General features: G+C 71.3%; 106 protein-coding genes, 3 tRNA genes, 1 other RNA gene and 1 pseudogene (1 of these 111 only partly in view). 66 read left to right on the top strand and 45 right to left on the bottom strand.

The window, feature by feature from the left end; all coding sequences use genetic code 11:
• Positions 1-681, bottom strand: the 5' portion of a protein-coding gene (locus ACYVK5_RS24555) for a hypothetical protein (protein WP_460708646.1). Its footprint begins 87 nt before the window's first position; the window shows 681 of its 768 coding nt (coding positions 1-681); it begins with the start codon at positions 679-681; its stop codon lies off the left edge, out of view.
• 198 nt (positions 682-879) lie between these two features.
• Between ACYVK5_RS24555 and ACYVK5_RS24550 the strand changes: the two genes are divergently transcribed.
• Positions 880-4,608, top strand: coding sequence for a sigma-70 family RNA polymerase sigma factor (locus ACYVK5_RS24550; RefSeq protein ID WP_460708644.1), 3,729 nt, complete (start codon positions 880-882; stop codon positions 4,606-4,608).
• A gap of 33 nt (positions 4,609-4,641) precedes the next feature.
• On the opposite strand, the gene upp is transcribed toward ACYVK5_RS24550, so the two are convergent.
• Positions 4,642-5,277 carry a uracil phosphoribosyltransferase gene (gene upp / locus ACYVK5_RS24545; protein WP_460708642.1) on the bottom strand — a complete coding sequence of 212 codons (636 nt, stop codon included), beginning with the start codon at positions 5,275-5,277 and terminating at the stop codon, positions 4,642-4,644.
• A 197-nt stretch (positions 5,278-5,474) separates the two neighbouring features.
• Here upp and ACYVK5_RS24540 point away from each other — a divergent pair, with 197 nt between their 5' ends.
• Positions 5,475-5,972 carry a nucleoside deaminase gene (locus tag ACYVK5_RS24540; RefSeq protein ID WP_460708640.1) on the top strand — a complete coding sequence of 166 codons (498 nt, stop codon included), beginning with the start codon at positions 5,475-5,477 and terminating at the stop codon, positions 5,970-5,972.
• Between the two features lie 212 nt (positions 5,973-6,184).
• Here ACYVK5_RS24540 and ACYVK5_RS24535 read toward each other — a convergent pair whose 3' ends face one another.
• Together ACYVK5_RS24535 and ACYVK5_RS24530 are read right to left on the bottom strand one after the other, a co-directional pair.
• Positions 6,185-7,207: a transglutaminase domain-containing protein gene (locus tag ACYVK5_RS24535; RefSeq protein ID WP_460708638.1), complete on the bottom strand. Its 1,023-nt coding sequence runs from the start codon at positions 7,205-7,207 to the stop codon at positions 6,185-6,187.
• A 95-nt stretch (positions 7,208-7,302) separates the two neighbouring features.
• Positions 7,303-8,145: a Sir2 family NAD-dependent protein deacetylase gene (locus tag ACYVK5_RS24530; protein ID WP_460708708.1), complete on the bottom strand. Its 843-nt coding sequence runs from the start codon at positions 8,143-8,145 to the stop codon at positions 7,303-7,305.
• 155 nt (positions 8,146-8,300) lie between these two features.
• Between ACYVK5_RS24530 and ACYVK5_RS24525 the strand changes: the two genes are divergently transcribed.
• A complete protein-coding gene (locus tag ACYVK5_RS24525; RefSeq protein ID WP_460708636.1) occupies positions 8,301-9,740 on the top strand; it encodes a family 43 glycosylhydrolase in 1,440 nt (479 codons plus the stop codon).
• Positions 9,741-9,863: 123 nt separating this feature from the next.
• On the opposite strand, the gene ACYVK5_RS24520 is transcribed toward ACYVK5_RS24525, so the two are convergent.
• Positions 9,864-10,427: a GNAT family N-acetyltransferase gene (locus tag ACYVK5_RS24520; protein ID WP_460708634.1), complete on the bottom strand. Its 564-nt coding sequence runs from the start codon at positions 10,425-10,427 to the stop codon at positions 9,864-9,866.
• Between the two features lie 74 nt (positions 10,428-10,501).
• Complete coding sequence (locus ACYVK5_RS24515; protein ID WP_460708632.1) at positions 10,502-10,945, bottom strand: DUF4304 domain-containing protein; 444 nt, start codon at positions 10,943-10,945, stop codon at positions 10,502-10,504.
• Between the two features lie 395 nt (positions 10,946-11,340).
• Between ACYVK5_RS24515 and mgrA the strand changes: the two genes are divergently transcribed.
• Positions 11,341-12,330, top strand: a complete 990-nt coding sequence (mgrA, locus tag ACYVK5_RS24510) for an L-glyceraldehyde 3-phosphate reductase (protein WP_460708630.1) — start codon at positions 11,341-11,343, stop codon at positions 12,328-12,330.
• A 459-nt stretch (positions 12,331-12,789) separates the two neighbouring features.
• Here the strand turns inward: mgrA and ACYVK5_RS24505 are convergent, their stop codons facing one another.
• Entirely contained in the window at positions 12,790-13,707 is a 918-nt protein-coding gene (locus ACYVK5_RS24505; RefSeq protein WP_460708628.1) for a glycosyltransferase, read from the bottom strand.
• Positions 13,704-14,534 carry a GntR family transcriptional regulator gene (locus ACYVK5_RS24500; protein WP_460708626.1) on the bottom strand — a complete coding sequence of 277 codons (831 nt, stop codon included), beginning with the start codon at positions 14,532-14,534 and terminating at the stop codon, positions 13,704-13,706. Before ACYVK5_RS24500 ends, ACYVK5_RS24505 begins: the two co-directional genes overlap by 4 nt.
• A gap of 204 nt (positions 14,535-14,738) precedes the next feature.
• Between ACYVK5_RS24500 and ACYVK5_RS24495 the strand changes: the two genes are divergently transcribed.
• The 19 genes from ACYVK5_RS24495 (at position 14,739) to ACYVK5_RS24405 (ending at position 28,201) form a co-directional block, all read left to right on the top strand.
• Entirely contained in the window at positions 14,739-15,053 is a 315-nt protein-coding gene (locus ACYVK5_RS24495) for a hypothetical protein (protein WP_460708624.1), read from the top strand.
• On the top strand, positions 15,050-15,388 hold the full coding sequence (locus ACYVK5_RS24490; RefSeq protein WP_460708622.1) for a DUF6284 family protein: 339 nt from the start codon (positions 15,050-15,052) through the stop codon (positions 15,386-15,388). Before ACYVK5_RS24495 ends, ACYVK5_RS24490 begins: the two co-directional genes overlap by 4 nt.
• 10 nt (positions 15,389-15,398) lie before the next feature.
• Positions 15,399-15,632, top strand: a complete 234-nt coding sequence (locus ACYVK5_RS24485; protein WP_460708620.1) for a hypothetical protein — start codon at positions 15,399-15,401, stop codon at positions 15,630-15,632.
• A gap of 32 nt (positions 15,633-15,664) precedes the next feature.
• Positions 15,665-15,796: a hypothetical protein gene (locus tag ACYVK5_RS24480; RefSeq protein ID WP_460708618.1), complete on the top strand. Its 132-nt coding sequence runs from the start codon at positions 15,665-15,667 to the stop codon at positions 15,794-15,796.
• Positions 15,796-15,966, top strand: a complete 171-nt coding sequence (locus tag ACYVK5_RS24475) for a hypothetical protein (RefSeq protein WP_460708616.1) — start codon at positions 15,796-15,798, stop codon at positions 15,964-15,966. Before ACYVK5_RS24480 ends, ACYVK5_RS24475 begins: the two co-directional genes overlap by 1 nt.
• Positions 15,966-18,227 (top strand): hypothetical protein, encoded by a 2,262-nt coding sequence (locus ACYVK5_RS24470; protein WP_460708614.1) that lies wholly within the window; start codon positions 15,966-15,968, stop codon positions 18,225-18,227. The genes ACYVK5_RS24475 and ACYVK5_RS24470 overlap by 1 nt, the downstream gene beginning before the upstream one ends.
• Before the next feature lie 4 nt (positions 18,228-18,231).
• A complete protein-coding gene (locus ACYVK5_RS24465; protein ID WP_460708612.1) occupies positions 18,232-18,477 on the top strand; it encodes a hypothetical protein in 246 nt (81 codons plus the stop codon).
• A gap of 3 nt (positions 18,478-18,480) precedes the next feature.
• Positions 18,481-18,711, top strand: coding sequence for a hypothetical protein (locus ACYVK5_RS24460; RefSeq protein ID WP_460708610.1), 231 nt, complete (start codon positions 18,481-18,483; stop codon positions 18,709-18,711).
• 2 nt (positions 18,712-18,713) lie between these two features.
• Positions 18,714-19,937 carry a hypothetical protein gene (locus tag ACYVK5_RS24455; RefSeq protein ID WP_460708608.1) on the top strand — a complete coding sequence of 408 codons (1,224 nt, stop codon included), beginning with the start codon at positions 18,714-18,716 and terminating at the stop codon, positions 19,935-19,937.
• 2 nt (positions 19,938-19,939) lie between these two features.
• Complete coding sequence (locus tag ACYVK5_RS24450) at positions 19,940-20,377, top strand: hypothetical protein (RefSeq protein WP_460708606.1); 438 nt, start codon at positions 19,940-19,942, stop codon at positions 20,375-20,377.
• A 152-nt stretch (positions 20,378-20,529) separates the two neighbouring features.
• Complete coding sequence (locus ACYVK5_RS24445; RefSeq protein WP_460708604.1) at positions 20,530-21,171, top strand: NUDIX domain-containing protein; 642 nt, start codon at positions 20,530-20,532, stop codon at positions 21,169-21,171.
• 49 nt (positions 21,172-21,220) lie between these two features.
• Positions 21,221-21,421: a hypothetical protein gene (locus ACYVK5_RS24440; RefSeq protein ID WP_460708602.1), complete on the top strand. Its 201-nt coding sequence runs from the start codon at positions 21,221-21,223 to the stop codon at positions 21,419-21,421.
• Positions 21,421-21,816: a hypothetical protein gene (locus ACYVK5_RS24435; protein WP_460708600.1), complete on the top strand. Its 396-nt coding sequence runs from the start codon at positions 21,421-21,423 to the stop codon at positions 21,814-21,816. Before ACYVK5_RS24440 ends, ACYVK5_RS24435 begins: the two co-directional genes overlap by 1 nt.
• On the top strand, positions 21,813-22,316 hold the full coding sequence (locus tag ACYVK5_RS24430) for a hypothetical protein (protein WP_460708598.1): 504 nt from the start codon (positions 21,813-21,815) through the stop codon (positions 22,314-22,316). The genes ACYVK5_RS24435 and ACYVK5_RS24430 overlap by 4 nt, the downstream gene beginning before the upstream one ends.
• A complete protein-coding gene (locus ACYVK5_RS24425; RefSeq protein ID WP_460708596.1) occupies positions 22,316-24,076 on the top strand; it encodes a DNA cytosine methyltransferase in 1,761 nt (586 codons plus the stop codon). The genes ACYVK5_RS24430 and ACYVK5_RS24425 overlap by 1 nt, the downstream gene beginning before the upstream one ends.
• Positions 24,077-24,095: 19 nt before the next feature.
• On the top strand, positions 24,096-24,509 hold the full coding sequence (locus tag ACYVK5_RS24420; RefSeq protein ID WP_460708594.1) for a WhiB family transcriptional regulator: 414 nt from the start codon (positions 24,096-24,098) through the stop codon (positions 24,507-24,509).
• Between the two features lie 31 nt (positions 24,510-24,540).
• Positions 24,541-26,577, top strand: coding sequence for a hypothetical protein (locus tag ACYVK5_RS24415; RefSeq protein WP_460708593.1), 2,037 nt, complete (start codon positions 24,541-24,543; stop codon positions 26,575-26,577).
• Between the two features lie 152 nt (positions 26,578-26,729).
• Positions 26,730-26,945, top strand: a complete 216-nt coding sequence (locus ACYVK5_RS24410; RefSeq protein WP_460708591.1) for a helix-turn-helix domain-containing protein — start codon at positions 26,730-26,732, stop codon at positions 26,943-26,945.
• Positions 26,939-28,201 carry a tyrosine-type recombinase/integrase gene (locus ACYVK5_RS24405; RefSeq protein ID WP_460708589.1) on the top strand — a complete coding sequence of 421 codons (1,263 nt, stop codon included), beginning with the start codon at positions 26,939-26,941 and terminating at the stop codon, positions 28,199-28,201. Before ACYVK5_RS24410 ends, ACYVK5_RS24405 begins: the two co-directional genes overlap by 7 nt.
• A 95-nt stretch (positions 28,202-28,296) precedes the next feature.
• Here the strand turns inward: ACYVK5_RS24405 and ACYVK5_RS24400 are convergent.
• Positions 28,297-28,384, bottom strand: a tRNA-Ser gene (locus ACYVK5_RS24400).
• Positions 28,385-28,524: 140 nt separating this feature from the next.
• On the opposite strand from ACYVK5_RS24400, the gene ACYVK5_RS24395 reads away from it, so the two are divergent.
• The 4 genes from ACYVK5_RS24395 (at position 28,525) to ACYVK5_RS24380 (ending at position 33,548) form a co-directional block, all read left to right on the top strand.
• Positions 28,525-29,979: a glycoside hydrolase family 43 protein gene (locus ACYVK5_RS24395; protein ID WP_460708587.1), complete on the top strand. Its 1,455-nt coding sequence runs from the start codon at positions 28,525-28,527 to the stop codon at positions 29,977-29,979.
• 272 nt (positions 29,980-30,251) lie between these two features.
• Positions 30,252-30,872, top strand: coding sequence for a DUF4956 domain-containing protein (locus ACYVK5_RS24390; protein WP_460708585.1), 621 nt, complete (start codon positions 30,252-30,254; stop codon positions 30,870-30,872).
• Positions 30,869-31,810: a polyphosphate polymerase domain-containing protein gene (locus ACYVK5_RS24385; RefSeq protein ID WP_460708583.1), complete on the top strand. Its 942-nt coding sequence runs from the start codon at positions 30,869-30,871 to the stop codon at positions 31,808-31,810. The genes ACYVK5_RS24390 and ACYVK5_RS24385 overlap by 4 nt, the downstream gene beginning before the upstream one ends.
• Before the next feature lie 85 nt (positions 31,811-31,895).
• A complete protein-coding gene (locus ACYVK5_RS24380) occupies positions 31,896-33,548 on the top strand; it encodes a carbohydrate-binding domain-containing protein (protein WP_460708581.1) in 1,653 nt (550 codons plus the stop codon).
• A gap of 174 nt (positions 33,549-33,722) precedes the next feature.
• Here ACYVK5_RS24380 and ACYVK5_RS24375 read toward each other — a convergent pair whose 3' ends face one another.
• The 6 genes from ACYVK5_RS24375 to pnuC form a co-directional block, all read right to left on the bottom strand.
• Entirely contained in the window at positions 33,723-34,643 is a 921-nt protein-coding gene (locus tag ACYVK5_RS24375; RefSeq protein ID WP_460708579.1) for a GDSL-type esterase/lipase family protein, read from the bottom strand.
• A complete protein-coding gene (locus tag ACYVK5_RS24370; protein WP_460708577.1) occupies positions 34,640-35,875 on the bottom strand; it encodes a glycosyltransferase in 1,236 nt (411 codons plus the stop codon). The genes ACYVK5_RS24375 and ACYVK5_RS24370 overlap by 4 nt, the downstream gene beginning before the upstream one ends.
• Before the next feature lie 2 nt (positions 35,876-35,877).
• Positions 35,878-36,969 carry a glycosyltransferase family 4 protein gene (locus ACYVK5_RS24365; RefSeq protein WP_460708575.1) on the bottom strand — a complete coding sequence of 364 codons (1,092 nt, stop codon included), beginning with the start codon at positions 36,967-36,969 and terminating at the stop codon, positions 35,878-35,880.
• Between the two features lie 111 nt (positions 36,970-37,080).
• Positions 37,081-38,406: a glycosyltransferase family 87 protein gene (locus ACYVK5_RS24360; protein ID WP_460708573.1), complete on the bottom strand. Its 1,326-nt coding sequence runs from the start codon at positions 38,404-38,406 to the stop codon at positions 37,081-37,083.
• Positions 38,407-38,507: 101 nt separating this feature from the next.
• Positions 38,508-39,728: an acyl-CoA dehydrogenase family protein gene (locus ACYVK5_RS24355; protein ID WP_460708571.1), complete on the bottom strand. Its 1,221-nt coding sequence runs from the start codon at positions 39,726-39,728 to the stop codon at positions 38,508-38,510.
• A 50-nt stretch (positions 39,729-39,778) separates the two neighbouring features.
• Positions 39,779-40,477: a nicotinamide riboside transporter PnuC gene (gene pnuC, locus ACYVK5_RS24350; protein WP_460708570.1), complete on the bottom strand. Its 699-nt coding sequence runs from the start codon at positions 40,475-40,477 to the stop codon at positions 39,779-39,781.
• 219 nt (positions 40,478-40,696) lie between these two features.
• Here pnuC and ACYVK5_RS24345 point away from each other — a divergent pair, with 219 nt between their 5' ends.
• Positions 40,697-41,710 carry a LacI family DNA-binding transcriptional regulator gene (locus ACYVK5_RS24345; RefSeq protein ID WP_460708568.1) on the top strand — a complete coding sequence of 338 codons (1,014 nt, stop codon included), beginning with the start codon at positions 40,697-40,699 and terminating at the stop codon, positions 41,708-41,710.
• A gap of 100 nt (positions 41,711-41,810) precedes the next feature.
• Here the strand turns inward: ACYVK5_RS24345 and ACYVK5_RS24340 are convergent, their stop codons facing one another.
• Both ACYVK5_RS24340 and ACYVK5_RS24335 read right to left on the bottom strand, forming a co-directional pair.
• Positions 41,811-42,557 (bottom strand): TetR/AcrR family transcriptional regulator, encoded by a 747-nt coding sequence (locus tag ACYVK5_RS24340; protein WP_460708567.1) that lies wholly within the window; start codon positions 42,555-42,557, stop codon positions 41,811-41,813.
• A gap of 10 nt (positions 42,558-42,567) precedes the next feature.
• Entirely contained in the window at positions 42,568-42,747 is a 180-nt protein-coding gene (locus ACYVK5_RS24335; RefSeq protein WP_460708566.1) for a hypothetical protein, read from the bottom strand.
• A 132-nt stretch (positions 42,748-42,879) separates the two neighbouring features.
• On the opposite strand from ACYVK5_RS24335, the gene ACYVK5_RS24330 reads away from it, so the two are divergent.
• The 7 genes from ACYVK5_RS24330 to ACYVK5_RS24300 all read left to right on the top strand — a co-directional run bounded on the left by ACYVK5_RS24330 (position 42,880) and on the right by ACYVK5_RS24300 (position 49,575).
• Positions 42,880-43,503, top strand: a complete 624-nt coding sequence (locus ACYVK5_RS24330; RefSeq protein WP_460708564.1) for a DsbA family protein — start codon at positions 42,880-42,882, stop codon at positions 43,501-43,503.
• Between the two features lie 108 nt (positions 43,504-43,611).
• Positions 43,612-44,541: an LLM class F420-dependent oxidoreductase gene (locus ACYVK5_RS24325; RefSeq protein ID WP_460708562.1), complete on the top strand. Its 930-nt coding sequence runs from the start codon at positions 43,612-43,614 to the stop codon at positions 44,539-44,541.
• A 198-nt stretch (positions 44,542-44,739) separates the two neighbouring features.
• Positions 44,740-45,450, top strand: coding sequence for a TetR family transcriptional regulator (locus ACYVK5_RS24320; protein ID WP_460708560.1), 711 nt, complete (start codon positions 44,740-44,742; stop codon positions 45,448-45,450).
• A 214-nt stretch (positions 45,451-45,664) separates the two neighbouring features.
• Positions 45,665-46,699 carry an ABC transporter ATP-binding protein gene (locus ACYVK5_RS24315; protein ID WP_460708559.1) on the top strand — a complete coding sequence of 345 codons (1,035 nt, stop codon included), beginning with the start codon at positions 45,665-45,667 and terminating at the stop codon, positions 46,697-46,699.
• The gene (locus ACYVK5_RS24310) at positions 46,696-48,375 is read left to right on the top strand and encodes an ABC transporter permease (protein WP_460708558.1); all 1,680 of its coding nucleotides are present in this window, start codon (positions 46,696-46,698) and stop codon (positions 48,373-48,375) included. The genes ACYVK5_RS24315 and ACYVK5_RS24310 overlap by 4 nt, the downstream gene beginning before the upstream one ends.
• A 219-nt stretch (positions 48,376-48,594) precedes the next feature.
• Positions 48,595-48,891: a type II toxin-antitoxin system VapB family antitoxin gene (locus ACYVK5_RS24305; protein ID WP_123812955.1), complete on the top strand. Its 297-nt coding sequence runs from the start codon at positions 48,595-48,597 to the stop codon at positions 48,889-48,891.
• Positions 48,892-48,900: 9 nt separating this feature from the next.
• Positions 48,901-49,575: a LytR C-terminal domain-containing protein gene (locus tag ACYVK5_RS24300; protein ID WP_460708557.1), complete on the top strand. Its 675-nt coding sequence runs from the start codon at positions 48,901-48,903 to the stop codon at positions 49,573-49,575.
• Between the two features lie 107 nt (positions 49,576-49,682).
• Here ACYVK5_RS24300 and ACYVK5_RS24295 read toward each other — a convergent pair whose 3' ends face one another.
• On the bottom strand, positions 49,683-51,230 hold the full coding sequence (locus ACYVK5_RS24295) for an FAD-dependent oxidoreductase (protein ID WP_460708556.1): 1,548 nt from the start codon (positions 51,228-51,230) through the stop codon (positions 49,683-49,685).
• Positions 51,231-51,279: 49 nt separating this feature from the next.
• Here ACYVK5_RS24295 and ACYVK5_RS24290 point away from each other — a divergent pair, with 49 nt between their 5' ends.
• Complete coding sequence (locus ACYVK5_RS24290; protein ID WP_460708555.1) at positions 51,280-51,744, top strand: MarR family winged helix-turn-helix transcriptional regulator; 465 nt, start codon at positions 51,280-51,282, stop codon at positions 51,742-51,744.
• Positions 51,745-51,859: 115 nt separating this feature from the next.
• On the opposite strand, the gene ACYVK5_RS24285 is transcribed toward ACYVK5_RS24290, so the two are convergent.
• Positions 51,860-52,102, bottom strand: coding sequence for an SHOCT domain-containing protein (locus ACYVK5_RS24285; protein WP_460708554.1), 243 nt, complete (start codon positions 52,100-52,102; stop codon positions 51,860-51,862).
• A gap of 195 nt (positions 52,103-52,297) precedes the next feature.
• Positions 52,298-52,382: transfer RNA gene (locus ACYVK5_RS24280), tRNA-Ser, on the bottom strand.
• Between the two features lie 190 nt (positions 52,383-52,572).
• Between ACYVK5_RS24280 and ffs the strand changes: the two genes are divergently transcribed.
• An RNA gene (ffs, locus tag ACYVK5_RS24275) (signal recognition particle sRNA small type) lies at positions 52,573-52,669 on the top strand.
• Between the two features lie 68 nt (positions 52,670-52,737).
• Here ffs and ACYVK5_RS24270 read toward each other — a convergent pair.
• From ACYVK5_RS24270 to ACYVK5_RS24250, 5 genes are all read right to left on the bottom strand, one after another.
• Positions 52,738-53,526: an ABC transporter permease gene (locus tag ACYVK5_RS24270; protein ID WP_460708553.1), complete on the bottom strand. Its 789-nt coding sequence runs from the start codon at positions 53,524-53,526 to the stop codon at positions 52,738-52,740.
• Positions 53,523-54,377, bottom strand: a complete 855-nt coding sequence (locus ACYVK5_RS24265) for an ABC transporter ATP-binding protein (RefSeq protein WP_460708552.1) — start codon at positions 54,375-54,377, stop codon at positions 53,523-53,525. Before ACYVK5_RS24265 ends, ACYVK5_RS24270 begins: the two co-directional genes overlap by 4 nt.
• Positions 54,374-54,826 (bottom strand): VOC family protein, encoded by a 453-nt coding sequence (locus tag ACYVK5_RS24260; RefSeq protein ID WP_460708551.1) that lies wholly within the window; start codon positions 54,824-54,826, stop codon positions 54,374-54,376. The genes ACYVK5_RS24265 and ACYVK5_RS24260 overlap by 4 nt, the downstream gene beginning before the upstream one ends.
• Before the next feature lie 112 nt (positions 54,827-54,938).
• A complete protein-coding gene (locus ACYVK5_RS24255) occupies positions 54,939-55,748 on the bottom strand; it encodes a nucleotidyltransferase domain-containing protein (RefSeq protein ID WP_460708550.1) in 810 nt (269 codons plus the stop codon).
• A 191-nt stretch (positions 55,749-55,939) separates the two neighbouring features.
• Positions 55,940-57,676 carry an HNH endonuclease signature motif containing protein gene (locus ACYVK5_RS24250; RefSeq protein WP_460708549.1) on the bottom strand — a complete coding sequence of 579 codons (1,737 nt, stop codon included), beginning with the start codon at positions 57,674-57,676 and terminating at the stop codon, positions 55,940-55,942.
• Between the two features lie 242 nt (positions 57,677-57,918).
• On the opposite strand from ACYVK5_RS24250, the gene ACYVK5_RS24245 reads away from it, so the two are divergent.
• On the top strand, positions 57,919-58,494 hold the full coding sequence (locus ACYVK5_RS24245; RefSeq protein WP_460708548.1) for an NADAR family protein: 576 nt from the start codon (positions 57,919-57,921) through the stop codon (positions 58,492-58,494).
• A gap of 59 nt (positions 58,495-58,553) precedes the next feature.
• Positions 58,554-59,030, top strand: coding sequence for a nitroreductase family deazaflavin-dependent oxidoreductase (locus ACYVK5_RS24240; RefSeq protein WP_460708547.1), 477 nt, complete (start codon positions 58,554-58,556; stop codon positions 59,028-59,030).
• Positions 59,031-59,148: 118 nt separating this feature from the next.
• On the opposite strand, the gene ACYVK5_RS24235 is transcribed toward ACYVK5_RS24240, so the two are convergent.
• The 3 genes from ACYVK5_RS24235 to ACYVK5_RS24225 all read right to left on the bottom strand — a co-directional run bounded on the left by ACYVK5_RS24235 (position 59,149) and on the right by ACYVK5_RS24225 (position 64,378).
• Entirely contained in the window at positions 59,149-59,586 is a 438-nt protein-coding gene (locus ACYVK5_RS24235; protein ID WP_460708546.1) for an NUDIX hydrolase, read from the bottom strand.
• Positions 59,583-62,885 carry a DNA polymerase III subunit gamma and tau gene (locus ACYVK5_RS24230; RefSeq protein WP_460708545.1) on the bottom strand — a complete coding sequence of 1,101 codons (3,303 nt, stop codon included), beginning with the start codon at positions 62,883-62,885 and terminating at the stop codon, positions 59,583-59,585. Before ACYVK5_RS24230 ends, ACYVK5_RS24235 begins: the two co-directional genes overlap by 4 nt.
• Before the next feature lie 164 nt (positions 62,886-63,049).
• The gene (locus ACYVK5_RS24225) at positions 63,050-64,378 is read right to left on the bottom strand and encodes a hypothetical protein (RefSeq protein ID WP_460708544.1); all 1,329 of its coding nucleotides are present in this window, start codon (positions 64,376-64,378) and stop codon (positions 63,050-63,052) included.
• A 64-nt stretch (positions 64,379-64,442) separates the two neighbouring features.
• Here ACYVK5_RS24225 and ACYVK5_RS24220 point away from each other — a divergent pair, with 64 nt between their 5' ends.
• The 3 genes from ACYVK5_RS24220 (at position 64,443) to ACYVK5_RS24210 (ending at position 68,228) form a co-directional block, all read left to right on the top strand.
• Positions 64,443-65,936: a serine hydrolase domain-containing protein gene (locus tag ACYVK5_RS24220; RefSeq protein ID WP_460708543.1), complete on the top strand. Its 1,494-nt coding sequence runs from the start codon at positions 64,443-64,445 to the stop codon at positions 65,934-65,936.
• 217 nt (positions 65,937-66,153) lie between these two features.
• Positions 66,154-67,077: an ABC transporter ATP-binding protein gene (locus ACYVK5_RS24215; protein ID WP_460708542.1), complete on the top strand. Its 924-nt coding sequence runs from the start codon at positions 66,154-66,156 to the stop codon at positions 67,075-67,077.
• Positions 67,074-68,228: an ABC transporter permease gene (locus ACYVK5_RS24210; protein ID WP_460708541.1), complete on the top strand. Its 1,155-nt coding sequence runs from the start codon at positions 67,074-67,076 to the stop codon at positions 68,226-68,228. Before ACYVK5_RS24215 ends, ACYVK5_RS24210 begins: the two co-directional genes overlap by 4 nt.
• Before the next feature lie 152 nt (positions 68,229-68,380).
• Here ACYVK5_RS24210 and ACYVK5_RS24205 read toward each other — a convergent pair whose 3' ends face one another.
• The gene (locus ACYVK5_RS24205; RefSeq protein WP_460708540.1) at positions 68,381-68,950 is read right to left on the bottom strand and encodes a DUF5063 domain-containing protein; all 570 of its coding nucleotides are present in this window, start codon (positions 68,948-68,950) and stop codon (positions 68,381-68,383) included.
• A gap of 17 nt (positions 68,951-68,967) precedes the next feature.
• Positions 68,968-69,567, bottom strand: coding sequence for a recombination mediator RecR (gene recR / locus ACYVK5_RS24200; RefSeq protein WP_460708539.1), 600 nt, complete (start codon positions 69,565-69,567; stop codon positions 68,968-68,970).
• Between the two features lie 220 nt (positions 69,568-69,787).
• On the opposite strand from recR, the gene ACYVK5_RS24195 reads away from it, so the two are divergent.
• From ACYVK5_RS24195 to ACYVK5_RS24185, 3 genes are all read left to right on the top strand, one after another.
• Positions 69,788-70,579 (top strand): TSUP family transporter, encoded by a 792-nt coding sequence (locus tag ACYVK5_RS24195; protein WP_460708538.1) that lies wholly within the window; start codon positions 69,788-69,790, stop codon positions 70,577-70,579.
• A 112-nt stretch (positions 70,580-70,691) separates the two neighbouring features.
• Complete coding sequence (locus ACYVK5_RS24190; protein WP_460708537.1) at positions 70,692-72,002, top strand: aspartate kinase; 1,311 nt, start codon at positions 70,692-70,694, stop codon at positions 72,000-72,002.
• Positions 72,003-72,009: 7 nt separating this feature from the next.
• Entirely contained in the window at positions 72,010-73,116 is a 1,107-nt protein-coding gene (locus tag ACYVK5_RS24185) for an aspartate-semialdehyde dehydrogenase (RefSeq protein ID WP_460708536.1), read from the top strand.
• Positions 73,117-73,216: 100 nt separating this feature from the next.
• Here ACYVK5_RS24185 and ACYVK5_RS24180 read toward each other — a convergent pair whose 3' ends face one another.
• A complete protein-coding gene (locus ACYVK5_RS24180; protein ID WP_460708535.1) occupies positions 73,217-73,450 on the bottom strand; it encodes a hypothetical protein in 234 nt (77 codons plus the stop codon).
• Positions 73,451-73,500: 50 nt separating this feature from the next.
• On the opposite strand from ACYVK5_RS24180, the gene ACYVK5_RS24175 reads away from it, so the two are divergent.
• The 8 genes from ACYVK5_RS24175 (at position 73,501) to ACYVK5_RS24140 (ending at position 80,404) form a co-directional block, all read left to right on the top strand.
• Positions 73,501-73,893 (top strand): GntR family transcriptional regulator, encoded by a 393-nt coding sequence (locus ACYVK5_RS24175; RefSeq protein ID WP_460708534.1) that lies wholly within the window; start codon positions 73,501-73,503, stop codon positions 73,891-73,893.
• The gene (locus tag ACYVK5_RS24170; RefSeq protein WP_460708533.1) at positions 73,890-74,894 is read left to right on the top strand and encodes an ATP-binding cassette domain-containing protein; all 1,005 of its coding nucleotides are present in this window, start codon (positions 73,890-73,892) and stop codon (positions 74,892-74,894) included. Before ACYVK5_RS24175 ends, ACYVK5_RS24170 begins: the two co-directional genes overlap by 4 nt.
• Positions 74,891-75,661 (top strand): hypothetical protein, encoded by a 771-nt coding sequence (locus tag ACYVK5_RS24165; protein ID WP_460708532.1) that lies wholly within the window; start codon positions 74,891-74,893, stop codon positions 75,659-75,661. The genes ACYVK5_RS24170 and ACYVK5_RS24165 overlap by 4 nt, the downstream gene beginning before the upstream one ends.
• A 56-nt stretch (positions 75,662-75,717) precedes the next feature.
• Positions 75,718-76,215, top strand: a complete 498-nt coding sequence (locus ACYVK5_RS24160) for an ABC transporter permease (protein WP_460708531.1) — start codon at positions 75,718-75,720, stop codon at positions 76,213-76,215.
• Positions 76,216-76,343: 128 nt separating this feature from the next.
• Positions 76,344-77,270 carry a bile acid:sodium symporter family protein gene (locus tag ACYVK5_RS24155; protein WP_460708530.1) on the top strand — a complete coding sequence of 309 codons (927 nt, stop codon included), beginning with the start codon at positions 76,344-76,346 and terminating at the stop codon, positions 77,268-77,270.
• A 195-nt stretch (positions 77,271-77,465) separates the two neighbouring features.
• Positions 77,466-78,200: a glutamine amidotransferase gene (locus ACYVK5_RS24150; protein WP_460708529.1), complete on the top strand. Its 735-nt coding sequence runs from the start codon at positions 77,466-77,468 to the stop codon at positions 78,198-78,200.
• Between the two features lie 63 nt (positions 78,201-78,263).
• Entirely contained in the window at positions 78,264-79,388 is a 1,125-nt protein-coding gene (locus ACYVK5_RS24145; protein WP_460708528.1) for a heparan-alpha-glucosaminide N-acetyltransferase domain-containing protein, read from the top strand.
• Complete coding sequence (locus tag ACYVK5_RS24140) at positions 79,385-80,404, top strand: hypothetical protein (RefSeq protein ID WP_460708527.1); 1,020 nt, start codon at positions 79,385-79,387, stop codon at positions 80,402-80,404. Before ACYVK5_RS24145 ends, ACYVK5_RS24140 begins: the two co-directional genes overlap by 4 nt.
• A 54-nt stretch (positions 80,405-80,458) precedes the next feature.
• Here the strand turns inward: ACYVK5_RS24140 and ACYVK5_RS24135 are convergent, their stop codons facing one another.
• On the bottom strand, positions 80,459-81,619 hold the full coding sequence (locus tag ACYVK5_RS24135) for a 3-deoxy-7-phosphoheptulonate synthase (protein ID WP_460708526.1): 1,161 nt from the start codon (positions 81,617-81,619) through the stop codon (positions 80,459-80,461).
• A 366-nt stretch (positions 81,620-81,985) separates the two neighbouring features.
• Positions 81,986-83,224 (bottom strand): NAD(P)/FAD-dependent oxidoreductase, encoded by a 1,239-nt coding sequence (locus ACYVK5_RS24130; RefSeq protein WP_460708525.1) that lies wholly within the window; start codon positions 83,222-83,224, stop codon positions 81,986-81,988.
• Positions 83,225-83,480: 256 nt separating this feature from the next.
• Here ACYVK5_RS24130 and ACYVK5_RS24125 point away from each other — a divergent pair, with 256 nt between their 5' ends.
• Entirely contained in the window at positions 83,481-84,119 is a 639-nt protein-coding gene (locus ACYVK5_RS24125) for a hypothetical protein (protein WP_460708524.1), read from the top strand.
• 28 nt (positions 84,120-84,147) lie between these two features.
• The gene (locus ACYVK5_RS24120) at positions 84,148-85,437 is read left to right on the top strand and encodes a HupE/UreJ family protein (protein ID WP_460708523.1); all 1,290 of its coding nucleotides are present in this window, start codon (positions 84,148-84,150) and stop codon (positions 85,435-85,437) included.
• Between the two features lie 143 nt (positions 85,438-85,580).
• On the opposite strand, the gene ACYVK5_RS24115 is transcribed toward ACYVK5_RS24120, so the two are convergent.
• The 3 genes from ACYVK5_RS24115 to ACYVK5_RS24105 all read right to left on the bottom strand — a co-directional run bounded on the left by ACYVK5_RS24115 (position 85,581) and on the right by ACYVK5_RS24105 (position 86,399).
• Positions 85,581-85,654, bottom strand: a tRNA-Pro gene (locus ACYVK5_RS24115).
• A 92-nt stretch (positions 85,655-85,746) separates the two neighbouring features.
• Positions 85,747-86,238 (bottom strand): RidA family protein, encoded by a 492-nt coding sequence (locus tag ACYVK5_RS24110; RefSeq protein ID WP_460708522.1) that lies wholly within the window; start codon positions 86,236-86,238, stop codon positions 85,747-85,749.
• Positions 86,235-86,399: a DUF4177 domain-containing protein gene (locus tag ACYVK5_RS24105; RefSeq protein ID WP_460708521.1), complete on the bottom strand. Its 165-nt coding sequence runs from the start codon at positions 86,397-86,399 to the stop codon at positions 86,235-86,237. The genes ACYVK5_RS24110 and ACYVK5_RS24105 overlap by 4 nt, the downstream gene beginning before the upstream one ends.
• Positions 86,400-86,507: 108 nt before the next feature.
• On the opposite strand from ACYVK5_RS24105, the gene ACYVK5_RS24100 reads away from it, so the two are divergent.
• Complete coding sequence (locus ACYVK5_RS24100; RefSeq protein WP_460708520.1) at positions 86,508-88,847, top strand: transglycosylase domain-containing protein; 2,340 nt, start codon at positions 86,508-86,510, stop codon at positions 88,845-88,847.
• Between the two features lie 2 nt (positions 88,848-88,849).
• On the top strand, positions 88,850-89,872 hold the full coding sequence (locus ACYVK5_RS24095) for a metallophosphoesterase (protein WP_460708519.1): 1,023 nt from the start codon (positions 88,850-88,852) through the stop codon (positions 89,870-89,872).
• 105 nt (positions 89,873-89,977) lie between these two features.
• Here ACYVK5_RS24095 and ACYVK5_RS24090 read toward each other — a convergent pair whose 3' ends face one another.
• From ACYVK5_RS24090 to ACYVK5_RS24075, 4 genes and pseudogenes are all read right to left on the bottom strand, one after another.
• On the bottom strand, positions 89,978-90,655 hold the full coding sequence (locus tag ACYVK5_RS24090; RefSeq protein WP_307816059.1) for a Crp/Fnr family transcriptional regulator: 678 nt from the start codon (positions 90,653-90,655) through the stop codon (positions 89,978-89,980).
• Between the two features lie 164 nt (positions 90,656-90,819).
• Positions 90,820-91,941 carry a bifunctional 2-methylcitrate synthase/citrate synthase gene (locus ACYVK5_RS24085; protein WP_460708518.1) on the bottom strand — a complete coding sequence of 374 codons (1,122 nt, stop codon included), beginning with the start codon at positions 91,939-91,941 and terminating at the stop codon, positions 90,820-90,822.
• Between the two features lie 37 nt (positions 91,942-91,978).
• Entirely contained in the window at positions 91,979-92,911 is a 933-nt protein-coding gene (gene prpB, locus ACYVK5_RS24080; RefSeq protein WP_460708517.1) for a methylisocitrate lyase, read from the bottom strand.
• A 158-nt stretch (positions 92,912-93,069) separates the two neighbouring features.
• Positions 93,070-94,584: pseudogene (locus ACYVK5_RS24075) on the bottom strand (MmgE/PrpD family protein); the annotation flags it as partial.
• Between the two features lie 199 nt (positions 94,585-94,783).
• Here ACYVK5_RS24075 and nth point away from each other — a divergent pair.
• Positions 94,784-95,521, top strand: a complete 738-nt coding sequence (gene nth / locus ACYVK5_RS24070; protein ID WP_460708516.1) for an endonuclease III — start codon at positions 94,784-94,786, stop codon at positions 95,519-95,521.
• An 88-nt stretch (positions 95,522-95,609) separates the two neighbouring features.
• Here the strand turns inward: nth and ACYVK5_RS24065 are convergent, their stop codons facing one another.
• Together ACYVK5_RS24065 and ACYVK5_RS24060 are read right to left on the bottom strand one after the other, a co-directional pair.
• Positions 95,610-96,572, bottom strand: a complete 963-nt coding sequence (locus ACYVK5_RS24065; RefSeq protein WP_460708515.1) for an alpha/beta fold hydrolase — start codon at positions 96,570-96,572, stop codon at positions 95,610-95,612.
• 78 nt (positions 96,573-96,650) lie between these two features.
• Positions 96,651-97,496, bottom strand: coding sequence for a winged helix-turn-helix transcriptional regulator (locus ACYVK5_RS24060; RefSeq protein ID WP_460708514.1), 846 nt, complete (start codon positions 97,494-97,496; stop codon positions 96,651-96,653).
• Between the two features lie 240 nt (positions 97,497-97,736).
• Here ACYVK5_RS24060 and ACYVK5_RS24055 point away from each other — a divergent pair, with 240 nt between their 5' ends.
• Entirely contained in the window at positions 97,737-98,477 is a 741-nt protein-coding gene (locus ACYVK5_RS24055; RefSeq protein WP_460708513.1) for a hypothetical protein, read from the top strand.
• Positions 98,478-98,609: 132 nt separating this feature from the next.
• On the opposite strand, the gene ACYVK5_RS24050 is transcribed toward ACYVK5_RS24055, so the two are convergent.
• The 3 genes from ACYVK5_RS24050 to ACYVK5_RS24040 form a co-directional block, all read right to left on the bottom strand.
• Positions 98,610-99,731: an FUSC family protein gene (locus tag ACYVK5_RS24050; protein ID WP_460708512.1), complete on the bottom strand. Its 1,122-nt coding sequence runs from the start codon at positions 99,729-99,731 to the stop codon at positions 98,610-98,612.
• A 10-nt stretch (positions 99,732-99,741) separates the two neighbouring features.
• Complete coding sequence (gene ygfZ / locus ACYVK5_RS24045) at positions 99,742-100,923, bottom strand: CAF17-like 4Fe-4S cluster assembly/insertion protein YgfZ (RefSeq protein ID WP_460708511.1); 1,182 nt, start codon at positions 100,921-100,923, stop codon at positions 99,742-99,744.
• Positions 100,924-101,177: 254 nt separating this feature from the next.
• Complete coding sequence (locus tag ACYVK5_RS24040; RefSeq protein WP_460708510.1) at positions 101,178-101,735, bottom strand: heme-binding beta-barrel domain-containing protein; 558 nt, start codon at positions 101,733-101,735, stop codon at positions 101,178-101,180.
• A gap of 134 nt (positions 101,736-101,869) precedes the next feature.
• On the opposite strand from ACYVK5_RS24040, the gene ACYVK5_RS24035 reads away from it, so the two are divergent.
• The 7 genes from ACYVK5_RS24035 to ACYVK5_RS24005 all read left to right on the top strand — a co-directional run bounded on the left by ACYVK5_RS24035 (position 101,870) and on the right by ACYVK5_RS24005 (position 111,691).
• Positions 101,870-102,241, top strand: coding sequence for a DsrE family protein (locus ACYVK5_RS24035; RefSeq protein ID WP_460708509.1), 372 nt, complete (start codon positions 101,870-101,872; stop codon positions 102,239-102,241).
• Between the two features lie 378 nt (positions 102,242-102,619).
• Entirely contained in the window at positions 102,620-102,946 is a 327-nt protein-coding gene (locus ACYVK5_RS24030; protein WP_460708508.1) for a DUF2516 family protein, read from the top strand.
• Entirely contained in the window at positions 102,946-104,181 is a 1,236-nt protein-coding gene (locus ACYVK5_RS24025) for an asparaginase (RefSeq protein ID WP_460708507.1), read from the top strand. Before ACYVK5_RS24030 ends, ACYVK5_RS24025 begins: the two co-directional genes overlap by 1 nt.
• A 249-nt stretch (positions 104,182-104,430) precedes the next feature.
• Entirely contained in the window at positions 104,431-104,856 is a 426-nt protein-coding gene (gene dtd / locus ACYVK5_RS24020; RefSeq protein WP_460708506.1) for a D-aminoacyl-tRNA deacylase, read from the top strand.
• A 107-nt stretch (positions 104,857-104,963) separates the two neighbouring features.
• The gene (locus tag ACYVK5_RS24015) at positions 104,964-107,033 is read left to right on the top strand and encodes a helix-turn-helix transcriptional regulator (RefSeq protein WP_460708505.1); all 2,070 of its coding nucleotides are present in this window, start codon (positions 104,964-104,966) and stop codon (positions 107,031-107,033) included.
• A 268-nt stretch (positions 107,034-107,301) separates the two neighbouring features.
• On the top strand, positions 107,302-109,659 hold the full coding sequence (locus ACYVK5_RS24010; RefSeq protein WP_460708504.1) for a glycosyl hydrolase family 18 protein: 2,358 nt from the start codon (positions 107,302-107,304) through the stop codon (positions 109,657-109,659).
• 175 nt (positions 109,660-109,834) lie between these two features.
• Positions 109,835-111,691 carry a glycosyl hydrolase family 18 protein gene (locus ACYVK5_RS24005; protein WP_460708503.1) on the top strand — a complete coding sequence of 619 codons (1,857 nt, stop codon included), beginning with the start codon at positions 109,835-109,837 and terminating at the stop codon, positions 111,689-111,691.
• The last annotated feature ends 29 nt before the right edge of the window (positions 111,692-111,720 follow it).

Raw genomic sequence — 111,720 nt, 5'->3', positions numbered from 1 at the left:
CTCGGCGGTCAGGCCCAGCACCACGGCGTTGTGCTCGACGACACGACGCAGCGCCTGCCCGATGTCGGCCGTCGCCCTCCCGCGCTCGCACAGCACGGCGTAGGTGGCATCGGTGATCGCCGCCATGGGGTGCCCCTCGCCGAAGACCTGGTGCAGGGTGCGCCCGATGGCCGCCGAGCGCGCGAGGCGCTGCCAGGTGTCGAGATCGTCGATGCCGACGTCGAGCATCAGCAGGCAGTGCGTCGTGGTGACGTTCGTGCCGTCGCGTTGCGCGGCGCCGTAGGTCTCTCGCAGGCGTTCGGCGAGATACTCCCCGGTGGGCAGGCCGGTCGCGGGGTCGTGCGCTGTCACCTGGAGCGGGACGCGCTCGTTCGCCGCGGCCCAGCCGACGGCGGCGGCGCGCATGACATGGGGGGGAATCGCCAGCGCGGCGACCGTGAACAGCACGGTGACGTCGTCGAGCGTCTCGGCGATCCCGGCGCCGACGGCGGCGCGGGCAGCGCCGAGTCGCTCGGCCGGCCCCTCGACGGGCCGGCCCTCCGCCACCGCTTCCACGATTGCCTCGACCGCCGGGTGGTACCAGTCCCCAGGACGGATCCACACCGTGGCCAGGCTCTCGTCACGCCAGCGTTCACGCAGGCCACGGACAGGGTTCCGCGCCTTCTGCGGCAACTCGCTCATGATTGTTGGACCCCCACGGGGATACATCATGACGCATATTTCGGCCGGTGAGACCACCCCCGGCACAATTTCATCCGTGGTTTCACCCTCCCCCGTTCCGCATCAATGGGCCTATAGTCTGATCCGTCAAGTGTGTTCAGGGGCCGGTGATCGACCACGCCGGACGGGCACAGGGCAGAGGGCGACGAGGTTGGCAACGTGACGCAAGTGGATCGCGGCGCTGGAGAAGCGCCGAGCGACGCCGAGTTGATCCTCCAGGTCAGGTCAGGGGACCGGGAGGCGTTCGGCGCGCTCTACACGCGTCATGCGGCGGCCGCGCGAGCCCTGGCCCGGCAGTACGTGAAGCCCGGTGACGCCGAGGACGTGGTCGCCGATGCCTTCGGGAAGCTGTACGAGATGCTCCGCCGCGGCGCCGGCCCGGACAGCGGGTTCCGCACCTACCTCTACACCGTGGTGCGGCACCGCGCGTACGACGTCTCCCGCGGGGCGAACCGGATGCGCCCCACCGAGGACGCGGAGATCGAGGCCGCGCTCGGCCGGGTCGCCTCGTCCGAGGATCCCGCCCTGCGGGGTTTCGAGCGCTCCGTGGTCTCGCGTGCGTACTTCGGCCTTCCCGAGCGCTGGCGGGAGGTGCTGTGGTACTGCCTGGTCGACGACCTCAAGCCCGCGCAGGTCGCGCCCGTCCTGGGTCTCACCCCGAACGGCGTGTCCGCGCTCCTGTACCGGGCCAAGGACGCCCTGCGTGACGGCTACCTGCAGCAGCATCTGACGCACGCGCCGTCGGACACCTGCCGTGCGGTGAACCCCCATCTCGGCGGGTACGTCCGCGACAGCCTGTCGCGCCGGGAGAAGGCGCGGATCGAGGGACACCTGTCCACGTGCGGCACGTGCAGCGCACTCGTCCTGGAGCTGGCGGATGTCGCGCACGGCATGAAGTGCGTGGTCGCGCCGCTCGTGCTGGGAGCGGCGGGGCTGGCGCTGGTCGGATCGGCGATCCCCGTGGGCGCGAGCCTCGCCGCCGCCGTCAAGGCGGCCTCGGCCGGCGGCTTCACCGGCGCTTCGGCCGGTGGCGGAGCCGCGGGCGGCGTCGGCAGCGCGGCCGCCGGGGGTTCCGGCGTAGGCGTCGGGGCGACCGCGACGGGCGCGGCCACGACGACAGCGGCGGGCGCGGGGACGACGACGGCTGTCGGGTCCACGACCTCCGGCGCGGCCGTCACGGCGGGAGCGTCGGCCACGGGCACCGCGGCCGGTGTCAGCGGTGCGACGGCGGGGGCGACCGCCGTCGGCGTGGTCGGGGCCGGCAGCGCCGCCGCCTCGGGCGGTGCGAGCGCGGCCGCGGCGATCACCGTCGCGACGGTCGGTGTGGTCGCCGCGCTGCAGATGATGGGCTCCCACGCCGACGCGGAGCAGGACGGGCCGCCGGCGGCGGTGGCGTCGCCCGAGGCATCGGCGTCCTCCTGGCCGGCGGCGAGCGCGGACACGTCCCTCACGGCGGAGGAGAACACCGCGGATCCGGCCAACCTGCTTCCGCTCGTCGAGGACCTCTCGCTCTCCTTCGCCGGTGGCGACTCGCCGCTGGAGCCACGACGGGCGCAGGACCTCGTGCTCACACTCGAGAACCGTGGCGGCGCCGACGTCACCGGGACCACCCTGCGCCTGACGCTCCCCGACGGCATGACGATGGCCGCCCAGGACTCGCCGTCGGGCACGGCCGTCGGAAGGCCGATCGTCGTCCTGGACGGCGAGGTCTCCGACGACACACCGTCCGGCGTGGACGGCGCCGGGAAGGACGTCGGCGACAGGATCGACGGCGCCGACGACGGAAACGGCGACGACAAGCTCCGCAGGCCGACCGCCGAGCCCGACCCGTCGCCCGGAGAGGACACCGGGTCCGGGACGGACGGCGACGAGAAGGACGGCACCGCGAGCCCCGCACCCTCGGTGGAGCCGACGACACCCGTGCGGACCGTCTGCACGCCGGGTTCCGAGCCCGGTGTGGTGCTGTGCGACGTCGGGACCCTCGGTGCTGGTGTGACGCACGAGGTCCAGGTCACGGTGCGTGCGCGAAACGGCGGCAGCTACCCGATCCGGGCCGAGCTCCAGGCGGACGACATCGAAGCGACCTCGGTCGAGCTCCCCGACCGGCGGGTCACGTCGTTCGGGCCGGAACTCACGGCGCAGGCCGCCGCCACCGGGCTCGCATCGCCCGGCCGCGGAGTCCTTCCCGTGCGGATCGGGAACACCGGCGACGAGGACGCCGCGTCCGGCTGGTCGATGGCGGTGAAGCTGCCCGACGGCGTCCGCCCGGCCGCCGAGCAGGAGGCGCTCACCTGTACGGCCGTCGAGCCGCGGACGTGGTCCTGCGTGGCCGGGGAACCGTTCGGAATCGCCCCCGGGCACTGGCGTGATCTGCCGCTCGCCATCGTCGCCCTCCCGAACGCCGTGGACGGTGCCGCGCGCGTCGAGGGAACGGCGCGAGTCGTACCGTCGGGCGCACGCCACGCGCAGGACTCCCGGGCCCAGGTCACCGTGACGTCGGCGTGGGCGGGCGCCACGCACGGCGTCGGAGCGCTCACGGCGAAGTGCGTCGAGTCCGGCGGGGTGGACGAAGCAGAGGCCGAGATCGCCGGGACCTACACGAACACGACGCCCGGGACGGTGCTCGTGGCGTTCGAAGGGGCGGGCGCCACCGTCGCCCACCCGGCCCCGCTCGCACCCGGTCAGAGCGTGACGCTCCGGCGCGACGAGGGGATCCGCGCTCCCGGGGGATCGGCCACCTGGATCCTCAGCCGGACGATCGAGGGCACGGTGTACGAGCACCGCGTGCCCGCGGGCGAGCTGCCCGTCGCGGACTGCTACGACCCCGACTGGGAGACGACGGCGCAGGCCGAGACCGTGAACGCCGACGGCAGGGTCGGCGTCCTGGGCACGCTCGCGAACACGTCGGACGAGGCCATGACCGTGAAGATGGTCGTGCAGGCGAGCTCCGGCCGGCTCGTCTCGGACGTGCGGACCGTGCCGGCCGGCGGCCGCGACACGTTCACGGTGGCCACGGAGCACAAGCAACTGCCCGCAGGGGCGGTGACGTTCCGGCTGGCCCGCTGGACGTTCGACAAGGACGGCGATCCGCCCGCCCACCCGGCGAAGCCCCAGGCCGAGCCGAAGGCCGCGTACGGGCCTGCGGTGATCGCACCGTCGTACACCGGGCAGCACACGATGGGCGCTCGGTGCACCTACGACGCCGAGCGCGGCGCCTCGATCGGGACGTTCCACGTCCCGGTCGACAACACCTCCTCGACGCTGCCCGTGACCCTCGAGCTGGGCGACGCGAGGCACACGGTGGCGGCCGGTGAGACCGGCACCGTGGTGGCACAGGTGCCGTGGGGTACCGGGAAGCTGCCGCTGCTGTCGGGTGACGAGCCACTGGCCGAGATCGACGTACATTTCCATTCCTGCGCCCATCTCGGCTGGCCCGAGGACTCGGTCGAGGCGCACCTCGAGGCGCAGTGCGTGGACGGCCGGGAACAGGTGGTGGCCGACGTGCGGAACACGAGCGGGGTCACCTGGACGGGCAGCCTCGTGGGGAGATACTCCGGACGGAGCGGCGGCGAGGCCGAGGTGCCCGCGGGAGGAGCGGTCACGCTCGTCCTGCCCCGTTTGGACGCGCCGGGCCCCGACTCGCAGGTGCTCGTGCGGCTCAGCCGCGAGTTCGAGGGCGCCGTGCGCACGGTCGAGCGGTCCTACGACGTGGCGTGGATCGCCTGCGAGCCCGCTGAGGAGAGCTGCCAGGACGGATCGGACGCGCCGAACTGGCTCGCCGCACTGTTCGGCCACCGATGCCCGGACGACGGCGGGTACACCGGTGACGAGCAGATCGGGCAGGCCGAGTTCCCGCCCGGGTTCTGGGGCCGGGACCACGGAGCCTGACCGGGAGCCCGCGCGGAGCTCCCGGACGCGCCGTCAGACCACGCCGTACAGCCGGTCCCCGGCGTCCCCGAGCCCGGGCACGATGTAGGCCTTCTCGTTGAGGCGCTCGTCGACGGCGGCGACGACGATCTCCAGGTCGACCCGGCCGCCCGAGTGCTCATCGACGAGCTTGAGCCCCTCGGGCGCCGCGAGCAGGCAGACCGCCGTGACCTCGCGCGCGCCGCGCGCGAAGACGTAGTCGATCGCCGCGACGAGCGTGCCGCCCGTGGCCAGCATCGGGTCGAGCAGGAAGACGTGGCGCCCGGTGAGGTCGTCGGGCAGGCGGTTGGCGTACGTGACGGCCTGCAGCGTCTCCTCGTCGCGCATCATCCCGAGGAAGCCGACCTCCGCCGTCGGCAGCAGGCGGGTCATGCCGTCGAGCATGCCGAGCCCGGCGCGCAGGATCGGCACCACGAGCGGCGCGGGGGAGGCGAGCGTGGTCCCGGTCATCGACGTCACCGGGGTCCTGATCTCTTTGGGCTCGGTCGCGATGCCGCGGGTGGCCTCGTAGGCGAGCAGGGTGACGAGCTCGTCCACCAGAAGACGGAACGTGGCGGACGGCGTGGTCTCGTCCCGCAGGGTGGTGAGCTTGTGGTCCACCAGCGGGTGATCGGCAACGTGCAGGCGCATGAGGCCACCGTACCGGCCGGCAGAGCCGCGCGGGCGGGCGCTGCCGTCGTGAGCGTCACCCCAGCACGCGCCTCGCGGCGTTGTCGTCACTCGAATGGGGCTCCGCCCGTCCTTCGCTCCTCCGCCTTGCGATGCACGCACTGGGGCAACGCTCACGACGACACCGCCCGCCCGCGCGACCTCTTAGGCTGGGCCGCATGACCGACGGCTTTCCGGGTGTGACGCTCTCCGAGCGGACCGCGGTGTGGGAGTCCGCGATGGACGCGGCGCTCGCCGAGGCCACGGAGGCGCTCGGCTCCGACGACGTCCCCGTGGGCGCGGTGGTGCTCGACGAGGCCGGGCGCACGATCGCCCTCGGGCACAACGAGCGCGAGGAGGGCGGCGACCCGACCGCGCACGCGGAGGTGCAGGCGCTGCGGGCCGCCGCGGCCGCGCGGGGCGAGTGGCGGCTGGAGGGCTGCACGCTCGTCGTCACGCTGGAGCCGTGCGTGATGTGCGCGGGCGCGCTCCTCCTGGCGCGGGTGTCGCGCCTGGTCCTGGGGGCGTGGGACCCCAAGGCCGGGGCCACGGGATCGGTGTGGGACCTGGTCCGCGACCGCCGCACCAACCACGAGATCGAGGTGATCGGCGGCATCCGCGAGGAGCGGTGCGGCGCCCTGCTCCGCGACTTCTTCGACGCCCGCCGCCACGGCTGACGCGTGAGCGTGGGCGGGTGGGCGGGCGCGCGGGCATGGGCGGGCGCATGATCGGCCCCTCCATGGTGATCCATGAGGTTGCTTACGAGGCATGAGGTTGCTTACGCCTCAGACCCGTGAGGCGCAAGCAACCTCGTGGATCACTCATGAACGGACCGACCATCGGGCCGCCCGGTTCCGCATGACGGAGCCGCGTGCCTGGGATGTCCGGGTCAGGCTGCCCGGTGGGATCGCCATGTCGTCGTGCGGGTCGCCAGGTCCGTGATGCCGCCGCGGTCGGAGGGCGAGTACGTGCCTACGCGGGTTCCGGGGTGCAGGCGGGGATCCCCCTCGTAGAGCTCGGCGAGTTCCTCGGCGGCGACGTCGTCTCCCGTGTCCGCGGCGATCAGGAGGTGGGCGAGCTCGTCGGCGAGGGCGTCGAACTCCTCGGGCGACACGTCGAGGCCGGGCATGCCCGCAGCGGCGGCGGCCCGCTTGCTCACGTCGGCCAGCGGGCCGACGCCGGAAAGGGTCCCGATGCTGGGACCCCACATGTCCCACAGCAGCAGTTCGTCCCGGTGCCGGTGGGCGACCTCCAGCAGTACGTAGTGCCGCACGAAGTCATGGCCGGAGAGCTCCGGTACACCACGTACCCCGAACTTCGCCGGGTCGGCGGCCCCGGCCTGGATCGCGAGCCAGACCTGCGCGGCGGTGACGAACGGCTGGTCGAGGTCCGACGCCAGGTCACGGGTGACGCTGAAGGGCATGTCGTACGGGTCGAAGTCCCACTCGTCGCCGGGAGCGAGCTCAGGGTCCCAGCGCACCCATCGGGCGCCGTCCCAGTGCTCGACGACGACGTGGTCCACGCCGAAGCCGGGTTCGAAGTATCCGGCGAAGCCGATCCTCGACCGGGCGGGCACACCATGTCCGCGCAGCACCCCGAGTGAGAACAGCGTGTGGTCGCGGCAGCAACCCGCGACCTGCTGCGCTGGCTCGCGCGGCGCGTCCAGCGGGCCCTCGGCGCGTTCGGTCGCGGCATCGAGCGTGGATGACAGCCAGCGGCGGTCGATGTCGTGCCACTGTTCCTGGGTGGGCCCGCCGGGCAGGCTCCCGTCCCGGTAGTGGACCACGGTGGCGCACGCCGCGGCATGCACGTCGGGCGGTTCGGGCGCGATGGCGGTCAGGAGGTCGGTGTGCGGCGCGGGGTCGCTGTACGGGCTGTGGGTCGCCCAGTCGCCGAGGCTTGGAGCAGGCACGTCGTCGTCCCTTCGAAGTTGCGGTGTGACGACGCTAGCAAAATTCTGATTTGACGCGCCAGTGACTTAATCGGGCGACTTCACCGATGAGCCTGCTAGGGCGAAGGGGTGTGACGTTCCGGGAGTCGTGCGGCAAGGGTGGGCAGTACCACGCTCGTCCCGCCGTCCACCTTCACCGTGGCGTACGCGTCGCCCCGCGTCGTGCCGCGATTGACGATGACCACTGGTTTGCCGTCCCGCGCCGCACGCTTCGCGAAGCGCAGACCGCTCATCACCGTCAGTGAGGATCCGGCGATGAGCAGCGCGTCGGCGTCGTCCACCATCGCGTACGCGGCCTCGACGCGGGCGTGCGGCACGTTCTCGCCGAAGTAGACGATCTCGGGCTTCAGCACGCCGCCGCACGAGTCGCAGGGTGCGGGCCGGAAGTGGGAGGTGGCGGAGATGACGGCATCCGCGTCGGGGGCGATCTCGATGTCTCCCACCGCGTCGACCGATTCCGTGAAGCCCGGGTTGAGCGCGTCGAGACGCTCGGCGAGACGGGCGCGGGACACGACCTGCGAGCAGGACAGGCAGATCACGCGGTCGTAGCGTCCGTGCAGGTCGATGACGCTGCGGGCGCCCGCCTCCTGGTGCAGGAGGTCGACGTTCTGTGTGATCGTCCCGGCCAGGAGGCCCCGCTCCTCGAGCCGTACGAGCGCGCGATGCCCCGCGTTCGGCGCGGTGCGGTGCATGTGCCGCCAGCCCACGTGATTGCGGGCCCAGTAGTGCCGGCGGAACGCCTCGTCGCCGATGAACTGCTGGTAGGTCATGGGATTGCGCGGTGGCGAGTCGGGCCCGCGGTAGTCGGGGATGCCGGAGTCCGTGGAGATCCCCGCGCCGGTCAGAGCCACGAACCGGGTCCCGGTGAGCACGCGGATGGCGTCGTCGACCGTGGTCAGGGAGACGACGACGGGCTCGGGCTGCCAGGTGGTGGGGCGCGAGACGGGCTGCACGTGACGAGCGTAAGCCGTCGGGCCTTGACGCAAGTTCTACATCGATGAAAACTAGCCCGTGGCGCCCGGCAGGTCGCCGAAACCTCAAGGAGGAGGTCTGTATGGAACCGACACGGGTTCTCACACGGAGAGCTCCGCGGGCGGCGACGACGCTGCTCGCCGCCATGACTCTCGCCCTCGCAACTGTGGTGGTCCCGGCGGCCGGTCCGGCGTCGGCCGCCACCATCGACACGGATACCTGGTACGTCCTGGTCAACCAGCACAGCGGCAAGGCGATGGAGATCGCGAACGGGTCGTCCACCGAGGGCGCGGAGGTCACCCAGTTCACGCGGAACGACACCTGTGCCCAGCAGTGGCGTTTCCTCGACTCCGGCGGCGGCTACTACCGCCTGCAGAACCGCTGCAGCGGCCTCGTGGCCGAGATCTACGAGCACTCGGTCGACAACGGCGCGACCGTCGTCCAGTGGTCCGACCTCGGCAACCCCAACCAGGAGTTCAGCGTCCAGGACGTGTCCGGCAACATCCAGCTCGTGAACCGCAACAGCGGCAAGGCGCTCGACCTGTGGGGGTGGTCCACCGACGACGGCGCCCGCATCTCGCAGTACGACGACACGAACGCCGCCAACCAGCAGTGGCGGCTCGTCGCGGTCGACACCGTCGCGGAGTACCCGGAGCCCGGCGCGATCTCGGGCGACACGTTCGCGCACGACCCGACGGTGATCAAGAAGACCGACGGCGAGTACCTGCTCGCCTTCACCGCGAACGGCGTCGGGCTCAAGACGTCGAGCGACCGCACCGCCTGGAATGACGTCGGCTCCGCGTTCCCCGGCGGCACCCCGTGGGCCGACGAGTACACCGGGGGCGGCCTCAACCTGTGGGCGCCGGAGCTCAAGTACGCGAACGGGCAGTACTACCTCTGGTACTCGGCGTCGACGTTCGAGTCGAACAAGTCGGCGATCTTCCTCGCGACCAGCCCGACCGGCGCGTCCGGGAGCTGGACGAACCAGGGCGTGGTGATCGAGTCCAGCACCGGCGACAACTTCAACGCCATCGACCCCGCCGTGACCGAGGACCAGAACGGGAACTGGTGGATGAGCTTCGGCTCCTTCTGGTCGGGGGTCAAGCTGATCCGGCTCGACTCGTCGACGGGCATGCGGTCCGGGTCGGAGTTCCACGGCATCGCGAGCCGCGGCGGCGATGCGATCGAGGCGCCGACCATCCACTTCCGGGACGGCTACTACTACCTGTTCGTGTCGTTCGACCGGTGCTGCCAGGGCGCCGCTTCCACGTACCGCGTGATGGTGGGACGGTCGACGTCGATCACCGGGCCGTACGTGGACCGCGCGGGGACGCCGATGATGGACGGCGGCGGGACGGAGACCCTCGCGAGCCACGGGTCGGTGAACGGGCCGGGGCATCAGACGGTGCTCGCGGACAGCGACTCGGACGTGCTCTTCTACCACTACTACCGGGACGACGGCAGGGCGACGCTCGGCATCAACCTGCTGCGGTACGACGACGGGTGGCCGAGCCTGGACTGAGCGCCCCCGACCTTGGTGCCCCGGGACCTCGGCCGTCGAGGCCACCTGGTCCAGCGGCGACCACGCCGTCTTGGCGGGGTGAGAGCGTACTCACCCCGCAAGACGGCGTGGTCGCCGTGGCGGTCAGGCGAACGGGAGCAGGTCGACGTCGAGCATCGAGTACAACAACATGTCCCGACGCTCCGCACCCACCTGTTGCCAGCTGCGAAGCAGGCCCTCCCGCTGGAAGCCCGCGCGCTCGGCCGTCTGCTGCGACGCCACGTTCCACGGCTCGACGCACAGCTGGAGGCGCGGGAGGTGGAGGTCGCCCACTGCCCAGTGGGCGACCGTCCGCAGGGATTCCGTCGCTGCTCCTTGGCCACGGGCTGACGGTGCGAGCCAGTAGCCGATCGATGCCCGGCCCTCGTCCAGGTCCCTCAGCCAGAGGCCGATCGTCCCGAGTGGGCGCTGGCTACCGGCGCGGGCAATGACGAACGGGTAGCCGCTGCCCGCGGACACGCGTTCCCACTGGCGCCGTACGAAGGCCTCGCCCGCCGCCCGCGAGTACGGCGACGGGACGGTGGAGACCAACGGGATGTAGTCGTCCCGCGACGCTTCCTCGACGAGAGACAGATCCGTGAGCTCCCAGGCGCGGAGCACGAACCTCTCGCCCACGTTCAGGCGCGGGACCTCCAACGGGGCGCTCATGATCACATCCTGCCGGGAGTGTCGCCGCGGGGCAGGTCGGCAGGTCGGAGGGCGGGCGGCGTGAAACGAAGACGTCACCCTCGCGCCTCGATCTCACGAAGCATGGTGGGCACGGCGAAGTCTTTGACGACCAGCAGGAAGTCATCGCAGGTCAGGTCCTCGTCTCCGCCGTCCGCCGAGAGCTGCCACCAGTGATCGGCGCGGTCGGCGACGGGGCCGACCCGCTCCTGGAAGCGAAACGGGTGGAGCGAGTAGACGTTGGGCGAAGGCTTGGTCCGGGGTGCGGGACGGTCCTCGTGCGCTCTTGCCCAGTCCGCCCGGCCCACCACGCTGAGGTTGGCCGTGAAGTGAACCGCGTTCCGGTCGCTCCACGTGGCGCGTTGAATGCCGAGCTGCGCCCAGCAGGTTCTGCTCGGCAGCGCGTAGCACCGGCCGGACCCCCGCATGCCCATTGCCCGCAGACCAGGCGCCAGGCGATCCCGGACGACGGTATGAAAGCGCTCCTGTGCCGATATCACGGGCCAACCGTAGCGAAGCTCCAAGGAGGCTCCCGGGGGCGGCCTTCTGTCGCCAACCCAGCCTTCACCATGCGTGCCCGCTGACCGCGCCCGTCCGGTGTCGTCGCCTTCACCATCGAGGAGGGCGCATCGCCACGCTGGACGCGTGCACGGATCCGGACCTGATCTGAGGGCTGGACCTCACGCTGCTCAACGTCTGGCAGGGTGGCGGCCATACCGTGGTCATCGCGCCCGCGTGACCGGGGTCTCCTGGATGATGCAGGCGGCCCGAGCGCGCGGCGGCCGTGGTGTCGAGGCCGCGGCAACACGATGAGAGAAACGAGCACCATGGCGAAGCCCATAGCCCACCCGTCCACGCCCCGCGCGGGCGCCGCCGTCCGCCAGGAGGTCACAGCATGACCTACCGTCCCACGGACGACCGCTACGACTCCATGCAGTACCGGCGCTCCGGACGCAGCGGGCTCCAGCTCCCCGCGATCTCGCTGGGCCTGTGGCAGAACTTCGGCCACAACCGCCCGCTGGAGACTCAGCGCGGGATCCTGCGCCGCGCCTTCGACCTCGGCGTGACCCACTTCGACCTGGCGAACAACTACGGTCCGCCCTACGGCGCCGCCGAGGAGAACTTCGGCCGCCACTTCGACGCCGACTTCCGGCCCTTCCGCGACGAACTGGTGATCTCCTCCAAAGCCGGCTACGACATGTGGCCGGGCCCCTACGGGAACTTCGGGTCGCGCAAGTACCTGGTCGCGTCCCTCGACCAGTCGCTGCGCCGCATGGGCCTGGACTACGTCGACGTCTTCTACCACCACCGCCCCGACCCGGACACGCCGCTCGAGGAGACGATGGCCGCGCTCGACCACATCGTGCGCTCGGGGCGTGCGCTGTACGTCGGGGTGTCGAACTACAACGCCGAGCAGGTGCGCCGCGCCGCCGCGATCCTCGCCGACCTGGGCACACCGCTGCTGATCAACCAGCCGTCGTACTCGATGTTCAATCGCTGGACCGAACGCGACGGCCTCCTGGACGCGCTGGAGGAGGTCGGTGCCGGCTGCATCGTCTTCAGCCCGCTGTCCCAGGGCCTGCTGACCGACCGGTACCTGAAGGGGATCCCCTCCGGCTCACGGGCGGACACGCACCAGTGGATGAAGGACAAGGTCGACGATGCCGCGCTCGCGCGCATCAAGGGCCTCAACGAGATCGCCGACGAGCGCGGCCAGTCCCTCGCCCAGATGGCGCTGGCCTGGGCGCTCCGCGACGCGCGCATGACCAGCGTCATCATCGGCGCCAGCAGCGTCGCGCAGTTGGAGGACAACCTCGGCGCGCTGGGCCGCCCGGACTTCGACGACGACGAGCTGGCCTCGATCGACGAGTACGCGGTGGGCTGAGACCGGCCCCCGCGGGAGATGACGGAGGCGAGGTGGCTCACTTCGTGGGTATGCCTCGCTTCTTGCCGGGCGGGGGTGCGGGGGCCGGGCCCTCGCAGGAGATGACGGAGGCGAGGTGGCCCACTTCGTGGGTATGCCTCGCTTCTCGCCGGGCGGGGGTGCGGGGGCCGGGCCCCCGCGGGAGATGACGGAGGCGAGGTGGCCCACTTCGTGGGTATGCCTCGCCTCTCGCCGGGCGGGGGTGCGGGGGCCGGGCCCCCGCGGGAGATGACGGAGGCGAGGTGGCCCACTTCGTGGGCACACCTCGCCTCTCGCCGACCGCGGTAGCGGTGGGCTATCGACGCTAGTCCGGACAGCTTTGCATGCAAAGCTACAGGGCTGTTCTGGCCTGCGGCGATGCCCCGGCCGACTAGGACTCGTTTGCATCGAGTGGGACAGGCTCAGGGCGAAATGACGGGACTACTTCGGGACGGCACCGGGACGGCCGAGTGCCGGCATCTTGGCGAGCACGTCGAGCAGAAGTCGAGTCTCGAACTCCTGGGGCGCGTCCATGCCGGGCGCATACTTCGCCATCGCGCCGTGCGCGAAGTCGAACCACTCGCCGAGGATGGCGACGTCGCTCGCGGCGAGCCGACCGTCTGCCGTTGCGGCCGACAGCAGGAACTCGAACTCCTGCCGCATGAGATCGGGCTTGGGGCGCTGAGGGTTCACCCAGTCGCCTGCCAGCACTGGCCGGAGGCGGAGGGCTGCCCTGTTCCAGTGCAGGAGTAGCGCTAGGTCGACGGTGAAGTCGGCAGGAAGGTCTTCCGGCCAGAGGTGGCGGAGTGCTGCGCGCTGGCCGGACCACGGTGTAGAGCCGACCTTGGGCAGGAGCTCCGGGTAGAGCCGCCCGGCGAGCGGCGCGAAGAACCCGAACTGCCAGAGCTGCGGGTACAGGGGACGCCAGTAGAGATCCGTGATCGTCGCGTCCGCGATGCCGTGGAGGATCGGATCGACGAGCAAGGTGACCAGGGCCGGCGTGCCGAAGTACTGAACGTCGGCGTCCACGATCGCGACGACATCGCCCGTCGCGCGTGCGAGTCCTTCCCGAAGTGCGGCACCCTTCCCGATCGGTGCCTGAACCACGGCGGCGCCGGCCTCGGCGGCTCGGGCCTCGGTCTCATCAGTGCATGCACTGGCGCTCACGATGACGTCACCAGTGACGCCCATGGCGTCGAGGCTTCCGAGTGCGTCCTTCACAACGGATGCGACGGTGTCCGCTTCGTTGTGCGCGGGGATCACCACGGTGACGGAAAGATCCTGGCGGTGCAGCGTCGGCTCGGCGCGGAGATCGAGGCCGAGGTGTGGGTCGATCGTCGGACGGTCGTGGTTGGTCATCGGCGGTGCCTCTCCAGTGGCGTCACGAACTCCATCGCTGTGCTGTCTGCGGGGTACTGGGAGTAGCTGGTGGCGACGATCCGCCCGTCGATGTCGCGCATGACGTCGCGACCTTCGAGCAATGGCTCGCCTGGAGCCATGCCCCACTGCTCAACCTCAACTGTGGTTGGTGGGCGGGCAGTGATCGTGTCGGTGACCTCTCCCACCTCGACGCCGACCGTGTGCAACTGATGCTGGATCGCACCCGGCCACGGTTCGTTGCTCTCGTCGAGCAGAGCGGGGTTCTTACGCGCCAGATCAAGCGGAATCCAGGACGCCGACCAGGCGAGCCTCCGACCGTCGGCGTTCACGGTCTCGTACTCGCGTCGGAGCAGCGGTGTGCCCTCGGCGAACTCGGGGTTCCGTCGATCGGCTGTGACCTCGGAGTAGGTCGCGTGGAGAGTCACCCCGTCGTTGTGCAGGCTCAAGCCCGTCGTGTCTTCCAGCGGCCCGTGATTGCGGCGCTCGTCTTCGGGCAGGTGAACACGGCGCTTCTCTTCGTGATGCTGGCGGTTGCTCCGAGTGACCCGAATGCGCGGCGCGCGCACGGTGGCCCGCTTGCCCTGTCCGCCTGAGATGAGGCCCTGACTCCTGAGGCTGGCGATTGCCTGCCGGGCGACTGCCTGACTCACCTTGTACGAGCGCTGAAGTTCAGCGAGCGACGGAACGTCGTCGCCGGGTGCGAGGACGCCGGTCTCGATCTGGATGCGCACGTCGTCAGCGATGCGGAGGTAGCCCGGCTCGGTGGCCGGCGTCCGCCGTGGGGGCATGTTTCCGTCACTACTCATACGGCCGATCGTACGGCCTTGTAGACAAAGTGCCGACTCGTTGCTACGTTGATCTCGTCCCGCCACTTTGTCGGCAAACCGACAAGATGGCATGTCGACAAAGGAGATCGTCATGTCCGTTGGCCCGAGTGGCGTGGAGCTGGCCGTGTGGTCGCTCGTCTACGCCCTGGTGTTCATGGGGTTGTTCTGGGCGGGGGTGCGCTCGTGGACGCGGTGATGGAGTTTGGCTCGCTGGAGCGTGAGGCGCGGTCGGTGGCTGCTGGTCTGGTTGCCGAGCAGCGCGCGGAACTGGGTTCGCTGTTGGGTCCGGAGTCGCCGTTTCAGGTGTTGCACCGGGCGAAGCTGGCCGCCGCGGAGCAGTGCGCGGCGCGCATGGGCGGGTCGGCTGGCCCGTTCGACGTTGAGACCGCGACGGTCTACGGGATCGCGTACCGGCTGTTGCTGGAGTCGTGCATCCGCATGAACGTGCGGATTGCGGCGCGGGTGCGTGCCGGTCGTGATGTGGGGGTGGCCGCATGATCGCCACCGATCCCGTCGAGCCCGTCGAGGTGGAGCCGGGCGACGTCGAGTCGTTCGAGCTGTCCGAGCCGTCTGCCGCGGAGCTGGCGGCGATCGAGGCCGAGGCGCCGGTGATCGCCGCGGAGGTGCGTGTGGTGGAGGCCGAGTGCCTGCTCGCCTCCCACCCTGGCCCGATCGCGGTGCGGCTGCACCGCCGCATGGTGCGCCGGCTGGACCAGGTCGCTCGCCTGGTGGCCGACGACGCCGCCCGTGCCGCTCGCGTCGAGGTGGCGCGGGTTCTTCCCGTTCGTTCGTCCCGTCCCGCTGCCGCGCCGTCGTGGCCGGCGGCTGCCTGAGGAGGCTGCCATGGATCAGATGACGTTCCAGGTGTCGATGTTCGTGCTCATGGTCTTGATCGTGATCGCGGGCTTCTGGCTGAAGAAGCTGAAGGTCACCACCGAGGCGGTCGTGTTCCTCCTGCTGGGCGTGTCCCTCCCGGTGGCACTGTCGGCCACGATCCAGGACGGGTTCGCCCAGTTCGTGGTGTACCTGTTCGAGGCGATCGTCTCGATGATCCAGGCGATTGCGGGGGCTGCCTGATGGGCCGCCGCAAGCCCCGCATCGGGGATCGTGTGCGTCTGACCGATGGCTCCGAGGGCACGGTCATCAAGGAGGCCGACGGCGGTGGCGGTACGTGCTGGCTGGTCCGGACTCCCGGTCTGGACAGCTGGGCGCTGCTCTCCGACATCGAGGCGTTCCTGTGATGGCCGCCCCGAAAACGGCCGAGAACCAGGGCGACTACTTCGATCAGACACCGTGCAAGTGCGGCGGCGCCTGGCACGCGGTCGGTGACCACTGCCAGGCATGGACCTGCCCCGGGTGTGACCGCGACATCGACTGCCCGATCTACGGCGACTTTGGGAGGACTGCCTGATGTCCAACAGCAACGAGAAGCGGCTGCCGGACGAGAACGAGCTGCACGCGATGGCCTCGGAGCTGATCGCGGAGGCCGAGGGCTACGTGGGTGGCGCCGCCCGCCGCGGTGGCGACCTGGCCCCGGCGTCGGACGAGGGCATGCCCGGCGCCGACGCCTCCGCCGCGGCCGATCTGCTCGCCGATGAGGCGAACGTGCTGGACGGTGAGATTCAGCGCCCGCACGCCGCCCTCGACGAGCCGGTCGAGACGCCGGCCAAGGCGCCGCGGGTGATCGAGCAGCGCGACCCGGACCGGCCGCGGCAGATCATCCCGGCGTGGCTGCGGTCCCGGTCGGAGCTGATCGATACGTGCCGCCACTACGCGGCCCGGGCCGGTCACACCGCCGGGTTCCACGCCGTGCGCCTGCCGGTGTACGCGCTGCGCCTGGCCGGACGCGCACCGGTGGGCGCGGGCCGCCTGATCGCCACCGCGTGGCGGTGGGCCGCCGACTCCGAGAACGTCGAGGTGCGCCGCGCCCTGATGGCCTCCGCTGCCTCTCCGGAGGCGTATCTGCGCATGGCGCGGGACCGGCGCGCTCAGGTTCGCGCCCGCGGCGCCGTCCTGGCCGCGGGTGCGGGCGCGATCAGCACGGGCGTGGTCGTGGTGGCCTCGACCGCCTCGGACCTGGTCCAGGCCGGGACCGCCGTCGTCGTGGTCACCGTCCTCGGCCTACTCGGGCGCAAGCGCGACGGGCGGATCGTGGACAACTCCGCGGTCTCGGCCAAGGTGCCCGCCCTGGACCAGGGCCTCATCCGTGAGGCCCTGTCCGTGCTTGGTATCCCCGCGCTGAACCAGGTCAAGACCGACCCCGCCGCCCTGCGGTTCGTCTCGCCCATCGTGCGCGACGGCGCCGGATACCGGGCGGACATCGACCTTCCCCCGGGTGCCACCGCCTCCCAGGTGATGGAGAAGCGGTCCCAGCTCGCCTCCGGGCTGCGCCGCCCAATCGGGTGCGTGTGGCCCGAGGGCGACCCCGACACCCACGAAGGCCGCCTGGTCCTGTACGTGGCCGACCGGTCGCTGTCGCAGTCCAAGCCCGCGCCGTGGCCGCTGGCCAAGACCGGGCGCGTGAACCTGTTCGAGCCCATCCCCGTGGGCGTGGACCAGCGCGGCCGGAAGGTCGAGACGACCCTGATCTACGCCGCGGGCATCGTGGGGTCGATCCCGCGCATGGGCAAGACGTTCATGTTGCGCCTGCTGCTGCTCGCCGCGGCACTCGACCCTCGCGCCGAGCTGCACGTGCACGACCTGCGCGGCGGCGCCGACCTCGCCCCCCTGGGCAAGGTCGCGCACTACTACCGGTCTGGGGACGACCCCGACGACATCAACGCGTTGCTTGCCGACGCGCGCGCGATGCGCAAGGAGATGATGCGCCGCTACAAGGTCATCCGCACCACCCTCAAGGGCGACCCCCGCTGCCCTGAGGGCAAGGTGACCGACGAACTCGCCTCCGACCGCGCGCTCGGGCTGCATCCGATCCTGGCCGCGTACGACGAGACCCAGGTTATGTACGAGCACCCCGAGGCCGGCAAGGAGCTGCGGGAGATCTTCGAGGACTTGGTCCGCCGCGGCCCCGCCGCCGGGATCATGGTCTGGCACGCCACCCAGCGCCCGGACGACAAGTCCATCCCCGTGGGCGTCTCCGCGAACGCCGTCCTGCGGTTCTGCCTCAAGGTCATGGGCTGGCGAGAGAACAACATGGTGCTCGGCGACGGCATGTACGCGGCCGGGTACTCCGCGACGACGTTCTCCCGCAAGGACCACGGCGTCGCGTACATGGTGGGCGAGGGCGACGACCCCGTCATCGTCCGCGGCGCCTACATCGACGCGCCCCTCGCCGAGACCATCGCCGACCGCGCCCGGGCCGCCCGGCTCAAGGCCGGAACCTTGTCGGGCATGGCCGCGGGCGACGAACCCGCTGACACCGACCAGTCCACCATCCTCGACCACCTGCTCGAGGTGTGGCCGGCCGACGATCCCGAGTGGCCCAACGGGAAGGTGTGGGCCGAGGAACTGGCCTCACGCCTCGCCACCTCCCGGCCTGCCCTCTACGAGGGCTGGTCCGGCGCCCAGGTCAACGCCGCCGTCAAGCCCCACGGCGTGCCGGGCAAGCAGGTCAAGCACGACGGCACCAACCGTCGCGGCCTGGTCCGCGACCACGTCGTCGCAGCCCTCACCAACGACGACGTCCCGCTCACCCTCGACGACACGGAGGACTGACCCCATGGACGAGTACGCCACGCACCTGGCCGTGCCCCGCACGCTGACCGTGTCCCTGCGGGACACGACCGTGCACCGCCTGACCTCGGTGCTGCGCCTGGCACGCGCCGAGGCACGCAAGGCCGGCGTTCCCGAGCAGGCCGGGTTCACCGTCGCGACCGACCTCACCGTCGCCTACGACTCGCGCCGGTACGACCACCACGTCACCTACACCTGGACCGACGAGATCGACCTGCACGAGGAGGTCTGAACCATGACTGCCACCACGTACCACGCGAAGGTGACCCGGACCCTGACCGTGCGCGCCACGGACGGCGCCGAAGACCTGGAGGCCGTCCACTTGCGGGCGGCGGTGCGAGAGGCCGACGAGTCCGGCGTTCCGGACCACGCCGCGGTGTCGTTCGACAGTGAGGACGACGGGTTCGTGCAGGTCGTGACCTTCACCTGGACCGAATACCTCGACGAGACCTCCAAGGAGGACTGACGATGCACACCTCTGACACGCACGTCCGGCCGGCGTCGTCGCGGCGTCTGGTCCTGACCATGGCCGTGACCGTGGCCCTGCTGTGCACGGGTGCCGCGTTCGAGGGCATGTTCGGGTTCGGCCGGGACATGCTCGGCTGGAACATCACGATCGCGATCGCGTTCGCCGGCATCTTCGAACTCGCACAGCTCACCGTCGCGCTCCTGGCCCGTGAGGCGATGCGGGACGGGCGCCCGGCCGGAACCCTGCTGACCATCACGTGGATGCTCGCCGCGGCATCCGGCGTGCTGGCCGCGTGGGAGGAACTGTCCTCCGGGCACGGCCTGGCAGCCGCCCTGTTCCGCATCCTCGCCCCCGTGCTCGCGGCAGGACTGTGGCACCTGGTCCTCATCGGCGACCGGCACCTTGCCACCGGCCGTTCCTGGGCACAGATGCGCGCCGCCGCGCGCATGCACGCCCTGTTCCTGACCGTTGAGGACGCCGCACGGGCGCATGAGACCGGCAAGGGCATCGCCCGGGCCGAGGCCCGACGCCGCCGCGCTCGCGCGGTCGCGCTCAAGACCGTGCCGCCCGAGCAGATGCGCGCCCACGTGGCCGACTGGCTCGACTCCCTGTCCGCCGTCGCCGACGCCACCACGGACGTTGCCCGCCTGCACGTGCAGACCAACCAGCGCGTGGCCGGCGCCACCTCGACCCCCGTACCGTCCGCGCTCGTGTTCGGGCCGGACTACACCGGCCGGACGGCGGACGCCATCACGGCCGAGGTCGCGGACATTCACGCGAACACCGCACCTGTCCGGTCCGGACAGGGTGACGGACAGGTGAGCGGACGTCCGGCCGGACGATCGGGCGGACAGTCGCCCCGCACCGGCGGGAGTGTCCGGCCCGCACGCCGCACCACGCCGCGCCAGACACAGCGTCCGGCCCGGCCCTCCCGCGCGGAGACTGCCGCGCGGATGGCCGTGGTGTCCGCGCTGGTGTCCGCACGTCCGGATGCCACCGGTCCGGACGTGGTGTCCGCCCTGGCCGACGCCGGACACGACGTCGCGGACGGTGTCGCGCGGCGCTACCTGCGCAACGTCCGCGCCGGACAGTCCGGCACGGCCACCACGACACACACCACCGACGACGTCGCGGCGACGCCGGACGCCGAGACGACGAACGCCGACATGGGTTCGACGACAAGCACGCCGACCGTGGTGCCGGTGCTCGCGGAGGTGAACTGACCATGACCCGCACCCCGACCGACCCGACCTCGCGCCAGGCCCGCGTGCTGGACGGGCTCACGCCCGACGAGGTCGCCGACCTGGTCCGTGATGCGCGCGCCCTGGTCGCCGGCGTCGAGAAGGGCATCACCCGCATCGGCGTCGTGTTCGCCCTCGCGGTCGCGGCGACCATCGCCGCCATGAAGGCGAACTGGCACATGATCGCCGAAGTCACCGCCCTGGTCGCGGTGGTCGCGTTCGCCGGCGTCCTGCTCGGCGTCGCGTTCCGCATCACCCTGGGCGACCCGCCCGAACCCCTCGACGACGCCAGCCGCCGCGGCGTCGAGGCAGCACCCGGCCGCCCCGCCGACCCCCGCCCGGCCGCCCCGAACGGTAGCGGGAAGCCCGCTACCGGTAGCGGCCCCGCTACCGCCCGAAACCGCATGATCCCGCGGAAGTAGCAGGGTAGCGGCCCCACCGCTGCCCCCCTCGGAACCCACCTCCAGCACGTTCTCGCGGGTCCGGCGCCCGCTACCGCTACCCGACCCGTCCCGCACCCCGGGCGCCGGACCCCTACCCCCGCCATGCCAAAACAGCCAGGGAGACACCTGCCATGAACACCGGTTTCAACGTCACCAGCCCTCACGGACCCGACCAGACCGACCCCCGCAAGATCGACTGGGCGCTGCGCATGGTGCGCGCCGTCGTCCCCTTCAAGCTCACCCCCGCGGGCCTGCCCCTGCACCCGCTGGCCGACCAGCTCCGGGACCTCAAGCCGGGCCGCGGCGGACTGTGGCACTGGGGCGAAGCCGTCGCGTCGGACGCGATCGTGACCGCCACCGACCGGCACGGCACCCGCCGCCTGCTCATGGTCGAACGCGCAGACGAGCACGGCTGGGCACTGCCCGGCGGCATGCTCGACCCCGGCGAAACCCCCGTCGCCGCCTGCGTGCGCGAACTGGCCGAGGAAACCGGCCTGCTCATCGACGCACCCGACCTGACCATGCTGCCCGGCCGCCTCGTGCCCGATCCCCGCCAGGGCCTCAACGCCTGGATCGCCACCGTCCCCGGCGTCATCCACCTGGACACCACCGCGACCACGACCGGGCTGCCCGCCGTGACCGGCCTGGACGACGCCGCAGACGCCGCATGGCTCCCCGCCCGCAACTACGCCGCCCTGCTCTACGGCCTCGCCGTCCGCGGAGGCGAACTCTTCCCCGCCCACCGCGACCTGCTGCGCGACGTCCTGAACTGACGCGCTCTTCTACGACCCAACCCCGCTGCTGCCCGCACAGGAGACCTCGATGAACGCCGAAGAGTTCAACCGCCGCTACCCGGTCGGCACGACCGTGCGGTTCTGGCCCGGCCTGCGAGTCGGCCCCGGCCAGGTGGCCGCCACCCGCACCCCGGCATGGACCCTGCCGTCCGGTCACGCCGTCGTCGCCGTCGACGGCTACCCCGGCGGCATCGCACTGACCCACGTCACCCCGGAGGAGACCTGCTGATGTTCAACCCCGAGGACTACCCCGCGGAGCGTGCCGCCAAGGCCGCCTACACCCGCGCGAACAGCTCGATCCCGTGGGAGCGGCGCTACTCCGGGCGCACCTACTGGCGCACCCTCGTCAAGCGGGCCATCGCCGCCGCGTTCGACCACACCGAGGTCGCCGAACTCCTCGACCTGCACCGCGACGTCGCGCGTTCCCGCGCCCCGATGGACGCCTGGCACTGCTACGGCTGCCTGACCGACCTGGGCGTGCACGACACCCCGCGATCGGTCGAACTCGCGTCCATCCGCCACCGCGCCGACGTACTGCGCGCGTGGCTCCTGACCGGCCTGCCCGAACGCCCCCGCCCCACCCGCACCCGCCGCACCACGACCAGCGAGGAGAACGACCGATGACGACACTCACGCCCCGGGAGAACACGCTGCTCGCCCACCTCGCCCTTTACCCGCGCACCCGTGGCCAGCCCGGCGGCGCGAAGGACTGCGCCGACCTGTGGTCCCTCGACGAGACCGGCAAGCCCGTGTGGACCTCCACCCGGTTCACGCTCCTGCACCGCCTGCGGGAGGCCGGCCTGATCGTCATCGGCGACCTGCCGAGCGGTTCCCGCCCGATCACGCTCACCGAGCGGGGCCGCACCGTCGCCGCCGTCCTCGACCAGCCCGGCCGTATCGCCGCCGCGCTCGACACGATCGACGTGATCGCCGGCGTGCTGGCGGAGCGGGACGAGAAGTTCATCGGCTTCATCGACCAGTTCGACCACAACGACGCCGACACGGCCGAACTCATCTACGAGATGAAGCGCTGGTTGAACTCGTTCCGCGGTATCCGCGCCATGGAGATCCGCAACGCGATCCTCGGCACCACCGACGTCTCCACGCTCGGGGAGGTGCGCTGATGCTGCGTCTGAACGACTGGTTCTGCGGCGCGGGCGGTGCCACCCAGGGTGCCCACGCCGTGCCCGGCATCACTCCCGTGCTCGCCGCTAACCACAACGAACTCGCCATCGCGACGCACTCGGCGAACTTCCCCGACGTCGAGCACTACCAGGGCGACATCCGCGATGTCGACGTCGCGGGGCACCCGTACGCCGAGATCTTCTGGGCCTCCCCGGAGTGCACGAACTGGTCCAAGGCCAAGGGCAAGGTCGTCGACTTCGACAAGCAGCCCGGCCTGTTCGGGGACGAGGAGATCGCCGAGGACGTGGCCCGCTCCCGTGCCCTCATGCAGGACGTGGTCCGCTACCTGCGCGGCATGCACCTGCGACAGCAGCCCGTCCTGGCGGGCGTGGTGGAGAACGTGGTCGACGTGCGCAAGTGGGAGCACTGGCACATCTGGCGGACCAGCATCGAGCAGCTCGGCTACCGCACCCGCCTCATCGCGCTGAACTCGATGCACGCCGCCGGACCCACCACCCCGCGCGCCCCGCAGTCCCGCGACCGCCTGTACCTGGCCTACTGGCACGAGTCGCTACGGCGTGACCCGGACTGGGACAAGTGGCTGCGCCCTGCCGCCTGGTGCCCGACCTGCGAGGAGACCGTGGCCGCGGTGCAGGTATGGAAGCGCCCCGGTGTCGACATGGGCAAGTACCGCCAGCAGTACACCTACCGCTGCCCCCGCGTCTCCTGCCGCGGCAGGGTCGTCGAGCCCGAGTTCGTGCCCGCGACCGCCGTCATCGACTGGACCCTTCCCGGCCAGCGCATCGGCGACCGGCCCCTGAAGGAGTTCTTCGACAAGAAGACGAAGAAGTCCCTCGGCTGGCACCACATGGCGCCCAAGACCCTGACCCGCATCGGCGCCGGCGCCCGCCGGCACGCGCGCCCCGTCGTCGTCGAGGCAGGCGGCCACCAGTACGACGCCGCCCCGACCGGGTCCGTCGTCGTCCCGCCGATGCTGGTCCCGGCAGGCGGCACCTGGAACGACACCGCGGCGCTGACCTCGGCGCCGCTACGCACCCGAACCACCCGCCAGGACGAGGGCATCCTCATGCCCCCGCTCCTGGTCCCGGTCGAGGGGCGTGAGGGCAAGACCGCGACCACCACGAGCGCGGCGATGCGCACCCAGACCGCCCGGAACGAGACCGGGCTGCTCATCCCGCCCATGATCGCCGAGCTGCGCGGCGGCGGGTCCACCGCCCGACCCACCCGCGAAGCCCTCGCGACCGTCACCGCCTCCGGCAACCACCACGGCCTCGTCATCCCGCCCCTGGTCATGCGGAACAACGGATCCAAGGGCTCCGGGGCCGAGATGTGCACCCCGGCAGGCGAGGAACTGCGGACCATCACGACCGCCGGTCACCAGTCCCTGCTCACCTGGGGCTACGCCTACGACTCCGGCCTCACCAACCTCGCCGAAGCACTCCCGACCCAGACCACCGTGCAGGGCGACGCGCTCCTGACCGCGGCCGAGTGGGACGCGCTCGTCGAGGACTGCCTGTTCCGGATGCTCGAACCCCACGAGATCCACGCCGGCATGGCCTTCGTCCCCGACTACATCGTGCTCGGGAACAAGCGCGACCAGGTCCGCCAGCTCGGCAACGCCGTCACCCCACCCGTCGCCGAAGTCCTCATCTCCGCCCTCGTCGAAACCATCACCGGCCAGCCCCTCCCGCACCCTGCCGACACCACCGCCGTGCCCGCAGTCGACCTCGCCGCCTGACCCGAACGGAGACCTCCGTATGCGTATCGCCGAACCCCTCCCGCTGCTGGTCCGCCGTCGCCGCGGCTACCTGATCCCGACTCCGTCGTTCGACTCCCGGCCGCTCGACGAGACCGAGAAGGACCAGGCCGTGTGCCTGTCCGACCCGGACCTGTGGTTCTCCGACCACCCCGGCGAGCAGGCCGAAGCCAAACGACGGTGCCACACGTGCCCGCTCATCGACCGGTGCCTCGCGATCGCCCTCGACCACCACCGCCCGACGGTCCAGGGCATCTGGGCGGGCACCACGGAGAAGGACCGCGCGGCGATCCGTCCGGCCTGGCGCCGCGCCCGCGAGGCCGCCGCCAAGGCCAAGGCCGACGCCGCTCGGGAGCGCGAGACCGACACGACGACGTCCGGCGCCGCGGCGTCGGGCGACCAGGCCGCGGCCTGAGACGCGCGCCACGACGAGGAAGGGGGACCTGATGACCACTGACACGCTCACCCCGCGGCCCGGCGGGGCGCCGGCCGGGGGAGCGCGGTCCGCGTACGAGCGGCTGCTCGACGCGCTGCGCGCCCACGGCTCAACCGTGACCGAGAAGGGCGACCGCCAAGCGATCGCAAACTGCGCCGGCCCGGCGCACGCTCACGGTGACCGCAACCCGTCCCTGTCTCTGCGCGCCGGGGAGGGGCAGGCGTTGGTGTACTGCCACGCCGGGGACGACGTTGCCGACATCCTCGCCGCCCTGGATCTAGGCATGGCTGACCTGTACGACGACGAGAGAGGCCGCCGGTACACCTACCGCGACCGGTACGGCGCCCCGCTGCTGCACGTGACCCGCACCCCGGACAAGAAGTTCCGCCAGACCGCCGCCGCGGCGGGCGTCCGGCCTCGGGACCTGCCCTGGACGCTGTACCAGCTTCCCGAGGTGACCGCCGCGGCCTCGGCGGGCCGGTGGATCGTGCTGTGTGAGGGAGAGAAGGACGCCGACCAGGTCACCGCCCTGTGCGGCCCGGACGTGGTCGGCACCACCGGCCGCGGCGGTGCGACCAACATCGCCAAGACCGACCTGACCCCCTTGCACGGCGCCCGCGTCATCGCCGTCCCGGACCGGGACGTGGCCGGGGACGTGTGGGCCGCCCAGGTCCACGACCAGCTCGCCGACGCGGCGGGCGAGCTGGTGTTCATGCGCGCTCGCACGGGCAAGGACATCTCCGACCATCTCGCCGCCGGGCACGACCTCGCCGCCCTGGACGCCTACGACCCGGCGCCGGCCGACCAGCTCGACGCCGAGGCCGTGTTCTGGGAAGCGCGCCCGGAGCTGGCCACGATCCGCCACTATGCCCGCGCGGCGATGGCCTCACCGTGGGCCGTGCTCGGCTGCGTGCTCGCGCGCGTGGCCCTGTCCACCCCGCCCACCGTCGTCATTCCGCCGCTCGGCAACGACCGCGCCGCGGTTGCGTCGCTCAACTTCTTCGTCGGGCTGGTCGGCCCGTCCGGCGTGGGCAAGGGGGTCGCGACCGCCGCGGCGCGCACGTTCCTGGACGTGCCGCCCGGTGGCGGGCGCGCGATCGAGGAACGCCCCCTCGGCTCCGGTGAGGGCATCTCGCACATGTTCGTCGAGACCGACGAGAACGGCGACACCATGCCCGCCGCCTACTCCGTCTGGTTCGACGTGCCCGAGGTGGACACCCTCACCGCGCTCGTGCAGCGCAAGTCCTCCACCACCGCATCCGAGGTCCGCAAGATGTTCTCCGGTGAAGGTCTGGGCTTCCAGAACGCCGACGTCGCCCGCCGCAAGATCACCCCCGCCCACTCCTACCGCGCCACTCTCGTCGCCGGCGTCCAGCCCGAAAAGGCTGGCCCTCTGCTCGACGATGCCGCCGGCGGAACCCCGCAACGGTTCATCTGGCTCCCGGCAACCGACCCCGGCGCGCCGGACGTCACCCCCGAGGCGCCCGAGCCGATCCGGTGGACCTGCCCGGCCTCCCCGCTCACGCTCGACCGCACCATGCTCAAGGTCGCCCGCTCGATCAAGGAGCAGTTGCAGGCCGAACGGCGCGCCCGCCTGCGCGAAGAGATCACCGACAACAACGGACAACAGTCCATCGTGAGGCTCAAGGTCGCGGCCCTGCTTGCGCTCCTGAACGGGCGCCTGGACGTCACCGAAAGTGACTGGCACCTGGCCGACCACATCATGACCGTCTCCGACCAGACCAAGCAGCGCATGCGCGACACGATCGCCGCCGACGCCGCCCGCACCGCTCAGCAGCGCGCCGAGGCCCGCGCCGCGTTCGACGAACACCAGGACACCGCCGCCGTCGCACGCACCGCCCGCAAGATCCTCCCCAAACTCACCACCGAACCCACCTCGGCGAGCAACGTACGGGCATCACTGGGCAAGAACCTGCGCGAGTACTTCGACGCCGCGATCGACGACCTGATCCGCCGCGGCCTCGCGATCCGTCTGGAGGACGAGTACCAAGGTCGCCCCCGCACCATGCTCCGACGTCCCGACTAGGGCTCAGCCCTGGCAAATGCCAGGGCTGCCAGGGCTGAAATGCCAGGGCTGAACATGCAGGTCAGACCCCAAAACCAGCCCTGGCAACCAGCCCTGGCACTTTGCCAGGGCTGAACCCCTCAAACGACGAAATCGCCAGCAAGGAGAAACCCATGTCGAGCCCAACCGTCGTCCGCCCGAAGCTCATGACCCCCGATGACCTGGCTGAGTACCTCGGCGTCACGATCCACTGCGTCTACGCCTGGTCGAGCCGTGGTGGTGGCCCTCGGATCACCCGAGTCGGCGCGCGCCTGCGCTACCGCCCGGCGGACGTTGAGGCGTGGCTCGACCGGATGGGCGAGGACACCGACGAGAAGGAGGCATGTTGAGCACCATCGGCCGCCCACAGATCGAGCCCGGGCGCTGGGGCGAGATCTCCGTGAAGGAGATCCGCCCCGGCGTCTACCGGGCTCGCACGACATACCGCCATCTGAACGGCCGGTACAGCGACCCAACGGCACAAGCCAAGTCCCGCAATGCTGCCCGCACGAAGCTTGAGAACAAGCTGCACGCGATGAGTCGCATTGCACCTGAGTCCAGGGTCGGTGCCGTCACGCCGTCGTCGAAGATGGACGACGTCATCACGGAGTGGGTCCGCGAACGCCGCCAGGAGGGCGAGGACGCGATCCGCGGGCAGTCGCTCGACTCGTACGGGAGCGTCATCAAGAACCACATCCGACCGAGCATCGGGAAGCTCCGTGTACAGGAGGTGACGCCCGTCGCGATCAACCGGACCCTGGAGTCGCTGCACCTGGCCGGGAAGTACGACACCGCGCGGCAGGCCAAGAACGTCCTGCGGCAGGTCATGGCGATGTGTGTCAGGTACGGGGCGATCGCCACGAACCCCGTGATCCATGCCGCTCCTGTCCGCAAGAAGCGCACGCGAAAGGACGTCCGCACCCTGTCTCTCGACGAAGTCGTCACGCTGCGCGAGGCGGTTCTCGCATGGGAGCACAGGCCGCCCAAGCGACGGGGGAAGCGGAACACCACTCTGCTGCCCGAGATCGTCGACACGATGCTCGGCACGGGACTTCGCATCGGTGAGTGCCTTGCGCTCCGTGAGGACGACCTCCGGCTCAATGCCGAGGTGCCGACGCTCACCGTCAACGGCACGGTGGCACGTGCCGACCCGGACGCATCGGGCAGGCGCCGGCTCTATCGCCAGCCCAAGCCGAAGTCGGACTCATCGATCCGCACGGTGACGCTCCCCGAGTTCGTCGTCGCCGCACTCCGCCGGGCGCTCGACCTTGCCCTCGATGGTGGGCCGGACGGCCTGGTCTTCCCGTCGACGAAGGCGACGCCGCGCTCTCCCGGCCGTGTCCGCGAGCAGATCAAGGAGGCGCTGACGGGCACCGGCGTCAAGATCGCTCCGCACGATTTCCGCCGGACGGTAGGGGACCTTCTCGACGACAAGCTCGACACGAAGACCGCGCAACTGCAACTCGGGCACTCATCCGAGGCGACCACGCTCCGCCACTACGTGCGCCGGAAGAACATCGCCCCCGACGTCCGCACCGTGCTCGACAAGCTCATCGAGAGCCCTGCCGCCGACGCCTCCGACGAGGCTCCCGGCGACGCCGCCTGAACCCCTTTTCTGGGACTTTTCCGGGACCAGAGCCAAAGAATCGAGCCTTTGACCAGCGTTTGCGCTGGTCAAAGGCTCGATGCCTTCAAAAGGTGCGGTAGCGGTGGGATTTGAACCCACGGTGGACTGTTAACCCACACACGCTTTCGAGGCGTGCTCCTTAGGCCGCTCGGACACGCTACCTGGCGCCCGCCTGAGCGGGCCGTAGCAGGATACCTGCTCTGACCCGCGATCGCCCAATCGATACCTCTTGACCCGTCGGACCCTGCTGGCTAGCCTCGTCGAGCAGCGATTTACAACGTTGTACATCGAGAGGAACCACCATGGCACGTCCCCGCCTCGCAGGCCGCACCGCGGCCGCGCTCGCAGCCGGGCTCCTGCTGTTCGCACCGGTCGCACCGGCCAGCAGCACACCCGCGGACACCGCAGCGGCCGGCAACTCCCCGAGCCCCGCGCCCGCAGCGGACCCCGCGTCTGCGCACCCCACCACCGACCCCACCCCCGGCGGCATCACCGTCACCGGCGACACCTCCCCGATCCACGACCCCGCCCTGATCGTCGACGAGCGCACCGGCACCTGGTACGTCTACTCCACGGGCGAGATCGACCGCACGAACGGCGGCACCATCCAGGTGTGGTCCTCCCACGACGACGGCGTCACCTGGACCTACGAGGGCAACGTGTGGGACCGGATCCCCGCGTGGATCGACGAGCACTTCTCCGACGGAGACCTCCCGGGGAACCTCTGGGCGCCCGAGGTCTACGAGCACGACGGCACCTACTACCTCTACTACTCGGCGAGCCGATTCGGCACCAACGACAGCCTCACGGCGCTGGCCACCAACACCACCCTCGACCCTGACGACCCCGACTACGAGTGGGTCGACCAGGGCACCGTGATCACCTCCCCGCAGGAGATCGAGAACGGCAAGTCGTTCAACGCCATCGACGCCGGCATCGTCACCGGCGCGGACGGCACCCCCTACATGGCGATCGGCTCGTACTGGTACGGCATCTTCCTGGTGGAGATCTCCTGGCCCAGCGGCAAGCCGGTGGAGGGAGCGCTGGAGAACGCCGTCCACCTGGTCGACCGATTCCAGCCCGGCAACCCGGTCGAGGCCCCCTACATCTACGAGCGCGACGGCTGGTACTACCTGTTCGTCTCCTTCGACCGCTGCTGCCAGGGCGGCGACAGCACGTACAAGGTGGCCGTCGGCAGGTCACGCGACGTGACCGGCCCGTACCTGGATCAGGACGGCCGGGACATGTTCGGCGGCGGCGGAACGATCCTGCTGGACGCCCACGGCGCCGTCGTCGGCCCGGGCGGGCAGTCGGTGTACGACGACGTCCTCGCGTTCCACTACTACGACGCGTCCAACGAGGAGATCCCCTACTTTCCGACGCTCGGCCTGCAGCGCCTCGACTGGGTGGACGGCTGGCCGGTGGTCGACATGACCGTGGACGCCGCGACCCTGGCCGCCGCCCCGGAGGCCGCGTCGGCCCGGATCGGCCGGAAGGCGTCGTTCACCGCCACGGCTACGGGTTCCCCGCGTCCGCTCGTGCTGTGGGAGGTGTCCGACGACGACGGCGCCACCTGGCGCGCACCCGAGAAGGGGCAGCCCAGGACCTCGGCGGACGGCACCTCCACGCTCCGGCTCCGCGCGACGCCCGACACCGACGGCACGCTCGTGCGTGCCACGGCGACCAACGCCCACGGCAGCGAGACGAGCGACCCGGTCACGCTCACAGTCACGAAGCCGGGCCGCGACAAGGGCTGACCCGAGACACCCCGACGGGCTCGACCGCACCCCCGGGCTGTCGAGCCCGTCGTCGCGCGGAGCAGCGACCCGGCAGCCGGCCGCGGCACCCAAGGCCGCTCTCGCCCCAGCCGGCGGTAGCGGTGGGATTTGGACCCACCGTCCGGGTCGCGGGAGCGTCTCCGAGCCCGGTCTCATAGGAGCTGCAAAGCCCGATAGCAGCTTCCACATGGCCGCGCCCGGTTACCTCTGTGGACAGAAGCAAGTCACCTTCTGTCCATCTAGGAGTAGCCATGTCGCCCCTCGTGCTCTACGCGGTCGATCTCGTCGCCGTCGTCGTCCTCGTTCTCGCCCTGTACTTCCCGCGTCATCGGCGGCGTGATCTCGTGGTCGCGTACCTCCTGGTGAACGTCGGGGTGCTGGCGGTGAGCTCGGCGCTGGCGGCGAGCACGGTCGCCGCCGGGCTGGGGCTGGGACTCTTCGGCGTCCTGTCGATCATCCGCCTGCGCTCCTTCGAACTGGTGCAGCACGAGGTCGCCTACTACTTCGCCGCGCTGGCCCTCGGCCTGCTGGGCGGGCTCGGGACCACGATCGGCTGGCTCGGGATCGCGGGAACCGTCCTGATCGTCGCGATCATGGCCGTCGCCGACCACCCCCGGTTCCTCGCCCGCGCGAGCCACGAGACGCGGTCCGTGGTGCTCGACCGGGCCATGACCGACCATGCCGCGCTCGTCACCCGGCTGGAGGCGCTGCTCGGCGGCCACGTCCACACCGTGTCGGTGCGCAAGCTCGATCTCGTGAACGACACCACGCTCGTGGACGTCCGCTTCTCGCCCGATCCGCGCCCGGTGACGTCGTCGGCCACCCCCACGCCGTCGTCGGACACCGCCCTCCTGCAGGGGGCGGCTCGATGATCGCCGACGCCCTCCCCGACCTCGCCCCCGTCGGCCTCGCCGAGCTGGACTCCGCGGCGGCCCTGCAGACCCGGCGCGACCGCAAGTACGTGCTCGACGCCGGCGAGTGCCGCGAGCTGCTCGCCGCCCTCGACCCCGCGACGCGGGTGCTGGAGATCGGCGGGGCGCGCACCTTCGCCTACGAGTCCACCTACTTCGACACTCCCGGCCTCGACTCCTTCCACCTCGCGGCGCATCGCCGCCGGCGGCGGTACAAGGTGCGCACGCGCACCTACGTCGACTCCGGTACGTGCTTCATCGAGGTGAAGACCCGTGCGGGCCGCGGCGTGACCGTGAAGGAACGCCAGGTGCACGACGCCGGACCCGCCCGCCTGGGCGCCGCCGACGCCTTCGTGGACGAGCGGCTCGCCGCGGCCGGCCTCGACGCCGCGCCTGCCCAGGCGCTCGTCCCGACGCTGCGGTCCTCGTACCGCCGCACCACGCTGCTGCTCCCGGACGGCCGGCTCACCCTCGACACGGATCTGGTCTGGACCGTCCCCGGCATGGTTCCCGGGAACCCTGTCGCGCTCGTCGACGCGTTTCGCCCCGATCCGGAGTTCGGTCGCTTGTCGAGCAGTCGGTCCGCCGGCGATGCGGTCGGTTCCTCGGGGGACCGACTTCTCGACAGCGGACCGACCGCGCGGCGACCAGCCGGACCAGCCGCCTCCGCCGTCGTCCGCCTCGACGACCTCGTGGTCGTGGAGACGAAGACCGGAGGGCCGGGACCGTCGTCGGCGGACCGGATCCTCTGGCGGTCCGGGCACCGGCCCGACCGCATCTCCAAGTACGCGACCGGGCTCACGCTCCTGCACCCCGGTCTTCCCGACGCCCCATGGCGTCGCATGATCCGCCACCGCCTCGCGGCGGAGCCCGCGTTCGCTCCCGAGCCCGCCCTGTAGCGGAGCCCCGGGCCGGCAATCGCGCTCACCTCGGCGGACGCCGACAGCCCGACCCACCTGAACACCTCACAGCAAGGACCCACCGATGCAGATCAAGCGCCCCAAGGCCATCTTCGCCGCCGCGCTGGCCGCCTACCTCACGGTCGCCACGCTCGCCGGATGCAGCCTGAGCTCGGCTGCCGAGACGACCACGTCGGAATCGAGCACCACCGGGTCGAGCGCTACCGACGTCGCGCTCACCACCGACGACGCCCTCGCCGAGAACAAGGACTACACCGATACCGCCGCACTGGCCGACGAGACCTGGGACGAGGCCGACGAGGTGGCCGTCACGCTCGACGGCGACACCGCGGAGGCGTCCGGCGACGGCGTCGACGTGGACGGCTCCACGGTGACGATCACCGCACCGGGCACGTACCGCCTCAGCGGCACGCTGACGGACGGCCAGGTGGTGGTGTCGTCCGAGGCCGACGGCCTGGTCCGGCTCGTGCTCGACGGCGTCGACATCACCAGCAGCACCACCTCGGCGATCGCGATCATGGAGGCCGACGGCGTGTCGGTGGTCCTCGCGGACGGTTCCGAGAACTCCCTCGCCGACGCCTCGGAGTACGAGTACGAGGACGGCGAGGACGAACCGAACGCGACACTGTTCTCGAAGGAGGACCTCGTGATCTCGGGCGACGGTGCGCTCACCGTCACCGGCAACTCGAACGACGGGATCGGCTCGAAGGACGGGCTGGTCGTCGCGGGCGGGAACATCACCGTCGACGCGGTTGACGACGGCGTGCGCGGCAAGGACTACCTCGTCGTGACCGGCGGCACGCTGGACGTCACGGCCGACGACGACGGCCTGAAGGCCGACAACGAGGACGGCACCGACGACGACGGCGACACCGTCGGCTACGCGGCCTTCCTCGGCGGCGACGTCACGATCAGCGCCGGGGACGACGGCGTGCACGCGGAGTCGGACCTCGTGGTCGCCGACGGGACGCTCACCGTCACGGAGTCCTACGAAGGGCTCGAGGGCACGCACATCCTCGTCGCAGGCGGCACGACCGACATCACGGCGTCGGACGACGGGCTCAACGCGGCCGGGGCGACCAGCACGGAGGAGACCGCCGCGACCGAGGAGACCAGCACCTCGCAGGTCGCGACGACGCAGGACGGCGCCGCCCAGGCTGGCGAGCGGCCCGAGGGCGCTCCGGAGGGCGGCCGCGGTGGCGGCATGGGAGGTGGCGCCGGCGGCGAGTCTGCGGGCGACTTCTCCCTGACGATCACGGGCGGCACGCTGACGGTCGACGCGGACGGCGACGGCCTGGACTCCAACGGCACCACCACGATCACCGGCGGCGACATCACGGTCTTCGGCCCGACGATGAACGGCAACGGCGCGCTCGACAGTCAGGGCGCCTTCACGGTGAGCGGGGGCAACCTCGTGGCCGTGGGCTCGTCGGGCATGGCGCAGACGCCCGACGCCGACTCGTCACAGGCCTGGGTGGCGGCCACGTTCGACACCGTCGCGGCGGGATCCGAGGTCCAGGTGATCGGCGACGGCGGCTCGGTGCTCGCCGACGTCACGTTGGCCAAGGACACGCAGTCGATCGTGCTGAGCGCGGCCGGCCTCGTCGACGGCCGGACCTACAAGATCGTCGCTGACGGCACCGAGATCGCCACGGCGACAGCCGGCGAGGCCGTCGCGGGTGGTATAGGCGGTATGGGCGGCGGCCCCCAGGGCTGATCGCCGGCGGCCGGAGGTGGCTCTGCTCGTCCTCCGGCACCTGGCCGACGGGGACCCCGGCGCTGAAGAGCGCTGGGGTCCCTCGCGTCGGAACGAGGTTCGCCGCACGAGCACGAGGCTTCCGGCCGGACTTCCCGGGCGATGCGCGCAAGCCTCGTGCGAGTGCGGGAAAGCTCATGCCGGGCCGCGGCGCTTCATGCGCTTGCGCGGGTCCAGGCCGGAGTCCGCGATCCCCGCGATCGCCGAACCGGGGGAGAGCACCTGTTCCGCCCGGAGGTCCGACACGACGGCGCGGATCAGCCCCGGGAGGAAGTCCCCGCCCCGGCGCCAGGTCCAGGGGATGCCCTTGACCACGAGCCACCCCGCCCGCTGCCACCGGGACGGGGGTTCGGGCGCAACGGGAAGCCGGGCCGCCAGCGCGGCCTCCGGCGGCGTGTTCTCCGGACGTGCGGGTTCAGCCGCCGCCTCCCGCGCCCCCTCCCCGGCCGCTTCACCGAGCCAAGCCCTCGCGACCCCCAGCGCCAGCTTCCGATGCCCCGCCGGCGACGGATGCACCCGGTCGATGTGCCAGGCCCGCGCGCCCGCGGACGCGATCGCCGCGCCGCCGTCGACCACCACGACGCGCCCCGGCGCCTCGCGGGCCGCGGCAGCGGCGGCGTCGACCGCCGCGTTCACCACGGCCACCCGTCGCCGCATCACGCGCCGGACCACGCGCGGCGCCAGTTCGAACAGGCCGATCACGGGCAGCCGCACGAGGACGACATCGCTCCTGGCGCGCGCCAGCGCGTCGACCGTCCGCGCGAGGGCGGCCTCGATCTCCCGCGGGGAGAAGTCGCTGCGCAGCACGTCGTTGCCGCCCACCAGCACGGTGGCGAGCGTCGGCCGCAGTTCGAGGGCTTCCGTGAGCTGATCCGCGGCGACGTCGCGGGCGCGCGATCCGTTGCTCGCCAGGTTCCGGAACGTCCCGACCCGCAGGACGGCGGCGAGGTGCGCGGCCCACCCCGCGCCGTGCCGGGCATCGGGCCCGACGGTGTCACCCACGCCGACGGTGATCGAGTCACCCAGCGCGACCGCGACCGCGGGCCCCGTGGTCATGGCCGGGACCCGGCCATCACCACACCGTCGGTCGTCGTGCCGGTGAGTGAGCCCATGTCGAGAAAGGTCGGCTTGTTGTGCAGGGCGAGCATGGCCTCGCCCGTCGCCGTCCACGGGAACAGCTCCGCGCGCTCCCGCGCCGCGGCGCGGCGGGTGACCGGGTCGCGGTCCAGCACGTCGTGGATCGCGAGCGCGAGCGTCGCCGGCTCGGGCGCCGCGGCGGCGCCGGCAGGGCCGACGATCTCCGGCAGCGCGCTCGTCGCGGAGCACACCACGGGCGTTCCCGAGGCCAGCGCCTCGAGCGCGGCCAGGCCGAACGTCTCGATGGGGCCCGGGGCGACCACGACGTCGGCGCAGCTCAGCAGGGTCGCGAGGCGCACCCGGTCGGGCACGAACGAGAGGAACTTGTGCGGCAGTCCCGCGGCGGCGGCGCGGTCGCGGACCTTCGGCAGCAGTGGCCCGGCCCCCGCGACGACGAGCCGCACCGGGCGCCCGTCGCGCATCACCTGCGCGGCGGCGTCGACGGCGAGATCGACACGCTTCTCCTGCGAGATCCGGCTCGCGGTGACGATCAGCGTGGTGCCGGGCGGGGCGTACTGCTCCCGGAAGTCGTCGTCGTACCGGTCCGGCCGGAACATCTCCAGGTCGACGCCGAGCGGAACCCGGATCAGCGGCGGCAGCAGGGTGTTCCGCGACCGACGGCGCAGGCGCTCCACCTCGCCGGCGGCGAACTCGGTGGTCGCGACCAGCCGGTCGAACCTGGGCAGGGTGGCGAGGTTGTAGCGGTCGGCGAACCGCGGCGCGGTCGCGGCTCCCAGCGAGGCGATGCGCCCGTCCGGGCCGTGGCCCGGGACCCAGGAACGCAGCACGCCGTCGACCCGTTCGTGCAGCATCGCGAGGGAGGGCACCCCCTCACTCCTGGCCCAGTCGCCGATCCCGGTCAGGGTGGTCCGGTCCGAGACCTCGACGCGGTCCGGCTCGAGCGCTTCGAGGAGCCGCCGCACCTTCCGCGGCCGGACCACGACGCGGTAGCCGCCGGAGAACGGTGCGCGGGGCGCGGCGACGGTGATGAGCCGGACGCCGTCCACGTGCGACACGGTGTCGTGCTCGCCGGGGACCACGAGCACAGGTTCGTGCCCGTGCCTCAGGTACTGCCCCGCCATCGCGTGCATCGCGGTTCGGATCCCGCCGGAGCGCGGACCGTAGAAGTTCGCGATGTGGACGATGCGCACGGTCAGACCTCCGCCGATCCTGCCCTTTCATGGACCCGGATCGCGTCTTCGTAGTGGTGCACGAGCTCTTCGCAGATGTCGTGCCAGGTGCGGCCCTCGGCGCGCTCGCGGGCCGCTGCCCCGAACGCGAGCCGCTTGCGCTCGTCGCCCACGAGATCGGCCACGTGCCGCCGCAGTGCCTTGTGGTCACCTGGAGCGTACAACCATCCGTCGTGCGAGTGCCGCACGATGTCCAGCGGCCCGCCGGCGGCGGGTGCCACCACGGGAACCCCGCTCGCGTGTGCCTCCTGGAGGGTCTGGCCGAAGGTCTCCAGCTCGCCGGGGTGCACGAAGACGTCCAGGCTGGCCATGGCCTTGGCCAGGTCCTGGCCGCGCAGCAGGCCCGTGAAGTGCGCGGTGGGCAGCAGATGGTGCAGCGCGTCCCGCTCGGGCCCGTCGCCGACGACGACGAGCCGCACGTTCGGCAGGTCCTTCAGCACGCTCAGCGCCTCGACCTGCTTCTCCGCGGCCAGGCGCCCGACGTACCCGACCAGTACCTCCCTGCCGTTCCCGACCGCGCGGCGCCAGCTCTCGTCGCGGAACCGCGGGTGGAACGACGTCGTGTCCACACCGCGCCCCCACAGGCGCATGTTCGGGATGCCGTGGGCGGTGAGCTGCCGCATGGTCGCGGTCGAGGGTACGAGGTTGAGCGTCGCCTTCTCGTGCAGGTCCTTGACCCGCTTCCACAGCAGCGGTTCGAAGTGGCCCAGCCCGTAGCGGGACGCGTAGCCCGGAACCTCGGTCTGGTAGACGGCGACGGTCGGCAGCCCCATCCGCTCGGCCGCGAGCATGCCGCGCCAGCCGAGGATGAACGGGGAGGCCAGGTGGACGACGTCGGGCTCGAACGCCGCGAGCGTGCGCTCGGTACGCCACTTCTTGCCGACCACCAGGCGGACGTCGGGGTAGCCGGGGAAGCCGATGGAGCCGAGTTCGACGACGGGCGCCCCGCTGACGAAGGGCGGTACGGCGCCGCTGTCGGCGTCGGGAGCGAGCACCATGGCTTCGTCGCCACGCCGCTCAAGATGCTCGAGTACCCGCAGGACGGAGTTGGTCACTCCGTTCACCTGCGGGAGAAACGATTCTGTGACGATAGCTACACGCACAGTAGACACTCGACCATCACTTGGTGAAGTGTCAGGAGCGTGTGGGCGGAGTGTCGGCAAACGTCACGTGTCATCTTGCTCCTTCTGCAACGCCGGGGCGTCCGCGGAAGTCCGGGCCGGAACGTCCCGGCGGTCTGCCGCGGCCGCGATCTGGACCAGTCGCGCAACCGCTCCCAGCAAGAGTGCCACGAGAAGGGCGTTGCGCACCGCCCCCACCAGAGTCATTTCAGGGAAACCCCCGAGAAACTCCCCGTAACGGACCGGGAAGATCATCTTCGTGAGAATCGCGGTGACGATGAGACCGAGAGCAGGCGGCAGCCACGTGCGCCGCGCCTCGGCGGCGTCGCGGCCGTAGAGGGCGACGGCGGCCGCGACCGGCGGGCCGAGCCACGCGATGAACTGGGGCGAGCCCACCTTGTTGCACACGATCAGCGCGAGGAGTTCGGCGGCGGCGGCCAGCAGGAGGATGTCCTGGGCGCGCCCGGGCCGCCGTCGTACCGCGAACGCCGCCAGCAGGGCGACGAGCCCGACGACGACGAGCAGCGCGACGTCGAGCGCCTCGGCGACGTCCCGTGGCGCGGAGCCGAGCACCTCGTAGGTGTAGATCTCGTCGTTCCAGGTCGGGCTGTACTTCGGGCTGTCCATCCCGATGAGGAGGAAGGGTGTGGCGCCGACCGACTCGACCTGGAGATTGCGGTCGCTCTGCTCGCCGAAGACGTCGAGCACGCGGCCGCCGCTGCCGCCCGCGAGGGCCCAGCCGAGGACGACCGTGCTCACCAGCGCGCCGGGCAGCACGACGTTCCGCGCGAACTGATACAGGCTGCCCGACGTCGCGGCGATGGCGACCGCCACGGCGCCCGGAGCGATCTTGATCCAGGCACCGATCGTCGCCAGCGTCATCGCCGTCGCGGGATGCCGGGCCGCGATCACCAGCGCGACCAGGATGATCGGGGCGATCACGCCGTCGAGGCGGCCCAGGAAGATCGGGCCGAGCGCCACGAGGAAGATCAGCCAGAACCAGGCGGCCAGACGTCCCCGGGGCCGTGCGCGCGCCAGGAAGATCGTGGCGACGGCGTTGAGCGCGACGATCAGGCCGAGCCACACCCACTCGTAGCCGGCGGTGGTCTGGGAGAACAGGGCCGGCGGCGTGATCGCGACGAGCGCCCCCACCGGATACACCCAGGCGTACTCGAAGACGGGCCATCGCGCGGCCTCGATGCCGTTGCGCGCCCACCACTCGTAGAGCGCGACATCGCCGAAGATCTGCGGCTCCCACTGCCACGCCTCGTGGATCAGCCAGGCGTGAGCGGCGACGAAGGCGACGGCGATGCCCCAGGGGGAGAGCAGCGCACGGATCAGGACGCGGAAAGGACGGGCGTCGGTCAGCACGGCTCACATCCTCGCACCGATCGCCTCGGCGGTGTGCTGCCCGAAATCGGTTAAACCCGGGTCGGTGTCGGCGGCGGGGGCCGACGTCGTCCGCGGACCGTTTACGCGAACGCGCTCTCGCCCGTGATCTCGCGGCCGATGATCAGCGCCTGCATGCTCTCGGTGCCCTCGTACGTGTGCAGGGCCTCGATGTCGGCGAAGTGCCGCGCCACGCGGTTCTCCAGCAGGATGCCGTTGCCGCCCAGCATGTCGCGGGCGACCTGCGCGATCTGGCGCGCGCCGCGCGTGCAGGAGTACTTGGCGATCGATGCCTGCGGGCCGGTCAGCTCGCCGGCCTCGGCAAGCCGCGTCATCTGCTTCACCAGCAGCTGGATCTGCGTGAGGGTCGACAGCATCTGGGCCAGGCGCTCCTGGATCATCTGGCTCGCGGCGAGCGGGCGGCCGAACTGCATGCGCTGCTTCGAGTACGCCACGGCGGACTCGTAGCAGGCGACGGCGTGTCCGACGGCGGCCCAGGCGACGCCCATGCGCGCCGCGAACAGCACCCGGCCGGCGTCCTTGAAGGACCGCGACCTCGGCAGCAGGTTCTCCGCCGGGACGAACACGTCCGTCAGGACGATGTGCGCCTGGTGGAGGGCACGGAGCGAGACCTTGCCCTGGATGGTGGTGGCCTCGTAGCCGGGCGTGTCCTGCGGCACGATGTAGCCGTGGACCTGGCCGTCCTCGCCGCGGGCCCACACCACGGTGATGTCGCCCGTCGAGCCGAAGCCGATCCACTTCTTCTCGCCGTTGATGAGGTAGCCGTCGACGCCGTCGCGGGTGGCGGCGACCGCCGTCGTCTCCAGGGCGACCGAGTCGGACCCGTGTGTCGGTTCCGTGAGTCCGAACGCGCCGAGGATCTCACCGCGCGCCATCGGGCCGGCGTACTTCGCGATCTGCTCGTCGGAGCCGAGCATGGCGATCGACCGCAGGGCCAGCCCGCCCTGCACGCCGCAGATCGTGGCCACGGAGCCGTCGCCGCGCGACATCTCCATCGCGGCCAGGCCCTCGGCGTACGGGGTGACGTGCGGGAGGCCGGGCACGTCCACGCCGTCGCGCAGCAGGTCGAGGTCGGCGAGGCGCTTGACCAGGTCCATGGGGACCTCGTAGCGCTCCCAGTAGTCGGCGATGACCGGCAGGACCTCCTCCTGCACGAACCGCCGGACCTTGTGCTGGTGGGCGCGTTCTTCCTCGGTGGCGTCGGCGAATGCCCGGGCGAAGTCGATGTCGAGCGGCTGGGACAGGTCGTACGCGGGCGCCGACACACCGGGAGTCTGAGTCATGCGAACCATGGTGCTCCGGTACTGAATCTCACGTCAAGCGATACGGCGTCTCACGCGAGTGATGCTGCCAGCTCTCGTCGCTGGACCCGCCACCAGACGAAGAAGCCGACGAGCGTGAACCCTCCGTAGAACAGGTACATCGCGGCCGTGGCCCAGTAGCCGGCGCTCAGGAGGAGCGGCACGCCGACGATGTCGACGGCCACCCAGATCAGCCAGAACTCGACCCAGCCCTTCGCCATGCCGTAGGTCGCCAGGAGCGAACCCGTGAAGATCCAGGCGTCCGCCCAGACGGGCTCGAACGAGCCCAGCGCCCGGAACAGCGGGGTCAGCAGCAGCGTGCCGCCCACCAGCGCCGCGACGAGACCGAGGCGCGCGGGCCACGACGCCCACCGCGGGTGCACGGCCGCGCCGTCGCCGGCCGGGACCTTGCCGTCGGCGCGGAGGTCCGCGGACCGACGGCGGGTCTCCTGCCAGCGGTACCAGCCGTAGACGGACACGGCGATGAACATGATCTGCCGCCCCGCCTGTCCGAGCATGTCCGCCCGTGAGGTCTCGCCGAACCACGAGCCCAGGAAGACCGTGAACAGCAGCACGTTCCCGACGATGCCGACCGGCCACGCCCACACCTTGCGCCGCATCCCGCCGAGCGCCGACGCGAGCCCGAAGGCGTTGCCGATCACCTCGCGCCAGAGCAGGTGCTGGTCACCGATGCTGAAGGTGGCGTCGAACAGCCAGCGGATCACGTCCATGCGAGAAGGATCGCATGAGGCCCGCCACGGTCCTGGGATCGTTTTCATCGACTTCCCGGCGGCACCGGGAGCGGGCAGACCTGGCGGACCGTGCCCGAGAGCATCGAGCCGACCGCGGGCGTCCACACCGTGTACCTGCGCTTCACGTCCGGCCGTCCTGCCGCGGAACTACACTCCGATGAACCGGAACCGGAACCGGCCCGGACCTGGAGGACAGCCATGCGCGACACGCAGGCCGCACGCCCCACCCTCGAGACGGTGGCGCGCCTGGCCGGGGTCTCGCGCGCGACCGTGTCCCGCGTGATCAACGGGTCGGTGGGGGTGACGCCCGGGGTGCGCGAGGCCGTGGACCGAGCCGTCGACCAGCTCGGGTACGTGCCCAACCCGGCGGCGCGCAGTCTCGTCTCGCGTCGTACGGACTCGATCGCGCTGGTCGTGCCTGAGCCGGTCGCGCGGATGTTCTCCGACGACGCCTTCTTCACCGGCATCCTGCGCGGCATCGGGCAGGAGCTCGAGGCCGCGGACAAGCAGCTCGTCCTCCTGCTCGCCTCGACCCCGGCGAGCCACCACCGCATCATGCGATACATCCGCGGCCGGACCGTGGACGGCGTCATCCTCGCCTCCCTGCACGGGGCCGACCCGTTCCCGGGCGAACTCGCCGCCATGGGCGTGCCTGTCGTCGCCAGCGGCCGTCCGCTCGCCGGCCACGCGGTCCCCTACATCGACGTCGACAACGCGGGCGGCGTCAGGGTCGCGGTCGAGCACCTGCTGGCCCAGGGCCGGACACGCATCGCGACGATCGCCGGCCCGCAGGACATGGTCGCGGGCATCGACCGGCTCGCCGGGTACCGCGCCGCCCTCGACACCGCGGGCATGCGGTCGCTCGTCGAGATCGGCGACTTCACGCGCGAGTCGGGCATGGTCGCCATGCGCCGGCTCCTCGCCGACGAGCCTGCGATCGACGCCGTCTTCGTGGCCTCCGACCTCATGGCCGACGGAGCCCTGCGCACGCTCCGCCAGGCCGGTCGCCGGGTACCGGAGGACGTCGCGGTCGTCGGGTTCGACGACGCCGCCGCTGCCCGCTCCACCGAGCCCCCGCTGACCACCGTGCGGCAACCGATCCACGAGATCGGCCGCATGCTGGCGCAGCAGGTCCTGAAGCTGGTGGCAGGCGAGGACATCGACCCGGCGCTGATACTCCCCACGGACCTGGTGCTCCGCGAGTCGGCGTGAGCGCGGGCACCGGCGCGCGACCACGCCATTTCGGCTGGTGGGAGCGCGACTATCGGTCACGATGACGTGGTCGGCACCCGGGCCCCGGCGCCTCGCGGCGCTACCCCAGTGCGTCGCGGACCGCGCGGGCGACGTCGTCGGGCGGCGTCTCGCCGTCGAGCACCGTGACCACGATGCGGCGGCGGGGATTGGCGTCCGCCTCCGGCGCCGCGCCGCCCTTGCTCACCACGACCGCGCGACGCAGGTCGGCGAACGCCTCTTCCAGGTCGGGCCGCGGATCCAGGGACGGGTTGCGCAGCCAGCGGCGCAGGATCGCGTTGTGCACCGCCACCACCGACGCCGCGAACGCGATCGATGCGGTCGTGTTCGACCGGTCCGGCGGGAGCGTGTCGCGCAGGTACTGCGTGAACGCGCGCTCGTACCGGTGCGTGGTGACCAGCTCGCGGTCACGCAGTGCCGGGACCTGCTGCAGCAGCGCGTACCGGGCGAGCGACGTCTCGCGCTGGCCCACGTGGTGGTCGAACACCATGCGCGCGGCCCGGCACACTTCGAGGTACGGGCCCATCTCCGGGTCCCAGCCGTGCCCGACGTCGCCCCCGGCCTCCTCGCTCGTGCGCGCCTCCGGGCGGGTGGCGGCCAGCATCACGACCACCTCCTCGAGAAGGAGCTCGTGGTCGGCGAAGACGACGTCCTCCTTCGACCGGTACCGGCGGAAGAACGTCGCCCGGCTCACCTGGGCGGCATCGGCGATCTCCTCGACGGTGGTCTTCTCGTAGCCCTGCCGGGTGAAGAGGTCGACCGCGGCGTCAACTGCCTGAGCGTGCGTGTGAGGTCGAACCGCTGTCATGCAGGGCAGGCTACCGTTCCCGGATCCTGCCGGTACGGAGCCGCTGGAGATAGCGCACCTCGCGGAGCGCGATGGCGGCGCCTATGGCCAGCGGCAAAGCGGCCCACGGATGCCCCGAGAGGACGCCGAAGAACCCGGCGATCGCCACCAGGACCCCGCCGACGACCGTGAACAGGCTCGACCACCGCATGGTGCTCACCGTAGCGGAGCGCGGGGCGCGCTACACCGCGCCGGCCGCACCGATCGGACGCACGGAAGGGCGGACGGACGGAACGACGGAACGACGGACAAGGATGTCGGACAGACGTCATAGGGTCGGCGCATGACCGAGAACACCACGAACTCCGCACCCGTCGTCGACGTGTACGTCGACCCGGCGTGTCCGTTCGCCTGGATCACCTCACGCTGGGCGCTCGAGGTCGCCCGGCACCGCGACGTCGACCTCACATTCAAGCTCATGAGCCTCTACCTGCTCAACAGGGACCGCGACATCCCCGCGGACTACCGGGCGCTCATCGACAGGTCACGCGGCATCGGCCGCGTCGCCGCAGCCGTGCAGACCGACCACGACCCCGAGGCGTTCGCGGCCTTCTACAACGCGGCCGGCACCCGCATCCACAACGCGCGCAACAAGGACTTCGAGGCCGTGATCACCGAGGCGCTCGCGGAGGCCGGGCTGCCCGCGGAACTCGCGGCGGCCGCGGGGTCCGAGGCGTACGACGGCGCGCTCGCCGTCTCGCACGAGGCCGGCATGAAGCCCGTCGGCGAGGACGTCGGCACGCCGACCATCCACGTCAACGGCGTCGCGTTCTTCGGACCGGTGCTGCAGTCCATCCCGCGCGGCGAGGACGCGGTGCGCGTGTTCGACGGCGCGGTCGCCCTGGCCTCGTACCCGGACTTCTTCGAACTGAAGCGGACACGGTCAGGGTCGCTGAACTTCGACTGAGCGTGACGGTTCCGGACAGCTCCCGGCCGATCCCGGCACCTCGAACAGACCGGCGAGTTCGCCGGAACCTGTCGGAACGTTTCCCGGACCGATGACATTGTTGGAGACATGAGCCTCGATCTGCGCATCTTCACGGAACCTCAGCAGGGCGCGTCGTACGACGACCAGCTCGCCGTCGCCCAGGCGACCGAGGAGCTCGGCTTCAGCGCCTTCTTCCGCTCCGACCACTACCTCGCGATGGGCGACGGCGACGGCCTGCCCGGCCCCACCGACGCCTGGACCACCCTCGCCGGACTCGCCCGGGACACCGAGACGGTCCGGCTCGGCACGCTCGTCTCCTCCGCGACGTTCCGCCACCCCGGCGTGCTCGCCATCCAGGTGGCGCAGGTGGACCAGATGTCGGGCGGGCGGGTCGAGTTCGGCCTCGGCACCGGCTGGTTCAGGGCCGAACACGCCGCCTACGGGATCCCGTTCCCCGACAAGCGGTTCGGCATCCTCGAGGAGCAGCTCGCCGTCGTGACCGGGCTGTGGAGCACGCCCGAGGGCGAGACCTTCTCGCACGCGGGCACGCACTACACGCTCACCGACTCGCCCGCCCTCCCCAAGCCCGCGCAGCAGCGCATCCCCGTCATTGTCGGCGGCGGCGGACCGAAGCGGACCCCGGCGCTCGCCGCCCGCTTCGCCGACGAGTACAACCAGGCCTTCCCCGAGATCGACACGATCGGCCCGCGCGTCAAGGTCATCGAGCAGGCACTGTCCGACGCCGGTCGTGGTGCCGACTCGATGGTCCAGTCCGCCGCGCTCGTCGTGGCGGTGGGCAAGGACGAGGCCGAGTTCGCGAAGCGCGCCGCCGCGATCGACCGGGAGCCCGCCGAGCTCCGCAAGCACGGCGTCGCGGGGACGGTCGCCGAGGCCGCGGACCGCCTGCGGGACCTGGAGAAGGCGGGCGTGTCCCGCGTGTACCTGCAGGTCCTCGACCTGCAGGACCTGGACCACCTCGATCTCGTCGCCCGCGAGGTGCGTCCTCAGCTCGACTGACCGCCCGGCCTGCGACCGCCGTCGTGCACGGCTATGCGGCTGGTCGGCAACTGTTTGAGTGATCGGCAGGTCAATCTGCCGATCACTCAAACATCTACCGACCATGCGAACGGTCGGTCACCGGCCGCCGGTGCGGTTCCTCCGCGGGCCCGCTAGCGCCCCAGAAGGTCTTCCCCTTGGGCTGAACGCGTGTGTAGCATGTTGAACGTGCGTTCAGCCGAGCGGCGCCCCATCGGGCGCGACCGGACGCCCGCGGTGGATCAGACCGCGCGGGCGCGGATCCGTGATGCCGCGGTGCAGTGCTTCGCCACCGGCGGATTCGGCGCGTCGGTGCGCGCGATCGCCCAGGAGGCCGGCGTCAGCCCGGGCCTCGTGATGCATCACTTCGGCTCGAAGGACACGCTCCGTGAGGTGTGCGACGAGCACGTCCTCGCCCAGATCCGCGAGCTGAAGAACCAGAACATCGAGCACGCGGCCGGAGGCGGCAGCTTCCTGCAGGCTTTCGCGTCCGCCGAGGAGAACGCCGTGCTCCTGGGCTACGTCCTGCGTTCGATGCAGGACGGCAGCGCCCTCGCCCGGGACTTCATCGACCACATGGTCGACGACGCCGTGGAGTACACCCAGCACGCTGTCGCCTCGGGCCTCGCCGTGCCCAGCCGCGACGAGGCGGCCCGGGCGCGCTACATGACGGTCTCCGCCCTGGGAGCCCTGCTGCTCGAGGTCACCCTGGACCCACCGGCGGACCCTTCGGATCTCCTCGCGATCCTCAACCGGTTCATGGAGCAGAGCTACCTGCCCATTCTTGAGCTGTACACCGAGGGATTCCTCACGACCCGCCGCATGCTCGACGACTACCTCATGTACGTCACCGATCCGCCGGAGGGCATGCAGGCTGCCGAGCCGGCTTGAAGAGCACGAGCCAGTTCGAAGAGCATGCGATCGGTCCGTTCACGAGCGATCGGCACTTCGATCTGCCGATCATTCACGATCGGACCGACCACTGCCGCGCGGTCTCCGCGCGACCTTCGCCGCGCCCACGATCGCCGTCGTCCCCTCGACGGCGCCGCACAGCGGCCCTCCACCTTCCGTGAACTGGTCACGACAACCAGAGAGCGAGCACCTGATGACCACTACTTCCTCCGTCGCGCCCGCGATCGAGATCGCGGGCCTCGACAAGTCCTTCGGCTCCGTGAAGGCCCTCGACGGCCTCGACCTGACCGTCCCCGCCGGCGAGGTCGCCGGCTTCCTGGGGCCCAACGGTGCCGGCAAGTCCACCACCATCCGCGTGCTGCTGGGCCTGCTGCGGTCCGACGCCGGCGTCGCCCGCATGTTCGGCCGCGACGTCTGGCACGACTCGGTCGCCCTGCACCAGCACATCGCCTACGTCCCGGGCGACGTCAGCCTGTGGCCGAACCTCACCGGCGGGGAGTGCATCGACTACCTCACCCGCCTGCGTGGTACGGCCGACAAGAAGGCGCTGCGTGCCCGCAAGGCCGAGCTCCTGGAGCGCTTCGAGCTCGACCCGCGCAAGAAGGCCCGCACCTACTCCAAGGGCAACCGGCAGAAGGTCGCCCTGGTCGCGGCCTTCCTGTCCGACGCCGAGCTCTACATCCTCGACGAGCCCACGGCCGGCCTGGACCCGCTCATGGAGTCCGTGTTCACCGAGTACGTGCACGAGGCCAAGGCAGAGGGGCGGTCCGTGCTGCTGTCCAGCCACATCCTCAGCGAGGTCGAGAAGGTGTGCGACACCGTCACGATCATCCGCAACGGCACCGCCGTCGAGCACGGCACGCTCGACGAGCTGCGGCACCTCACGCGGTCGAACGTGACCGCCGTGGTGGGTGGGGACCCGGCCGTGCTGGCTGAGCTCGGCGCGGTCAACGACCTCCAGGTCATGGCGCACGACGGCGGCACCCGCGTCACCTTCGACGCCGACAACGCCGCCATCGCCGACGTCCTCACGGCGGTGACCGCGCTGGGCGTGCACAGCATCACGGTCACCCCGCCGTCGCTGGAGGAACTGTTCATGCGGCACTACGGCGACGTCATCGACGCCGACGAGGTCGCGGCCGAGGAGGCAGCCGGCGACGGCGTGCCGTCCGACCGCGCGGCGCGAAAGGCCGCGCGGCGCGCCGTGAAGCAGGCGGGTGCGCGATGAGCGCCGTGGCGGCACCTCCGGCCGGAGCGGCGACGCCGGACGTCGGGGCCACCCGGTTCGGGTCGACGCTGACCGGGACCGGCAGGATGGTCCGGTTCATCCTGCGGCGGGACCGGGTGCGGATCTTCTGGTGGACGTTCAGCATCGTCGCGTTCTACGTGTACTTCATGGCCGCGCTCGGAACCTTCGACGCGGAGGCGATGGCGGGCCGGGCGCTGCTCATGGAGACGCCCAGCGGGATCGCGATGGGCGGGCCCGGATATGGCGTCGAGGACTACACGCCGGAACGTGCCGTGGCCAACGAGGGCATCACCTGGTGGGTGATCGCCCTCGGGGTGATGAGCATCCTGCACATGGTGCGGCACACGCGGACCGAGGAGGAGTCGAGCAGGTCGGAGCTGGTGCGGGCGAGTGTCGTCGGGCGGCACGCACCGGCCGTCGCGGCGATCACCACCCTGGCTCTCGTGAACGCGCTGATCGCGGTGCTCTCGGCGGGGATCATCGTGGCGATCGACGGGGAGTACGTGACCGTCGCCGACTCGTTCGGACTCACCGTCGGCGTGGCCCTGGCGTCCATGGTGTTCGGCGCGGTCGCCTTCGTCTTCGCGCAGCTCACCGTGACCGGTCGGGGGGCAATCGGCCTGAGCATGGCCGTGCTCGGCGCGGCATTCTTCGCGCGGGCCGCCGGAGACATGATCGAGATGCACGGGAGCCCGTTGTCGTGGGTGTCCGCCTTCGCCTGGGCGCAGCAGATGCGGCCGTTCGTCGATCTGACCTGGTGGCCCGCCGTGCTGTCCGGCGCGGCCATCGTGCTCCTCCTGCTGCTGGGCTCGTTCCTGGCGTCCCGGCGGGACTTCGGCGGAGGACTGCTCGCGGAGCGTACCGGGCGCGCGGACGCGGCGGGCTCGCTCACCGGACCGGTCTCGCTCGCGTGGCGGCAGCAGCGCTGGGCGCTGTTCTGGAGCGCACTCGGCCTGGGGCTCATGTGGTTCGCGAGCGGCACGATGCTCCCGGATATCGGCGACCTGATGAGCGACATGGCCGAGAGCAACCCGCTGGTGAGTGCGGTCTTCGGCGACGACCCCGCGGGCTTCACCGCGGCGTTCCTCGGCATCATGCTCCTGTACGGGATGTGGTGCGTCATTGCGTACGCGATCGTCATGGGCGGGCGGGCGAAGGCCGAGGAGTCCGCCGGGCGCGCCGAGGTCGTGCTCGCGCGGCCCCTGGCGCGGTCCACCTGGTACGGCGCGCAACTGCTGGTCGCCGGCATCGGGACCGTGGTACTGGCGGTCGTCACGGTCTACGCGATGTGGGCCGGGGGAGCGGTGGTCGGTGAGGACGCTTTCTCGTTCGGCGACTACACCGAGGTGCTCTGGCCGTACATCCCGGCGGCACTCTGCTTCCTCGGATTCACCGCGGCCATGTACGCATGGTTCCCGCAGCACACCGGACTCGCCTGGATCCTGCTGGCCTACTCGTTCGGGATCGGCATGTTCGGGGCGCTCCTCGAGAATCTGCCCGAGGAGGCGAACTACGCCAACCCGCTGTACTGGGTGCCGGAACCGTTCGTGGACAGCCCGGAGCCTTCGCACATGATCGGCCTCGGCGTCGCCGTCGTCGCACTGTTCGTCCTCGCGTTCCTCGGCTTCCGGCGGCGGGACATCCCGGCGGTGTGACGTGTCGTGGCCGACGGTGGTCGTGGGCGCGCCTCCACCGTGAGCGCGCCCGCGACCGCCGTCGGGCACCGTTCTGGTGTGTACGCGCGACGAGACGCGCGGTACGAGGACAAGACGCACGGGAAGAAGATGTGTATACAGCACGGACTTTGCGTGATGTGACCGTTTCGATAAGCTGATTCGCCGCGGTGACCGTCGTCGAACTCTAGGATTTCAGTCATGATCTTCAAGGCCGTCGGGGGCGGCCGTCCCTACCCCGACCACGGGCGCACCCGCACCCGGGACTGGGTCGACGTCCCTCCCCGGCAGGTCCGCCTCGATGAGCTCGTGACCACCAAGCGGACCCTGGACCTGGAGACCCTTCTCGCGGAGGACTCCACGTTCTACGGCGACCTGTTCGCTCATGTGGTCGAGTACGAGGGCACCCTCTACCTCGAGGACGGGCTTCATCGTGCGTTGCGCGCGGCGCTGCAGCAGCGCCCCGTGCTGCACGCGCGCGTCCTCACGATCGGTTAGGTTCATAGCGTGACAGACCCTTCCTACGACGAGGCGCGTGTCGCCCGGCGTCGTCGTCAGCACGAGCGCCAGGCCGTCGTCTTCGGCGTGATCATCGCCTTCCTGGCGGTCGCCGGGATCTTCGCCCTGGCGATGTACACAGGCTCGCTCGTCGGCCCGTTCCAGCGTGAGTTCACGGTGGTAGGCGTGTCCCAGCAGGAGGAGGTCCCCGCGCCGTGCCTGCCGGAGGTCGAGGGACAGCCCGACGGCGCCCTGCCCCTGCCGTACGCCGACGTCGAGGTGAACTCGCTGAACGCGTCGGACAACCAGGGCGTGGCGAAGGCCTTCGAGACCGCGCTCGTGAGCCAGGGCTTCACCGTGCTCGAACTGGGCACCATGCCCGAGGAGGAGAGGCTCGACGTCTCGGAGTTGCGCTTCGGGGCCAAGGGCATCGTGCAGGCGTACACCCTGGCGGCGCAGTTTCCGTCGATCCGCATGGTCATGGACGACCGCGGTGGGACCAAGGTCGACCTGCTCATCGGGGAGGAGTACGACACGCCCGTCGACATCGAGGACGTGCCGCCGGCCGACGAACCGCTGGAGAACGTCGACGGCTGCGTGCCGGCCGACGAGATCACCCCCAAGGAGCGGGCGTTGTCGATGGAGAGGCTGGCCGCGCAGGAGCCCGAGACCGAAGAGAGCTGAGGCGGGCGGGCTCGCTCCCTCGGGCCTGGTTGCGCGGGCGGGCGCCTGGGTGGTGCGCGGGCGCGCGGCGGCGTGGTTGCGCGCGCCCGCGGGCGCTCAAGCCGTCGTCACGACGACGGTTCGCCGCACCAGGTTTGCAGTGCCTCCTGGATGTCTTGGTGATCCGGCGCTCCGGACCAGGCGACGTATCCGTCCGGACGGACGAGGACCGCCCGGTCTCCGGACGTGGGGAGGAAGCTCACCCGGTCACTCCATCCGGCGAGCGGGCTGCCGTCTGCGAGCGAACTGTCGCCGTCGAGCCGACCTCCGCCGTCGGCGAGAGCACTGCCGCCGACGAGCGCGAACCTGCCGTCCCGGAGGTGCTCGAACAGTCTCGTCCCGTCCGGGAACTCGCGGTCGGGAGCGCGGGTGCCGACGATTCTCGCGTCGCCCGCGCGACGGCCGTACTCGATGCCGAGTCCGGAGATCTGCATGGTCGCCATCTTCGTGACGGCGGCCGAACCGAGGATGAGCGGCGCCACGGCGCCGCGCACGGCGACGGCGAACCGGGAGCGGACGGTGGCGACGCGGGCCATGCGGCCGCTGGACTTCAGCACCTGGACGCCGACCGGGTGGCGGTCGGTGTGGTAGCCGTCGAGCAGGTCAGGGTCGGCGCCGCGGGCGACCGCGGCGAGGCGCCAGGAGAGGTTGGCCGCGTCCTGCATCCCGGTGTTCATTCCCTGGCCGCCGGCCGGGGTGTGACAGTGAGCGGCGTCCCCGGCGAGGAAGACGCGGCCGACCCGGTACTCGGGAGCCTGCCGTTCGTCGGAGTGGAACCGTGAGATCCAGCGCGGCGAGTGCATGCCGTAGTCGGTGCCGAACGCCTGGCGCGCGGCGGCGGAGATCTGCTCCAGTGACAGGGGGGCGTCGTCGTCGGCCTGGTCGGCGCGGCTCCAGGCGGTGAGCCGCCAGTAGCCGTCGCCGAAGGGCGCGATGAACGCGAAGCCGTGTTCGTTGGTGTGGACGGTCGGCTTCCGAGGCGGGTCGGCGAGCTCGACGTCGGCGAGCATGATGCCGCGCATGACCGGGCCTCCGGGGAAGGGCTGGCCGATCAGGTCGCGGACGGATGAGCGGACGCCGTCGCAGCCGACCGCGTAGTCGGCCTGGAGGAGGACGGACTCGCCGTCGGCTCCGGCGGCGGTGACCGAGACGCTGTCGGCGCCCTGCTCGAGGCCGGTGACCTCGGTGTCGTGGCGGACGGCGACGCCCAGCCGGTCGAGCCGGTCGCGCAGGACGCGCTCCACGTTGGTCTGGGAGCAGACGAGCAGATAGGGGTAGGCGGTCGGCAGCTGGGAGAGGTCGAGCTCGGCGTTGCCGAACGCGGCGATCTTGTCCATCTTGTACGAGGCGTAGGCGAGCAGTTCCTCGGCGAGGCCGCGCATGTCGAGCATTTCCATGGTGCGGGCGTGGACGCCGAAGGCGCGGGAGAGGTTCGACAGGCCCGCCGGGCGCTTCTCGATGATCGTGACGTCGAGCCCGGCCTCGGCGAGGTCCCCGGCCAGCAGGAGGCCGGTCGGCCCGGCGCCGACGACGATGACCGACGTCGTGGTGGTCCTGTCGGGGTGGGCGGGAGCAGAGCTGGTCTCAGGGGACGGGTGCGAAGGTTTGGTTGCCATGGAAACCAGTAAAGTCCAATTCGGTTGCCATGGCAACTAGGTTGCTAGGATGGTGAACGTGGACCCGCAGGCGACCCTCGACGAACGTGAACGACGCACCTGGTCAGCCTTCGTGACCATGCGGCGAGACCTGGAGGCTGTGCTCGCCCGGGGCCTCGCCCGTGACGGGCTCTCCGTCAGTGACTTCGAGGTGCTGGCCCGGCTCGGCCAGGCACCGGGTGGCGAGATGCGCGCCCGCGACCTGGCGGGCGCCATCGGCTGGGACAAGGCTCGCCTGTCCAAGCACGTGACCCGCATGGCCGGGCGCGGGCTCGTCGAGCGCCGGGAGGCGACGGGCGACGGGCGCGGCCTGGTCATCGCGCTCACCGTGCAGGCGGAGCAGGTCATGGCGGCCGCTGTTCCGAAGCATGTCGCCGCGGTTCGCAGGCACTTCTTCGACCTGATCGAGCCTGGTGAACTTGACGTGCTCGAGCGCGTGCTGGAGCGGGTCAACGGCCGTGCGGCCGAGGGGTGACGAGGGCGCGAGGAAGCTGGATGTGGCAGGTCGGTTCGGGGCCTTGGTGGACGCTGGTCAGGGGTGCAGCCGCTCGCGCGAAGCGGAGGCACAGTCGCACTGAAGTAGTGGTTGGTCAGTCGATGTCGCGGTGCACCTGGCGCAGTACGGTCAGCCGACGGCGGTACTCGTCCTCGTCGATCTCCCCGGAGGCGTAGCGGGAAGCCAGGATCTGCTCGGCGTCATGCGAGCTCTTCTGGCTCCCGGTACGCATCCCGCCCTTGGCCAGGACGACGATCAACCAGATGACCGCGCACCAGAAGGCCAGCATGACCAGCATCATCACGATCCCCCAGAGAGGGTCCCATCCCCACATCATCGTCGGTTCCTCCTTCGAGCCGCGCAGATGGTCTCGGGTCTTCCTACTACCAGAATGCAGGAGAACGAGTCGGGGTGTGATGGCTGGCCGCACCTACTGGCGCAACAACGAACGAGAGCCCGGCCGATGGCCAGGCTCTCAGATCTCAACGATGACGCGAGACATCTATCAACGATGTCCCGCGTCATCACTCTGCGGAGGATGGGGGATTCGAACCCCCGAGGGCGTGAACCCAACACGCTTTCCAAGCGTGCGCCATAGGCCGCTAGGCGAATCCTCCTCGCGCCCGTGGGCGCGGCCGATCCGACCACGCGAACGTGTTTGGGAACGGCCTGACGAGGATACCGGACCGGAGGGGCTGGGGCCGAATCGAAAGCGGCCGACGCTGGTGTGACGTAGTCGTTCGCCGCGGATGGCGGGGGTACCGTCGCAGGATTCGGGATTCGGGGAGGGCCTCGGTTAGGCTGAGGGCAGACCCCTCGTGCGGCATCACCTCGCCGAACTCCCCCAGGGCCGGAAGGCAGCAAGGGTAAGTGAGCTCTGGTGGGTGCGCGAGGGGTCCTTGCTGTCCCCAGGGCCGTCAGGCGCGCGGGTTGAGGGCTGGCGGGTTCGCGGCGGAACCCTCGTCCGGCCCCTCAGACGTCGTCGAGCCGCCGCCACGTGTGGACGACGGCGACCGCTCCCGCCGGCGCGATGGCCGCGGCCAGGAGCAGTTGCGGCAGCCCGACGTCGGACGCTGCCTCCGCGCCGCCCATCTCCGTCCACAGCGACGTCGCCGCGTACGGGAACCACGGCCCCGCGCCGAGTGCGGTTGCGATCTGGGCCACCATGACGACCCCGATCAGCACACCGATCGTGCCGAGCGGGCTGCGCGTGAGCGACGCGACCCAGCCGAACGGGATCGTGAGCCCGGCGGACAGCAGTCCGGCGGTAAGCGCGAGACCGGCGCGGTTCCAGGCGCCGTCGTCGAACGGTTCATCCGTCACGGCGCACACGAGCGCCGACGCTGCGAGCGTCAGCCCGACGACGGCGACCACGCAGCCGGCCAGCCACGTGAGGTGAACGAGCACCTTGGCGAGCGCCACACTGCCGCGCGAGGTGGCCATTCCTGTGCGTGCACCCGCGAGGCCCGTGGCGATCTCCTGGCCGAACGTCCAGGACATCGCGAATCCCCCGGCCATGAGCAGCGCGACCGAAAGGATCTGCGCGGCGACGAGAACGTGGGTCTCGGCGAGCGGGCCGACCGCGTAGGGGGCGAACTTCGCCGTGGTGATCGTGGTGGCGGTGTCGGCGCGGGCGAGCGCCACCGCCCCGACCGACATGGCCGGGATCACCAGCAGGAGGAGCACGGTGGCGAGGCGCACGATCGTGGACCGGCTGCACAGCAGCCACTCGGTCTCCCATGCGGCGGCGAAGTTCCTCATGAGGTGGGCTCCGGGTCGGAGGGGGTGATACCGGATCGGCGCGGGCTGGCGTGGCCTCTGCTCAGGTGTTCGGCTCCGACGGCGGGCGTGACGGGGGAGCCGTCGCCCACGGAGGTGTCGGCTTCTCTCGCGTGGGCGCGGCTGTCGGCGTCGTGCACCACGTCGAAGAAGCGGCGCTCCAGGTCGGTGCCGCCGGGCTCGAGGCCGCCGACCACGCGGCCGTCGTGCACGACGACGATCCGGTCCGCCACCCGCGAGACCTCGTCCAGGTGATGGCTGGAGACCAGGATCGCCGCGCCACGTGCGGCGCACTCGCGGATCAGGTCGCGGACGACGACCACGCCCCGCGGGTCCAGTGCGCTCGTGGGTTCGTCGAGCACGACCGCCTCGGGGGAGTGAACGGTGGCGCACGCGATACCCAGGCGCTGCCGGTTGCCCTGGGAGAGGCCGCGCGACCGGGTGTCCGCCCACGGTTCCAGCGCAAGCTGCCCGACGGCGGTCGTGGTGGCGCGGGCCGCGGCCGCGCGGTCGAGACCGTGGAGGCGGGCGGCCGAGCGGATGTTCTCCGTGACGGAGAGATCCGGATGGGCGAGCGGGGCATCGATGAGCTGGCCGAAGCGGTGCGCCGTGTGTTCGAGCAGGTCGTCCGGGCTGCGGCCGAAGAGGCTCGGCGTACCGCTGCGAGGGCGGAGCCGGCCCGCGAGGACGCGCATCGCCGTCGTCTTGCCGGCGCCGTTGAAGCCGATCATCGCGACGACCTCGCCGGGGTCGACGGCGATCGAGAAGTGGTCGAGGGCGACGCGGGCGCCGAAGGAGTGCGAGACGTCGTCGAGTTCGAGGACGCTACTCATGAGGCGGTGCCTGGGGAATCCGACGGGGACTCTTCCCGGTGGTTCTCGGCGGTGGTGTCCTCGGCCACGATCTCCACCTCGAAGCCGTCGTCGTTCTCGAGGTAGGCCGCGTAATGGTCAGGGCCGCCGGCGAACGGATGTCTGTCGCGGAACATGAGCGTCCAGCCGTGCGACGCCGCCTCGGCGACGAGCGCGTCGACCTCGCTCCTGCCGCCGCCGTGAAATGCCAGGTGGTTCAGGCCGGGGAGCCTGCGATCATGGAGCGGGCCGGAGGCGGCCGAGCTCTGCTCGACGACGATGTAGCTGTCTCCGAGGATCCAGCTCACGCCGTCCGGCCAGCGCTGATGCTCGCTGTAGCCGAGGCGGGACAGGAGCCGGCCCCACGTGTGCTCGGCTCGGGCCAGGTCAGGTACCCAGAGCTCGACGTGATGCAGCGTCCCGCGACTCATACGGTCATCCTTGCAGGTGGTGGCCAGGTGATTCCACGGCATGCGGCCGGGACGAACGGCGGTCACGGCCCATGCGCCGCCGGGTGCCTGCGAGCAGGTTCGTCGGCTCGCCTCAAGTGGACCAGTGGTCGAGCAGATCCAGGAACGACGCATCGGCACGCGCCCAGGCCTTGTCCCGGCCCTCGCGCGCGGACTCCAGCCCGGGCAGCAGTGACTCGGCGATCAGGAGTTCCCCGTCGACGAGTTCCTGGAGCAGGCGTGGGACGGGTACCTGCCCTGTCTCGCGGGTCCGGGCTTTCTCGGCGACGAGTTGTTCCGCGGCCCGCCGCACGGGGTCGGAGACGTCGGACTCCTCAAGCAGCGGCCCGAGAGCCATCGGAGGCACGGCTTCGTCGTGGACCCGCAGCCAGCGAAGCGTCATGGCGGGCCGCAGTACGTAGAAGAACTTCTTGATCGACCCGCCCTTCGCGAGTGAGCCGAGCTGGTTGCGAGCCACGTGCAGGTGGTGATTGGTCAGCGCGAAACGGTCGACGATGTCGTCGGCCAGGTGGAGCAATGTGTCACGAAGCTGTGCGTCGCCGCGGTACACGATGGGCGAGCGCAACCACTCGCCGACCGTCGCGTTGCCCTTGACCATCAACCCCAGGGCCTTGCGCAGGTCCCAGCCGTTGACGTCGAAGATCTTGTCGAGCGGCGTCTCGATCACGTCGCGGCGACGTCGCAGGCTGAGGTAGTCCTCGACGCGTGAGACGTACAGGAAGCGGCAGTCGTAGTCGGAGTCGGGGGAGGGGAAGCCCCAGGCGCGACTGCCACTCTCGATCGCCCACAGGATGCGCACATCGTGGACCGCCTCGACATCGTCGAGGCGGTCGTCGATGGCGGAGACGACAGCGGGGTCCATCGCGTCGGGGATGTTGCGCACGGGTGGCACATTAGGGGTGAACGGTGGCGTGGTACTCGCCTTTTCGGGTTGCACGTGGGACTCGGGTTGCAGGCTGGGATTCTCGACGGGCGGGCTCGCTGGTGAGGGCGCTCGAGGCGCTGGTTGCTCCGGGCGCCGGTTGCTCCATCGGTGGGCCCCCACCTGCCCTCTTGACAGAACCGGCCTGCATATCAGAAGGGCGGTTGCTCGGGGGCGTTCGGGTGGTTGCCGTTGACGCCCCGCGGGCGCTGGTCGTCCCTGTCGTTCCTGGGGCTTGCGGCGGGCCCGTCGGCGTCGAGGGCAGCTGTGTTTCCTCCGATGGGGTCGGGTGCTGGTGCTGGTTCCGGTTCTGCTGGTGTGGCGACTTTTGCCCTCATGAACTGCCTGAAGCTGATGGGTTCGGGGTCGGTGCTGGTGGGGGCCTTGGTGTAGCGGCGGCCGGTGGGCGCGGTCCAGTACGTGATCCCGGATGCGGGGTCACGGCGTGCCTGCCAGCCGTACTTCGTCTTGAGCCGGTGGTGGGTGCGACAGAGCGCATGGAGGTTGTCGGCACGTGTCTGTCCGCGCTCGCCTGAGGCATAGGCATGGCCCTTGTCGTAGGGGTCGATGTGGTCCAGGTCGCACCACCGGGCATCGACCTGGCAGCCAGGCCCGCGGCACGTGGCGTCGCGCAGGCGCACCGCGTCGGCCAAGGGCTTGGGAGGCTGATAGGAGCGTGTCGAGTAGTCGATCAGGACGCCGGTGACGGGATCGGTCACCAGCCGGGTCCAGGTGGAGTCCGGGTCGAACGCGACCCGGGCGGCGGTGGTGGCGCTGACCGGGCCGAACCCGTCCAACCACGCAGCTCCGCCGGCGGCGTCGGTGTCGGTCTCAACGGCGTCGGTGTCCGGAGCGTCGGTGCCGGAAGCGTCGGCGCTCGGGGTTGCGCCTATCGGCGCGTCGGGAGCGGCCGTCGGCGTCTCGGCCGCCTGGGTGCGTAGTGCGTCCAGCGGCACGGTCACGCGCACGACCGGGCGGGTCGGGGTGAGCCGCACGATCGGCCACTGGGTGCGCTCGTCGTCCGGCTCGCTGGGGCGGTTGCGGTCCGTGGCCAGGGTGCGGTCATCGTCGTTGCTGTGTTCCACCCGCACGTCCAGGCGCTGGCCGCCGCTGTGGGCATCGTCCGGGCCGTCGATGTCGTTCCGGTGGCTGGCGTTCTCCAGGTCGCGGTGTTCGGGGACGAGGCGGCCGGTCACGATGGAGGTGAGTACGTCCGCGCGGAGCTGGCCCAGCGTGCGGCTGTCGTCGGTACGGCGCATCTGCTGTGCGAGGTCGTCGATCACGCCCCACACGGCCGCGGAGTCCACGGCCGGCAGGAAGGCGGTCAGGATTCCCATCTCGTCCTCGCACACGTCATGGAACACTGCTCGCGACTGCGTCGCAGCCCTGCTCTCCTTGTCCGGGTCCAGGGCCCGGGCAAGCTTGCGCATCTCGTTGGCGAGCCAGGACGCCGACCGGTCGGGGGCGATCGGCAGGAGCTGCTCGATTGCCCTGGCCCGCTGCTGGTCGGTCAGGGATCGTCCGGCCAGCAGGAGGGCATCCGCTCGGGGCGCGTCGATGCGCCCCGAACTGAGGTGCTCGATCACGACCGGGTGGCGGAGGCCGGCAGTGGCTCGCACCGTCACCGCCCGTGCCGTCCTCCGTGTCTCGCGCAGTTCACCGGACACCATCGTGGTCGTCTCCTCGAAGCCCGTGAACCCTTCCGAACGCTGCACGAGTTCCCCGGCTGCCCGAGCCTGCACGCCCGCAGCCCAGCCCGCCAGGCTCGCGGCGGCGCGCACCATGTCCGCCAGGACGTCATCGGGCAGATCGGCGACGTGGCCGGCGAGCGCGTCCAGCACCCGACCCGTAGCCGCCGGCTGCTGGTGCTCCAGACCTGCGCGGGACATCTCGACCAGCCGCGCGATTCGTGAACCATCGTGCACTGTGCCTGCCCCCGTCCGATGAGATCGACCTCTTCGCTGTTCTGTTCGATCATACGTAGCACATGTCCTTGCTGCTATCTGAGATGAGAATCTGTGTACAAACATAGCTTTCCACAGGTTATTGTCTGCTTCAGTGGTCTCACCGCATCGATTGGCCTGGTCAGGCCTTGCTTCTGGCGTGGCCTCGCGCTGACACACTGCCGCTCATGGCCCGTACCGTTGCCGCCCGATCCGTCGACGAGCTCATCGCGCACCTTGGTTCCGGAGCCACCGTCAAGTACCTGCACTTCTGGGGCCACAGCCCGGAGGCCGACGGCCGGCTCGGGCGGGGCTGCCTGAGCCAGTGGTGGCCGTCGCCCTTCGCCGTCGACGGAGTGACCTATCGGACCGCTGAGCACTGGATGATGGCGGAGAAAGCGCATCTGTTCCACGATGCGGAGGCCGAGCAAGCCGCCGTCGACGCCGCGAACCCGGCTCTCGCGAAGGCCGCTGGGCGGACGGTGCAGGGGTTCGACGACTTGGTCTGGGAGCGAGCACGTTTCGAGATCGTCGTTCGTGGAAGCGTCCACAAGTTCTCGTCAACACCTGAACTGCGGACCTATCTGGTGAGCACCGGGGAACGCGTGCTCATGGAGGCCAGTCCGCGGGACAGAATCTGGGGCATCGGAATGGGCGCGCGGAATGAGAACGCCGAGCGGCCGAACTCCTGGCGAGGGCACAACCTTCTCGGCTTTGCGCTGATGAGGGCGCGGGCAAGGCTCCGGCGCGAAACGACAGCGTAGGCGCACCCCGAGGGGCGGCCCGGGCTGCCCGTCAGGGCCGAGAGCCGTACGGTGGATCCATGGTGAACGAGGCGATACCGGGTTGGCTCAAGCGTGTGTTCGCCATGCCGAACGCGCTATATCGCCTCCGCCTGGGTGGTCTTCTCGGTCATCGGTTCGTGCAGATCACGCATGTCGGTCGACGCAGCGGCCGCACCTTCACCACTGTCCTCGAGGTCGTGGACTACGACCGGGAGACGGGTGAGACCGTCGTCGTCTCCGGCTTCGGGCACCATTCCGACTGGCTATTGAACATTCAAGCGGGCACCGGTGTGAAGGTCAGTTTCGGGCGGACCCCGCGACCGGCGTCGTACCGGATGTTGCCCGCCGACGAGGCGGCCGCGGTCTTTGCCCGGTACGAGCGCCGCAACCGGCTCCTGATGCTGGTCGCGCGGCCGGTTCTCGGGAAGCTCGCCGAATTCGAGTACCGCAGCACCGACGACGATCGGCGTCGGCTGGTCGAAGCACTTCCGATGGTCGCCTTCCGCCCGGCGTGACGCTGGGGCGACGCCTGAGGGCCCTCCCGCCGCGGGTGGGCAGCTCATCCTTCTCCCGCCGCGGGCGGGCAGTTGACGGCAGCGTCGCTCGGACACTGCCGGCACGGTCAGGATCAGCTCAGATGCCGCCGTCGGCTCCGGCGTTCTGCTCGTGCCATGCTGCGAGAAGGTCGAGGCTGAGCGGCGCGATCGGATGAGGCGCCGTCGGTGCGGCCGGGTCGATCCATGTCAGGTCGTCCAGTTCTGCCAGCGCCTGCGGCCTCTCTCCTGGCGCCAGACGGACCACGAAGGCGTGTGCGTCGACGTGGTGATCCGGCTCGTTCGCGGCCGGTGCGGTGAATCTCCCGAGTGGCTCGGCACGCGCGGGATCGAGCGCGAGCCCGACCTCTTCCTCGAACTCGCGCAGCAGTGCGGGCAGCGGTTCCTCACCGGGTTCGATCTTGCCGCCCACCTGCATGTACGACGTCGTGCCGCGCTTGCGGACCAGCAGGTGATGCCCGTCGGCCCCGATCACCACCGCCGCGACGATACGCAGCGTCGTCACCGGTGCCGTCATGCCTGGTCGATCGTCTCGTCGATGACCGTGCCGCCCAGCACCTTCACGACCAGCGGCACACCGACGAGTCCGCCGCCGGATTCGAGGTCCGGGTCGTCGGCCGACATCTCCTCGTACGAGGCGGCCCTCGCGCCCGCGGGTTTCGCCCCGAGCCCTGCCCCCGTCGGCTCCGTGCCGCCGGCGGCCACTCCGGGGTTGCGCGCTGCCTGCGCGCGCCGTAGCGCCTCGCGGGCGCGATCGGCGCCGGTCAGGCCGGCCGGTGCGCCCTGGGTCGGTCTGCTCTGGGTCGGTCTGCCCTGGGTCGCGTAGACCGACTCGGGAACCGGTGGTGGCTTGGGTGTGCGGCCTCCGCTGGGCTCGAGGTCGTCGTCATAGCCGGGCGGGGGTTCCGGAATCGGCTCCTCGTCCGCCGCGGTGGTGGTTCCGGCCGACGACGGCGCCGCGCCGGGTTCCGGCACCGCCGCGGACGACCGAGCGGGTGCGGCGCGATCCGCCACGGCGACCGCGGCCGATCCGGTGTTCCGGCCGCCGCCGCTGCCCGCGCTGCCGCTGCCTCCGCTGCTGGTGGGCCCGCCGCTCGTGTCTGCGCCACTGGCGACCCCTCTGCTCGTGCCCGCGCTACCGACCGCATTCGCGTCCTGGCTGCCGACCGTGCCACGACCACCGGCCTCACGTGAGCCGCCCGCCGCGGCCGAGCCGCCCGCCGCGTCGCCCGCGCTCGCCGCGTCGCCCGTGACCCGGCCGCTGTCTTCGGTACCCCGGCCGCCATCAGCCGCGACCCAGCCGTCGGCTGTGGACCGGACGCTGTCCGCGCCTTCGTTGCCGGCCGAACTCCGGCCGTTGGCAGAGCGGCCGTCGCCGATCGAAGCAGGTTCCCCGATGTTGCCGGGATCCCCGTCATTGCCCGGACCGCCCGCTGCGCTCCGGCTGCTGTCTGCTCCCCGTCGACCGGCCGTGCTCCGGTCGTCCCCGGTGTCCCGGCTTCCGGCGGTGCCCTGCGGGCCCGCCGCGCCTCGGCCGTCGGCAGGACCCGGCGCAGTACCCATGTCCTCGCTCGGCCGGCCGCCGGGGACGGGGACCTCCGGCCAGCCATCAGTCTCGGCGGATGCGCTCGCTGGAGCGGACACCGCCCCGTCTGCTGTCGATCCCGATAGCCCCTGATGATCGCCGCCCGGGCCGTCCGCCGCCCGTGGGCCGGTCGCGCTGCCCTGCCCCGAGAGACCAGCGGGACCGCTGCCCGGGCCAGTGTTTCCGCCCAGCCCGGCGTTCCCTCCACGGCCGCCACTTCCGGCAGGCCCGCCACTTCCGGCAGGCCCGCCACCTCCGGCACGCCCAGCACCTCCGGAGGGCCCGCCACCTCCGGAGGGCCCGCCACCTCCGGAAGGCCCAGCACCAGAGTCCCCGCCGCCCTCGGCGGGACCGGGACCGTCACCGACGATGCCCTCCACCTTCACCTGGATACCCAGGGTCTGGTAGACGGCCTCCTCGACGGCGCTCGTGTGCCGGGGGTTCGCGAATGCCCGGGCAAGGCCGTCCGCGCGGAACGCCAGCTTCAGCACCCTGCCGTCGAGCGCCGCGACCTGCGCGTTCTGCCCGACGAGCGACCAGGTGACCCGCGCTGCGGACAACGTCTCCAGTACTTCCGGCCAGCGCCGGCGGACTTCTTCCGTGGTCATCGCGCCGCCGACCGCAGTGGGAGCCTGCGCGGGCGTGGCCTGCTGAGAGAGTTCCTGGCGCCCCGGCTCCCCGGCCGGCGGAACCAGCGCAGGCGCAGGCGCCTGCTGGTCTTCCTCGCCGGCCGCCTGAGATTGCGGAGCGACCGCCCCAGCGTTTTCCACCGCGGACGTGGCCGGCCTCGTCGGCGCTGCCCCCGGGGTCGGCGCTGCCCCCGGGGTCGCCGCAGCCCCTGCCGGTGCCGCAGCCCCCGCCGGTTCCGGAGCCCCCGCCGGTCCGTCCACCGTCGCGGAACCCGCGTCGGAACCGCCGGGCGACGTGGATCCACCTGGCGCCCCCTTCTTCACACGGTTCGCCTCGACGATCGCGCGGGCGGCCGCGGCGCCGGTCAGCCCGCCGCCCACGTCTCCGACGGGTGCCGGGTCGGCGCCGGAGCCGCCGGTGGTCTGCGTCGCGATTCCCCCGCGTTCCAGCCGGTCGATGCGTGCGGCGAGCCCGGCGGCGCCGTCGTCGGCTCCGGGGAGCAGCAGACGCGCACACAGCAGCTCCAGGTGCAGTCGCGGCGACGTCGCACCCGTCATCTCGGTCAGCGCCGCGTTGACGAGGTCGGCAGCCCGCGACAGCTCGGCCACCCCGAGGCGCCCCGCCTGGGCCCGCATCCGTTCGAGCTGGTCGGTGGGAAGATCGCGCAGCACCGCATCCGCGGCCTCTCCGGAGACACCGATGACGATCAGGTCGCGCAGCCGTTCGAGCACATCCTCGACGAACCGCCGCGGCTCGTGCCCGGTCGCGATGATCTGGTCGACGACCCGGAAGATCGACGCGCCGTCCCGCACCGCCAGCGCGTCGACGACGTCGTCCAGCAGAGTGGCATGGGTGTAGCCGAGCAGCCCGACCGCCAGGTCGTAGCCGACCTCGCCGCCCGACGCGCCGGCGATGAGCTGGTCCATCACGGACAGCGAGTCCCGGACCGAACCGCCGCCGGCCCGCGTCACCAGCGGCAGCACGCCGGACCCGACCTTGATGCCCTCGGCATCGGACAGCTTCTCCAGGTACGGCGACAGGACGTCCGGGGGGACGAGCCGGAACGGGTAGTGGTGCGTGCGCGACCGGATGGTGCCGATCACCTTGTCCGGCTCCGTGGTCGCGAAGACGAACTTGATGTGCGGCGGAGGCTCCTCGACGATCTTCAGCAGGGCGTTGAAGCCCTGCGGCGTCACCATGTGCGCCTCGTCCAGGATGAAGATCTTGTACCGGTCACGCGCCGGGGCGAAGGTGGCGCGCTCGCGCAGGTCCCGTGCGTCGTCGACGCCGTTGTGACTGGCGGCGTCGATCTCGACGACATCGAGCGACCCCGTACCCCCGCGAGCCAGCTCCGTGCACGACTCGCACTCGCCGCACGGGGTGTCCAGGGGACTGTCGGGCGTGTTGCGGTGGCAGTTCAGCGTGCGCGCGAGGATCCGGGCCGACGTCGTCTTGCCGCACCCGCGCGGGCCGCTGAACAGGTAGGCATGGTTGACCCGGCCGCTGCGCAACGCCTGCATGAGGGGTCCCGTCACGTGCTCCTGACCGATCATGTCGGCGAACGTGTCGGGCCGGTAGCGGCGATACAAGGCGGTGGTCACGCGAGCAACGATAGACGGGGAGGCTGACACAGACGAAGGGGGCGGTGAATGGCGCGGACGGAGGGGCGAGGTTCGCGCTCGGGCGGAACTGAACGGGGCGTCGATGTCAGATCCCGCCGCCCACGAAGAGCGTCACGGACGATGCCCGTACCGGCTCGGCAGCCTCAGTGCGCCGTCACGTTCGACCGGTACAAGAGCGGACCGCAGCCCAGTTCACCGAGTTCGAGCTGGACCCGTGGGAAGTCCGTGTAGCGAAACGGCTTGTCGTTCCCGACCCGCACACCGACCAGGCAGTCGCGGTGCCCCGGCCCCATGACCGAGGCCACCAGCTCGTTCCCGTCCCGTCGCGCCGCGACGGTGTGATCGGGGAAGACATCCTCGAGTGCTGCCAGGACGCTCGCATCCTCCGAATCGGGGCCGGCTTCGGAGAGCACCTCGAGCAGCCGCTCCTCGTTCGCCGTCGAAGAGGCCGACTCGACGTTCCAGGGCGCAGTGGGATCCGGAGATGCCGGGGACGGCATCGCAGTCGGTTCCGGTGCGGCTTCACCGGTTCCGTATCGGGTGATCAGTTGGGGTGTGCAGCCCATCCCGCCGATCTCCAGTTCCTCGGACGGGTACTCCACGGAGACGTATGCGGGGCGCCCAGGCTCTCTGACGGCGACGACGCAGTCCACCGGATACGGCATCCCGATCGCGGCCACGATCGTCTCGTCGCCGTCCACGTACGGGCCGTCCAGGATGCCGACACGGATGGTCAGGTCGTAGCCTTCGTACTCCTCGAAAGGGAACTCGTCCCCTACCGCCTGCTGGATCTCGTCGCTGACGATCACGTGGCTGATGTCTTCGTAGACGCTCAGGTCGACATCGTCCAGCGCCCGCCGGACCTTGACGCCCACCTCGGGGCCGAGCTCGGCGGGCATGCCCGCAGGCAGAGCAGGGGGCGTCGACCCTTGTGCGGAGCAGTCGATCTCGTCCAGATCGGCCGCCTCGTCGTACTCGTAGTATCCCACTGTCAATCGGTAGCACTCGACGGCATGTCCCCCTGTCCGTCCGCGCGCGAAGAGAGTGCCGCCGGATCCACCGTGGACGACGACCTCGATACGGAGATCCACGCGTGCACCGTCGGCGTCATCCGTGGCACCGTCCCAGCCGAGGAGTTCGACGACGACGTCGGCATTCCGCCGATCGGGGAGCCGAGGATCAGGTTGCCTCAGGATCGCGCTCTCGGCGATCTGTTCGGCGTGCAGCACCCCGTTGCTGTTGTGCAGGGGCACGACGACCTCGTCGGCGATCGTCGCCGCCGTGTCCGCCGCGGTCCCGCGGGCGATCCGGTCGCCGTTCCCGGGCGTCGCCAGATAGATCCCGTATCCGATGACCGCCACGACGGGCACCACGATCACCAGCGCCAGCGTCCAGGCTATGACCAGCCCCGTCGTGCGCCACCGAGAACGCCCGGCCGACGGCGGGGCTGGGTCGGGAGGAGTCCGGTCCATGAACCCTGTATAGCGTTCCGTGGCGAGGATCCAGCCAGAATCACAAGTCCCCTACGATCGTCGCGTGACGACGACGCGCGACCTGCCCCGCTCCTCCCCGGAGGCGGAAGACCTGGACCCGGAAGCCGTCCTCCAGCTCGTGCAGAACCTCGACGGCCTGGACGCGGTCCACAGCTTCATGCTGCTGCGCCACGGGAACGTGATCGCCGAGGGCTGCTGGGCGCCGTACGATCCCGCGACACCCCAGCTCATGTTCTCCGTGAGCAAGAGCTTCACCAGCCTCGCCGTCGGCCTCGCGATCTCGGACGGACTTTTCGCTCTCGACGACAACGTGCTGGACCACTTCGAGGCCGAGGCCCCCGAGTCGCCGTCGGACAACCTGCGGGCGATGACGATCCGGCACCTGCTGACGATGAGCACCGGCCACGACGTCTCGACGATGGAGGCGATCGAACCCACGAACCTCGGCCTGCGCGACGCCGACTGGGTGCGCCAGATCCTCGCCATGCCCGTGCCGTACCGGCCCGGCTCGCGGTTCGTCTACAACACGGGAGCCACCTACCTGGCAGGCGTGCTCGTGCAGCGTCGCACGGGCCGGCGGCTGATCGAGTACCTGGGCGACCGTGTCCTCGGGCCGCTCGGATTCCAGGGCGCCTCCTGGGAGCAGGACCCCGACGGGCTCGACGTCGGCGGCTACGGCATGCGCGTACGGACCGAGGACCTGGCGAAGCTCGGACAACTCTGCCTCCGACGCGGGACGTGGGAGGGCGAGCAGCTCGTCCCCGCGGAATGGATCGACGCCGCCACCTCCCACCAGATCGACAGCACCCACGCCGACTGGCCCGAGTGGCGACAGGGCTACGGATTTCAGTTCTGGCGCTCGCGGTTCGGCGCCTACCGGGCCGACGGCGCGTTCGGCCAGTACGCGATCGTCTGGCCGGAGCACGACGTCGTCCTCGCGATCACGTCCGGCCTGCAGAACCTCCAGTCGGTGCAGGACGCGGTCTGGGACGCCCTGCTCCCGGCACTCGACCCGGCCGCCGCGCGGGACGCCGGGGTGTCCGCCGCAGGGGACGCCGGGCTGCCGGGCGACCCGCGGCCGTCGTCGGACATCGTGGCGCCCGACGACGGCGTCACCTGGGACCTGCGCCTTCCCCTGCCCGCGGGGGAGCGCAGCGGACCCGGGACGCCGGTGACCGGGCACACCTACCGCATGTCGCCGAACGTCGGCGGTCTCGAAGCACTGGAGCTGACCTGGGACGACGCCGGCCGCATGGCGCTGCGCGAGGAGACTCGCGGGCAGGAGCGGACGCTCTCGCTGGGCCACGGCGAATGGGTACGGCAGCGGGTCGACCTCGCGAACGGGCCGGAGGAACTCGCCTGCGCGGCGGCATGGACCGAGACGAACGTGCTGCTGGTGCGGATGATCTCCGTCGGCTCCCCGTTCGCCTGGACGCTCACGCTCCGGTTCGACGACGACGGCGTGGCGGCCACCCTCGACCAGAACGTGTCGTTCGGCGACACCCGCCTGCTCGATACGAAGGGCACCGCCGTCTGACCGGGACCGCCGTGGAGGTCCGGCGGAGGTCTACCACCGTCCGCACGCTCCGACGGGCAGCTGACCGGTCAGGCGTCGCCTGCCGACGGCGCTCCGCAGAATGCTGCCCCGATCCGCGTCGGCGCGGCGCCCGCGATTCGGCCACGACTCGGCCACGGTTCCGTGCCCGACCAGGACTTTCGTCGCCGATGTCAGTGGTTGGCGCTAGCGTCTGCCCATGCCCCCAGACAGTGGAGTAACTGCGCACGGCGTGCGGCGGTCCTTCGGCAGCGTCGAGGCAGTGGCCGACGTCGACCTCGTCGCCGCGCCCGGACGCGTCACGGCGTTGATCGGGCCCAACGGCTCCGGCAAGACGACCCTTCTGCTCATGCTCGCCGGGCTTCTCACGCCTGACGCGGGCACCATCTCCGTAGCCGGGTTCGATCCGGTCACCCGGACCTACCAGGCCCGCTCGCGCACAGGCTGGATGCCGGACGTGTTCGGCACCTGGGACTCCCTGACCGCGCGGGAGGTGCTCACCACCGTCGCCGCCGCCTACCGGATCGCCCCGGCGGACGGCGAGCGGCGGGCCGCCGAACTCCTCGACCTGGTGCACCTGTCCGAGCTCGCCGACGAGCCCGCCCACGTGCTCTCACGTGGACAGAAGCAACGCCTCGGACTCGCGCGCGCCCTCGTGCACGACCCGGAGGTCCTCCTGCTCGACGAACCCGCATCGGGCCTCGACCCGCGCTCGCGGGTCGATCTGCGGGTGCTGTTGCGGCAGCTGGCCGCCGAGGGAAAGACGATCCTCGTCTCCTCGCACGTGCTCACCGAGCTCGACGAGATGGCCGACGACGCCGTCTTCATCTCCCGCGGTCGCACCGTCGCCCCGGAGATGATCGAGTCGGCGGGCGAGACCCGCCAGTGGCGGATCAGCGCCCTGGACCGGGACGTGCTCCTGGCACATCTCGCCCAGGCCGGCGTCACCCACGACATCGAGCCCGACGGCGGCACGGGCGTCCTCGTCCAGTTGTCCGACGACACCGAGGCGGCCGCGCTCCTGGGCGACGCCGTACGCGCAGGAGTCGACGTGGTGAGCCTCGCCCCCGCGGGCGGCGTGCTGGAGCAGAAGTACCTGGCGCTCGAGGAGGAACGGCGATGACGGGGACGACGACGGACGCGGGCGCACCCGCCCCGACAGGGACGACGGCGGCCGCCGGAGCCGAGCGCGGGACCTGGTCCCTGTCCTGGCACGGGCTGCGCACGGTGACCCGGCTGGAACTGCGCCAGCGCGTGCGGTCGACACGATGGAAGCTGGCGCTCGTGCTGTGGGTCCTGGTGGTCGGTCTCATCACCGGGCTGACCACGTGGGCGTTCGCCGTGGAGGTGCAGAGCTCCTACTACCTGGGGTCCGACGAGCCCCTCGGCGGCATGATCTACAGCATCGTCGTGTGCTTCGTGCTGTTCCTCGGACTGCTCGTCGCCCCGACGCTCTCCTCCGGGGCGATCAACGGCGACCGGAACGCGGGAACGCTCGCCACGCTGCAGGTCACCATGCTCAGCCCGGCGGAGATCGTGCTGGGCAAGCTCGCGGCGTCCTGGCTCGCGGCGCTCGCGTTCCTCCTGGCGAGCGTGCCGTTCATCCTGTGGGCGCTGTTCGCCGGCGGCATCACGGCGTTCGCGCTCGTGGGGACCCTGCTCATGCTGGCCGTGGTGCTCGGCGTCGTGTGCGCGATCGGCCTCGGGTTCTCGGCTGTCGTCACGAAGCCGTCCGCGGCGGCGGTCCTCACCTACCTCACGATCGGGACGATCACGGTCGTGCTGCCGATCCTGTTCGGGCTGCTGGCCCCGCTGACCACCACGGACGACGAGGTGCGCGTCTGGTCGGAGACCTCCTACGACCCGGAGACGGGGTACGCCGAGGACTGCGAGTGGCAGACGCACACCCTCCCGGTCTGGCATCACGAGCGGACCTGGTGGATGCTCGCGCCCAACCCGTTCGTGCTCGTGGCGGACGCACAGCCACTGGTCGCGGACCCCGACGAGATGGACGACGTGAACCTCCTCGCCCTGCTGCAGTACGGCGTGCGATACGCGATGACGGCCGAGAACCCGGAGCGGGACGAGTGCTACACCGGCTTCGAAGCGGGCGGTCCGGAGGGGCCGGTCGAGGAGACCGAGGTGACCGACCAGATGGCGTGGCCGTGGGGGCTCGGGTTCAACCTGCTGTTCGGGGGCGCCGGCGTCGCCGTCGCGGTGAACCGGCTGCGGATCCCGACAGGCGTCCTGCCGAAGGGCACCCGCGTGGCGTGAGGCGGGACGGCCTGCCGGACTCGCACGTTGACGCCGCTCCGCGCGGCGTCAACCTGCGGCAGACGTGAGGCCTGTGCGCGGCCGGCGTGTACGGTCGTCAACGCATGGCGTGAGCCGGGCCAAGTGGGGGAGGAAACTGTACAGCGCTCAGCTCACGCGTGGAGCGCGTCGTACTCCGCTTCGGCGGCAACGTCGTCGTCGACGTCGAGGCGGAGGTGCGCGAGCACCGACTGGAGGACGCGCAGCGCGGAGGTCGCCCGCTCGCCCCACACGGAGAAGTAGCTGAACTGCCACCACCACAGCGCCTCGAGCTCGTGCCCGGTGTCGAAGTGCTGCAGGCCCTTGGCCATGGCCTCCGCGACGCACGCCAGATCGCCGGAGAGCGTGGCCGGGCCGACCTCCTCGCCCAGCATCGGGTCGGAGACCTCGAGGTAGTCGTCGAACCCGTCGAGAAGTCGCGACAACGCATCGCGCAGCGGATCCATGTCGGTCTCGGGGCCGGCGTCGGGCTCGTACCGCTCGGCGGGGACGACGTCGACGATCGCGGCGAGGCGCGCACCGACGGAGAGCAGGTCGCTCGTGGCCAGCACCAGGAGCGAGAGCTCCGCGCCCGGCATCGACCCGGACGCCACCTTCGTCAGCGTCGACAGGAACGTCCGGGCCTGGGCCGATGCCTGGTCGGCTACTTCGCGGAGGTCGGAGTCCGCGGCGATCTCGCTCATCGTTGTCACCCCTGTGATCAGTTGCCGACGATCCGCCGGCCTTCGAATGCCCGCCCGAGGGTTACCTCGTCGGCGTACTCCAAGTCTCCACCGACGGGTAGCCCCGAGGCCAGCCTTGAGACGGTGATTTCCAGCGAACCGATCAATCGGGAAAGATAGGTCGCCGTGGCTTCGCCCTCGACGTTGGGGTCGGTGGCGATGATGACCTCCTGGACCGTGCCGTCCGCGAGCCGCGTCATGAGCTCCTTGATCCGCAGATCGTCCGGGCCCACGTTGTCGATCGGGTTGATCGCCCCGCCGAGCACGTGGTAGCGCCCGCGGAACTCACGGGTGCGCTCGATCGCGACGACGTCCTTCGGCTCCTCGACGACACAGATGATCTCGTCCCCGCGGCGGGGGTCCGCGCAGATGCGGCAGCGCTCGGCCTCGGCGACGTTGCCGCACAGCTCGCAGAACCGCACCCGTCGCTTCACCTCCACGAGCGCGTCGACCAGACGCTTCACCTCGTGGTCGTCTGCCGCGAGCAGGTGGAACGCGATGCGCTGCGCGCTCTTGGGGCCGACGCCGGGAAGCCGCCCCAACTCGTCGATCAGGTCCTGGACCACGCCTTCGTACACCCGGCACAGCCTACGCGGACACTCCGACATCGACGGCGATCGCCGCGGCGCCGCGCGGGGCGACCGCCGTCGGACGCCGAATCTGTCGTCGGGCGCTCAGCCTGCTGTCGGACCGGATCTGTCGTCGGACACCGAGACCGCTGTCGGACGCTCAGCCCGTCGTCGGACACTGAACCCGTCGTCGGACACCGAACCCTCGTGACCCCGCCGCCGGGAGAGAATGCACAGCGTGCCCGAGCTCGATCTCCTCACCATCGTCCTGCTCCTGTTCGCCGCGCTCGCCGCGGGCTGGGTGGACGCCGTCGTCGGCGGGGGCGGGCTGATCCAGCTCCCGGCTCTGCTGCTCGTCCCCGGCATCACGCCGGTCCAGGCCCTCGCGACGAACAAGCTCGGCAGCATCCTGGGCACGGCGACGTCGTCGATCACCTACTACCGGCGCGTGGGGCCGGACCTGCGCACCGCCGGCCCGATGGCCGTCGCGGCCCTCGGCGGGGCGGTCGGCGGGGCGGCTCTCGCCGCGCTGATCCCGGCCGACCTGTTCAAGCCCGTGATCCTGCTGGTGCTCGCGGGAGTGCTGGTGTTCACGCTCGCGCGGCCGAAGCTGGGGGAGTACGACGACCTGCGCTGGGTGGGCAACGGTCATCGCCGGATCGCGGCGGCGATCGGCCTGCTCATCGGCGGCTACGACGGCCTGCTGGGGCCCGGCACCGGGACGTTCCTCGTGATCGCGCTGGTGAGTGTGCTCGGGTATTCGTTCCTGCCGGCGTCGGCCATCGCGAAGATCGTGAACTTCGCGACGAACCTCGGCGCGCTGATCTTCTTCGTGCCGGCGGGGCACGTGATCTGGACACTCGGCCTCGGCCTCGGCGCGGCGAACCTGGTGGGCGCGTACATCGGGGCGCGGATGGCGGTGGCGCGGGGATCGCGGTTCGTGCGCGTGGTCTTCGTGGTCGTCGTTGCCGTCCTGATACTCCGGCTTGGCTGGGACGTGGTCGATGAATGGTCGTCCTGAAGGGTGGACGCCCTGGAGCGGTGTCCGACCCTCGTCGTAGCCTTGGCGAGCAAGCAGACCGATCCCGGCGGGCCGTTGAAAGAGACGGAGGCCGGCAAGAGGAAGCAGGCACATGGCACTTGTCGTGCAGAAATATGGCGGTAGCTCGGTCGCTGACGCGAAGAGCGTCAAGCGGGTCGCGAAGCGTATCGCGGAGGCCAAGCGGGCCGGGAACGACGTCGTGGTCGTCGTCTCCGCAATGGGGGACACCACCGACGACCTCCTGGACCTGGCCGCACAGATCAGTCCTCTCCCGCCGAAGCGCGAGATGGACATCCTCCTCACCGCGGGCGAGCGCATCTCGATGGCGCTGCTGGCGATGGCCACCAACAACCTGGGGATCAAGGCGAAGTCGTTCACGGGCCCGCAGGCCGGCGTGATCACCGACGCCGCCTACGGGAAGGCGCGGATCGTCGACGTCGTCCCGCACCGCATCCGGACGACGATCGAGAAGGGGCAGGTCGCGATCGTGGCTGGCTTCCAGGGCGTCAACCGGAAAGAGGACGACGTCACCACGCTCGGGCGCGGGGGCTCGGACACGACGGCGGTCGCCCTGGCGGCCGGCCTCGGTGCCGACGTCTGCGAGATCTTCACGGACGTCGACGGCGTGTTCACCGCGGACCCGCGCATCGTGCCGACGGCGCGCAAGATCCACCGCGTCACCTACGAGGAGATGCTGGAGCTCGCGGCGTCGGGCGCCAAGGTGCTCGCGCTGCGCGCCGTCGAGTACGCGCGACGTTACGGCGTACCGCTGCACGTGCGGTCGTCGTTCAGCGGCGCGCCCGGCACCCTCGTTTCCGGTACCTACGGAGACCTGATCGACCCGAACGCCCCCGATGGCAATGAGCAGGAGGATGACGTCATGGAAGACCCACTGATCTCCGGCGTGGCACACGACCGGTCGGAGGCCAAGATCACGGTCACGGGCGTCCCGGACAAGCCCGGTATGGCCGCGCGCATCTTCGAGGTCGTGGCGGCCTCCGGCGCGAACATCGACATGATCGTGCAGAACGTGTCCGCGGCCTCGACCGGCCGCACGGACATCTCCTTCACCCTGCCCGAGGGCAGCGGCCCGAGCGCGCTCGCCGCGCTGCGGGACGTCAAGGGCGAGGTCGGCTACGAGAGCCTCGAGTTCGACGACCAGATCGGCAAGCTGTCGCTGGTCGGCGCGGGCATGAAGTCGCACCCGGGCGTCTCGGCACGGCTGTTCGGCGCCGTGCGCGACGCCGGGATCAACATCGAGATGATCTCCACCTCCGAGATCCGCATCTCGATCGTGACGCGAGCCGACAGCCTGGACGACGCCGTGCGCGCGGTGCACACCGCGTTCGGTCTCGACAGCGCCGACGGCGAGGCCGTCGTCTACGCCGGGTCGGGGCGGTGATCGCGGGATGGCTGTGATCTCCCAGCAGGGTGTGAACGTCGCCGTCGTCGGCGCGACCGGGCAGGTGGGTGCCGTGATGCGGCAGCTGCTGATCGACCGCGAGTTCCCGGTGCGGGAGCTGCGGCTGTTCGCGTCGGAGCGCTCCGCCGGCCGGACGATCGAGTTCGCCGGTGTCGACGTGACCGTGGAGGACACCGCGGCGACCGCCACCGAGGACCTCGCCGACATCGACATCGCGCTGTTCTCCGCCGGCGGCGGGACCTCGCGCGAGCACGCGCCCCGGTTCGCCGAGGCGGGTGCCGTCGTGGTCGACAACTCGTCCGCCTGGCGCCTCGACCCCGAGGTTCCGCTCGTGGTGTCCGAGGTCAACCCGGAGGCCGTCAGCGAGGCGGCCAAGGGCATCATCGCGAACCCGAACTGCACCACCATGGCCGCGATGCCGGTGCTCAAGCCGCTGGCCGACGCCGCCGGACTCGAACGCCTCAAGGTCGCGACGTACCAGGCGGTCTCCGGCTCCGGCCTGACCGGCGTGGCGGAACTGGCCGGGCAGGCGAAGGCCGCCGTCGCGGCCGGCGAGCCGGGCATCGAGGGGCTCGTGCACGACGGCGGGGCGGTGGAGTTCCCGAGCCCGAAGGCCTACGTGGCCCCGATCGCGTTCAACGTGGTTCCGCTGGCCGGCAACCTCGTGGACGACGGCTCGGGCGAGACCGACGAGGAACAGAAGCTGCGCAACGAGTCGCGCAAGATCCTCGGACTGCCGGACCTGGCCGTCGCGGGGACCTGCGTGCGCGTCCCGGTCTTCACCGGGCACTCGCTGGCGATCCATGCGGAGTTCGCGGAGGCGATCACGCCCGAGCGCGCGCGGGAGCTGCTCGACGGCGCGCCGGGTGTGGCGTTCGCCGATGTGCCGACGCCGCTCGTGGCAGCGGGCGCGGACCCGTCGTTCGTGGGCCGCATCCGCGCCGACCAGTCGGTGCCGGGAGGTCGCGGGCTGGTGTTCTTCGTCTCGAACGACAACCTGCGCAAGGGCGCGGCGCTGAACACCGTGCAGATCGCGGAGCTCGTCGCCGGTGATCTCGCGGAGCTGACCGCGCTGGACGCGGCCGAGGTCTGACGCAGGACAGGTTTCCCGCTCCACCCACGCCGGGGCGGCAGGTCTCACCGGACCTGCTGCCCCGGCGTTTTCCTTCCCCGAGGTCGCGGCTGATTTTCGTTCAGCAGGGTCCTGCACCCTCCATGAGGCGTCCGAAAGGTCTGTGCGGCTCTCCTGAACCGGTGTCAGTGTCAGCGTTGTGCCGCAGCCGCAGCCGCAGCCGCAGCCGCAGCCGCAGCCGCAGCCGCAGCCGCAGCCGCAGCCGCAGCCGCAGCCGCAGCCGCAGCCGGATCCGGAGTGCGGAGTTCGCCAGGAGGGCTTGCGCGCGGACCCCTGCCTGTGGTTCATTACTCATGTAATGAACCCCCGAACCGATGAACCAATGCACCGAGAGGAGGGTGGCCCGTGTTCGACGGCCCGGAACCGATCTACATCCAGATCGCGCAGATGATCCGCGCGCAGGTGCTCTCCGGTGAGCTCGACGAGGAGGACCAGGTCATGTCCACCACACAGTTCGCCACCACGTTCCGTATCAACCCAGCTACCGCACAGAAGGCGTTCGGGCAGCTCGTGGAGGAGAAGGTGCTGTACAAGCGCCGCGGACTGGGGATGTTCGTCGCGCCCGGCGCGCGGGAACGGCTCTGGGCCGACCACCGCGAGCGGTACTTCGACGAGGTGCTCGGCCCGGCCCTGGCACAGGCATCGCTCCTCGGCATCCCAGCCGACGACATCGTCGCCTACGTCCGCAGCCACCGGCCTCCCGGCGGATCGTCCGCCACGAAGGAAGGAGAGTCATGAACACGCTCCCGCCGTTCGCGGCGCGATTCGACGACGTCGAGGTGACGTTCCCCCGCTCCTGGGCAATGAACGCCGCCGGCACAGCCCACCGGGTACCCGGCAGCACTGCCCTCGACGGCATCACCTGTGAGTTCCCGGCCGGCCAGATCACTGGCCTGCTGGGCCGGAACGGCGCCGGCAAGTCCACGATGCTGGGCCTGCTCGCCGCCTTCCGCCGCCCGACACGCGGCACCGTCCTCGTCGGGCCCGACGGCGAGCTCCGTGACCCCTGGGAGGACTCCGCGCTCACCTCGGCCGTGCTGCTGGTCCAGGAGGGCGGAGACGTGCTGAACGACGAGAAGGTCACCGCCACCCTCTCCTTCTACGCGGACCTGCGGCCCGAGTGGGACGCGGACTACGCCGCGGAACTGCTCGACCTGTTCGAGGTGCCGCTGCGGAGGAAGCCGTCGGCCCTGTCCCGCGGCAAGCGGTCGGCGCTCGCGGCCACGCTCGGGCTGGCGGCCCGGGCACCACTGACGATCTTCGACGAGGTCTACCTCGGCATGGACGCGCCCACCCGGTTCGCGTTCTACGACGCCCTGCTGGCCGACTACACCGCGCATCCACGCACCGTGGTCCTGTCCAGCCACCTCGTGGAGGAGACCGAGCGGCTGTTCGAGCACGTGGTGCTCCTCGACCGGGGGCGGGTGGTGCTCGCGGAGCCCGCCGACGAGCTCCGTACCCGCGCCACCTCCCTGACCGGGCCGACGGCCGTCGTCGAACGCCTCACCGCCGGGCGCGATGTCCTGCATCGGCAGGAGCTCGGCCCCACCACGAGAGTCACCGTGGACGGCACGGTGTCCGAGAACGACGCCCGAGCCGCGACCGCCGAGGGTGTGGCGGTCGGTCATGAAGGACTGGAGAGCCTTTTCGTCCACCTGACGCGCACCTCCCGCGAGGCGACGGGCGCGAGGCGGGCGGAGGCCGAACGGGCACAGCCCCTGAAGGAGGGATCTCGATGAGCACCATTGCGCAGGCCCTGGACGAACGACGCGTCGTCGCGCACCGGAGCGCGGTCCGTGCCATGGACCGGCAGGTCGGAACCGCGCTGTGGACGGTCGGCGTCTGGTACTGGCCGATCATCACGCTGGCCGCGGTAGCGATCGCCCTGATCCAGCTGCGGGTCGGGGCGCTGGACGGCAGCACCGTCCAGTACGTCGTGGGCAGTGTCCGCTGGTTCGGGTTCGCGCTGGGCGTGATCGTTCCGCTGGCCATGATCCGCACGCACCTGGCAGCGGGTGGGACACGGCGTGCCCTGGTCCGCGGCGTGGCCCGGGGTGCGGCCCGGGCCGGAGCGGTGTTCGGGCTCGCCGTCGCGGCCCTCTACGCGGTGGAGCAGGTGACGTGGAGCCTGCTCGGCCTGGACTGGCACCGCAGCCTCGGGCGCGACGACAGCACCGGCGTCGTCGGGTTCGTCGTGAACGCGGTGGGCGAGGGCCTGGTGGTCTCGACGTATTGTCTGCTCGGCGTGGCCGTCGCGGGAGGATTCGTGCGGTTCGGACCGTGGCTTGGCCTGGTCGTCTGCCTCGGGCTGGGCGTCCCCGCCATCGCGGCCGACATCGCCCTGTACGCGGGACCCGCCACCGCGCTGGCCGAGGGGGTGTTCGGCCTGAGCGGCCCGCTTCCGGTGGTGGCCGGCCTGCTCACCGTCGCGGCGGCGGCAGCGGCGACGTACGTCGCGCTCGGCCTCCTCCTTCGCGACATTCCCGTCAAGAGGCCCATTTCCTGATCGCAACCGCCATGATTTGAGAGTGGTCCCCAGACTCTCCGGAGAGGAGAAGCTCCATGGCAGCCACCCGTTCCGCCCCCCGGCCCGTCCCTGAATCCGTCGCCGACCCGGTCGTCGTCGACGTCCGGAACCTCCGCAAGACCTATCCACTGCTGGTGGCCTCGACGGCGGCCGTCGTCGGAGGCATGACCGTCCTGGGCATCCCCTTCGCGGTGAACCCCTTCGTGGTGCTGCTCTGCCTCGTGCTCGCCACCACGGCGATGTTCTCGCTCGGGCTGCTCGTCGCGGCGCGGGCCGACCGCGCGAGCGCCGCGTCGGGGATCGGGATGCTGATCTACTTCCCGTCCCTGCTGTTCTCGGGAGTGTGGGTTCCGATCCCCGTGATGCCCGAGTGGATGGCGCAGATCGCGAAGTACACGCCCATCGGCGCGGCCTCGCAGGGCATGATGGCCGGCTGGTTCGGGCAGGACTTCCCGCTGACGGAGGTCCTCGTCATGGCCGCCTGGACCGCGGTACTGTTCCCGCTCGGCGTGAAGTTGTTCCGCTGGACGTGACGTCAGGCCTGCCCATCACCCCGCTACGCTGACCGCCCAACGAACTGCGGTCCAGAACCGCACGGCCGTCGACGGCAGCCGATCTCGTCGACGGCCGTGCGGTTCTCGGCCCGAGGAAGGGGAGCAGGATGCGCAAAGTGGCGGAGTTCGCCGGGCGATGGTTCGCCGTGCTCGTGGTTCTCGGGGGAGCGGCCGGGCTGCTCGCCCCGGGGGCCGTGGCGCCCGTGGCCCAGCACATCCCGCTCTTCCTCGGGATCATCATGTTCGGCATGGGGCTCACCCTGCGCGGACGCGACTTCGCGCTCGTCGCACGGCGGCCGTGGGCGGTACTGATCGGTGTCGTCGCGCAGTTCCTCGTCATGCCGCTCGCCGCGTGGGCCGTCGGCGGGCTGTTCGGACTCACCGGGATGGCGATGCTCGGCATGATCCTGGTCGGCGCCGCGCCCGGCGGGACGGCGTCGAACGTCATCGTCCACCTCGGCAAGGGCGACACCGCACTGTCCGTGACCATGACCGCCGTCTCCACGCTGCTGGCCCCGCTGATCACGCCCGCCCTCATCCTGTGGCTCGCCGACGAGACCCTCGACATCGCGTTCGGCGACCTGTTCGTCTCGATCGCCCAGGTGGTGCTCGCCCCTGTGCTGGCCGGGCTCGCCCTGCGCGCCGTCGCGGGCCGGGTCGTGGCGCGGCTGCTGCCCTACCTGCCGCTCGTGTCGGTGACCGGCATCGTGGTGGTCGTCGCGGGGATCGTCGCTGCCAACGCCGACACCGTCCTGAGCACCGGGCTCCTGGTGGCGCTCGCCGTCGTCGTCCACAACCTGTTCGGCCTGGTCCTCGGGTACGGCGCCGCGAAGGCGGCGCGGCTCGACCGCGCCGCACGACGGGCCGTCAGCATCGAGGTCGGCATGCAGAACTCCGGCCTGGCGGCCTCCCTCGCGGCCACCCACTTCACACCCGCCGCCGCGCTGCCCGCGGCGCTGTTCTCGGTATGGCACAACGTCTCGGGCTCGGCGCTGGCCTCCTGGTGGGCGCGGCGCCCCACGACGCTCCGGTAACAGATCGCGCGGAGAGGCGATGCGGTCGGCCGGTTGTCGAGAGTGGTCGGTCCGATGTCGAGAAGTCGGCTCCTCGAGGGACCGACCGCACGGACAACGGACCGACCGCTCGACATCGGACCGACCACAAGAACCCGGTGTCTTGGTCCGCGCTCGCGGGCGGCAGCGACCGCCACGACCTTCTAGTCTTCCGTCATGAAGCCGTTCCTGCTCCTGGCGACCCGTGCCGAGGACGAGGCCGCCGACGCCGAGTACCAGGCATTCCTGGACTACGGCGGCCTCGCCCCGGAACAGCTCCGCCGCGTCCGGATGGAGTCAGGGCCGCTGGGCGAGGTGAACCTCGACGACTACTCCGGGATCATCACCGGAGGCGGACCGTTCAACTTCTCGGACCCGCCCGTGCTCAAGACCCTGGTCCAGCGGCGCGTGGAATCCGAGATCTTCGCGCTGCTCGACCACGTCGTCGAGCGGGACTTCCCGTTCTTCGGCGCCTGCTACGGCGTCGGGACGCTCGGGGCGCACCGCGGCGCCGACATCGACCGGACCTTCGGCGAGCCGCCCGGGCCCGTCGCCGTCGAGCTCCAGCCCGCCGCGGCCGAGGACCCGCTGCTCGCCGGGATGCCCGAGTCGTTCGCGGCGTACGTCGGACACAAGGAGGCCGTACGCAAGCTGTCCGACGACGCCGTCCTGCTGGCCTCCTCCGCCGGCTGCCCCGTGCAGATGTTCCGCGTGAAGGAGAACCTGTACGCCACGCAGTTCCACCCCGAGCTGGACCTCCCCGGGATCGAGCTGCGCATCCAGGTGTACAAGAGCTACGGCTACTTCCCGGCCGACGAGGCCGAGGCCGTCACCGAACGCGCTCGCGCGGTCGAGGTGAAGCACCCGATGCGGATCCTGCGGAACTTCGTGGACCGGTACGCGCGGGGCTGACGGGGAACCCGGTGTACGCCACGGCCCCGTGACACATGCGCGCCACGTGTAGGATCTCGTCGCGTGCCAGGTTCCCGACGTCGTCTCGTGAGCCTGGACGCCTTGCGGGGCACGATGCTCGTGGCCAGCGTCGCCTCGAACAGCCTCATGCACGCCCCCGAATGGTACGAGCACGCGCGGTGGGCCGGAGTGCACGGCATCGACCTGATCTTCCCCATGTTCGTGACGATCACGGGCATCGGGCTCGGTTTCGCCCTGCATCGGAGGGTCGCCCCGGGGACACTCGCGCGGCGCGCGGCCGTCCTGTTCGCCGCGGGGCTGTTGTACAACGCGGTCACGCAATGGGCGTTCGACCTCGGCACGTGGCGCATCCCCGGTGTGCTCCAGCTCTATGCGGCGGTCGTGGTGGTGATGGGACTGCTGCACCTTCTGACCAGGTCGTGGATAGGCTGGGCGGCGATCACCCTCGTGCTGGCGACAGCGCACACCGTGATCCTGGCCGCGACCGCCGTGAGCTGCCCCGGCGGGCTGCTCACCCCCGCGTGCAACCCCTCCGGTGCGATCGATCAGGCGTTGTTCAGTGCCTCGCACATCTACCGGCAGGGAGCCGCGGGACACGACCCGGAGGGGGCGATCGTCGTGCTCGGCGCCCTCGTGTCGGCATCGGCGGGGGCGACGGCCGCGCACCTGCTGCTCGCGGTGCGCGAACGAGTCGACACGACCGGCCGTTCGGTCGCCGCCGCCGTGGTGCCGCTGCTCTGCGTCGCGGGTGCGTCGGCAGGAATGTCCTGGCTCGCGATACAGGTACCGGCGTGGGTCACCGGGACGCCCATGCTGGTGATGAAACGCCTCTGGACCGCGCCGTTCGCACTGGCGATCGCCGCGGGGACGATCCTCCTGCTGCTCGGGTGGCACCTCCTCCTCGACCGCGTGAACACCGGCCGGGTACTACAGGGCGCGACGTATCCACTGCTCGCTCTCGGGCGCAACAGCCTGCTGGTCTACTTCGGCTCGCACCTTCTGACGAGCCTGCTGCGGCGTGATTTCGGCGGGACGCCCGCACTGCTCGACCGGATATGGCCGGTGCTGGGACCGCAACCCCAACTCGCGTGGTCGCTCCTGCTCGTCGCCGGATGGACGGCTCTGGCAGTACTGCTCCACCGGAAGAAGGTGTACCTGCGTCCATGACCGTTCCCCAGGCCCCCGGCAACCAGCCGTCCCGCCATGTGACCCGTGCCCTCGGCTGGGTCGCGCTCCTCGTCGTCGTCACGCTGACCTGTGTCGGCGCGGTCACGGTCGCGGCAGCCACCGCCACCGGGACCGAGCGCATCCTGTACGCCCTGGTGCCGCACCCTGACGACGAGTTCGAGCTCTGGTCGTTCGTCGAGGACGACGCGGCGACCTTCCCCGTCTTCCTCGTGCTGACCCGCGGCGAGCAGACCCAGTTCTGCGGGCGCGCCTTCGCCAAGGGCTGGCAGCCGGATCTGGAACCGGAGCCCTCCACCAGGCCGACCGGGAAATGGACCGGCGAATGCCGCACGGCCCGCGTCGACTCCCTGCTCAGCTACATGGCCGGCATGTCCGCCGAGGACCCCACGATCCCTGGGGAGTTCGGCACCCCGCGCACCGTGGGACCCTTTCCCGACGAGGACGGCGTCACGTGTCGCGTGAACTCGGCGAGCCGCACCGGACCGTGCGAGGGAGCCCGATCGGCGAAGGTCTGGGAGGACGTGCGAGGCCGCGGGAACGTGGTCTTCTTCGACCTGGGCGACGGCGATCTCACCGAGCAGGAAGTGACATGGGCGCTCCGGACCGTCCGTCGTCATCCCGAAGAGTTCGGGATCGACCCGGCGATGCCCGAGGCAGGCGCCGTCGGCGCCTTCGCCAGCGAGCACGACGGCTGCTTCTCGTACCCGCATCCCGACCACGTCGCGGTGCACCGGGCCCTGGCGAACGAGTCGTTCGGACTGCCCTTCCAAGCGGCAGCCACCTGCGCCGATGTCTCCGCCGGCACGGTGGTCCGGCGCGAGGTCTCGCAGCAGGCCGCGACGTCGGCGTTCGCCGTCGACGCGGACGGCACCCGAACCGGAGCGCACACCGGCTCCTACGGATGGCTGCACGAGGAGTACTACCCGATCGACTGGGACGGACAGGACGAACTCTTCACCCGGCCGCAGTGGTTCTGGGTGCGCTACACACCGTAGGCCGGAGGCAGCAGGCCGGCTTCCGGCCCACTGCCTCCGGTCAGTTGCTCCCGGTCAGCTCCGGCGCTCGCGGACTGCCTTGGCCAGGGTGTCGAGGAGTCGTTCGGTGGTGTTCCAGTCCATGCACTTGTCGGTGACGGACCGGCCGTAGGTCAGGGTGTCCAGGGGGCCGGGCTTCTGGGCGCCGGCCTCCAGGAAGGACTCCAGCATGAGGCCGGTGATCCCGGGCTCGCCGGCCGCCAGGCGCGCGGCGATCTCGGTGACGACCTCAGCCTGACGGATGTGGTCCTTGCCGGAGTTGCCGTGACTGGCGTCCACGATCACTCCGGCCTCGACCGCGCCACCCAGCCCCGAGGTACGCGCCACATCCAGCGCGGCCGCCACGTCCGCGGCGTGGTAGTTCGGCCCGCCCCGGCCTCCGCGCAGGATCACGTGACAGTCCGGGTTCCCCGCCGTCTCCACCGCCGCGGCCCGTCCCGCGCTGTCCGCGCCGAAGAACGTGTGCTCGCTCGCGGCGGTGATGCAGCCGTCCACCGCGATCTGGATGTCGCCGTCCGTGGCGTTCTTGAACCCCACCGGCATCGACAACCCCGACGCCAGCTGCCGATGCACCTGCGACTCCGCGTTGCGCGCCCCGATCGCACCCCAGGTGACCGCATCGGCGATGTACTGCGGGCTGGTGGGCTCCAGGAATTCGCACGCCGCCGGCACCCCGGCGTCCAGCACCCCCAGCAGCACCTGCCGCGCCAGGCGCAGCCCGTGATGCACGTCATGACTGCCGTCCAGATGCGGGTCGTTGATCAGGCCCTTCCACCCCACCGTGGTGCGCGGCTTCTCGAAGTACACCCGCATCACCACGACCAGATCGTCCGCGAGCTCGCGCGCCGCGCCCGCCAGCCTGCCCGCGTACTCCAGCGCGGCGGCCGGGTCGTGCACGCTGCACGGCCCCACGATCGCCAGGAGCCGGTCGTCCTCACCGGTCAGCACGTCACGCACCTCCCGCCGCGAGGTCGCCACGAGGTCGCCACGCTGAGTGCCCAGCGGCATCTCGTCGAGGACGTCGCGGGGGGCGGGCAGCGGATCCAGGTGGCGGACACGCAGGTCGGAGGTGCGGGCCTGCAGCTCGGTGGTGGGGGCCGATGCCGTGTCGGACGCCGTGCCGGCCGAGGATTCGGACGACGGGTCGAGGCTTGGCTGTGTGGTCGGCGTGTTCATCGGATCGATGCTCCTGGTGGTCGGTGGTGCTCGGCTGTGCGCGGACTCGTGCTGGGTCCAGGCGGGCACCGCCACCGCTTCGTGATCCGGAGCGGCCCGTCTGGAATGACGAAGGGCCCGGACACGGTCGGTGTCCTAGGCCCTGGTGGCTCCGGGTGGATGTGGTCAGGCGCGAACGCGCCGGGCTCCACCAGGAGCCGACGTAAAGCGCCAATACCAACGGATGTTCACACGGATGAAGGTAGCCCGAGCGACCTCGCACGTCCAGCGTTGTTCGGTATGTGGTCGGTCACGTCGTCGCCGGGCGGGGCGCGCGGCGGTGGCCGCGCGGGGCAGGAATCGCGGGCCCCTGCAGCTCCCGGCCTCTCACGACGCGATGAAGTTCTCCAGCTCGTCGCGCGGGACATCCCGCCCGCCGAGGATCAGCTCCTTGATCCGGTCCACCTGGTCCCAGACGTTCACGGCCATACCGGCGAGCACACGGCCGTCGCCGACCCAGAACGCGACGAGCTCACGCTTCCGGACCGACCCGGCCACGACGACGTCGTCGTACCTCTTGCCCTCCTCGACCCAGCCGAGGTACTCCATGCCGAGGTCGTACTGGTCGGAGTAGAAGAAGGGGAGGTTGTCGTACGGCGTGCCGGCGCCGAGCATCGCGCGGGCGGCGTGGACACCGCCGTCGTTGGCGGCGGCCCAGTGCTCGACCCGGAGCGGGCGGCCGTAGTGCGGCGAGGGGATGCTCGCGACGTCGCCGGCGGCGAAGACATCGGGGTGGGAGGTGCGCAGCGTGCCGTCGACGGCGATGCCGCCGCCCTGGCTCGCGGGCCGCAGATCGATCCCGGCGGCCTCCGCGAGCCCGACGTTCGGCGTCGCGCCGACACCGATGACCACGATGTCGGCGTCGACCTCCGTCTCGTCGTCCAGCTCGACGCCGACCACGCGGGACTCCGAGCCGACCAGGCGAACCGCCGACGTGTCACGGATGAGGCGCGTGCCGTGCTCGGCGTGCAGGTCGGCGAAGAGCTCGGCCATCTCGGGCCCGAGCACCCGGACGAGCGGCGCCGTGTTCCGGCCGAGCACGGTCACGTCCAGACCGAGCGAGCGGGCCGACGCCGCCACCTCGAGTCCGATCCAGCCGTCGCCGATGACGGCGACCCGGCCCGCGCCCTCGAGCGAGCAGTCGAGGATGACGCGGGAGAGACGGTCGGCGTCGTCCAGCGTGCGCAGGTAGTGGATCCCGGACAGATCCGTGCCGGGGATGTCGAGCGGACGGGGCGAGGAACCGGTGGCGAGCAGGCACCGGGAGTAGGAGAGGGTGCCGCCGTCGGCGAAGGTGAGGACGTGGTCGGCGGCGTCGAGCCCGACAGCCAGCGTGGCGTCCCGGATCTCGACGTCGTGGTGGTCGTACCAGTCGTCGGCCAGCGGGAACACGACGTCACGCTCCGACTCGGCGCGCAGGAAGTCCTTGCTCAGCGGCGGGCGCTCGTAGGGGTGGTGAGCTTCGGCGGTCACGATGACGACATCGCCGTCGTACCCCTCGGCGCGGAGCGTCTCGGCCGCGCGGGCGCTGGCCAGGCCGCCTCCGACCAGGACGATCGGTTCCATCACAGGCCTCCAGGGAGTCGCGGGGGACGAATGCGTCCAGGCTCTCACGCGGGGCGCGCGAGTGGCGGGCGGGAGGAGCCCGCCGTCGCGGCGGGGCGCCGTCGTCGCCGGGCTGTGCTCCGCGCCGGGCCGGCGAGATCGCCGGGTGCGGTCCCGAGTCGTTCATAGGTTTCCCACAGCGCCGTCGCAGCCGCCGCATGGGCCACGTCAGGAGAGTGGTGCCCACACGAACGAACGGCACACAAGGAGTGAGCTCATGAAGATCCGCACCAAGATCACCGCCCTCGCCGTCGCCGGCACGCTGCCGCTCCTGGCGGCCTGCACCGCGACGACCGACGACAGCGCTGGGTCGACCGGCTCCGATGTCGCGGTCGAGAGCGTGGCGGACGAGAGCACGGAGAGCGAGAGCACCGAGACCGGGACCATGGCGGGAAGAGGCGGGGCGCCTCGTGACGGCGGGCCGGCGAGCACGGGAGACGGCCCGGGCGCGTCCGTCGACGCCGATGCCGGCGCCGTCGCGAGCGAGGAGGAACTGATCGCGCTCGTCCAGGAGGCGTACGGCGATGCTGGCCTGGGCCTGCACCGCGGCCATCAGCCCATCGAGGCGACCCTGATCGAGGTGCTCGGTATCACGCACGACGAGATGCACGTCCGCATGGAGGAGCAGGGCCAGAACCTGGAGACCGTCGCGAACGACCTCGGCATCGACCCGCAGACCCTCATCGACGCGCTGGTCGACTCGTGGAGCCCGGCGATCGACGACCTGGTCGCCGACGGCGTCCTCACCGAGGACGAAGGGGAGCAGTACCTCGCCGCGCTGGAGGAGGCGTTCACGTTCCGGGTCACCTGGGACGGGCAGGAAGGGACGCCGACCTTCGAGGGGATCGGCTCCTGACCGGGGGCCTCAGACGAGGAACGATGCGATGAAGAACGCACCGATCCGGCGAGTGACCGTCGCCCTCGCGGCGGCGGTCACCGCCGTACTCACCGTCCTGATCCCGACCACGGCGCAGGCACACAGCCTCACCAGCAGCACGATCTCGGTACGGACGTCGGAGGACGGAGCGGACGCCACCGTCTCGGTGGCGGCCCAGACCCTCGAGGACGCCATCGGGACCACCGACGCGGAGGCCGTCGTCGACTACCTCGACGAGCACCTCACGGTCACCGGCGCCGACGGCGCCGAGTGGGGCGAGACCTGGGGCGAGGCGACCTACGAGACCGTGGAGGGGATCGAGTCCATCAGCGTGGACGTCACCTTCGACACGGGCGGCGCCGACGGCAGCGACCTCGTGCTCTCGTACGACGGGATCATCGAGGTGGACAGCGGACACGACGCCGTCGTCGTCCTCACCGACGCGGCCGGCGACGTCTCCACGGCCGGGGTCCTCACGAGCACCGAGCCGACCGTCGCGATCGGCGGCGCTTCCGTCGACGCGGCGTCGACGGTTTCCACAGGTGTGCTCGACATGGTCGGCTACGGGTTCCATCACGTCCTGGAGGGCGCCGACCACCTGCTGTTCCTGATCACACTGCTGCTCGTCGCGCCGATGGTCGCCGTCGCGGGACGGTGGCGGCCGCGCGAGGGCGCCGGCGGGACGATCAAGGACCTGCTGGCCGTGGTCACGGCGTTCACCGTGGGCCACACGATCACGCTGATCGCGGCGGCCGTGGGCTGGGTGTCGTTCCCGACGGGACCGGTCGAGGTGCTCGTGGGTGCGTCGATCGGGGTCGCGGGGATCCACGCCATCCGGCCGCTGGTGCGGCGGGGCGAGGTGCTCATCGCGGGCGGGTTCGGCCTGGTCCACGGACTGGCGTTCGCGGGAATCCTGGCGGATCTGGGGCTGTCCGGGGCGACGTCGGTGCTCAGCCTGCTGGCGTTCAACCTCGGCGTGGAACTCTCGCAGCTCGCCGTGGTGGCTCTGGTCTTCCCGTCGCTGTGGGTGCTGGCTCGTTCGAGCTGGGCGACGGCGGTCCGCCGGGGCGGCGCCGCCGTGGCGCTGGTCATGGCGACCGCGTGGGTCCTGGACCGGCTCGGCGTGCTCGCCAACCCGCTCGCCGGCGTCGAGGAGGCGGCGATCGCGTACTCGTGGATGGTGGCGCTCGGGCTGCTGGTGCTGGCCGGGGCCGCGTGGGCACGGGACAGGCGGCCGCCGGTCGACGGGCGGCGGGATCCCCGGCGGACCATCGAGGTGACGGTCCCTGCTCCGTGAGCCGTGCGTCCACCCTCGCCACGCACTCGGACGGCGAGGGTGCGTGTTACGGACCCGGGCCACGGCCCTGACCTCGGAACGACGAATGGCCTGAACCCACGTTCGTGGATTCAGGCCATTCCGATGTCCTCAGACATCCCGGGTCGGGGTGACAGGATTTGAACCTGCGACCTCCTCGTCCCGAACGAGGCGCGCTACCAAGCTGCGCCACACCCCGGATCGCCTACCGCTGACCCTGGGGCTGCGGAAGCCTGCTCAGCATAGCCGACCCGACGGCCGGGTACGAAACCGAAATAGCGGTGAGCCGGATCACGCGAGTTCGACGACGATCTCGACCTCGACCGGGGCGTCCAGGGGGAGGACGGCGACGCCGACCGCGGAGCGGGCGTGGGGTTCGCCGAAGATCTCGCCCAGGACGTCGCTCGCGCCGTTGATCACGCCCGGCTGGGCGGTGAACGACGGGTCGCTCGCGACGAAGCCGACGACCTTGACCACGCGGACGCCGTCCAGGCTGCCGGTGAGCGAGCGGACCGCCGCGAGTGCGTTCAGCGCGCAGGTGCGGGCCAGCTCGTTGGCGAGGTCGGGGTCCACCAGGCCGTCGCCCTCGCCGACCTTGCCGGTCGCCAGGAGGGCGCCGTCGGACATCGGGAGCTGGCCGGACGTGTACACGTACTGGCCGGACCGGACCGCGGGGACGTACGAGGCGACGGGCGGGACGACGTCGGGCAGCGTGATGCCGAGCTCGGCGAGGCGCCCCTCGGGGCCGACGACGGCGCCGGTGGGCTCGGACGCGCCGGTCACTTCTCGCCCGTCGGGCGCTTGAGATAGGCGACGAGCCCGGTGCCGTCAGGACCGGGAACGACCTGGACGAGCTCCCAGCCGTCGGAGCCCCACTGGTCGAGGACGGCCTTGGTGTTGTGAATCAGAAGGGGGATCGTCGAGTACTCCCACGTGGTTGCCATGTGGCCGATCGTAGCCCGGCAGCCGGGTGGGCACCGTACACACGACCCGCACACCGCACGGCCCGGGTACTGCGTGTCATCACAGGCTTTCCTACTACCCTGGGGCGCATGTCGTCGGCCCATCCCCTGAGCTCCGAGCAGCGGCGGATCACGCGCAAGATCCCCGCCACGCAGCTGATCGCCTTGCTTCTCGCCTTCGTCCTCACCGCCGGCGCCGGTGGCCTCATCGGGGCAGGGATGCTCATCCCGCTGGCCGCGGGGACGGACACCACGGTCGACGCGGGCGTGAAGCTGTTCGACGAGGTGCCCGACGAACTGGAGCTGACGCCGCTGTCGGAGCAGTCGCGGATCTTCGCGAGCGACGGGAAGACGTTGCTGGCCTCCGTCTACGAGCAGAATCGCATCGTGGTGCCGCTGGACAAGATCTCGGAGCACATGCAGCACGCGGCGGTTGCCATCGAGGACGAGCGCTTCTACGAGCACAACGGCGTCGACCCGCAGGGCATCGCCCGCGCGGCCGTGAGCAACGCCTCGGGTGCCGCGCAGCAGGGCGCGTCCACACTGACGCAGCAGTACGTGAAGAACTCGCTCATCGAGGAGGCCCTCAAGGAGGACGACCCGTTCGGCATCCTCGACGCCCGCGAGGACTCGATCCAGCGCAAGATCCGCGAGGCCAAGCTCTCGATCGCCATCGAGAAGAAGATGACGAAGGACGAGATCCTCGAGGGATACCTGAACGTCGCGCAGTTCGGGGTGAGCATCTACGGCGTCCAGGTGGCGGCGCAGCGGTATTTCAGCAAGGACGCCGCCGACCTGAACGTCGTCGAGGCGGCGACGATCGCCGGGATCACCAAGGAGCCGAGCCACTTCGACCCGCTGGACAATCCCGAGACCAACGAGGAGCGCCGGGACATCGTCCTGAACAAGATGTGGGGCCTCGGGTACATCTCCGACGAGGAGTACCAGGAGGCGAGGGACACCCCGATCGAGGACACCCTCAAGCCGCGCAAGCTGCAGCTCGGCTGCGAGGAGGCCCCCGCCGGATCGGCGTTCTTCTGCGACTACGTGATCAAGGAGTTCCTGCTCAGCGAGGAGTTCGGCGAGACCCGGGAGGACCGCTACAACGCGCTCTACCAGGGCGGGCTCGACATCGTGACGACGCTCGACATGAAGAAGCAGAAGGCGGCGCAGAAGAGCATCGTCGAGGTGGTGCCGACGAACGACCCGAGCGGCCTGGACGCGGCGATCACGTCCGTGGAGCCGGGGACCGGGAAGATCCTCAGCATGGCGCAGAACAAGCCGTACGACGCGTCCGACGAGCCCGCGCCGCTGCACACCGCCCTGAACTTCTCGGCGGACTACCTGCACGGCGGGTCCAAGGGGTTCCAGCCGGGCTCGAACTTCAAGCCGTTCGTGCTCACGGAGTGGCTGCGCTCCGGGCACCACCTGAACGATCAGCTGCCGGCGACGACGGTCACGCTGCCCCAGGCCTCGTTCTCGGCGGGGTGTGAGAATGCCTCGATCGGTGGCGAGGACTGGAGCGTCGGGAATGCCGAACCGGCATCGAGCAGCGCGATGACCGTCGCGAGGGGCACCTACCAGTCGGTCAACACCGTGTACGCGCGGATGTCCCAGCGGATGAATCTGTGTGGCATTCGCAAGTCGGCCTACGACGCCGGCTTCCGCCCGTCGCAGGAGCAGGACGGCACGCCGATCCAGGGCGAGGCCGATCCTGTGGATATCTTCGTGAATCCCGCCATGACGCTGGGCACGCAGGAGACGACGCCGCTCTACCAGGCAGCGGCATACTCCACGTTCGCCGCGAGTGGAACGTACTGCAAGCCGATCGCGCTGCTTTCCGTGAAGACGCGCGGCGGCGAGGAATTGGACGTACCCAAGGCCGGCTGCAAGCAGTCGCTCGAGCCGAATGTGGCGAACACCGTGGCTCACGCCATGACTCAGGTGTTCGACGGCAAGCCGTGGGGCACGGGCTTCTGGGTCAAGGACAGGTTTGCCGCGACACGCCCGGTGGCGGGAAAGACCGGAACCACGCAGAAGGGGTTCCAGAGCTGGTTCACGGGCTACACCCCGAACTTGTCCACGTCCGTGTGGGTGGGCGAGGCCAAGGGCAATGAGCCGCACTTCAACATCATGGTGAACGGCGGCAAGTACAACTACGAGAAGCCCGGCCAGCCGTACTCCGTGCTGTACGGCAGCTCGCTCGCTCTCCCCGCCTGGGACCTGTACTCGGCCGAGGCGATGAAGGACATGCCGGCCCCGGACTTCCCGAGCCCGGACCAGAACCTGATCGGCAAGCCGCCTGCCCCGCCCGAGCCGCCGGAGGGCGACGACGAAGACGAGGGCGGCGACGACTCCGGCGACAACGGCGGAGACGAGCCCGATGGCGGCGGCGGGAACAACGGCGGCGGCAACGAGGGGGACGGCTGACCATGGCCGCACGCACAGCGCTGACCACGCTCGCGGCCGTCGGCGGTGCCGCCGCCGCAGGGCTCGCCTACGCGCATCTCGAGTCGAAGCTGTTCACGGTGCGCCGCTTCACTGTCCCGATCCTGGCGCCCGGGGAGCGCCCGGTCCGCGTGTTGCACATCAGCGACCTGCACCTCACGCCCGCGCAGCACACCAAACAGGAGTGGGTCCGCTCGCTCGCGGGCCTCGCGCCGGACGTCGTCATCAACACGGGCGACAACTTCGGGCACCTGCGCTCGCTCGGCCCTCTGCTCGACGTGCTCGGGCCGCTCACGGAGGTGCCGGGCGCGTTCGTGATGGGCTCGAACGACTACTTCGCGCCCACGTTCAAGAACCCGGCCCGCTACCTCCTGCCGGACGCCCGCGAGGAGCGCGACGACCTGGTCCCGCTCCCTACGGAGTCCCTGGCGAAGGCGTTCCGCGAGGCCGGCTGGGCGGACCTGACGAACCGCCGGGACATGATCACGCTCCGCGACGGCCGCGTGCTCGACCTGGTCGGCATGGACGACCCGCACCTGGACCGCGACGTCATGCCGGAGTCGCGCGAGGCTGCCCGTGCAGGGACCGTGGCCGGTCGTCGCGCCGCCGGCGCGACGTCGGCCGAGGACGCGCCACACGGCGTGGACTCCGCCGGTGCCACCGTCGATCAGGACCCCCTGCTGCGTTTCGGCGTCGTCCACGCCCCGTACCAGCGCGTCCTCAACCAGCTCCGGGTCGACGGCGCCGACATCCTCTTCGCGGGACACACCCACGGTGGCCAGCTCTGCCTCCCGGGCGTCGGCGCGCTCGTCACGAACTGCGACCTGGACCGCGGCCGCGCCTACGGCCTGCACGGCTGGCCCGGCCCGCGCCCGGACGAGGAAGGGGGCGAGGACTCGACCTGGCTCCACGTCTCCGCCGGGGCGGGCACATCCCCGTACTGGCAGCTCCGCTTCGCCTGCCGCCCGGAGGCCACTCTCCTCACCCTCACGGCCAAGGTCACCTGACTCTTCGCGCCTAGGCATGGGTCAACGGCCCACTCCTCACGCGACACACCGATGGCCCGGACCCAGCGGGTCCAGGCCATCGGGATGTGGTGGTGCGGTGCCGCCTCAGCGCGCCCGCCTCTCCAGCCGGTCCATGTCCAGCAGCACCACGGCGCGCCCCTCGCGGCGGACCCAGCCGCGGGTCGCGAAGTCGGCCAGGGCCTTGTTGACCGTCTCGCGCGAGGCGCCGACGAGCTGGGCCAGTTCTTCCTGCGTGAGGTCGTGGGCGACGCGGACGCCGTCGTCGTTCGGCTCGCCGAAGCGGGTCGACAGGTCCAGCAGTGCCTTGGCGACGCGGCCGGGCACGTCGGAGAAGACCAGGTCGGCCAGCGTCTCGTTGGTGCGGCGCAGCCGGCGCGCGAGCGCGCCGAGCAGCTGCATGGAGACGGTCGGGTGCTCGCCGATCCACTTCACCAGCGCATCGTGCCGGAGCTCGTAGACCAGCGCGTCCGACACCGACGACGCCGATGCCGTGCGCGGGCCCGGGTCGAAGAGCGACAGCTCGCCGAACATCTCGCCCGGACCCAGGATCGACAACAGGTTCTCGCGGCCGTCGGCGGAGCGGCGGCCGAGCTTGATCTTGCCGGAAGCGATGACGTAGAGCCGATCTCCGGGCTCGCCCTCCCGGAAGAGAACGTCGCCACGGACCAGGTCCACCGGGACCATGGACTCGAAGAGCGCGCGCGACTCACCGCTCTCCATGTCCGCGAACAGGGGTGCTGAGAGTACGACCTCGTCGTCCACGAGTGATGTCCTCACTTGTCGGGGACCAGGTGCCTGCGCGCGGCGATCACCGGCGCGACTTCCTGAAGTCCGTGTGTTGTTCCAGTACCCAGTGTGCCGCACGATCCGCGAAAACACCTCGATCGAGGCGTGTCCGCCGCGGCGTGGCGCGGCACACGAGGGGGTCAGGGGACGTGCCGCTCCTCGGGTCCGTTGTACTCGCACACCGGACGGATCAGGGCGTTCGAGGCGCGCTGCTCCATGATGTGCGCCGTCCAGCCCGTGATGCGCGACGCCACGAACAGCGGCGTGAAGATGTTCGTGTCGAAGCCCATCAGGTGGTACGCCGGGCCGGCCGGGTAGTCCAGGTTCGGCTTGATGCCCTTGCGCTCGGCCATCGCCTGCTCGAGCGTGTCGTACAGGTCGAGCACCTCGGACTTCCCGTAGTGCTCCACCATGTCGCCGAGCACGGCGCGCATGGTCGGCACCCGCGAGTCGCCGTGCTTGTAGACCCGGTGCCCGAAGCCCATGATCTTCTTCTTCTGCGCCAGCGCGTCGTCGAGCCACGCCACGGCCTTGTCGGCCGTGCCGATCTCCTCGAACGTCTCCTGCACGGCCTCGTTCGCGCCGCCGTGCAGCGGGCCCTTGAGGGCGCCGATCGCACCGGTCACGGCCGAGTGCAGGTCCGACAGCGTGGAGGTGATCACGCGTGCCGTGAACGTCGACGCGTTGAACGAGTGCTCCGCGTACAGCACCATCGACGCCTCGAACGCCTTCACGACGGCCGGCTCGGCCTCCTCACCGAACGTCATCCACAGGAAATTCGCCGAGTAGCCCAGGTCGTCGCGCGGCGGCACGATCTCCTGGCCCCGCCGGCGCCGCTGGTCCAGCGCCACGACGGCCGGCATGACCGCCCACAGCCGCAGCGCCTTCGCGAGCTCGGCCTCGGGCGAGGAGTCCTCGGCCTGCGGGTCGTGCGCGCCGAGCTGCGAGACGGCCGTCCGGCACACGTCCATCGGATGGCACTCGGCCGGCAGTTCCAGGATCGCCGCCTTGACGTTCTCGGGCAGGGCGCGGGCCGCGCGCTCGGCCTTCGTCTGCGCGTCGAGCTGGTCCGACGTCGGCAGGTCGCCGTGCCAGAGCAGGTACGCGACCTCCTCGAAGCTCAGCCGCGCGGCCAGGTCCTGCACCGGGTACCCGCGGTAGAGCAGCGAGTTGGTGTCGGGGTTGACCTTCGAGATCCCGCTGGTGTCCGCGACGACGCCGGCCAGGCCCTTGCGGATCTCGCTGGTGGGGGTTTCGGTCATGCTGTCACTCCTTCGTGAGGTGGTCCGGTGGGGGCGGTCAGCGCCCGTCGTGCTGCTGGTTCTGGCCCGGCTCGTAGGTGAAGACCGCCGAGTCGAAGTGGTTGTAGCCCGCATAGTCGATGAGCTCGTAGAGCCGCGCCCGCGTCTGCATGTCGCCGACGACGGCGTTCTGGGTGCCCTCCGCGTTCAGCGTGTCCAGCGCGCGCTCGGCCGCGCCCATCGCCATCCGCAGCAGGGTCACCGGATAGATCACGATGCGCGCCCCGGCGTCACCGAGCTGCTTCACCGTGAACAGCTCCGACTTGCCGAACTCGGTCATGTTCGCGAGCACCGGCACGTCCAGTGCCGAGGCCACGGCCTCGAACTCGGACAGGTCTCGCATCGCCTCCGGGAAGATCGCGTCGGCCCCGGCGTCGGCCAGCGCCTTGGCCCGGTCGATCGCGACCCGCAGCCCGCGCTCGCCGGGCTCGGTACCGCGCACGTCGGTGCGCGCCATGATGAGGAAGTCCGGGTCGCGACGGCCGTCGACGGCGGCCCGCACGCGGCGCACCGCCTCGCCGAGCCCCACGACCTCCTTGCCGTCCAGGTGCCCGCAGCGCTTGGGGTTCACCTGGTCCTCGAGATGCATGCCGGCGACGCCCGCGTCCTCCATGGTCTGCACGGTGCGGGCCACGTTCATCGGCTCGCCGAACCCGGTGTCGGCGTCGACCAGCGTGGGCAGGTCGGTGACGCGCGCGATCTGTCCCGCGCGGGCCGACACCTCGGACAGGGTGGTGAGCCCGATGTCCGGCAGCCCGAGGTCCGCCGAGAGGACCGCGCCGGAGACGTACACGCCGTCGAACCCCTTGTCCTCGATCAGGTGTGCGGACAACGGGTTGAACGCGCCGGGGAGGCGCAGGATCTCGCCCGCGGCGAGCGCCTCGCGGAGGGCCCGGCGCTTGGCCGCCGGCGTCTCGCGGCTGAAGAGCATCAGCGGGCCTCCGCCTCGGTGGCCGACGTCGGACCACCGGCCGAGGCGCTGGCGCTCGCCGTCGCACCGACGACCGTGGCTGCTTCGGTCGTCGAGCCGGCCGAGACTCCCGCGCCGGCGGTCGCGGCACGCCCGGTCGTCGGGGCACCCGTCATGTCGAACAGCCCGCGCGGGGGCTCGACGTCGTCCAGCAGCCCGGGGCGCGCGACGATCGTCAGCTCGCGGACCTCCGCCGGGGTGAGCTCCGGCAGGCGCTCGGCGAGGTCGAGGAAGCGCGTGATCTCGGCCTCCTCGAGGACGCCGTCGGCCAGCGTGCGGAACTTGGCCACGTAGTTCTGGCGGGCGAACGGCCGGGCGCCGAGCGGGTGCGCGTCGGCGACGGCGATCTCGCGGGTCACCGTCTCGCCGGAGGTGGTGGTGATCTCCACGCGGCCGCCGAACGCCTTCTCGGCCGGGTCGGTGGAGTGGTAGCGGCGGGTCCACTCCGGGTCCTCGGTGGTGGTGACCTTGTGCCACAGGTCCACGGTCTCGGGGCGCTGTGCCCGCCGGGGTGCGTACGAGTCGACGTGGTGCCAGCCGCCGTCCTGCAGCGCGACCGTGAAGATGTACGGCACGGAGTGGTCGAGCGTCTCGCGCGAGGCGGTCGGGTCGTACTTCTGCGGGTCGTTCGCGCCCGAGCCGATCACGTAGTGCGTGTGGTGGCTCGTGTGCAGCACGATGGACTCGACGTTGGCCGGATCGCGCAGGTCGGGCCGCTCGTTGCCGAGCGCGCGGGCCAGGTCGATGATCGCCTGCGCCTGGTACTCGGCGGAGTGCTCCTTGGTGTACGTGTCGAGGATGCCGGTGCGGGGCTCACCCGCGCCCGGGAGGACGACGTCGTACGCCGCGTCCGGGCCGTCCAGCAGCCAGGCGACCACGCCGTCCTCGCCCTCGTAGATCGGCTCGGGGGAGGTCTGGCCGCGCATCGCGCGGTCGACCGCCTCGACCGCGAGCTTGCCCGCGAACGCCGGCGCGTGCGCCTTCCACGTGGAGATCTGGCCCTTGCGGGACTGGCGGGTGGCCGTCGTGGTGTGCAGCGCCTGGCCGATCGCCTGGAACACCGTCTCCGTGTCGAGGCCGAGCATGGTGCCGATGCCGGCTGCCGCGCTCGGGCCGAGGTGCGCGACGTGGTCGATCTTGTGCTTGTGCAGGCTGATCGCCTTGACCAGGTCGACCTGGATCTCGTAGCCGGTGACGATGCCGCGGAGCAGCGCGGCGCCGTCGACGCCGGCGTGCTGTGCGACGGCGAGGACCGGCGGGATGTTGTCGCCCGGGTGGGAGTACTCGGCGGCGAGGAACGTGTCGTGGAAGTCGAGTTCCCGCACGGCGACGCCGTTCGCCCAGGCCGCCCACTCCGGGCTGTAGGTCCGGTCGGTGGGCAGGCCGGACACCGTCGCGCCCGGGGCGTACGGATGCGCCACGGCCTGCGCGCGGGACGCGACGCCCGGGCCACGGGTCAGGCTGGCCGCCGCGACGGCCGCGTTGTCGATGACACGGTTGATGACCATGTCGGTGACCTCGGGCACCGGCGCGACGGGGTCGGTCGCGAGTTCCGCGAGCTTCCACGCGAGCTGGTCCTTGCGCTCGAGGCTCTCCGCGCTCTTGTAGACGCGGAGGTGATGGGTGTACGGCATTTTGTGCTCTCCCGATGCAATCCCGATACGACGTCGTAGCGTCGTCCAGCCTATGCCGTGAATCTGACGTGCTGGTTCCTGCAACCCCACGGAACTTCGCGCGAACTTCGCGTGCGCGGATGAGAGCCCTCGCTGCGGTCGGACCGACCGCAGGAGTGGCCGCACGGCGGTGTCGGTGTCGGTCGATACTCTGGCTGGCGTGACGACACCCGACACCGTCAGCGTCCCGACCACCCCGACCGGCGAGAGCCGGCTCGCGCTCGTGCGCCGGGCACGGCGGATCGACCGGGTGCTGGCCGAGACCTACCCGGACGCGCGGGCCGAACTGGACTTCACCACGCCGCTGGAGCTGCTGGTCGCGACCGTGCTCAGCGCGCAGACCACCGACGTGCGGGTGAACGCCGCGACGCCCGCGCTCTTCGCGAGGTACCCGGACGCGGCCGCCTACGCCGCGGCCGACCCGGAGGAACTGGAGGATGCCCTCCGGCCGCTCGGGTTCTACCGCGCCAAGGCGAAGGCCCTCATGGGACTCGGCAAGGCGCTCGTCGAGCGGTTCGGCGGCGAGGTACCGGGCCGCTTGAAGGACCTCGTGACACTGCCGGGGGTGGGTCGCAAGACGGCGAACGTCGTGCTGGGCAATGCCTTCGGCGTGCCCGGCATCACGGTCGACACGCACTTCGGGCGGCTGGCGCGGCGTCTCGGGTTCACCACCGAGCAGGATCCGGTGACGGTGGAGCGGGAGGTGGGCGAACTCTTCCCGCCCAAGGACTGGACCATGCTCAGCCACCACCTCGTCTGGCACGGCCGCCGCATCTGCCACGCGAAACGACCGGCCTGCGGCGCGTGCCCGGTGGCGCGGTGGTGTCCGTCGTCGGACCTGGGTGAACAGGACCCGATCGCGGCCGCCGCGCTCGTCCGCACCTCCGGACCGCGCTGAACCGAGCGGGTGGAGCCCTGCGCTCACAACCCCGAGAGCGTGCGGAGTCTCTGCGCTCACGACCCCCAGGCGCGCGGAGTCGCTCCGCTCACGACCCCCAGAGCGTGTGGCGGTCCGTCAGCACACCGAGCCAGCTCAGCAGGATCTCCGTGACCTCCTCCGGGGCCTCTTCCGGGAGGAAGTGGCCGGCCCCCCGGACAACGTCGTACCGGAAGTCCCGCACCAGGCGGGCCGCGTCGAGGTCCGCGACCTCCGGGCGCACCAGGCTGTCGAGGGATCCGTGGATCTGGAGGGCGGGGATCGTCAGCGGACGGCGCGCAGCGGCGCGGAGCCGGTGCCCCGAGGCGCGCGGCGCGGAGCGCACCGACCAGCGCAGCGCCTCCATCGCCGAGTGCGCCGCGAACGGGATGCGCATGACGTCGCGGTACCGGGCCACGTCGTCGGGCGCGAACGGCACCGCCGCGCCGTGGGCGAGGACCCGCGAGACCAGGGCGCCGCCGGTCAGGGCCCTCTCCGGGAACGTGGGCGTCTGGTAGAAGGCGAGATGTCGGAGGGCCAGCGGAGTCAGGGCGGCCCGGCCCGGGACGGCGACACGCGCCGGGTGCGGCGCCGCCAGCGCCGCGACGCCCGCCACGACCCGTGGATGCAGCGCGGCGACGCCCCAGGCCAGGATGCCGCCCGTGCCGTGCCCGACGACGACCGCCCGTTCCCGGCCCAGCGACCGCACCACGCCGGCGACGTCGCTCGCGCGGGCCAGGACGTCGTACCCGCCCGGAGGCTTGTCCGACGCCCCGGAGCCCCGCACGTCCATCGCGGCCACGCGATAGCCCGCCGCCGCCAGCGCGGGGATCTGATGCCGCCATGCCCACCAGAACTGCGGGAAGCCGTGCAGCAGGACGACAAGTGGCGCGAGCCGGTCGGCCGGGCCGGCGACCGCGACATGGAACCGCGACCCGCCGGAGGCCACCATCTCGTGCCGCCACGGCCCGTCGGGCAGTGCGACGACGACGTCGCTCGGGGGAGCGCTCGAACTCCGGGACAGCACGGTCACGGTTCGAACCTACGCGCTCGGCGGCAGGCCTGCGGGGTGAACCTGGGTGGTGCCCGGTCCGATCTTCTCGGACCGGGCTCAGCGGTGGGACTGCGGGGTCGTGCGCTGTGTACCTGCCGAGGGCTTCGTGGCGGAGGCGCCGTCGTCGGACGTGCTCGCCTTCTCGGCGGCGTCGGCGGCGGGCCTGTCGGTCTCGCCGGGTTTCTCGCTCGGGGTCGCGGGGCCGGGCTCCTCAGCCTCGGCGACGCGCTCCTTGGGCGGGTCGAAGCGGTAGCCGACGTTGCGGACGGTACCGATGAGCTGCTCGTGCTCGGGACCGAGCTTGGCGCGCAGCCGCCGCACATGGACGTCCACCGTGCGGGTGCCGCCGTAGTAGTCGTAGCCCCAGACCTCCTGGAGGAGCTGCGCGCGGGTGAAGACCCGGCCCGGATGCTGCACCAGGTACTTGAGAAGCTCGAACTCCTTGTAGGTCAGGTCGATCGGGCGGCCGCGCAGGCGAGCGGTGTAGCCGCCCGCGTCGATCGCGAGCTCACCCGCGGCGATCTCCTGCTGCGAATCCTCGGCCGGTCCGTGCGCCGACCGTTCGACGACCAGCCGCAGCCGGGCCTCGACCTCGGCAGGGGAGGCCGACTCCAGCAGGAGATCGTCGGCGCCCCACTCGTGCGTGACGACGGTGAGGCCACCCTCCGTGAGGACCAGGACCAGCGGAACGGTCAGTCCCGTGGCGTGCAGCAGTCGACAGGTGGTGCGGGCGGCGACGAGGTCGCGGCGCGCGTCGAGCAGAACGACATCGGCGTCCGGAGCGTCCACGAGTGCGGACGGTTCCATGGGAAGTACACGCACCCGGTGCGACAGAAGTCCCAGGGCGGGGAGTACGTCAGCCGATCCGCCGTTGGCGGGTGTGAGGATCAACAACTCTGCCATCGACGCACCTCCTCTCGCCGGTCAGGCTCTGCGGAAGTCTGCCTTGTTGCTTGTTGCGTGCATGTTACACGGCCTTTTCCTGGACACGATCGGCGATGTCAGGGCGCGCGAACACGTGGTGAAGCAAGCGTTGCACGTCGTGCCCGGTGGTCGCGCGATCCGCGCCGGGGTGAAAAGTGTCCCCGGGGAGCCCCGTGGTGTCCGCGCGCCGGGACTCGGCCATCTGGAACACTCTGGGACGTGTCTGTGTCATCCCGTGCCGTGACGACCGCCGTGCTGGCCGCGGCCGTGGCAGCCGGCGCCTACCTCGAACCCCGCCCGCTGCCCCTCGTCGGCGTGATCGGGTTGCTGGTGATCCTGGTCGCTCTCGGCTGGCCGAGCATGCTGCGGCTCCCGGCGCCGGGAGGGTCCCGGCTCGTGGTGCTGCTCAGCGGGCTCGGCGCGGCCGCCGCGACCTGGTACACGCCGAGCGAGCCCGTGCTGCGGCACCTGCCGATGATCATCGCGATCGCGTTCGTCCTGGCATTCCTCGCGGAGATGATGCGCCGCGACGGCCGCCGGCGCCTGACCGAGTCCGTGACGGGAACCGTGTCCGGGATCGTCGTCGTCGTGTGCGCGGCGGGCTGGGTCGCCGCCGCGCGCACCGAAGCCGGTGCGATGCTCGTGGCGACCGCCGCGTTCGCCCTGGCCATCGCCGCCGCGTCGGCCGCGTTGCCGCTGAAGGGCTGGCGGGCACTCGTGGTGGCGGTCGTCGCGGCGGTCGTGACGGGCGGGGGCGTGGCGACCCTGCTCCCGGCCATGGACACCGTCAGCGGGGCGTGGACGGGCGCCGTGGCCGGGATCGTCGTGGGCGGCCTCCACCTGCTCCTGGAGCGCCTGCCCGCCCTGACCGGGAAGCTCGCCGGGTTGTCGGCGGCCACGGTCCCCGTCACGGTGACCGGGATGTTCGTCTTCGTGGTCGGGCGCCTGGTCATCCTGTAGGACGGCGGGGCCGTCCCGTCGAGAACTCCGTCCCCGTCGATCGAAACCGTTCTCGCCACAGGAAACGGCGTCCTCGGCAGCGAGGGCTGCAGCCCGGAGGTCGTGGCCAGGTGCGCTCACCCGCGCGATCTCCTACAGCTCCGGCAGCGCGGCGCGGGCCTTCTCCGGGCCGGTACCGGTCGCCTCCAGCATGTCCACCAGGGGTGAGCGCAGCAGCATGACCAGCGACTGCACCTGCCAGTCGCCGGCGCCGACGGCGTGCGGGTCCGCCGCGTGCGCGGTCTGCTCCAGCGCTGCCCGCGCGCGAAGACCCGCCCCGCCCCGGCCGACGTCGGACGCGAGCAGCCGCACGCCTGCCGCGAACGCCTCGACCCGATCCGCGACCGGGCCGATGTCGTGCAGTTCCTCGGCGGCCACCACCGCGGCCGCGCGCCGCGCGAGCACCCGTACGGAACGCATCGCCCGATCGGTCAGCACGGCCTGTTCCTCGAGGCGCCCCAACTCGTCCCTGTGACGGCGCCCCACGCTCACGCGTGCCAGGTCGCGGGCGCCACGGGCGGCGGTCTGCCACTCCTCGAGCACCGGCTCGGACGCCCGTCCGCGCACCAGGGCGGCGCGCGCCTCGGAGGCGTCGCGCTCGCGCATCCCGCGCGCGAGGACCTCCAGGGTCTCGGCCAGTTCCGTCAGAGCCTGCTCGCCGAGGGCGCGGGGCCTGCGCCGGGTGTCGCCCGGCGCGAGCACCGCGACCAGCAGGGCGACCGCACCGCCGACCAGCGCGTCCGTCCAGCGGCCCAGCGGCCCGCCCGACGCCGCCGGCAGGCCCACCACGATGATCGCCTGCGCCCCGGCCTGGATCACCAGCAACGGCCCGGAGTCGATGAACCGCGCGAGCACCGCGGAGGTGAACAGCACGACCGTGAGCTGCCACCAGCCCGACCCGATGAGGTGCACGATCAGGTCGCCCATGCCGACGCCGACGGCGACTCCCACCGCCAGCTCCGCGACCTTGCGCACGTCGCGCTGCGAGGAGAAGCCCAGGCACAGCCACGCCGCGACCGGTGCGAAGAACGGCTCCGCGTGCCCGAGCATCCGCGTCGCGATCAGGTAGGCGAGGCCGGCCGCCACCGCCGCCTGGCCGATCGGGATGAGGCCCGCGCGGACGCGCGTCCACCCCTGTCGTGCCCGCGTGCGCAGGACCAGGACGCGCAGCGCGCGCCGGAACATCGCGTCCGCGGGGCCGGGGAGTGCGCTCAAGACCGTCGCGTCACAGGAGGCCGTCGCCTCCGCGCAGGCCACGCGTGAGCTGCCCGTGCACCTCCGGCCGGTCCGCCGAGACCCCCTCGCCCGGGACCACGGTCTCCTGCGCGGCGGCCACCTCGATGACGTCGTCGCCGGCCTCCGACACGACCAGCAGCCCCGCGTCCTCCGGGACGTTGCGCTTCAGCACGGCCAGTCCGACGGGCCCCAGCTCGTGGTGCCGCGCGACGGACGTCAGCCTCCCGACGACCTTGCCCGGCGCCGCGGCGCCCCGGGCCGCCTCGTCGTCCGTACCCGCGGGGCGCAGGCGGACCTCGGCACCGGGCTCGGGGATCACGTGCCCCGACCCGTCGAGGTGGAGGAACACGAGGCGGCGCGGAGGCCGGCCGAGGTTGTGCACCCGCGCGATGGTTTCCTGCCCCCGGTAGCAGCCCTTGGCCAGGTGTACGGCGGTGCGCAGCCAGTCGAGCTCGTGGGGGATGCTCCGCTCGTCGACCTCGCGCCCGAGACGCGGCCGCCATGCCTCGACGCGCAGCGCCTCGGTCGCCCAGGTCCCCGCGAGCCGCCAGCCGGCGGCCTCGCGGGCGGCGATCTCGTCGGCCAGGGCCTCGGCGGGCACCAGGACGAGACGCCAGTGCCGGTCCGCCCCGGGGTGCTCGGCCTCGGGCGGTCCGTACCGCGTGCCGCCGCCGACCACGTGCGGCCAGGTGTCGTGCCAGGTGACGGGCTCGTCCGCGGTGCCCTCGGCATTGACGGCCTCGCCGATCGCGGCGTACCTGCCCGTGAGGTCCTCGATCTCGACGCGCATCATGAACTTCATGCGCTCGAGCCAGGCCGCGAGGCCGGGGGCGGAGGCGCGCTCGGTGATCAGCCAGGTGGCTTCGCCGTCGTCGACGACGCCGGCCGCGTGCTCGACGTGCCCCTGCGGCGAGAGGACGAGCAGCTCCGTGGACTCACGCGGGCGCAGGTGCTCGACGTCCTGGGACGTGATCGAGTGCAGCCAGCCGAGTCGGTCCGGCCCGGCCACGCGCACGACACCGAGGTGGGACTGGTCGACGACGGCGCCGCCCTGCTCCAGGGCGCGCTGCTCGGCCACCGGATCGCCGTAGTGCCAGGCGACTCCCTCATCGGGACCGGTCGCCGCGACGGCTCCCGATCGGGCGAGCAAAGGGCTTGCGTACGTGGTCACGTCATTCACCTTCTCCACAGCGTCCCGGCCGATGCGCGAATTCCCGCTCTCGACAGTGTCTCCCGGCACAGGCAGCCTGACAGCCGCGACCACGAGGCTATCGCGGCATGGCGTCGCCCGGTGCAGGCCGCTTGATCACCGCGACCACGAGGTTGCCGCCCCCCGGATGGCCTTGCCGCGACTTCATCCCGGCCGATGCGCGAGAAGCTCATGGTGTGCGCGGCAACCTCAGTGCCGTGGGCCGCATGCGTGAGCTAGCGACGGTCCAGTTCGCCCGACGCGTAGGAGCGGAGCGGTTCGCCGAACGCGGCCAGTTCCTCGACCCAGAGGAGGCGGCCCTCGACGAGGCCGAACAGGCGCTTCGAGGCGCGCACGTCCGACGACGTCGACGTGCGCGCGATCGCGTCGCTCGCCAGGTCGACACGGCCGTTGCCCACGGCGCCGACGTACAACGTCATCCGCCCGGCAGCGTCGGCGACGACCACCTCGAGCGGGTGCCTGTCCTCCTCGAGCCCGTCGGGCCGGTCGGTGGAGACCCGCCAGTAGCCGGTCTCGGTGGACCACACGGTCTCGCCCGACGCGGTGCCGTCGTCGTCGGTCGTCGGAGCCGCGGTGGGCTCGCCGGTTGCGACGCGGAGCGTCGACTCGAAGCGGAGGTACGGGCCGCCGTCGTGGTCGAACGTGAGCTCCTGCGTGAACGGCTTCTTGCCGACCGCGGGATGGTCGATGACGCCGCTGCCGCTCCACGTGCCCACCAGCCAGGCCAGCGGGTACACCTCTGGCGCGAGGCCCTCGGGGAACGCGAAGGGCATCAGCGCTGGCCGGAGAAGAGCTTGTAGACCGTGTACCCGGCGAACCAGGTAATGGTCAGGACGGCGGCCACGAGGAGGCCGATGAACACGCCTTCGAGCGCCTGGTAGTCGTGCATGGTGCGATCCTAACCATCATGACCGACACGCACCGGCCCCTCGTGATCAAGACCACCTCGGGTCTCGACCGGCCCGAGACCGTCAACCAGGCGTTCACGGTCGCCGCCACCGCGGTGGCCGCCGGAGCCGAGGTGAGCCTGTGGCTCGCGGGCGAGGCGTCGTGGTTCGCGCTGCCCGGCCGGGCGGCCGAACTGGAACTGGAGCACGCGGCCCCGTTGCCGGACCTGCTGGAGGCAGTCATCGCCGCGGGCACGGTCACCCTTTGCACGCAGTGCGCGGCGCGGCGCGAGATCGGGCCCGACGACATCCTCACCGGCATCCGCATCGCCGGATCCCCGGTCTTCGTCGAGGAGATCCTCCGCCCGGACGCCCAGGCGCTCATGTACTGACTGGCAGGGTGCTGCCCCTGGGGATCGCTGTCGCAACCGGATCGTGCTGGGCTGTGGTCTGGCGGCCGCGCGTGTGACCCATGTTCTGCCTGCGCCCCTCGATCCACGCCCCCCGAACCGCCGCCAGATGCCGGTTCCGCTTGCCGAACTGCAGGTCGATGCCGGTTGCAGCCGCCGAACCGCAGGTCGATGCCGGTTCCGGGTGCCGAGCCGCAGTCTGGTTCCGGTTCCGGTTGCCGAGCCGCACGGTGAATCGTTCAAACACGGGGTTTGAACGATTCACCGTGCGGCTCGGCGGCCGCAAGCGATGTCGGAGTGCGGTTCGGCGGTAGGTGACCAGGGGTCCTCGGGAGGGGTGCTCTGCCGTAGGCTCGGGGCGTGTTCTTCTCCCTCCAAGGAATCGTGACGCTGATCATCGGCTGGGGCGTCCTGATCGCGCTCGTGATCGCGCTCCTCGACGCCGGGCGGCGGCCCGACCAGGGCTACCGCTCCGAGGGCAAGCTCGACAAGACGAAATGGCTGCTCATCCTCGGATTCGCCGGGGTGGTGGCACTGCTCGGCGCGCTGGGCATGATCGGGGTCTTCCTCAATCTGGTCGCCGTCGTCCCCGCCGCCATCTACTGGGTCGACGTGCGCCCGCGCCTCCTGCGGTACGGCACGGGCAGCGGCCCGCAGCGCCCCGGCGGGCCCGGCGGCGGATGGTGATGCATTCCGAGGCGCCGTCGTCGGACACCGTCTCGTCGTCGGACACCATCTCGGCATCGGGCCCCGGCGCAGGCGAGGCCTCGTCGTCGGCCGCCGCTCCGCCGTCGGGCACGCCCGCGTCGTTGAGAACGGCACGAACCTCAGGTGCGACGGCGTCGGACCCCGGCGCGGGGACGGTTCGCTCCGCGGACCCCGTGCGAGCGTCAGGCGGGGCCTCGTCGTCGGACAGGGAAACCGCCGGCCAGACCGTGGCCGACGCGGCGGCGCCGTTGGCGCACGTCCTGCGCGGTGGGCTCGTGGAGTCCGTTCATCTGGGACACCTGGTGGTCCTCGGCCCCGACGGCGGGGTGCGGCTCGCGGTCGGCGACCCTGACGTGGTGATCTGGCCCCGGTCGTCGGCCAAGCCGATCCAGGCGCTCGCGATGCTGGACAACGGCCTCGACCTCCCGGACCCCCTGGTCGCGCTGGTCGCGGCGAGCCACAACGGCGAGCCCGTCCACCGTGCGGGCGTGCGGGAGATCCTGAGCCGCGCCGGGCTCACCACCGACGACCTGCGGAACACTCCCGACATGCCGCTGCACGCGCCGTCGGCGTTCGCGTGGCAGATGGCGGACCACGTCGAGGAAGGCGACGGTCCCGGGCCCGCGCCGATCGCGCAGAACTGCTCCGGCAAGCACGCCGGGATGCTCGCGACCTGTGTGGTCAACGGCTGGTCACGTGAGGACTACCTCGAGGCCGAGCATCCGGTGCAGGTGGAGATCCGCGAGTGGTTCACCCGGCTGACCGGCGTCGAACCGGCCCACGCCACCGTCGACGGCTGCGGTGCCCCGCTGTTCAGCACCACGTTGTCGGGCCTGGCCAGGGCCTTCGGCCAGATCGCCGGCGCGCCGGACGACGTCGCGGCGCGGGTGGCTCACGCGATGAACGCACACCCCGAGATGGTCGGCGGCGAGGGTCGTGAGGCGACGCTCGCGATGCGGGCGGTCCCGGGGCTCGTCGCGAAGGACGGGGCCGACGGCGTCTACGGTGCGGGCCTGCCGGACGGCTCGGCGGTCGCGTTCAAGGTGCTCGACGGCGGTCCCCGGCCGCGACCCGCGATCCTGGCCGCCGCGCTCCGGCTGGCGGGCGCGGCCGACGTCCCGGGCGTGGATCTGGCCGCCCTGGACGCGATGGGCGACGTCCCGGTGCTGGGCGGCGGCCATCCGGTGGGCAGCGTCGAGGTGCCGTTCGCGTAGCGCGGGCCCGGCGCCGCGCGTCCGCGGTCCGGACGGCGACCGTGCCGCTGCCGCACGCGTTCTGCGGGGTGCCAGCCGCAGATGGGGTCGGCTGGAGTCGCGTGGTCGGTCCGATGTCGAGCGATCGGTCGCCTGAGTGACCGACCGCTCGACATGGGGCCGATTGCTCGGCGTCGGGCCGACCGAGCGCAGCCTGCGGGCCGACGGCGTCTCCTCCGCGGTCTTGTGCGACCTCCTAGGATCGCCCGCATGAGAGCCGTGATCCAGCGCGTGACGCGCGCGAGCGTGACCGTCGGCGGCGAGATCGTCGGGAAGATCGACCGGCCGGGGCTGCTGGCCCTGGTCGGGGCGACGCACGACGACGGCCCCGAGCAGGTCGCGACCATCGCCCGCAAGATCGCCGAACTGCGCATCCTGCGCGACGAGCGCTCCGCCGTCGACGCCGGTGCACCCGTCCTGGTGGTCAGTCAGTTCACGCTGTACGGGGACGCGCGCAAGGGCCGGCGGCCCACCTGGAACGCGGCGGCCCCGCGGCCGGTCGCCGAGCCGCTGGTGGACGCCGTCGTCGAGGAACTGCGCTCCCGGGGGCTGGAGGTGGCGACCGGCCGCTTCGGCGCGGACATGACGGTGGACCTCGTGAACGACGGGCCGGTGACGATTCTCCTGGACGCCTGACCGGGTCGTATGGCTGGTCGTGGCGTGGACGCCCGACCAACTGATTCACCCGGGTGAAATATCTGGGGTGCATACTTGTTCCCGTCGTGAACAAATCGGGAGGCGTGATGGCTTCCGCCATATCAGCTCGTACGGAAGAGTCCACGACCGGGACGCAGCGCCGCGCCGTCGCGCCGCACGTCTCGGCCGCCCTGTCCGACATGGTCGAAGGCGACCCCGAGGCTCGAGCGGAGCTCGAGAACATTCTCCATAGCGAGCATCTGACCGGTGCGGCCCTGCTCCCGGATCCGTTGCCCGCCGTCCCGGCCGCCAGGGCGGCCTGTCCCGGCCTGTCCGGCCTGGACGAGGACACACGCCGCATCCTGCTCACCGCCGCGGTCGCCGTGGTCGATCGTGCCGACGTGCTGCTCGCCGCCGCCGGAGCCGACATCGACGACCTGGTCTCCGGCCCGGCCGGTGACCACCTGCACCTGGTGGGAGGCCGGTTCTCCTTCCGCGATCAGAGGGTCCGGCAGATCGTGCACGACGACGCCGACCTCGCCGCGCGGACGGCCGTGCACGTCGGACTGGCGAACGTGCTGCGCGGCTCCGGGCGGGCCGAGGTGGCCCTCTGGCACACGGCGCTGAGCACGATGGAGGGCGACGCGCTGCTCGCCGACGGCCTCGTCGAACTCGCGGAGCGGCACCTGGCCTGCGGCGACACGGCCCGCGCGCACGAGGTGGCGCGCGAGGCCGTAAGCCAGGGCGCGGGCGACACGCACCGGCGTGCCAGCGCTGTCGCGAGCCGCGCAGCCCTGCTCGGCGGCCACGTGCACGACGCCGTCTCCTTCGCGCGGCAGGCGGGCGACGCCGTCCCGGCGCTCACCGCGGCACTGGCCCTGCGCGACGGCGACCCGGACCCCGGGCTGGCGGACGTCGTCGAGTCCGAGCACGATCGTGCCGCGCTGCGTGCCGCGGTCGGCGCGCTCGCGGTCGCCCACGCCGACCCGGAGAAGGCCGCGGCGATCCTCGCCGAGGTGCTGCCCGACGTCGCGCCCGCGCGCCGCTCCGGCTGCTGGTTCGAGGCGCCGGGTTGCGTGACACCGCTGGTCGAGGCGCATCTCCGGGTGGTGCAGGCGCTGGTCGCGATGCGTTCGGGTGAGCTCGACCGGGCCGCCGGCGTGCTCGGCGACGCCGCGTGCCGGCTCCCCGTCGCCCTCGCGTTCGGCGGGCTCGGCGTGGCCTTGGCGCGCCGGCTCGACCTGGTGCGGACGGGCGGCGTGAGCGCGACGACGCGGGCGCTGGAGGCGGCATCCGCGGGGGCGGCCGCCGGCGTCGTACGGGCGGCCCAGCTCGGCGACAAGGCGGTCGAGGCCACGCGCGCCGGACAGGACGTGCAGGCCGCGACCTTTCTCTGCCTGGCCGCCGAGCGCGGTGGGGCCGAGCTGCGCGCATGGTGGCTCCCGACCCCGGACCCGGTCGAGCTCTTCGTGCGCGCCGGCCAGCAGCGCGCCGCCCGGCGCCACCTGGCTCAGCTGCGTGCGGCGGTGCTCGGCCCTGCTCCACGCGTCGCCGGCCTGCGCATGAAACTCGACCTGGCGCGGGCCGAGGTGGCACTCTCGGAGCCGAGCGTGCTCCAGCGCGCGGCGGAGCGGGCGATCGAGGTGTCGCAGGTCGTGGGGTCCACGTTCGAACGCGGCCTGACCGAGATGGTGATCGCGCGGGCGCTCGAGCGGCACGGGCACGACTCCGAGGCCTCCGCACATCTGCTGGCGGCGCGGGCGCTGTTCGTGGAATCCGGCGCGCTGGCCTTCCTCCCGGACCGGCGTCCGTCGCCGGGTACGGCCCGGAGGAGCGGGCGGCAGGCCGGGAACGGCGCGGCGGAGAACCCCGCCGGGAACGGCGCCGCCGAGGCCCCCACCGCCGAGAATGTGACGCGTCTCGACCTCGAGCGGCAGGGGCGCGAGGTGCGGGTGGCCGAGACGGTCCCCGACCGCTTCGCGCACTGGGGCGAGCTGCTCACGGAACGGGAGCTCGACGTGGCCCGGCTCGTCGCGCAAGGACGGACGAACCGCCAGGTCGCGGAGCGGCTCTACGTCTCGGTGCGCACGGTCGAGGTGCACCTGGGCCGGGTGTTCCGCAAGCTCGGCGTCCGCTCCCGCACGGAACTGGCCGTCCTGGCCTACCGCACGGCGTGACCCCTGACGGCGTCTGACCGGGTGGATGCGGCATGCCGTCGGCCGGCCCGATGGCGCACGTTCGGTCGGATGTCGAGCGGTCGGCGTCTCGGGTTGCCGACGACCGCTCGACGTCGGACCGACGACACGACGCCGGACTGGCCGGCACCCCGCGATACGGGGTTTCCCGTATGGCGGTCCGGATTCTCGGGCCGCCATTGTGGAGATCACGGATTCCTTAAAAAGGAACCTCTCCTTACTTTTAGGGGGACGAGGAGAGGTAGGGGCCATGAAGACCGAACACACACGACGACGACAGCGGGCCTGGCGGGGTATCGCGCTCGCGGTCGCGCTGGCGGTCACCGGCGGCGGCGTGGCCGCCACGGCCGCCGCGCCACAGGCCGCGGCCGTCGAGTGCGCCACCCCGTGGTCGTCCTCAGCGGTGTACGTCGCCGACGACGTCGCCTCGTACGACGGGCACAACTGGCGTGCCAAGTGGTGGACCCTGGGAGAGACCCCGGGCGCCGCGCAGTGGGGCCCCTGGGAGGACCAGGGCGAGTGCGGTGCGCCTGAGCCGACGCCGACACCCACCGACGAACCGACGGACGAACCGACCGACGAGCCGACGGACGAGCCCACCGACCCGCCGGCGGGCACGAACCCCGACGAGGTCTGCCGCCCGGACGGCATGGCCCCCACGCCCGGCGTCGACACCCCGTACTGCGACGTCTACGACACGGACGGCCGCGAGGCCCTGCCGAACGGCCTCGACCGCCGCGTGATCGGCTACTTCACGAGCTGGCGCACCGGCACCGGCGACCAGCCCGCCTACCTGGCGAGCGACATCCCGTGGGAGTCCGTGAGCCACATCAACTACGCGTTCGCGCACGTCGGCGAGGACTACCGGGTGTCGGTCAACGCCGACGTGGCCGGGAACCCCGCCACCGACATGACGTGGCCGGGCGTCGAGGGCGCCGAGATGGATCCTGCCCTGCCCTACACCGGGCACTTCAACCTGCTGCGTCGGTACAAGGAGCAGCACCCCGGCGTGAAGGTCATCCCCGCCGTCGGCGGCTGGGCCGAGACCGGCGGCTACTTCGACGGCGACGGGGAACGTGTCGCGTCGGGCGGCTTCTACACGACGACCGACTCGCAGGAGCGCATCGACGTCTTCGCCGAGTCGGTCGTGGAATTCGTCCGCGAGTACGGGTTCGACGGGATCGACATCGACTACGAGTACCCGACGTCGAACAACGACGCCGGCAACCCGCTGGACTTCGAGTTCTCGAACGCCCGGCGCGGCGAGCTCTTCGAGGGCTACGTCGCGCTCATGAAGACACTCCGCGAGCACCTCGACGCCGCCGGGGCCGAGGACGGCGAGTACTACATGCTCACCACGGCCACGCCGTCGTCCGGCTGGCTGCTGCGGGGGATGGAGGTCCACCAGATCACCGAGTACGTCGACTACGTCAACATGATGACCTACGACCTGCACGGGGCCTGGAACAAGTACGTGGGCGGGAACGCCGCGCTGTACGACGACGGCAAGGACCCGGAGCTCGTCGCCGGCGGTGTCTACACGGCTTACGACGGCATCGGCTACCTCAACGGCGACTGGGCCGCGCACTACTTCCGCGGTGCCATGCAGGCCGGCCGGATCAACCTCGGCGTGCCCTACTACACGCGCGGGTTCCAGGGAGTGACCGGCGGGACGAACGGCATGGGCGGGACCGCGGTGCCGCCGTCGGGCTACACCTGCCCGCCCGGCACCAACAACGCCTGCGGGCACGGTGCGGACGGCATCGACAACCTCTGGTACGACACGGACCCGACCGGAAGCCCGGTACCCGCCGGAGTGAACCCGATCTGGCACGTGAAGAACCTGGCCGACGGCGTCGTCGGGGACTACACCGACGCGTACGGCGTGCCGGGCACCATCGAGGGCAGCTACACGCACCTGACCGATGACGTCACCAAGAACGAGTGGTGGTGGAACGCCGAGACCAGCACGTTCCTGTCCGGCGACGCGGAGTGGGCTATCGGCGAGAAGGCCGACTACGTGGCCGACGCCGGGCTCGGCGGCGTGATGATCTGGGAGCTCGCCGGTGACTACGGCTACAACCAGGCCAAGGGGCAGTACGAGATGGGCTCGACGCTCACCGACCTGCTGCACTCGAAGCTGTCGGGCGTGCCGGCCTACGGCAGCACCAAGGCGAACGGGACGACGCCGGGCGAGGCGCTCGACGTCGACCTCGAGTACACGGACTTCGCGCTCGGCGACAACAACTACCCGATCGCGCCGAAGGTACTGTTCCACAACCGCTCGGACACCGCCGTCCCCGCCGGGGCGACCGTGACCTTCCAGTACGCCACGACCGACACCGGCGCGATGAGCGACTGGTCCGGGCTCGGCACGACGACGACGCCGGGACGATCCGGCCCCAACGTGGGCGGGCTCGGCGCGGACTTCCACACCGCGACGTTCACGGTCCCGGCCGGCGGTATCCCCGCGGGCGGGTCGATCACGAACAACCTCAAGTGGGCGCTGCCGGTGGCGCAGTTCTCCAACGTGGTCGTGACGATCGACGGCACCGACTACGCGACCACCTACGACCACCCGCGCGGCGTGACCGTCGTCGACCCGTGAGTGCGTGAACGCACGGATCCACGACGGACGGTGGCCGGCCCGGAGCGAACCGGGCACCAGGGCCGGCCACACCACCAGCAACCAGCACCAGTACCGACCAGGAGCCCGGACACCAGGCCGGACACCGAAGGACCAGCCGGCCGACGGCCGGAAACGAGGACGAAGGAGACCCCTCATGGAGTTGCAGCACAGCCAGGCGCCGTCGAGCGCCCGACGGAGGAAGCGACGCACCGTCGTCGCGAGCCTCGCGGCGCTCGCCGTCGCGGGCGCCGGGGCGCTCACCGCGCTGGCCACCACCGCGAACGCGGAGGAGCCGGAGGTCGGGACCACGTCCGTGAACGGCTACCGCAACGTCGCCTACTTCACGCAATGGGGCGTGTACGGGCGCGACTACCAGGTCAAGGACATCGTCGAGGCGGGGATCGCCGACGATCTGACCCACATCAACTACGCGTTCGGCAACATCCACCACGAGACCCTCGAGTGCTTCGAGGCGAACAAGGCGCAGGGTGACGGGCCGAACGGGTCCGACGGCGCCGGCGACGCCTGGGCCGACTACGGCATGGGCTACACCGCGGCGGACTCGGTGTCCGGCGTGGCCGACACCTGGGACCAGCCGCTGGCCGGCTCCTTCAACCAGCTCAAGCAGCTGAAGGAGCAGCACCCGGACCTCAAGGTGATGATCTCGCTCGGCGGCTGGACCTGGTCGAAGAACTTCTCGCTGGCCGCGGCGACGCCGGAGTCCCGGGCGAACTTCGTGTCCTCCTGCATCGACCAGTACATCAAGGGCAACCTGCCCGTGATCGACGGTCGTGGCGGCCCCGGTTCGGCCGCCGGCGTGTTCGACGGGATCGACATCGACTGGGAGTGGCCCGGCTCACCGAACGGCAACACGGGCAACCATGTCGACCCGGAGAACGACGCGGCGAACTTCAAGGCGCTGCTCGCCGAGTTCCGCAGCCAGCTGGACGCCTACGGCGCGCAGACCGGTGAGGACTACGAGCTGACGGCCTTCCTCCCGGCGAACCCGGAGGACATCACCGCGGGTGGCTGGAACGACCCGCAGATCTTCGACTCGCTCGACTTCGGCAACCTGCAGGGCTACGACCTGCACGGAGCCTGGGACGCCGACCTCACCGGGCACCAGGGCAACCTGTACCCGGACCCGGCGGACCCGCGCGAGCCGTCCCGGCAGTTCAACATCGAGGAGTCCCTCGCGGAGTACACGGGCAACGGAATCGACCCGGCGCAGCTCACGCTCGGCCTGGCGATGTACGGCCGCGGCTGGACGGGAGTGACCCAGTCGGAGGCCTGGGGCAGCGCCACCGGTGCGGCGCCCGGCACCTACGAGGCCGGCAACGAGGACTACGACATCCTGAAGAACCTCGGCACCGAGTACTTCGACGAGCAGGTCGGCGCTGCCTGGCGGTACGACGGCACGCAGTGGTGGAGCCTCGACACCCCGCAGTCCGTCACGCAGAAGGCGCGGTGGATCAAGGACCAGGGCCTCAGCGGCGCCATGTGGTGGGAGCTGTCGGGCGACGAGACCGGCGACCTTCCCGCCGCGGTGGTCGCCGAGTTCGGTTCGGGCGATCCCGGCCCGGACCCGACGGACGATCCCACGGACGACCCGACGGACGATCCCACGGACGACCCGACGGACGACCCGACCGATCCGCCGTCGGACGACTGCGCCTCGGCGCCGTGGAGCGCGTCGACCGTGTACACGGGCGGTGACACCGCGTCGTACAACGGCCACGAGTGGGAGGCCAAGTGGTGGACGCAGGGCGAGACCCCGGGCAGCGCCGACGTCTGGGCGGACCTCGGGGAATGCTCCGGCGATCCCGACCCCGACCCGACCGACGACCCCGGCACGGGCGACTGCCCGGCGGCCTGGAACAGCACCACGGCCTACACGGGCGGCGACGAGGTCGAGTACGGCGGCAACGCCTGGCGCGCCAAGTGGTGGACCCAGGGCGACACCCCGGGCACCGGCGAGTGGGGCCCGTGGGAGGACCTGGGGGCCTGCTGACCCGCTGACCCGCTGACCGGCCGCTGCCG

This window comes from Myceligenerans halotolerans, from assembly GCF_054782975.1.
This window is presented reverse-complemented; position numbering and strand designations above follow the sequence as displayed.

What these genes read in the sequence shown, in the direction of transcription:
- ACYVK5_RS24420 (WP_460708594.1), top strand. Translation starts at nt 24,096, where the DNA reads ATGCGTATCGCCGAACCCCTCCCGCTGCTGGTCCGCCGTCGCCGCGGC.
- ACYVK5_RS24475 (WP_460708616.1), top strand. Translation starts at nt 15,796, where the DNA reads ATGGCCGCCCCGAAAACGGCCGAGAACCAGGGCGACTACTTCGATCAG.
- ACYVK5_RS24525 (WP_460708636.1), top strand. Translation starts at nt 8,301, where the DNA reads ATGGAACCGACACGGGTTCTCACACGGAGAGCTCCGCGGGCGGCGACG.
- ACYVK5_RS24410 (WP_460708591.1), top strand. Translation starts at nt 26,730, where the DNA reads ATGTCGAGCCCAACCGTCGTCCGCCCGAAGCTCATGACCCCCGATGAC.
- ACYVK5_RS24355 (WP_460708571.1), bottom strand. Translation starts at nt 39,728, where the DNA reads ATGACTCAGACTCCCGGTGTGTCGGCGCCCGCGTACGACCTGTCCCAG.
- mgrA (WP_460708630.1), top strand. Translation starts at nt 11,341, where the DNA reads ATGACCTACCGTCCCACGGACGACCGCTACGACTCCATGCAGTACCGG.
- ACYVK5_RS24215 (WP_460708542.1), top strand. Translation starts at nt 66,154, where the DNA reads ATGCCCCCAGACAGTGGAGTAACTGCGCACGGCGTGCGGCGGTCCTTC.
- ACYVK5_RS24265 (WP_460708552.1), bottom strand. Translation starts at nt 54,377, where the DNA reads ATGAGTAGCGTCCTCGAACTCGACGACGTCTCGCACTCCTTCGGCGCC.
- ACYVK5_RS24505 (WP_460708628.1), bottom strand. Translation starts at nt 13,707, where the DNA reads ATGACCAACCACGACCGTCCGACGATCGACCCACACCTCGGCCTCGAT.
- ACYVK5_RS24430 (WP_460708598.1), top strand. Translation starts at nt 21,813, where the DNA reads ATGACGACACTCACGCCCCGGGAGAACACGCTGCTCGCCCACCTCGCC.
- ACYVK5_RS24250 (WP_460708549.1), bottom strand. Translation starts at nt 57,676, where the DNA reads ATGTCCCGCGCAGGTCTGGAGCACCAGCAGCCGGCGGCTACGGGTCGG.
- ACYVK5_RS24195 (WP_460708538.1), top strand. Translation starts at nt 69,788, where the DNA reads ATGCACAGCGTGCCCGAGCTCGATCTCCTCACCATCGTCCTGCTCCTG.
- ACYVK5_RS24330 (WP_460708564.1), top strand. Translation starts at nt 42,880, where the DNA reads ATGACCGAGAACACCACGAACTCCGCACCCGTCGTCGACGTGTACGTC.
- ACYVK5_RS24205 (WP_460708540.1), bottom strand. Translation starts at nt 68,950, where the DNA reads ATGAGCGAGATCGCCGCGGACTCCGACCTCCGCGAAGTAGCCGACCAG.
- ACYVK5_RS24040 (WP_460708510.1), bottom strand. Translation starts at nt 101,735, where the DNA reads ATGCCCTTCGCGTTCCCCGAGGGCCTCGCGCCAGAGGTGTACCCGCTG.
- ACYVK5_RS24010 (WP_460708504.1), top strand. Translation starts at nt 107,302, where the DNA reads ATGAAGACCGAACACACACGACGACGACAGCGGGCCTGGCGGGGTATC.
- ACYVK5_RS24190 (WP_460708537.1), top strand. Translation starts at nt 70,692, where the DNA reads ATGGCACTTGTCGTGCAGAAATATGGCGGTAGCTCGGTCGCTGACGCG.
- ACYVK5_RS24165 (WP_460708532.1), top strand. Translation starts at nt 74,891, where the DNA reads ATGAGCACCATTGCGCAGGCCCTGGACGAACGACGCGTCGTCGCGCAC.
- ACYVK5_RS24270 (WP_460708553.1), bottom strand. Translation starts at nt 53,526, where the DNA reads ATGAGGAACTTCGCCGCCGCATGGGAGACCGAGTGGCTGCTGTGCAGC.
- ACYVK5_RS24500 (WP_460708626.1), bottom strand. Translation starts at nt 14,534, where the DNA reads ATGAGTAGTGACGGAAACATGCCCCCACGGCGGACGCCGGCCACCGAG.
- ACYVK5_RS24450 (WP_460708606.1), top strand. Translation starts at nt 19,940, where the DNA reads ATGACCCGCACCCCGACCGACCCGACCTCGCGCCAGGCCCGCGTGCTG.
- ACYVK5_RS24325 (WP_460708562.1), top strand. Translation starts at nt 43,612, where the DNA reads ATGAGCCTCGATCTGCGCATCTTCACGGAACCTCAGCAGGGCGCGTCG.
- ACYVK5_RS24375 (WP_460708579.1), bottom strand. Translation starts at nt 34,643, where the DNA reads ATGACCACGGGGCCCGCGGTCGCGGTCGCGCTGGGTGACTCGATCACC.
- ACYVK5_RS24340 (WP_460708567.1), bottom strand. Translation starts at nt 42,557, where the DNA reads ATGACAGCGGTTCGACCTCACACGCACGCTCAGGCAGTTGACGCCGCG.
- ACYVK5_RS24060 (WP_460708514.1), bottom strand. Translation starts at nt 97,496, where the DNA reads ATGGCAGAGTTGTTGATCCTCACACCCGCCAACGGCGGATCGGCTGAC.
- ACYVK5_RS24170 (WP_460708533.1), top strand. Translation starts at nt 73,890, where the DNA reads ATGAACACGCTCCCGCCGTTCGCGGCGCGATTCGACGACGTCGAGGTG.
- ACYVK5_RS24335 (WP_460708566.1), bottom strand. Translation starts at nt 42,747, where the DNA reads ATGCGGTGGTCGAGCCTGTTCACGGTCGTCGGCGGGGTCCTGGTGGCG.
- ACYVK5_RS24520 (WP_460708634.1), bottom strand. Translation starts at nt 10,427, where the DNA reads ATGAGCGCCCCGTTGGAGGTCCCGCGCCTGAACGTGGGCGAGAGGTTC.
- ACYVK5_RS24120 (WP_460708523.1), top strand. Translation starts at nt 84,148, where the DNA reads ATGAAGAACGCACCGATCCGGCGAGTGACCGTCGCCCTCGCGGCGGCG.
- dtd (WP_460708506.1), top strand. Translation starts at nt 104,431, where the DNA reads ATGAGAGCCGTGATCCAGCGCGTGACGCGCGCGAGCGTGACCGTCGGC.
- ACYVK5_RS24180 (WP_460708535.1), bottom strand. Translation starts at nt 73,450, where the DNA reads ATGAGTAATGAACCACAGGCAGGGGTCCGCGCGCAAGCCCTCCTGGCG.
- ACYVK5_RS24295 (WP_460708556.1), bottom strand. Translation starts at nt 51,230, where the DNA reads ATGGCAACCAAACCTTCGCACCCGTCCCCTGAGACCAGCTCTGCTCCC.
- ACYVK5_RS24405 (WP_460708589.1), top strand. Translation starts at nt 26,939, where the DNA reads ATGTTGAGCACCATCGGCCGCCCACAGATCGAGCCCGGGCGCTGGGGC.
- ACYVK5_RS24210 (WP_460708541.1), top strand. Translation starts at nt 67,074, where the DNA reads ATGACGGGGACGACGACGGACGCGGGCGCACCCGCCCCGACAGGGACG.
- ACYVK5_RS24125 (WP_460708524.1), top strand. Translation starts at nt 83,481, where the DNA reads ATGAAGATCCGCACCAAGATCACCGCCCTCGCCGTCGCCGGCACGCTG.
- ACYVK5_RS24315 (WP_460708559.1), top strand. Translation starts at nt 45,665, where the DNA reads ATGACCACTACTTCCTCCGTCGCGCCCGCGATCGAGATCGCGGGCCTC.
- ACYVK5_RS24395 (WP_460708587.1), top strand. Translation starts at nt 28,525, where the DNA reads ATGGCACGTCCCCGCCTCGCAGGCCGCACCGCGGCCGCGCTCGCAGCC.
- ACYVK5_RS24160 (WP_460708531.1), top strand. Translation starts at nt 75,718, where the DNA reads ATGGCAGCCACCCGTTCCGCCCCCCGGCCCGTCCCTGAATCCGTCGCC.
- ACYVK5_RS24390 (WP_460708585.1), top strand. Translation starts at nt 30,252, where the DNA reads ATGTCGCCCCTCGTGCTCTACGCGGTCGATCTCGTCGCCGTCGTCGTC.
- ACYVK5_RS24320 (WP_460708560.1), top strand. Translation starts at nt 44,740, where the DNA reads ATGTTGAACGTGCGTTCAGCCGAGCGGCGCCCCATCGGGCGCGACCGG.
- ACYVK5_RS24185 (WP_460708536.1), top strand. Translation starts at nt 72,010, where the DNA reads ATGGCTGTGATCTCCCAGCAGGGTGTGAACGTCGCCGTCGTCGGCGCG.
- ACYVK5_RS24465 (WP_460708612.1), top strand. Translation starts at nt 18,232, where the DNA reads ATGGACGAGTACGCCACGCACCTGGCCGTGCCCCGCACGCTGACCGTG.
- upp (WP_460708642.1), bottom strand. Translation starts at nt 5,277, where the DNA reads ATGCGCCTGCACGTTGCCGATCACCCGCTGGTGGACCACAAGCTCACC.
- ACYVK5_RS24260 (WP_460708551.1), bottom strand. Translation starts at nt 54,826, where the DNA reads ATGAGTCGCGGGACGCTGCATCACGTCGAGCTCTGGGTACCTGACCTG.
- ACYVK5_RS24445 (WP_460708604.1), top strand. Translation starts at nt 20,530, where the DNA reads ATGAACACCGGTTTCAACGTCACCAGCCCTCACGGACCCGACCAGACC.
- ACYVK5_RS24095 (WP_460708519.1), top strand. Translation starts at nt 88,850, where the DNA reads ATGGCCGCACGCACAGCGCTGACCACGCTCGCGGCCGTCGGCGGTGCC.
- ACYVK5_RS24155 (WP_460708530.1), top strand. Translation starts at nt 76,344, where the DNA reads ATGCGCAAAGTGGCGGAGTTCGCCGGGCGATGGTTCGCCGTGCTCGTG.
- ACYVK5_RS24085 (WP_460708518.1), bottom strand. Translation starts at nt 91,941, where the DNA reads ATGACCGAAACCCCCACCAGCGAGATCCGCAAGGGCCTGGCCGGCGTC.
- ACYVK5_RS24460 (WP_460708610.1), top strand. Translation starts at nt 18,481, where the DNA reads ATGACTGCCACCACGTACCACGCGAAGGTGACCCGGACCCTGACCGTG.
- ACYVK5_RS24290 (WP_460708555.1), top strand. Translation starts at nt 51,280, where the DNA reads ATGGTGAACGTGGACCCGCAGGCGACCCTCGACGAACGTGAACGACGC.
- ACYVK5_RS24310 (WP_460708558.1), top strand. Translation starts at nt 46,696, where the DNA reads ATGAGCGCCGTGGCGGCACCTCCGGCCGGAGCGGCGACGCCGGACGTC.
- ACYVK5_RS24285 (WP_460708554.1), bottom strand. Translation starts at nt 52,102, where the DNA reads ATGATGTGGGGATGGGACCCTCTCTGGGGGATCGTGATGATGCTGGTC.
- ACYVK5_RS24540 (WP_460708640.1), top strand. Translation starts at nt 5,475, where the DNA reads ATGACCGACGGCTTTCCGGGTGTGACGCTCTCCGAGCGGACCGCGGTG.
- ACYVK5_RS24025 (WP_460708507.1), top strand. Translation starts at nt 102,946, where the DNA reads ATGCATTCCGAGGCGCCGTCGTCGGACACCGTCTCGTCGTCGGACACC.
- prpB (WP_460708517.1), bottom strand. Translation starts at nt 92,911, where the DNA reads ATGCTCTTCAGCCGCGAGACGCCGGCGGCCAAGCGCCGGGCCCTCCGC.
- ACYVK5_RS24425 (WP_460708596.1), top strand. Translation starts at nt 22,316, where the DNA reads ATGCTGCGTCTGAACGACTGGTTCTGCGGCGCGGGCGGTGCCACCCAG.
- ACYVK5_RS24225 (WP_460708544.1), bottom strand. Translation starts at nt 64,378, where the DNA reads ATGGACCGGACTCCTCCCGACCCAGCCCCGCCGTCGGCCGGGCGTTCT.
- ACYVK5_RS24240 (WP_460708547.1), top strand. Translation starts at nt 58,554, where the DNA reads ATGGTGAACGAGGCGATACCGGGTTGGCTCAAGCGTGTGTTCGCCATG.
- ACYVK5_RS24105 (WP_460708521.1), bottom strand. Translation starts at nt 86,399, where the DNA reads ATGGCAACCACGTGGGAGTACTCGACGATCCCCCTTCTGATTCACAAC.
- ACYVK5_RS24135 (WP_460708526.1), bottom strand. Translation starts at nt 81,619, where the DNA reads ATGAACACGCCGACCACACAGCCAAGCCTCGACCCGTCGTCCGAATCC.
- ACYVK5_RS24140 (WP_460708527.1), top strand. Translation starts at nt 79,385, where the DNA reads ATGACCGTTCCCCAGGCCCCCGGCAACCAGCCGTCCCGCCATGTGACC.
- ACYVK5_RS24385 (WP_460708583.1), top strand. Translation starts at nt 30,869, where the DNA reads ATGATCGCCGACGCCCTCCCCGACCTCGCCCCCGTCGGCCTCGCCGAG.
- ACYVK5_RS24305 (WP_123812955.1), top strand. Translation starts at nt 48,595, where the DNA reads ATGATCTTCAAGGCCGTCGGGGGCGGCCGTCCCTACCCCGACCACGGG.
- ACYVK5_RS24245 (WP_460708548.1), top strand. Translation starts at nt 57,919, where the DNA reads ATGGCCCGTACCGTTGCCGCCCGATCCGTCGACGAGCTCATCGCGCAC.
- pnuC (WP_460708570.1), bottom strand. Translation starts at nt 40,477, where the DNA reads ATGGACGTGATCCGCTGGCTGTTCGACGCCACCTTCAGCATCGGTGAC.
- ACYVK5_RS24005 (WP_460708503.1), top strand. Translation starts at nt 109,835, where the DNA reads ATGGAGTTGCAGCACAGCCAGGCGCCGTCGAGCGCCCGACGGAGGAAG.
- ACYVK5_RS24015 (WP_460708505.1), top strand. Translation starts at nt 104,964, where the DNA reads ATGGCTTCCGCCATATCAGCTCGTACGGAAGAGTCCACGACCGGGACG.
- ACYVK5_RS24235 (WP_460708546.1), bottom strand. Translation starts at nt 59,586, where the DNA reads ATGACGGCACCGGTGACGACGCTGCGTATCGTCGCGGCGGTGGTGATC.
- ACYVK5_RS24485 (WP_460708620.1), top strand. Translation starts at nt 15,399, where the DNA reads ATGGATCAGATGACGTTCCAGGTGTCGATGTTCGTGCTCATGGTCTTG.
- ACYVK5_RS24455 (WP_460708608.1), top strand. Translation starts at nt 18,714, where the DNA reads ATGCACACCTCTGACACGCACGTCCGGCCGGCGTCGTCGCGGCGTCTG.
- ACYVK5_RS24490 (WP_460708622.1), top strand. Translation starts at nt 15,050, where the DNA reads ATGATCGCCACCGATCCCGTCGAGCCCGTCGAGGTGGAGCCGGGCGAC.
- ACYVK5_RS24035 (WP_460708509.1), top strand. Translation starts at nt 101,870, where the DNA reads ATGACCGACACGCACCGGCCCCTCGTGATCAAGACCACCTCGGGTCTC.
- ACYVK5_RS24435 (WP_460708600.1), top strand. Translation starts at nt 21,421, where the DNA reads ATGTTCAACCCCGAGGACTACCCCGCGGAGCGTGCCGCCAAGGCCGCC.
- ACYVK5_RS24150 (WP_460708529.1), top strand. Translation starts at nt 77,466, where the DNA reads ATGAAGCCGTTCCTGCTCCTGGCGACCCGTGCCGAGGACGAGGCCGCC.
- ACYVK5_RS24415 (WP_460708593.1), top strand. Translation starts at nt 24,541, where the DNA reads ATGACCACTGACACGCTCACCCCGCGGCCCGGCGGGGCGCCGGCCGGG.
- ACYVK5_RS24130 (WP_460708525.1), bottom strand. Translation starts at nt 83,224, where the DNA reads ATGGAACCGATCGTCCTGGTCGGAGGCGGCCTGGCCAGCGCCCGCGCG.
- ACYVK5_RS24345 (WP_460708568.1), top strand. Translation starts at nt 40,697, where the DNA reads ATGCGCGACACGCAGGCCGCACGCCCCACCCTCGAGACGGTGGCGCGC.
- ACYVK5_RS24380 (WP_460708581.1), top strand. Translation starts at nt 31,896, where the DNA reads ATGCAGATCAAGCGCCCCAAGGCCATCTTCGCCGCCGCGCTGGCCGCC.
- ACYVK5_RS24440 (WP_460708602.1), top strand. Translation starts at nt 21,221, where the DNA reads ATGAACGCCGAAGAGTTCAACCGCCGCTACCCGGTCGGCACGACCGTG.
- ACYVK5_RS24470 (WP_460708614.1), top strand. Translation starts at nt 15,966, where the DNA reads ATGTCCAACAGCAACGAGAAGCGGCTGCCGGACGAGAACGAGCTGCAC.
- ACYVK5_RS24100 (WP_460708520.1), top strand. Translation starts at nt 86,508, where the DNA reads ATGTCGTCGGCCCATCCCCTGAGCTCCGAGCAGCGGCGGATCACGCGC.